This window comes from Mucilaginibacter aquariorum, from assembly GCF_024498135.1.
Lineage (GTDB): Bacteria > Bacteroidota > Bacteroidia > Sphingobacteriales > Sphingobacteriaceae > Mucilaginibacter > Mucilaginibacter aquariorum.
In genome coordinates, this window is record NZ_JANHOH010000002.1 from 749,728 (window position 1) to 865,070 (window position 115,343).

General features: G+C 46.9%; 104 protein-coding genes and 2 pseudogenes (1 of these 106 running past the window's edge). 48 read left to right on the forward strand and 58 right to left on the reverse strand.

The window, feature by feature from the left end; all coding sequences use genetic code 11:
• Window positions 1-11 precede the first annotated feature (11 nt).
• Window positions 12-296 (reverse strand): helix-turn-helix domain-containing protein, encoded by a 285-nt coding sequence (locus NPE20_RS14375; protein ID WP_256539359.1) that lies wholly within the window; start codon window positions 294-296, stop codon window positions 12-14.
• Window positions 297-747: 451 nt separating this feature from the next.
• On the opposite strand from NPE20_RS14375, the gene nhaA reads away from it, so the two are divergent.
• On the forward strand, window positions 748-2,058 hold the full coding sequence (gene nhaA / locus NPE20_RS14380) for a Na+/H+ antiporter NhaA (protein WP_256539360.1): 1,311 nt from the start codon (window positions 748-750) through the stop codon (window positions 2,056-2,058).
• 39 nt (window positions 2,059-2,097) lie between these two features.
• Here the strand turns inward: nhaA and NPE20_RS14385 are convergent, their stop codons facing one another.
• From NPE20_RS14385 to NPE20_RS14415, 7 genes are all read right to left on the reverse strand, one after another.
• Window positions 2,098-3,420, reverse strand: coding sequence for a TIGR00341 family protein (locus tag NPE20_RS14385; RefSeq protein WP_256539361.1), 1,323 nt, complete (start codon window positions 3,418-3,420; stop codon window positions 2,098-2,100).
• A gap of 9 nt (window positions 3,421-3,429) precedes the next feature.
• Window positions 3,430-4,668, reverse strand: a complete 1,239-nt coding sequence (locus NPE20_RS14390; RefSeq protein WP_256539362.1) for a cation:proton antiporter — start codon at window positions 4,666-4,668, stop codon at window positions 3,430-3,432.
• Window positions 4,669-4,998: 330 nt separating this feature from the next.
• The gene (locus NPE20_RS14395; protein ID WP_256539363.1) at window positions 4,999-7,230 is read right to left on the reverse strand and encodes a bifunctional alpha,alpha-trehalose-phosphate synthase (UDP-forming)/trehalose-phosphatase; all 2,232 of its coding nucleotides are present in this window, start codon (window positions 7,228-7,230) and stop codon (window positions 4,999-5,001) included.
• Window positions 7,231-7,370: 140 nt separating this feature from the next.
• Window positions 7,371-7,856 carry a hypothetical protein gene (locus NPE20_RS14400; RefSeq protein WP_256539364.1) on the reverse strand — a complete coding sequence of 162 codons (486 nt, stop codon included), beginning with the start codon at window positions 7,854-7,856 and terminating at the stop codon, window positions 7,371-7,373.
• 190 nt (window positions 7,857-8,046) lie between these two features.
• Complete coding sequence (locus NPE20_RS14405; protein WP_256539365.1) at window positions 8,047-9,807, reverse strand: chloride channel protein; 1,761 nt, start codon at window positions 9,805-9,807, stop codon at window positions 8,047-8,049.
• A 244-nt stretch (window positions 9,808-10,051) separates the two neighbouring features.
• Window positions 10,052-10,885, reverse strand: coding sequence for an alpha/beta fold hydrolase (locus NPE20_RS14410; protein WP_256539366.1), 834 nt, complete (start codon window positions 10,883-10,885; stop codon window positions 10,052-10,054).
• A gap of 556 nt (window positions 10,886-11,441) precedes the next feature.
• Window positions 11,442-11,711: a hypothetical protein gene (locus NPE20_RS14415; RefSeq protein WP_256539367.1), complete on the reverse strand. Its 270-nt coding sequence runs from the start codon at window positions 11,709-11,711 to the stop codon at window positions 11,442-11,444.
• 53 nt (window positions 11,712-11,764) lie between these two features.
• Here NPE20_RS14415 and NPE20_RS14420 point away from each other — a divergent pair, with 53 nt between their 5' ends.
• From NPE20_RS14420 to NPE20_RS14455, 8 genes are all read left to right on the forward strand, one after another.
• On the forward strand, window positions 11,765-13,225 hold the full coding sequence (locus NPE20_RS14420; RefSeq protein ID WP_256539368.1) for a L,D-transpeptidase scaffold domain-containing protein: 1,461 nt from the start codon (window positions 11,765-11,767) through the stop codon (window positions 13,223-13,225).
• A gap of 10 nt (window positions 13,226-13,235) precedes the next feature.
• Complete coding sequence (locus tag NPE20_RS14425) at window positions 13,236-14,075, forward strand: universal stress protein (protein ID WP_256539369.1); 840 nt, start codon at window positions 13,236-13,238, stop codon at window positions 14,073-14,075.
• 292 nt (window positions 14,076-14,367) lie between these two features.
• On the forward strand, window positions 14,368-15,210 hold the full coding sequence (locus NPE20_RS14430; protein WP_256539370.1) for a universal stress protein: 843 nt from the start codon (window positions 14,368-14,370) through the stop codon (window positions 15,208-15,210).
• Window positions 15,211-15,217: 7 nt separating this feature from the next.
• Window positions 15,218-15,859 carry a hypothetical protein gene (locus NPE20_RS14435; RefSeq protein ID WP_256539371.1) on the forward strand — a complete coding sequence of 214 codons (642 nt, stop codon included), beginning with the start codon at window positions 15,218-15,220 and terminating at the stop codon, window positions 15,857-15,859.
• 19 nt (window positions 15,860-15,878) lie between these two features.
• Window positions 15,879-16,349 (forward strand): pyridoxamine 5'-phosphate oxidase family protein, encoded by a 471-nt coding sequence (locus NPE20_RS14440; RefSeq protein ID WP_256539372.1) that lies wholly within the window; start codon window positions 15,879-15,881, stop codon window positions 16,347-16,349.
• A 26-nt stretch (window positions 16,350-16,375) separates the two neighbouring features.
• Window positions 16,376-17,236 (forward strand): universal stress protein, encoded by an 861-nt coding sequence (locus NPE20_RS14445; RefSeq protein WP_256539373.1) that lies wholly within the window; start codon window positions 16,376-16,378, stop codon window positions 17,234-17,236.
• A 366-nt stretch (window positions 17,237-17,602) separates the two neighbouring features.
• Window positions 17,603-17,971 carry a response regulator gene (locus NPE20_RS14450; protein ID WP_256539374.1) on the forward strand — a complete coding sequence of 123 codons (369 nt, stop codon included), beginning with the start codon at window positions 17,603-17,605 and terminating at the stop codon, window positions 17,969-17,971.
• Window positions 17,972-18,049: 78 nt separating this feature from the next.
• Window positions 18,050-18,808, forward strand: a complete 759-nt coding sequence (locus NPE20_RS14455) for a patatin-like phospholipase family protein (RefSeq protein ID WP_256539375.1) — start codon at window positions 18,050-18,052, stop codon at window positions 18,806-18,808.
• A gap of 155 nt (window positions 18,809-18,963) precedes the next feature.
• Here the strand turns inward: NPE20_RS14455 and NPE20_RS14460 are convergent, their stop codons facing one another.
• From NPE20_RS14460 to NPE20_RS14475, 4 genes are all read right to left on the reverse strand, one after another.
• The gene (locus tag NPE20_RS14460; RefSeq protein ID WP_256539376.1) at window positions 18,964-20,184 is read right to left on the reverse strand and encodes an acetate/propionate family kinase; all 1,221 of its coding nucleotides are present in this window, start codon (window positions 20,182-20,184) and stop codon (window positions 18,964-18,966) included.
• A gap of 25 nt (window positions 20,185-20,209) precedes the next feature.
• On the reverse strand, window positions 20,210-22,303 hold the full coding sequence (pta, locus tag NPE20_RS14465; protein WP_256539377.1) for a phosphate acetyltransferase: 2,094 nt from the start codon (window positions 22,301-22,303) through the stop codon (window positions 20,210-20,212).
• A 43-nt stretch (window positions 22,304-22,346) separates the two neighbouring features.
• Entirely contained in the window at window positions 22,347-22,736 is a 390-nt protein-coding gene (locus NPE20_RS14470; RefSeq protein WP_256539378.1) for a hypothetical protein, read from the reverse strand.
• Between the two features lie 148 nt (window positions 22,737-22,884).
• On the reverse strand, window positions 22,885-23,157 hold the full coding sequence (locus NPE20_RS14475) for a FixH family protein (RefSeq protein WP_256539379.1): 273 nt from the start codon (window positions 23,155-23,157) through the stop codon (window positions 22,885-22,887).
• A gap of 261 nt (window positions 23,158-23,418) precedes the next feature.
• On the opposite strand from NPE20_RS14475, the gene NPE20_RS14480 reads away from it, so the two are divergent.
• On the forward strand, window positions 23,419-24,903 hold the full coding sequence (locus tag NPE20_RS14480) for a L,D-transpeptidase scaffold domain-containing protein (RefSeq protein WP_256539380.1): 1,485 nt from the start codon (window positions 23,419-23,421) through the stop codon (window positions 24,901-24,903).
• 116 nt (window positions 24,904-25,019) lie between these two features.
• Here the strand turns inward: NPE20_RS14480 and NPE20_RS14485 are convergent, their stop codons facing one another.
• Window positions 25,020-25,871, reverse strand: coding sequence for a universal stress protein (locus tag NPE20_RS14485; RefSeq protein ID WP_256539381.1), 852 nt, complete (start codon window positions 25,869-25,871; stop codon window positions 25,020-25,022).
• A gap of 148 nt (window positions 25,872-26,019) precedes the next feature.
• Between NPE20_RS14485 and NPE20_RS14490 the strand changes: the two genes are divergently transcribed.
• Window positions 26,020-26,889: a universal stress protein gene (locus NPE20_RS14490; RefSeq protein ID WP_256539382.1), complete on the forward strand. Its 870-nt coding sequence runs from the start codon at window positions 26,020-26,022 to the stop codon at window positions 26,887-26,889.
• 135 nt (window positions 26,890-27,024) lie between these two features.
• Here NPE20_RS14490 and NPE20_RS14495 read toward each other — a convergent pair whose 3' ends face one another.
• On the reverse strand, window positions 27,025-29,382 hold the full coding sequence (locus tag NPE20_RS14495) for a phosphoketolase family protein (RefSeq protein WP_256539383.1): 2,358 nt from the start codon (window positions 29,380-29,382) through the stop codon (window positions 27,025-27,027).
• Window positions 29,383-29,759: 377 nt separating this feature from the next.
• Here NPE20_RS14495 and NPE20_RS14500 point away from each other — a divergent pair, with 377 nt between their 5' ends.
• Together NPE20_RS14500 and NPE20_RS14505 are read left to right on the forward strand one after the other, a co-directional pair.
• On the forward strand, window positions 29,760-30,602 hold the full coding sequence (locus NPE20_RS14500) for a universal stress protein (protein ID WP_256539384.1): 843 nt from the start codon (window positions 29,760-29,762) through the stop codon (window positions 30,600-30,602).
• Between the two features lie 68 nt (window positions 30,603-30,670).
• Complete coding sequence (locus NPE20_RS14505; RefSeq protein ID WP_256539385.1) at window positions 30,671-33,373, forward strand: cation-translocating P-type ATPase; 2,703 nt, start codon at window positions 30,671-30,673, stop codon at window positions 33,371-33,373.
• Window position 33,374: 1 nt separating this feature from the next.
• On the opposite strand, the gene NPE20_RS14510 is transcribed toward NPE20_RS14505, so the two are convergent.
• Window positions 33,375-34,442, reverse strand: a complete 1,068-nt coding sequence (locus tag NPE20_RS14510) for an AI-2E family transporter (protein ID WP_256539386.1) — start codon at window positions 34,440-34,442, stop codon at window positions 33,375-33,377.
• A 722-nt stretch (window positions 34,443-35,164) separates the two neighbouring features.
• Between NPE20_RS14510 and NPE20_RS14515 the strand changes: the two genes are divergently transcribed.
• Together NPE20_RS14515 and NPE20_RS14520 are read left to right on the forward strand one after the other, a co-directional pair.
• Window positions 35,165-35,842, forward strand: coding sequence for an NHL repeat-containing protein (locus tag NPE20_RS14515; protein ID WP_256539387.1), 678 nt, complete (start codon window positions 35,165-35,167; stop codon window positions 35,840-35,842).
• Window positions 35,843-35,872: 30 nt separating this feature from the next.
• Window positions 35,873-36,973: an NHL repeat-containing protein gene (locus tag NPE20_RS14520; protein WP_256539388.1), complete on the forward strand. Its 1,101-nt coding sequence runs from the start codon at window positions 35,873-35,875 to the stop codon at window positions 36,971-36,973.
• A 355-nt stretch (window positions 36,974-37,328) separates the two neighbouring features.
• On the opposite strand, the gene NPE20_RS14525 is transcribed toward NPE20_RS14520, so the two are convergent.
• The 7 genes from NPE20_RS14525 to queD form a co-directional block, all read right to left on the reverse strand.
• The gene (locus NPE20_RS14525; RefSeq protein WP_256539389.1) at window positions 37,329-38,861 is read right to left on the reverse strand and encodes a sensor histidine kinase; all 1,533 of its coding nucleotides are present in this window, start codon (window positions 38,859-38,861) and stop codon (window positions 37,329-37,331) included.
• A 245-nt stretch (window positions 38,862-39,106) separates the two neighbouring features.
• Window positions 39,107-39,865, reverse strand: a complete 759-nt coding sequence (locus tag NPE20_RS14530) for a glucose 1-dehydrogenase (protein WP_256539390.1) — start codon at window positions 39,863-39,865, stop codon at window positions 39,107-39,109.
• Between the two features lie 176 nt (window positions 39,866-40,041).
• Window positions 40,042-40,659, reverse strand: coding sequence for an HdeD family acid-resistance protein (locus tag NPE20_RS14535; RefSeq protein WP_256539391.1), 618 nt, complete (start codon window positions 40,657-40,659; stop codon window positions 40,042-40,044).
• A gap of 704 nt (window positions 40,660-41,363) precedes the next feature.
• The gene (locus tag NPE20_RS14540) at window positions 41,364-41,756 is read right to left on the reverse strand and encodes a hypothetical protein (RefSeq protein ID WP_256539392.1); all 393 of its coding nucleotides are present in this window, start codon (window positions 41,754-41,756) and stop codon (window positions 41,364-41,366) included.
• A gap of 145 nt (window positions 41,757-41,901) precedes the next feature.
• On the reverse strand, window positions 41,902-42,915 hold the full coding sequence (locus NPE20_RS14545; RefSeq protein ID WP_256539393.1) for a zinc-dependent alcohol dehydrogenase family protein: 1,014 nt from the start codon (window positions 42,913-42,915) through the stop codon (window positions 41,902-41,904).
• 287 nt (window positions 42,916-43,202) lie between these two features.
• Window positions 43,203-44,078, reverse strand: coding sequence for a DUF6544 family protein (locus tag NPE20_RS14550; RefSeq protein WP_256539394.1), 876 nt, complete (start codon window positions 44,076-44,078; stop codon window positions 43,203-43,205).
• A 3-nt stretch (window positions 44,079-44,081) separates the two neighbouring features.
• The gene (gene queD, locus NPE20_RS14555; protein WP_256539395.1) at window positions 44,082-44,438 is read right to left on the reverse strand and encodes a 6-carboxytetrahydropterin synthase QueD; all 357 of its coding nucleotides are present in this window, start codon (window positions 44,436-44,438) and stop codon (window positions 44,082-44,084) included.
• A 216-nt stretch (window positions 44,439-44,654) separates the two neighbouring features.
• On the opposite strand from queD, the gene NPE20_RS14560 reads away from it, so the two are divergent.
• The 3 genes from NPE20_RS14560 to NPE20_RS14570 are packed head-to-tail and all read left to right on the forward strand — an operon-like array spanning window position 44,655 to window position 46,570.
• Window positions 44,655-45,524, forward strand: coding sequence for a universal stress protein (locus tag NPE20_RS14560; RefSeq protein ID WP_256539396.1), 870 nt, complete (start codon window positions 44,655-44,657; stop codon window positions 45,522-45,524).
• Window positions 45,525-45,549: 25 nt separating this feature from the next.
• Window positions 45,550-45,714, forward strand: a complete 165-nt coding sequence (locus tag NPE20_RS14565) for a hypothetical protein (RefSeq protein ID WP_256539397.1) — start codon at window positions 45,550-45,552, stop codon at window positions 45,712-45,714.
• Between the two features lie 10 nt (window positions 45,715-45,724).
• Window positions 45,725-46,570 carry a universal stress protein gene (locus NPE20_RS14570; protein WP_256539398.1) on the forward strand — a complete coding sequence of 282 codons (846 nt, stop codon included), beginning with the start codon at window positions 45,725-45,727 and terminating at the stop codon, window positions 46,568-46,570.
• A 590-nt stretch (window positions 46,571-47,160) separates the two neighbouring features.
• Here the strand turns inward: NPE20_RS14570 and NPE20_RS14580 are convergent.
• Together NPE20_RS14580 and NPE20_RS14585 are read right to left on the reverse strand one after the other, a co-directional pair.
• A complete protein-coding gene (locus NPE20_RS14580) occupies window positions 47,161-48,483 on the reverse strand; it encodes a hypothetical protein (protein ID WP_256539399.1) in 1,323 nt (440 codons plus the stop codon).
• A gap of 338 nt (window positions 48,484-48,821) precedes the next feature.
• Entirely contained in the window at window positions 48,822-49,931 is a 1,110-nt protein-coding gene (locus tag NPE20_RS14585) for an NHL repeat-containing protein (RefSeq protein ID WP_256539400.1), read from the reverse strand.
• A 467-nt stretch (window positions 49,932-50,398) separates the two neighbouring features.
• Between NPE20_RS14585 and NPE20_RS14590 the strand changes: the two genes are divergently transcribed.
• Together NPE20_RS14590 and NPE20_RS14595 are read left to right on the forward strand one after the other, a co-directional pair.
• Window positions 50,399-50,845, forward strand: a complete 447-nt coding sequence (locus NPE20_RS14590; protein ID WP_256539401.1) for a helix-turn-helix domain-containing protein — start codon at window positions 50,399-50,401, stop codon at window positions 50,843-50,845.
• A gap of 292 nt (window positions 50,846-51,137) precedes the next feature.
• Window positions 51,138-51,806 (forward strand): BON domain-containing protein, encoded by a 669-nt coding sequence (locus NPE20_RS14595; RefSeq protein WP_256539402.1) that lies wholly within the window; start codon window positions 51,138-51,140, stop codon window positions 51,804-51,806.
• A 376-nt stretch (window positions 51,807-52,182) separates the two neighbouring features.
• Here NPE20_RS14595 and NPE20_RS14600 read toward each other — a convergent pair whose 3' ends face one another.
• Window positions 52,183-53,964 (reverse strand): hypothetical protein, encoded by a 1,782-nt coding sequence (locus NPE20_RS14600; RefSeq protein WP_256539403.1) that lies wholly within the window; start codon window positions 53,962-53,964, stop codon window positions 52,183-52,185.
• Window positions 53,965-53,995: 31 nt separating this feature from the next.
• Window positions 53,996-54,748: a DUF542 domain-containing protein gene (locus NPE20_RS14605; protein WP_256539404.1), complete on the reverse strand. Its 753-nt coding sequence runs from the start codon at window positions 54,746-54,748 to the stop codon at window positions 53,996-53,998.
• Window positions 54,749-55,197: 449 nt separating this feature from the next.
• On the opposite strand from NPE20_RS14605, the gene NPE20_RS14610 reads away from it, so the two are divergent.
• The 12 genes and pseudogenes from NPE20_RS14610 (at window position 55,198) to hemH (ending at window position 66,832) form a co-directional block, all read left to right on the forward strand.
• Window positions 55,198-57,588, forward strand: a complete 2,391-nt coding sequence (locus NPE20_RS14610) for a heavy metal translocating P-type ATPase (RefSeq protein ID WP_256539405.1) — start codon at window positions 55,198-55,200, stop codon at window positions 57,586-57,588.
• Window positions 57,585-57,746, forward strand: coding sequence for a cbb3-type cytochrome oxidase assembly protein CcoS (ccoS, locus tag NPE20_RS14615; RefSeq protein WP_256539406.1), 162 nt, complete (start codon window positions 57,585-57,587; stop codon window positions 57,744-57,746). Before NPE20_RS14610 ends, ccoS begins: the two co-directional genes overlap by 4 nt.
• An 88-nt stretch (window positions 57,747-57,834) precedes the next feature.
• Window positions 57,835-59,961 (forward strand): cytochrome-c oxidase, cbb3-type subunit I, encoded by a 2,127-nt coding sequence (ccoN, locus tag NPE20_RS14620; RefSeq protein ID WP_256539407.1) that lies wholly within the window; start codon window positions 57,835-57,837, stop codon window positions 59,959-59,961.
• An 8-nt stretch (window positions 59,962-59,969) separates the two neighbouring features.
• Window positions 59,970-60,158 (forward strand): hypothetical protein, encoded by a 189-nt coding sequence (locus tag NPE20_RS14625; protein WP_256539408.1) that lies wholly within the window; start codon window positions 59,970-59,972, stop codon window positions 60,156-60,158.
• A gap of 2 nt (window positions 60,159-60,160) precedes the next feature.
• On the forward strand, window positions 60,161-61,063 hold the full coding sequence (locus NPE20_RS14630) for a cbb3-type cytochrome c oxidase N-terminal domain-containing protein (protein WP_256539409.1): 903 nt from the start codon (window positions 60,161-60,163) through the stop codon (window positions 61,061-61,063).
• A gap of 5 nt (window positions 61,064-61,068) precedes the next feature.
• Window positions 61,069-62,442 (forward strand): cytochrome c oxidase accessory protein CcoG, encoded by a 1,374-nt coding sequence (ccoG, locus tag NPE20_RS14635; protein ID WP_256539410.1) that lies wholly within the window; start codon window positions 61,069-61,071, stop codon window positions 62,440-62,442.
• 4 nt (window positions 62,443-62,446) lie between these two features.
• Window positions 62,447-62,866 (forward strand): FixH family protein, encoded by a 420-nt coding sequence (locus NPE20_RS14640; protein WP_256539411.1) that lies wholly within the window; start codon window positions 62,447-62,449, stop codon window positions 62,864-62,866.
• On the forward strand, window positions 62,863-63,555 hold the full coding sequence (locus NPE20_RS14645; RefSeq protein WP_354003255.1) for a sulfite exporter TauE/SafE family protein: 693 nt from the start codon (window positions 62,863-62,865) through the stop codon (window positions 63,553-63,555). The genes NPE20_RS14640 and NPE20_RS14645 overlap by 4 nt, the downstream gene beginning before the upstream one ends.
• A gap of 22 nt (window positions 63,556-63,577) precedes the next feature.
• Window positions 63,578-64,315 carry a YoaK family protein gene (locus NPE20_RS14650; protein WP_256539412.1) on the forward strand — a complete coding sequence of 246 codons (738 nt, stop codon included), beginning with the start codon at window positions 63,578-63,580 and terminating at the stop codon, window positions 64,313-64,315.
• A gap of 85 nt (window positions 64,316-64,400) precedes the next feature.
• The gene (locus tag NPE20_RS14655) at window positions 64,401-64,745 is read left to right on the forward strand and encodes a hypothetical protein (RefSeq protein ID WP_256539413.1); all 345 of its coding nucleotides are present in this window, start codon (window positions 64,401-64,403) and stop codon (window positions 64,743-64,745) included.
• Between the two features lie 18 nt (window positions 64,746-64,763).
• Complete coding sequence (adhP, locus tag NPE20_RS14660) at window positions 64,764-65,798, forward strand: alcohol dehydrogenase AdhP (protein ID WP_256539414.1); 1,035 nt, start codon at window positions 64,764-64,766, stop codon at window positions 65,796-65,798.
• Between the two features lie 9 nt (window positions 65,799-65,807).
• Window positions 65,808-66,832, forward strand: a pseudogene (hemH, locus tag NPE20_RS14665) (ferrochelatase).
• A 15-nt stretch (window positions 66,833-66,847) separates the two neighbouring features.
• Here hemH and hemN read toward each other — a convergent pair.
• The 4 genes from hemN to NPE20_RS14685 form a co-directional block, all read right to left on the reverse strand.
• Complete coding sequence (hemN, locus tag NPE20_RS14670) at window positions 66,848-68,212, reverse strand: oxygen-independent coproporphyrinogen III oxidase (protein ID WP_256539415.1); 1,365 nt, start codon at window positions 68,210-68,212, stop codon at window positions 66,848-66,850.
• Between the two features lie 2 nt (window positions 68,213-68,214).
• A complete protein-coding gene (locus NPE20_RS14675) occupies window positions 68,215-69,246 on the reverse strand; it encodes a 2-hydroxyacid dehydrogenase (RefSeq protein ID WP_256539416.1) in 1,032 nt (343 codons plus the stop codon).
• Window positions 69,247-69,326: 80 nt separating this feature from the next.
• The gene (locus NPE20_RS14680; RefSeq protein WP_256539417.1) at window positions 69,327-70,379 is read right to left on the reverse strand and encodes a response regulator; all 1,053 of its coding nucleotides are present in this window, start codon (window positions 70,377-70,379) and stop codon (window positions 69,327-69,329) included.
• Window positions 70,376-71,563, reverse strand: coding sequence for a PAS domain-containing sensor histidine kinase (locus NPE20_RS14685; protein ID WP_256539418.1), 1,188 nt, complete (start codon window positions 71,561-71,563; stop codon window positions 70,376-70,378). The genes NPE20_RS14680 and NPE20_RS14685 overlap by 4 nt, the downstream gene beginning before the upstream one ends.
• A 285-nt stretch (window positions 71,564-71,848) precedes the next feature.
• On the opposite strand from NPE20_RS14685, the gene NPE20_RS14690 reads away from it, so the two are divergent.
• The 3 genes from NPE20_RS14690 to NPE20_RS14700 all read left to right on the forward strand — a co-directional run bounded on the left by NPE20_RS14690 (window position 71,849) and on the right by NPE20_RS14700 (window position 73,976).
• Window positions 71,849-72,670 (forward strand): universal stress protein, encoded by an 822-nt coding sequence (locus NPE20_RS14690; RefSeq protein ID WP_256539419.1) that lies wholly within the window; start codon window positions 71,849-71,851, stop codon window positions 72,668-72,670.
• A gap of 11 nt (window positions 72,671-72,681) precedes the next feature.
• The gene (locus NPE20_RS14695) at window positions 72,682-73,431 is read left to right on the forward strand and encodes an LOG family protein (RefSeq protein WP_256539420.1); all 750 of its coding nucleotides are present in this window, start codon (window positions 72,682-72,684) and stop codon (window positions 73,429-73,431) included.
• A gap of 137 nt (window positions 73,432-73,568) precedes the next feature.
• Entirely contained in the window at window positions 73,569-73,976 is a 408-nt protein-coding gene (locus NPE20_RS14700) for a hypothetical protein (RefSeq protein ID WP_256539421.1), read from the forward strand.
• Window positions 73,977-74,166: 190 nt separating this feature from the next.
• On the opposite strand, the gene NPE20_RS14705 is transcribed toward NPE20_RS14700, so the two are convergent.
• Complete coding sequence (locus NPE20_RS14705) at window positions 74,167-74,385, reverse strand: hypothetical protein (RefSeq protein ID WP_256539422.1); 219 nt, start codon at window positions 74,383-74,385, stop codon at window positions 74,167-74,169.
• A 477-nt stretch (window positions 74,386-74,862) separates the two neighbouring features.
• Here NPE20_RS14705 and NPE20_RS14710 point away from each other — a divergent pair, with 477 nt between their 5' ends.
• Window positions 74,863-75,555: an OmpW/AlkL family protein gene (locus NPE20_RS14710; protein ID WP_256539423.1), complete on the forward strand. Its 693-nt coding sequence runs from the start codon at window positions 74,863-74,865 to the stop codon at window positions 75,553-75,555.
• Between the two features lie 144 nt (window positions 75,556-75,699).
• Here the strand turns inward: NPE20_RS14710 and NPE20_RS14715 are convergent, their stop codons facing one another.
• From NPE20_RS14715 to NPE20_RS14815, 21 genes are all read right to left on the reverse strand, one after another.
• Entirely contained in the window at window positions 75,700-76,428 is a 729-nt protein-coding gene (locus tag NPE20_RS14715) for a Crp/Fnr family transcriptional regulator (RefSeq protein WP_256539424.1), read from the reverse strand.
• Window positions 76,406-76,807, reverse strand: coding sequence for a hypothetical protein (locus NPE20_RS14720; RefSeq protein ID WP_256539425.1), 402 nt, complete (start codon window positions 76,805-76,807; stop codon window positions 76,406-76,408). Before NPE20_RS14720 ends, NPE20_RS14715 begins: the two co-directional genes overlap by 23 nt.
• Window positions 76,807-77,574, reverse strand: coding sequence for an ABC transporter permease subunit (locus NPE20_RS14725; protein WP_256539426.1), 768 nt, complete (start codon window positions 77,572-77,574; stop codon window positions 76,807-76,809). Before NPE20_RS14725 ends, NPE20_RS14720 begins: the two co-directional genes overlap by 1 nt.
• Window positions 77,568-78,284: an ABC transporter ATP-binding protein gene (locus NPE20_RS14730; protein WP_256539427.1), complete on the reverse strand. Its 717-nt coding sequence runs from the start codon at window positions 78,282-78,284 to the stop codon at window positions 77,568-77,570. The genes NPE20_RS14725 and NPE20_RS14730 overlap by 7 nt, the downstream gene beginning before the upstream one ends.
• A complete protein-coding gene (locus tag NPE20_RS14735) occupies window positions 78,272-79,504 on the reverse strand; it encodes a nitrous oxide reductase family maturation protein NosD (protein WP_256539428.1) in 1,233 nt (410 codons plus the stop codon). Before NPE20_RS14735 ends, NPE20_RS14730 begins: the two co-directional genes overlap by 13 nt.
• Entirely contained in the window at window positions 79,504-79,938 is a 435-nt protein-coding gene (locus NPE20_RS14740) for a nitrous oxide reductase accessory protein NosL (protein WP_256539429.1), read from the reverse strand. The genes NPE20_RS14735 and NPE20_RS14740 overlap by 1 nt, the downstream gene beginning before the upstream one ends.
• Window positions 79,935-80,510 carry a hypothetical protein gene (locus NPE20_RS14745; protein ID WP_256539430.1) on the reverse strand — a complete coding sequence of 192 codons (576 nt, stop codon included), beginning with the start codon at window positions 80,508-80,510 and terminating at the stop codon, window positions 79,935-79,937. Before NPE20_RS14745 ends, NPE20_RS14740 begins: the two co-directional genes overlap by 4 nt.
• A gap of 58 nt (window positions 80,511-80,568) precedes the next feature.
• Window positions 80,569-82,551, reverse strand: coding sequence for a Sec-dependent nitrous-oxide reductase (gene nosZ, locus NPE20_RS14750; protein WP_256539431.1), 1,983 nt, complete (start codon window positions 82,549-82,551; stop codon window positions 80,569-80,571).
• A gap of 19 nt (window positions 82,552-82,570) precedes the next feature.
• The gene (locus NPE20_RS14755) at window positions 82,571-83,065 is read right to left on the reverse strand and encodes a c-type cytochrome (RefSeq protein ID WP_256539432.1); all 495 of its coding nucleotides are present in this window, start codon (window positions 83,063-83,065) and stop codon (window positions 82,571-82,573) included.
• A 135-nt stretch (window positions 83,066-83,200) separates the two neighbouring features.
• A complete protein-coding gene (locus tag NPE20_RS14760) occupies window positions 83,201-83,629 on the reverse strand; it encodes an RrF2 family transcriptional regulator (protein ID WP_256539433.1) in 429 nt (142 codons plus the stop codon).
• A 41-nt stretch (window positions 83,630-83,670) separates the two neighbouring features.
• Window positions 83,671-84,621 carry an iron-sulfur cluster repair di-iron protein gene (gene ric, locus NPE20_RS14765; RefSeq protein WP_256539434.1) on the reverse strand — a complete coding sequence of 317 codons (951 nt, stop codon included), beginning with the start codon at window positions 84,619-84,621 and terminating at the stop codon, window positions 83,671-83,673.
• A 153-nt stretch (window positions 84,622-84,774) separates the two neighbouring features.
• Window positions 84,775-87,330 carry an adenosylcobalamin-dependent ribonucleoside-diphosphate reductase gene (locus tag NPE20_RS14770; RefSeq protein ID WP_256539435.1) on the reverse strand — a complete coding sequence of 852 codons (2,556 nt, stop codon included), beginning with the start codon at window positions 87,328-87,330 and terminating at the stop codon, window positions 84,775-84,777.
• Between the two features lie 96 nt (window positions 87,331-87,426).
• On the reverse strand, window positions 87,427-88,620 hold the full coding sequence (locus tag NPE20_RS14775; RefSeq protein ID WP_256539436.1) for a hypothetical protein: 1,194 nt from the start codon (window positions 88,618-88,620) through the stop codon (window positions 87,427-87,429).
• Complete coding sequence (locus NPE20_RS14780; RefSeq protein WP_256539437.1) at window positions 88,620-88,952, reverse strand: metal-sulfur cluster assembly factor; 333 nt, start codon at window positions 88,950-88,952, stop codon at window positions 88,620-88,622. The genes NPE20_RS14775 and NPE20_RS14780 overlap by 1 nt, the downstream gene beginning before the upstream one ends.
• Complete coding sequence (locus NPE20_RS14785) at window positions 88,939-90,225, reverse strand: hypothetical protein (RefSeq protein ID WP_256539438.1); 1,287 nt, start codon at window positions 90,223-90,225, stop codon at window positions 88,939-88,941. The genes NPE20_RS14780 and NPE20_RS14785 overlap by 14 nt, the downstream gene beginning before the upstream one ends.
• Complete coding sequence (locus NPE20_RS14790; protein WP_256539439.1) at window positions 90,222-91,034, reverse strand: DUF2249 domain-containing protein; 813 nt, start codon at window positions 91,032-91,034, stop codon at window positions 90,222-90,224. Before NPE20_RS14790 ends, NPE20_RS14785 begins: the two co-directional genes overlap by 4 nt.
• Before the next feature lie 412 nt (window positions 91,035-91,446).
• Complete coding sequence (locus NPE20_RS14795; RefSeq protein ID WP_256539440.1) at window positions 91,447-91,626, reverse strand: BF3379 family histone-like protein; 180 nt, start codon at window positions 91,624-91,626, stop codon at window positions 91,447-91,449.
• A 279-nt stretch (window positions 91,627-91,905) separates the two neighbouring features.
• Window positions 91,906-93,960, reverse strand: a complete 2,055-nt coding sequence (locus NPE20_RS14800; RefSeq protein WP_256539441.1) for a copper-translocating P-type ATPase — start codon at window positions 93,958-93,960, stop codon at window positions 91,906-91,908.
• A gap of 37 nt (window positions 93,961-93,997) precedes the next feature.
• Window positions 93,998-96,193 (reverse strand): multicopper oxidase domain-containing protein, encoded by a 2,196-nt coding sequence (locus NPE20_RS14805; RefSeq protein ID WP_256539442.1) that lies wholly within the window; start codon window positions 96,191-96,193, stop codon window positions 93,998-94,000.
• A gap of 40 nt (window positions 96,194-96,233) precedes the next feature.
• Entirely contained in the window at window positions 96,234-96,740 is a 507-nt protein-coding gene (locus tag NPE20_RS14810; protein WP_256539443.1) for a DUF3347 domain-containing protein, read from the reverse strand.
• Between the two features lie 117 nt (window positions 96,741-96,857).
• Window positions 96,858-97,256: an HYC_CC_PP family protein gene (locus NPE20_RS14815; RefSeq protein WP_256539444.1), complete on the reverse strand. Its 399-nt coding sequence runs from the start codon at window positions 97,254-97,256 to the stop codon at window positions 96,858-96,860.
• A 174-nt stretch (window positions 97,257-97,430) separates the two neighbouring features.
• Between NPE20_RS14815 and NPE20_RS14820 the strand changes: the two genes are divergently transcribed.
• Together NPE20_RS14820 and NPE20_RS14825 are read left to right on the forward strand one after the other, a co-directional pair.
• Window positions 97,431-97,892: a 5-fold beta-flower protein gene (locus tag NPE20_RS14820; RefSeq protein WP_256539445.1), complete on the forward strand. Its 462-nt coding sequence runs from the start codon at window positions 97,431-97,433 to the stop codon at window positions 97,890-97,892.
• 100 nt (window positions 97,893-97,992) lie between these two features.
• Window positions 97,993-98,166 carry a hypothetical protein gene (locus NPE20_RS14825; protein ID WP_256539446.1) on the forward strand — a complete coding sequence of 58 codons (174 nt, stop codon included), beginning with the start codon at window positions 97,993-97,995 and terminating at the stop codon, window positions 98,164-98,166.
• Window positions 98,167-98,323: 157 nt separating this feature from the next.
• On the opposite strand, the gene NPE20_RS14830 is transcribed toward NPE20_RS14825, so the two are convergent.
• From NPE20_RS14830 to NPE20_RS14840, 3 genes are all read right to left on the reverse strand, one after another.
• On the reverse strand, window positions 98,324-99,457 hold the full coding sequence (locus tag NPE20_RS14830) for an efflux RND transporter periplasmic adaptor subunit (RefSeq protein ID WP_256539447.1): 1,134 nt from the start codon (window positions 99,455-99,457) through the stop codon (window positions 98,324-98,326).
• Window positions 99,458-99,467: 10 nt separating this feature from the next.
• The gene (locus NPE20_RS14835) at window positions 99,468-103,820 is read right to left on the reverse strand and encodes a CusA/CzcA family heavy metal efflux RND transporter (RefSeq protein WP_256539448.1); all 4,353 of its coding nucleotides are present in this window, start codon (window positions 103,818-103,820) and stop codon (window positions 99,468-99,470) included.
• 89 nt (window positions 103,821-103,909) lie between these two features.
• Window positions 103,910-104,296: a hypothetical protein gene (locus NPE20_RS14840; protein ID WP_256539449.1), complete on the reverse strand. Its 387-nt coding sequence runs from the start codon at window positions 104,294-104,296 to the stop codon at window positions 103,910-103,912.
• Between the two features lie 533 nt (window positions 104,297-104,829).
• Between NPE20_RS14840 and NPE20_RS14845 the strand changes: the two genes are divergently transcribed.
• The 5 genes from NPE20_RS14845 to NPE20_RS14865 all read left to right on the forward strand — a co-directional run bounded on the left by NPE20_RS14845 (window position 104,830) and on the right by NPE20_RS14865 (window position 108,539).
• Window positions 104,830-105,519: a VIT1/CCC1 transporter family protein gene (locus NPE20_RS14845; RefSeq protein ID WP_256539450.1), complete on the forward strand. Its 690-nt coding sequence runs from the start codon at window positions 104,830-104,832 to the stop codon at window positions 105,517-105,519.
• Between the two features lie 192 nt (window positions 105,520-105,711).
• Window positions 105,712-106,152: a thioredoxin family protein gene (locus tag NPE20_RS14850; protein ID WP_256539451.1), complete on the forward strand. Its 441-nt coding sequence runs from the start codon at window positions 105,712-105,714 to the stop codon at window positions 106,150-106,152.
• Window positions 106,139-107,074 carry an FAD:protein FMN transferase gene (locus NPE20_RS14855; protein WP_256539452.1) on the forward strand — a complete coding sequence of 312 codons (936 nt, stop codon included), beginning with the start codon at window positions 106,139-106,141 and terminating at the stop codon, window positions 107,072-107,074. The genes NPE20_RS14850 and NPE20_RS14855 overlap by 14 nt, the downstream gene beginning before the upstream one ends.
• Window positions 107,075-107,123: 49 nt before the next feature.
• Window positions 107,124-107,303 carry a DUF4266 domain-containing protein gene (locus NPE20_RS14860; protein ID WP_256539492.1) on the forward strand — a complete coding sequence of 60 codons (180 nt, stop codon included), beginning with the start codon at window positions 107,124-107,126 and terminating at the stop codon, window positions 107,301-107,303.
• Window positions 107,304-107,315: 12 nt separating this feature from the next.
• Window positions 107,316-108,539 carry a DUF3570 domain-containing protein gene (locus NPE20_RS14865; RefSeq protein WP_256539453.1) on the forward strand — a complete coding sequence of 408 codons (1,224 nt, stop codon included), beginning with the start codon at window positions 107,316-107,318 and terminating at the stop codon, window positions 108,537-108,539.
• Between the two features lie 243 nt (window positions 108,540-108,782).
• On the opposite strand, the pseudogene NPE20_RS14870 reads toward NPE20_RS14865, so the two are convergent.
• From NPE20_RS14870 to NPE20_RS14880, 3 genes and pseudogenes are all read right to left on the reverse strand, one after another.
• A pseudogene (locus NPE20_RS14870) lies at window positions 108,783-109,226 on the reverse strand (DUF4142 domain-containing protein); the annotation flags it as partial.
• 188 nt (window positions 109,227-109,414) lie between these two features.
• Window positions 109,415-109,684, reverse strand: a complete 270-nt coding sequence (locus NPE20_RS14875) for a helix-turn-helix domain-containing protein (RefSeq protein ID WP_256539454.1) — start codon at window positions 109,682-109,684, stop codon at window positions 109,415-109,417.
• Window positions 109,685-109,690: 6 nt separating this feature from the next.
• Window positions 109,691-110,368, reverse strand: a complete 678-nt coding sequence (locus tag NPE20_RS14880; protein WP_256539455.1) for a cytochrome b/b6 domain-containing protein — start codon at window positions 110,366-110,368, stop codon at window positions 109,691-109,693.
• Window positions 110,369-110,501: 133 nt separating this feature from the next.
• Here NPE20_RS14880 and NPE20_RS14885 point away from each other — a divergent pair, with 133 nt between their 5' ends.
• The 5 genes from NPE20_RS14885 to NPE20_RS14905 all read left to right on the forward strand — a co-directional run.
• A complete protein-coding gene (locus tag NPE20_RS14885; protein WP_256539456.1) occupies window positions 110,502-111,107 on the forward strand; it encodes an HD domain-containing protein in 606 nt (201 codons plus the stop codon).
• A gap of 41 nt (window positions 111,108-111,148) precedes the next feature.
• Window positions 111,149-111,826, forward strand: coding sequence for a response regulator transcription factor (locus NPE20_RS14890; RefSeq protein WP_256539457.1), 678 nt, complete (start codon window positions 111,149-111,151; stop codon window positions 111,824-111,826).
• The gene (locus NPE20_RS26970; protein ID WP_494337225.1) at window positions 111,823-113,103 is read left to right on the forward strand and encodes a sensor histidine kinase; all 1,281 of its coding nucleotides are present in this window, start codon (window positions 111,823-111,825) and stop codon (window positions 113,101-113,103) included. The genes NPE20_RS14890 and NPE20_RS26970 overlap by 4 nt, the downstream gene beginning before the upstream one ends.
• A gap of 153 nt (window positions 113,104-113,256) precedes the next feature.
• On the forward strand, window positions 113,257-113,595 hold the full coding sequence (locus NPE20_RS14900; protein WP_256539459.1) for a zinc ribbon domain-containing protein YjdM: 339 nt from the start codon (window positions 113,257-113,259) through the stop codon (window positions 113,593-113,595).
• Window positions 113,596-114,139: 544 nt separating this feature from the next.
• Window positions 114,140-115,343 carry the 5' portion of a PAS domain S-box protein gene (locus NPE20_RS14905; RefSeq protein ID WP_256539460.1) on the forward strand. 704 nt of this gene lie beyond the right edge of the window, so only the first 1,204 of its 1,908 coding nucleotides appear in the window; the start codon lies at window positions 114,140-114,142; its stop codon lies off the right edge, out of view.

A 115,343-nucleotide genomic window follows, 5' to 3' on the forward strand; every position in this document is an offset into this window, starting at 1 on the left:
AAGCTCTGCAATTAAGCCTGTTCGGCCACCAGGTCACCGATACTGATATGGAACAGACGGCAGATCTCGGTTAACCTTTCCAGTGTCAGGTCACGTGTGCCTGATAACCAAACCCGCAGCTCATTCATTTCCACCCGGATATGGTTGCCGAACTGCGAACGGTTCAAGCCGGTTTCAGCAAGCAACTGCTCAATTCGGACACTTAAGGCTGACCGTTGTTCACTTTGCAGCAGATCAGCAGGGCGTAATTGGTCTAAAAGACGACCTAAAAAGGTCATACTGTTTTCTGTATTCATATAGCCTGGTAGTTAGATGAATCACAAGATAAGGAACCTTACCCCTTTTTGCGCAAGATGTTGAAAACTTAAAGATTAGTTAACAGGCAATTTACAGCAAGGCTTGATCGATGCTGCTTTTATCCAGTTTTTCCGCTGGGCCTATGACAGGCTAGCGGATAGCCTCTACTACTTCTCGTCCAAGGCCCGCTAACCGCCTTTGTTATCGGGTTAAATATCAGGGTGGTTTCGCCGATAACTGTAGCAATGTAGCGGTATAGCCCCGTACTCAAAACAAAGCCTTTATAATCCGGATTTGTTAATTGATGATTAGTTTTTCCTTGTTAATAAGCAGTTGAGTTTACTATCCCATAGTACTGCAAGGATGGTCGATGGGAACATTTTGGAAGATCCGTCTTATCATGTGACGGAGGAAAAGTTAACTTAGCGGCATAACAAAAAACTATTAAAAATGGAAAAAGCGCCGATAGATAAGTTGGTCAGGCCGGTAAGCAAATTTATTCATTTAGAATATACCAGCGGGATCGTATTGTTTCTGGGCGTTTTACTGGCCATTATCTGGGTGAACTCCCCATGGGGAGAAAGTTACCATCATATCTGGGAGATCAAATTTTCCTTAGGATTTAACGAGCATGTTTTAAGCCATCCGTTGCACCTTTGGATCAATGACGGGTTAATGGCCATCTTCTTTTTCGTGATCGGCCTGGAGCTCAAACGGGAGTTCCTGGATGGAGAATTATCCAGCGCAAAGAAGGCCGCCCTGCCGATGTTCGCCGCTTTAGGCGGTATGCTTATTCCTGCCGGCATCTATTATTTGATCAATAGGAATACAGAATCAGCCCACGGCTGGGGGATACCGATGGCTACGGATATTGCTTTCGCGTTGGCCCTGCTAACGCTTGCAGGTAAACATATTCCGGGCTCGGTCAAAGTCTTTCTTTCCGCGCTTGCCGTGGCAGATGATCTTGGCGCTGTCCTGGTGATTGCCTTTTTTTACAGTTCAAACCTTGATTTCTTGCCTTTAATGATCGGTAGGATATTCCTGGTCGTACTGATCATTGGTAACGCGGTCGGCATCCGGAGTTCGGCTTTTTACCTGCTGCTTGGTTTTGGCGTTTGGGTAGGTTTTCTCCTTTCGGGTGTCCATGCGACCATAGCCGGTGTGCTGGTCGCCTTTACCATACCGGCCACAACAAAGATCGACGAAAAGCGATATTCAGAGCGATTACGGGAGTTATCTTACGATTTTGATGAAGAGGTACCCAATTGCAGCACGCTGATCACCGCCAGACAGCAGCAGACCATAGAGCATATCAAGACATTAAGCCTGGCTGCCCAAACCCCTTTGCAAAAGATAGAACATGCCCTGCATCCATGGGTAGCGTTCGTGATCATGCCACTTTTTGCTTTGGCAAATTCGGGAATCATCATCGGACATGACTTTTTTTCATCGCTGGTTAATCCGGTCAGTATAGGTGTGATCACAGGACTGCTCATTGGTAAATTCACCGGGGTTTTACTTTTCACCTGGCTGATCATTAAAAGTGGTTTTGCAGTCTTACCCGAAAAAGCTACCTGGGGGCATATGACAGGTGTAGCAGCGCTGGCCGGGATAGGTTTTACCATGTCCTTGTTCGTTTCCGGGCTTGCTTTCACCAAGCCCGAGTTTATGGATCAGGCAAAATATGGAATACTTTTAGCCTCGATAATTGCCGGCGTTATCGGGATCACGTTGCTCAAACGAACTAAAGAAGCCATTTAGTGCCAACAACGATTGCCGTTAATTACAACTTCCGTTCTTTTATTGCACGATTAGTCTGATGCCGGCTGTCTTATATCTTACCCGGAGCCATTGTTCCAGCCTGATGCGGTCAGCGGGTCTGATCGCTGAGCCAAAGCCGGCAAGGGCTACCTTCAACGTATCTGCTTTCCGGCCTTCAGCGGTGTGAACCACCATTGAACTGATCCCGAACGATCGTATGCCCGGATACAGGACTTTCAACTCCGCTAATACGCTTGTGTCAGCTACGGCCGGGGTCTTCACCGTTGCCTTCACTGTATCTGTGCGTTGTTGCCTGCTGAATACGTCTTCCATGATACTGGCTTTGATCTGGGAGAAATCGATCTCTTGTTTGGCATTTAGGCCCTGCCGGATGTTGAGCTTGACGCCTCGTAACTTGTAATCATTTAGATGTAACCGTAATGAATCCAATTCCTGTTTACTTAGCTCATTCCCGATCAGCAGCAGGTCGATCTCCTTATTCTTTTGACTGTACTTATACGACTTAGACACCACCTGGGTGTTGTGGAACCGAAAGCGCTCCTCCACGAATTTACGGGCATTCGTTTCAAATATGCTTTTATCCACAATACGGTAAGCCATAACCACACTTGGGATAATCGTAATGAGCACAACGATCACCATATAACGGTTCACCTTCTTCCCAATTCCGGGATCATCAAAATGCTTGCGGTGCATTTTAATGTAACGGGCCATTAAGAAAGTGGCGATAGCGATAAATACGCTGTTAATAAAATACAGGTATAAAGCGCCCAGGGCATACAACCAGTTCCCTGTGGCCAGGCCAAAGCCCGCGGTACATAGGGGCGGCATCAAGGCCGTTGCGATAGCGACGCCGGGTATCACGTTACTCCGCTCATTACGTGATGCCGCTACCATACCCGCCAGTCCGCCAAAAAAGGCAATAAAAACATCCCAGATCGACGGCGAGGTACGGGCCAGCAGTTCGGACTGTGCCTCATGCAAGGGCGTGATATAGAAATACAAGGTCGATGTGAGTATGCTGAATAGAGTGGCTACCAAAAGGTTTTTGCCGCCCTTTTTTACCAGTTCCAGGTCATTGATTCCTATGCCAAGACCGATACCCATCACCGGCCCCATAATAGGTGAAATTAGCATGGCGCCGATGATCACTGCTGTTGAATTGACGTTCAGACCGATAGAAGCAATAAAAACAGCGAAAATAAGCGCCCATAAATTCGCGCCTTTAAAGTCGACGTTTTTCCGGATCGCCTCGATGATCACCGCTTCGTCGGCCTTATCCTCCGACAAACTGAACCGGTGCGCCATAAAGTTTTTTATTCCTCTTGTGATCTCACTCATCTTCTTAATTTAGTTTTTTTGCAGTCGCGCCGCTAGTTTGCTAATAGTCAGCCCCTGTACCAGTATGGAGAACACCACGACCACATAGGTGATCAAAACAAACTGGTCCCGGTACATATCATTGCTTAATGAAAGCGCCAGTGCAACGGATATCCCCCCGCGTAATCCGCCCCAGGTCAATATGGTAACAGCATGCGGCTCGAACTTCACCCATCGACGCAATACGCTGACCGGGAGAATGACGGACAAGAACCGCGCCAGCAGCACGATAAGGATCGTTATGCCGCCAATGATCAGTATGGTTGAGTTGATCTTAATAACCAGCACTTCAAAGCCGATAAGCAGAAAGAGTATGGCGTTGAGGATCTCATCGATCAGTTCCCAAAATTTTCCGAGGTAATCGCGGGTGATGTCCGACATGCCTTCTGCCTTCGATTTGTTACCCGTAATGATCCCGGCGATAACCATCGCTAATGGCCCCGAAACATGCAGGTGCCCGGCAGCATAATAGCCGCCCATCACGATAGCCAGCGTGATCATCACCTCTACTTTATAATCATCGATAGAACGCAATGCTAAAAAGCCGATATAACCTACTAAAGCACCGAATGCCAGGCCACCCAGTGCCTCCTGCAGAAATAATTTAGATATGGCGACAAAGGAAATATCGGCACCACCCGATCGCGCGATCTCCGCGATCGTAATAAAGATCACCACCGCCACACCATCGTTAAAGAGCGATTCGCCTGAGATCTTCAGTTCGAGCGATCCGGGTATGCGTGCGGCTTTCAATAAACCCAGTACCGCGATCGGATCGGTCGGTGAGATCAGCGAACCAAACAGCAGACAGTAAATGAAGGGTATCTGCATGCCGAACCAGCCAAAGACAAGCCAGGTGAGGCCACCGACTATAAAAGTGGAGAGCACAATGCCAACAGTGGCCAATACCAGCACGGGCAGCGCCTGTTCCCTTAGCTTTTGCGCATTGATATGAATAGCACCGGCAAAGAGCAGGAAGCTCAGCATAAAGTTCATCAGTACTTCCTGAAAGTCTATGGATGATACCAGCTGAACCGCTTTTTCCGAGAGCAGCGAATGTGAACTGCCCAGCGTCGCCAGCAAAAGGGACGCCCCAAGCGAAAGGATCATAATACCGATCGTTGGCGGCCATTTGATATAACGGTGGTTGATGTAAGCAAATATAGCTGCCAGCACGATCGTGATGGTTAATATTTCGTTGATGTTCATGAACTTTTAGATTGGGAAGCCGAATATAAGCTTTCCCGCCATCTGAATGATTGAAAATCGGCAGGTTGTGCGATACAAATTAAATCCATATTGCGTTGAATATCCATATTTCCCTGTACAAGACAACCAGGGCAAACCGCCCAAAAGCCGATGTCGTCCGCGTATATCAGCCAATTCAGGCTCTTCTAAATTACAGCAGATATCGGAACAGGGCCTGCATCAATGATCTGTTCTCTCTTTGTATCGTAAAGCGGTCCAAATGAGTATCAATGCCTGCAAAAACAATCATTATTATTCCTGTTGCAGATTTCATAGCTCATATTTTAGAGGTTAGAGCTCAAATTGCTGATGAGTTTGACGAGCGGCCGATAGTCGCTCCAGCAACTCCTGTATCAGATAAGGTGTAAGAAGATTGTAGTGAGCCATGGATGGTTCGCTACCTACCTTAATGGTAAACGCAGTTTTCTCATCCTTTAACTTGAGAAACATGTCTTCATCGGTCTGATCATCTCCTGCACATAAGATAAAGTCGTAGGCGCTTCCATTCAAAAGCTGCGCAATGGCCTCGCCCTTGTTGGTCGCAGCACCCTTAACTTCAATCACTTTATGGCCATTGAGTATACTTAACTTGGACAGGTCTGCTTTTTCTCTCAGCATTTGAAGTAGCTGCCCGGCTTTAATGCTTGCCAGGTTGATTTCCGCATTCCGGTAATGCCACGCGATCGAAAAATCTTTTTGTTCAATAAATGACCCCGGGCATTGGTTTACGACCGAGCGCATAATTTCCGCGATATCGTGTAGTGCCACTTTGATATCAGCCGATCCAGAAACCTGCCAGTCGCCGCCGGCATGACGCATTTTGACTCCGTGTTCGGCGATAAGGCCTAAGGGCAGATGCCCAAGCCAATTTTCTAAGGAGTCGCTGTCCCGTCCGGACACGATATATACCTTGTTAACAGGGTCGTTGGAAAGCTCTTGCAGTACCTGTAAAACGGCTGTTGACGGAGATGCCATTTGCGGATCCGCAAAGAATGGCGATAAGGTTCCGTCATAATCGAGCAGGATCAGCCTCTTCGTTGACCCTGCATATGATTCGAACATTTTAGCCTTGGCGAAATTGTCGAGTAACAGCGGTTCTTTTTTTATTTGCTCTGCGCTTACCCGGTCCAGGGCTGTAAAGAACTGCTTCGCCCAGGTTACCACATCGTAAGACCTCACACTTTCCTGCATGGCAGTCATCCGACTTTCTTGCTCATCGGGACTCATTTCTAGTCCAACTTTAATCATCCGGGAAATTTCCCTTCGATCATTTGGATTAATCAGCAGCGCTTCTGCAAGTTGGTTAGCGGCGCCGGCCATCTCACTGAGCACCAGCACGCCTTGCTTATCTCGCCTGGAAGCGACAAATTCCTTGGCGACAAGATTCATTCCATCCCTTATCGGCGTAATAAGCGCCAGATCGCAGGCCGTGTATAGCCCAAGCAATTCTTCGAAAGACAGATGACCGTACTGATACATAACCGGCTGCCAGTTAATATTGCCAAGCCGGCTATTCAAGTTGCCGATATATTCGTCAATCATTTTTTTTCGCTCAGCGTACTTCCTGATCGAATCTCTTGAGGGAACAATCACAAGGGCGAAGACGACTTTTTCCTTATAGTGTGGATTTTGTACTAAAAACTCCCCGTAGCCTTTCAAACGATTAAAAACCCCTTTGGAGTAATCCAGCCGATCAACTGAAAATATAAGTTTTTTATCCTGCTTTGAACGCAGATATTCCGACCGCTTCAAAAGCACAGCCCGGTCACTTGATCCCTCATGAAATCTCTTAAAATCAATTCCGATGGGAAAAGCTCCGACCCGAACATCACGGCCACTCCGACGGATAGTCCTTCCCTGTACAGTTACTTTCATAACCTTTTGTACACATGTAAGAAAATGCTCGAGATAGTCTTCGGTATGGAAGCCGATTACATCCGCGCCGAGCATCCCGTTAATCAACTCATGTTGCCATTCCCTTGGAATAACCCTAAATAACTCATACGAGGGGAAAGGAATATGAAGAAAAAAACCAATGGTGAGCTGAGGGAATTTTTCCCTTAGCATACCCGCCAGCGGCAACAGATGATAGTCATGGATCCACACGGTGTCCCTCGCATCAATAGTTTGTTCAAGTTCTTCTGCGAATTTAGCGTTCACCTTATGATAGCCCTCAAAAAAGGAAGGCTGATAGTCGGCGAAGGACGGGAAGTAATGAAAAAGCGGCCAAAGGACAGAATTTGAAAATCCGTCATAATATTGTTCATAATGCTTTGGAGATACGAAAACAGGCATGAATTCATATTCAGCGTTTATTCCCGAATCGGCAGATTTCCAAAGCTTTTCTGAACAATCAGACACTCCGACCCAAACTTTTCTGGTAAACCGGGAATTCGCTTCCTGTCCCAGGTAGGCACTGATAGCAGAGACGAGCCCTCCGGATGATGGCCTGTAAAAATAGTTCTCGCCATTTTTTTCAATGGTAATTGGTAATCGGTTGGATATAATAAATAATCTTGACATTGTTCTTTCTTAAAATAAAATTGCAATCAGGCACGACATATGTGTCACTGGAACAAATTATGGTCCAGACATACAATACGGCCTCGAATTAATGATGATTATAAGGTACGTGCCCCGCTATTTGAGCGCGGTGGTTAATATCAAAAAGGAGTGAGTCTGAAAAGCAAGAGACATGCAGCCACTAAAGTGCGTGACTTGCCTAATGCCCGAAACGCCGCATGGACAGGTGATAAGAAAGTGATTAATCCGAAATTTTTTCTATAAACTACTTTCCAAATGATTTGAAGGCGGTGGTATTGGGAACCAATATAACGATTCCGATATTTGATTTTATCTGGCGGTTTTTGGTCTTCCTGCTGAACATTGTTTTGTTTGTTGATGAGCCAAAGTAAAAGATTTTCAGGTGCATACGACCTATTTGAATTGAAAGAAATGGCATTCCGGCCTTTTTCAAAGGGATTGCTCCCGTGAAAGCAAACCATGGTATTGATCAGCCAAACAGAAACCAGCCAAAAAAGTAATTTTCTCATTACCATATTTTCAATATAGTAAATATCGGTCAGAGCTCCAATCATGTGTAACACTTTGTTTTTTTGTTGCGGTGAAATTCGGATAATGTTGGGCATGCGAATTGAGCTCCGGCGTATGCTGATATGTATTGCAGGCGGCGTTAGAGATTGCAGGCAGCGCACCCCAGGATTCAGCACCGTTATATACCAGCGGTAGCTACCGCTGAATGGATTAACGAAAGACACTAAGACTGGCGATGTTACGGCGTTAACACCTACGCCAAGCAATAACGGAACTATTTTTTGGTTAAGAATATGCTTTCATCAATTCCCGGTAACGATTCAGTACTTTAGATTTAGAAATAAAACCGATCAGCCTTTGGTCATGGGTAACGGGCAATACCCAACTGCCGGTATCATCGAATTTCCTCAGGATACTTTCCATACTTTCTTCTTCGTCGATTAATGCAGGTGGCAGGCTCATTAATTTAATAATGCTTAGACTTTCCTTTAAGTCCTTATCAAACATTACCGGGCGTATGCTATCAAGTGTGATGATGCCTTCCAGCTCCGTTTCCTTGTTGACCACCGCGATCATGTTCCGGCTACCCGTCCTGATCAGGCTGATCAAATCTTCAATTGAGGCATCAATCTGCACGGTTTGAGTGTCCTTATCGATCAGATCGGCTACCGGGATCAATGAAAGTAAGTTGCGGTCGTGTTCGGTCGTAAATATTTGTCCTTTATCCGTCAGTTCCTGCAAGTCGGGTGAAACGTGCGAAAACCGTTTAGCCATTAAATATGAAGTCACCGAAACGATCATTAAGGGAATGAAAAGATCATAACCTGAACTGGATTCCGCTATAAGAAAGATGGCTGTCAGAGGCGCATACAATACACCGCTCATTACGCCTGCCATGCCCACAATGACCATATTGAAAATCGGCACATCAGGAATGCCAAGCAAAGAGGCGGCTGTCGCTATGAAGTAACCCAATATTCCCCCGGCAAAGAGGGCTGGTGCGAAATTCCCTCCATTACCGCCGCTGAAAATAGTCAGAGAGGTAGCAAATGCCTTGAATAAACAGATCAATCCTAAAAAGATCAGGACAAACCAGTCATGATAAGGAAGATATTTAAAAAAGCTTAGCCCGATGATCGCTCCTATCTTGCCGTTGACCAGATCCTTAACAGTCTGGTATCCCTCGCCGAAAAGGGGTGGGAAAAGGCAGCATAACAGGGAGAGAATCAAACCACCGATCAGTGCCTTCTGTAGTCTTTTAACTTTCATTGATCTGAGGCGGTGTTCAACCCAATGCGTAATTACCAGGAAATAGCGGGCGTAAAATCCGCATGCAACGGCCAGGAAAAGGTAAAATGGAATATTCTTATAGTTGAAAGCGTGCCGGGAATGAAAAAGGAATAAAGTTTGTTCGTTTAAAACGATCCTTGAAATCAGGCTGCCGCAAACTGAAGCGACGATCAGCGGAATAAAGTCCGAAAAAACCACGCCGGTCAGCAATATTTCAAAAGCAAACATCATCCCCGCGATAGGCGCATTGAATGCCGCAGCGATACCTGCCGTCGCGCCGGAAGCCAGCAGTAAAGTCCTGTCCCGGTAGTCGAGATGATAAGTATTGGCAAAGTTTGAACCGATAGCAGAACCGGTAACGGCAATAGGGCTCTCCAGCCCCGCAGAGCCACCCAATCCTACCGTTATTGCACTTTGGACGACCTGCGAATACATTTTAACATGAGAAACCATGCTGGAATTTTGAGCGATCTCATACAAAATGGCCGGTATCCCTTTCCGGTCCTGTCCTTTGAAAAACACAATAACCACCAGTGTCGTCAAAACAATACCGAGCATTGGAAAAATAAAATAAAAGACGAGCTGTTGTTCGAATATAAACTTTATGGTAATTAACCGGTGTATCTCATGAACCAGGGTTTTGAGCAGTACTGCAGCAAACCCGGCAGTGCTGCCGACAAGGATGCCCGAAAGAATCATAAACTGACTACGAGAAATGTTCTTGTGCAGCCAAAAAAGCACGATCTCGTGGAGCATAACTTTTCTCAGGCTCTTCGCATTAAAATCCCTCTTAAATTTTAGAAACAAATGGAACTTTCGGAGATTACTGAACTTATACATTGTAGATGATTGCGCGGGGTGAGAATATGGACAAAGTTAGCTTTTTTGCCAAAAGTGTAAATGGCGTATGCTCTGTTATTTTATAATCTTTTCCCACCCAATTTTTGTGTTTTGAAGCGATGTGAAATGTTTGTTTACGTTTTGTTATAAAAATTAAGCGTTAATTCATTATTTTTTTTAACTCTTTTAATATGCAGTCGTATTCTCCACCCAACCAAAGTAAGTGTCCCCAGCGGTTATTGAATATCACCAATGTGCTACCATTGATATGATCTTTAGCGTTTTGCGGATGGGACAAGCCGACAGCATTATCATAGTGACTATGCAATATTAAAGTCGGGCATTGTATTTTGCGTAAAGTGTTTGATTTGATGGTCTGATCTAAGTCGTTATTGAAACCGTGGTACGATCTCATCCCCAAAGTCATTTTTGTCAATTCCAGGCGCTCATCTTCGGTAAAATCAGCAGGCCGGTATGTGGACACTTGTTTAAACATAATTTTTGTCATAAATACAGGAAAAAGATTGAAGCATATCCTGTAGCAAGTCCACGTATAACGCTCTATTAACGGAGCAAATATTATTTTTGCTCCCTTGTAAACCATGGAGCTGTCTGAAAACCATTTTTTTGTTAAGGCAGATAACAATATTAAATGTTCAATGCGCTTAGGATAATTTGCGGCAATATTTAAAGCTGTCAATCCACCGGCAGATATGCCAAAAACCGTTACTTTTTCAATACCTAACGTATCTAACAGCGCAATAAACAATTCGGCAGTGCCCTCCGCCGTTTTGTTTTGACTTGTCAATGGGGTTAAACCATAGCCGGGCCTTGAGGGTGTTATAAAACAGCACTTTTGAGGATCCAGCCCTTTCTGAAATATGGTTTCTTTGGAGTTGGTGTGTCCGCCAATTACGATCAGGACGGGCTTCCCACTTCCGTGCAGGGTATACTCAATCTTTCCTTTTAATGTAGTTGTTTGCAACGTATCCATGTCCAATCAAATATACCTGCCGGCTTATCCGGGCAATTTAATATAAATATTTAAGGATGAAGTATAGCCTGGATTCAAAACTTTCTGACATTATTGTGAAGATCATCAGAAATCTAATATCAGGAACAAAAAAGACAAAAGATGGAAAATTAATTTTGCCAGTCAAATAACAAATGCGACGGGTATGGTGTCGGTATAGCCATATGTACGGTACTCTTGTCTGCCCTTGTTAAAGAACCAGAATATAATCGGAAAAATAAGTAAAGTAAGTAAAATAAGCACGGTTGCCGTGACCAGTCATCCGATAATGACGATGGTGAGTGGTTTTTGCGATTCGTAATTAATATCCTTCGAATGGCTGCCGGTAAGAGCCCAATAGACGACATCAGGGCCGTCTGAAAATGGGGCGGGTTCGTTGCTTTACCGCTTCCAGGATAGCGGTACCTATAGGCATATGCCTTTTTCAGCTGTGATGAAATTCCGAGATCAGGATCACTGCCTTTGGATAAAGGCCTTTAATCAGCTAAATACAATAAATTATTCGGTTAACAAATGATTATGAAACTTTTAATTCCTGATAATCGGTGCCGGAATTTGAAGTGGTCGGGTCCCGTCCAGTTCCCTGTTGCACACTGTCAGGAACGTCTTTATTGAATTTTATCCCACCGCTGTCAGCCACCAGGAGAGGCCGGTTTTCCGACAGGCACTTATCGCTGGCTTGTTGACCGTTTAAGCTACCAGAAGGCAAAAGAATAGGGCTGACGGCATAGGTAACCACCTTTTTTTTAGCGGGCAACCTGTTGATGGTCAGATAATAATGTGACACTGGTCATTATTTTTCGTACGGTATTGATCTAAGTTTGATTATAAGGAAATCGTATGAAAAAGTACCCGGATTTAAAAGATTGCGCATTGAAAAGGATACCGGCCGGTGTCCGCTCATTTATATGTTTGTTAATTATTTTATCAATAATCACCGCATCTCCTGCCAATAGCAAAGCAAGTAATGGCAGGGAGCTCTCGGAGGAAATTGAAAAGCAATTAAACAGCGGGCATTTATGGCTTACCTTCCCCGCGTCCACAAAAAAATTTTATCAGCAGCGTAAGTTTGACGCTAACTGGATAACAACAGATACGGAAGCAAAGCAGACGTGGCAGGCAATGCTGATGCTGGATTGCGTTCTGCAGTTTGGTTTGTCCTATGAGGATTACCATTATAACGACCATTTACCCAGTATGCTTCACGATATTTTGGAGGCGCCGGACAAGGTCTCGCTTAGCCGGCAGGCCAGGTTTGAAATTATGCTTACTGATGATATGATAACCTTTATTAATCAACTGCATTACGGTGTCCTGAACCCGCAATTTTCGTCAGCTAACATCGATACGGCGTCGGCCGCGGTCGTCCGGGCGGAGGCCGTATTGAAAAACGCGATGAAAGAGGATAAATTCATGCGTGCCATAGCGGATGTGCAGCCCCGGTCGAAAGAATATGAGAGCCTGCAGGAATACCTTTCATCGGCCGTGCAGTATTTGGATAACTGTTATGAACTGCCCAGGGGAGAGCTCAGGCACGTGGCGATGAACATGGAACGTCTGCGCTGGGCCGGAATCACGGATAAGAACTTCTTAATGGTTAATATCCCCTCGTATGTTTTAAAATATTATCATCAGGATTCAATCTATCGGTTCAAGGTGATAGTCGGGACGCCGAAAGACCCGACGCCATCTTTACAAAGTGAGTTAAAGTACTTTATTACGGCACCTGACAGGAAGCTGCCGGCGAGAATATTTATCGAAGACGTTGTTCCTAACGCGATACGGGATCACGCGTATTTGGAAAATAACCATTACACCATTTATGACCGGCAGGGCCGGTATGTGAATCCTGACCATGACAAGCTGATGGAAATTAAACAAAAGCCATCTGTTTATTTCGCCAGGCAATCCTCAGGCTGCGACAATGCTTTCGGCGCGGTGGTATTTCGTTTTCCGAATGTCTACGCTATCTCCATACACGACACTCCCGAAAAACAATTATTTGAAAAGGAGGAACGGGCATTTAGCCAAAGCAGTATCCGCGTTGAGCAGCCAGCGCAGCTTGCTGCTCTTTTGCTGGAGCACGATCATGCGAAAGGTAGCGTAGCGGCAATGCAAAAAGCCATCGCGGCGTATAAAAACAAAAGATTTAATCTTAACAGGGCGGTACCCGTCAAGGTGGTTTATTTAACCTGTGAAAGTGAAGGCGGAAAGCTAACCACTTATAAAGACATCTACAATTTAGATAAAAGCCTGGAACTGGCCATGTTTGACCTGGAAAGGCCTTTAAGCAAGATGTAAAATTAAAATCATGGAAAAAATACTGGTTACCACGGATCTCTCCCTCAATTCCAAATCGGGCATTCGTTTTGCCATGCGGCTGGCCGAACAGAGAAATGCCGAATTGATAGTATTGCATGTTTTCGCTGTTTCCAGGTCTGCCTCCTGGACCAGCGGCAAATACAAGGAGCATATAGCACAACAAAAGGAGGAGCAGGCAAAAAGATTAGCGGCCTTCACCAGGCATATTGAACGCACATCTAAAATATTTAAGTTGCGTTATCGCATCCTGGCGGAACATGGTATGGACACGGTTGCGTGCATCCTTCGTTGTACCAGGCGATACAGGGCAACGTTTATTTGTATCAGTACACATGGGGCGCGGGCAATAAAAAAAATGTTCGGTACACATACCAGTGAGCTGATTCTGCAATCTGCCATCCCGGTGATAACCGTCCCCAGTAACTGGCGGCAAAAGGCGTTCAGCAAAATACTATATGCAACGGACATGACGGATTACCACCGGGAACTTAAAAAAGTTGTCGCCTTTGCAAGGCCGGTAAAGGCAACTGTGACCATGTTACATCTGTTATATAAAGATCAGCCCATCCCGGATGACGACATGGCCGAAAAAACCTTGGCGAAGGAAGCGCATTATCCGGTTAAGCTGATGTATCGTAAAATGAATATTGAAAATACGATAATAGAAGAAATTGACGATGTTATTGCCGTTATAAAACCTTCGATACTGGTATTGTTCACCCATCAAGATCGTTCTGCGTTCGACAGGATGCTTTTCCCCGGCATAGCGGAAGAATATTGCTTTTGCGGCAATATCCCTTTACTGACATTCAAGAAATCCAGGCGTTAGCTGCATTACAATGTTATCCCATAGCCTGGATATGAATGCCCGGGGATAACCGCTGATAGGATCGCGTCAACGTTCTGTTTCATGAGTGCTATCCCAGTGTAAGGCGGGCGGTATCCTTTGCCATTTTCCTGCGGGCCAGACAGGAACACGACTGTTTTTTATGGCTTTCGTGATGAAGGTCACTCTTTAAAGTGCCGGTCGTCAGTGCGGATACAGCAGCCCCAATTTAAATTTACAGTAACTGATAACCTGTCGCCGTTTGGCGCCGGGAGTGTACGATAAAATATAAATTATGAAAAAGTTAAGTGCCGCATTTGACGGATTGAAATTTTCTGAAGGTACGATGAGGTATGCGATCAGGATGGCCGCTGACGACAATGCGCTGTTAACAGGCGTTTTCCTGGAGAGCTTCCTGTATCATAGCTTTCACCTCTTTGATATGGTTGGCAGCCAGGGGGTGTCCAAGGTGAAACTGAAGCATCTGCTGGAAAAAGACAAGGAGACCCGACTGAACGCTGCCTCCCGGTTCCAGGAGCAGTGCAGGCAGATAGAGGTGGAATGCACGATCCATCACGACAAGATTTTTGCGCTTGATGATCTGATCAAAGAAAGTATTTACAGCGATCTGATGCTCATTGGTGCCCATGAAACCGTTAGTAATATAGCAGAAACCCCACCGACAACATTTGTTTGTGACTTCCTTGCGGAAGCGCAATGTCCCGTCATGGTGGTTCCTCGTAAATACACCGATATCCAGAAAGTGATTCTGCTGTACGATGGCAGTCCGTCTTCCGTATTCGCGGTAAAAATGTTCAATTACCTTCTGCCGTTTCTGCGCGAACGGGAAACAGAGGTCGTATATGTTTCCCAGGATGAGACGCATAAGGAGTTGCCCGAAAAGCAGCTGATAAGAGAATTTATCCGTTGCCACTACCCGAAAGCGGACTATAAGATCCTGGTCGGCAATCCTGAAGACGAAATTATTTCTTATCTGAAAAAAGCGGAACTGAATACGATGGTGGTTATGGGGGCCTACCAACGGGGAGTCGTGTCCAGGTGGTTCAAAAGCAGTATGGCAAATAAATTAATGCAGGAAGAGCTTTCCATTCCATTATTCATTGCCCATTACCGATAACCAATAAATGATGAAAAATGCAAGATCTATAATCGTCTTGGTGTTGTTGACGGCAGCGGGATGCGGTACTTCAAAAATTACGAGCGTATGGAAGGCGCCTTTGCTGAACCCGCCGGCTTATGATAAAATATTGGTTCTGGGACTGATCAGTGCAAAAGACCGAAGTATCCAGGAAAACATGGAGAACCATATGGCGGGCGACCTGAATGATCTGGGTTATCATGCCATATCCTCCTTACAGGAATACGGGCCAAAAGCTTTTGACAAAATGACGGAAACTGCCGCGTTATCAAAATTAAAAAACAGTAAGGTTGATGCCATATTAACCATTGTGCTTTTAAAAAAGTCAAGGGAAAGACAATATGTTACACCCCCGGTAATTTACCCGCCCTATGCCTCCGAATATAACCGGTTCTGGCTATACCGTTCCCGCCTTGTGGGGCGCATCTATGAGCCCGGGTACTATGTAACAAATACCCGTTACTTTTGGGAGAGTAATTTATATGATATGAAAACCCAGCAGCTTTTGTATTCGGCGCAAACGGAATCTTTTGACTCGTCTGAACCGGCGAGTCTCGGTCACGAATACGGGCAGCTGATTGTCAAAAATATGGTGAAGCAGGGCGTCTTATTTCACCAAAAACCTTAAATATATTAAATCGCAAGCCATGTTAGGTACATTTGATGAAAAACAGATAGATGAATTGCTGGAAAGCCAGTTCATTGGCAGGATAGGCTGCCATGCCGAGGGCATCACCTATATCGTGCCTGTAAATTACGTATTTGACGGTAAGGCTATTTATGTGCACTCTGCGGAGGGGATGAAGATCAAAATGCTGCGGAGTAATCCAAGTGTCTGTTTTGAGGTAGACGTTATAACTGACATATTCAACTGGCGGAGTGTAATTGTATGGGGGCAGTTTGAAGAGTTGACGGACATAAGGGACCAAAGCTATGCGATGCAAATGATTATTAACCGGATACGGCCTTTACTGAAAGAAGAACAGTCGCATCCATCACATGGAATTACGGAAAACGCAAGTGATATCGGTTATGAAAAAGAGCTGGTTGTTTACAGAATAATCCCCGAAAAAAAGACAGGACGATTCGAGACGACCACCAAAAGCGGCAGGGCCTAGGAAAAAGTTAAAGTGCAATAGTTATTATGAAAAAAATATTAGTCCTCACCGATTTTTCCGACAATGCGTCGCACGCTGCGTCATCAGCAATCTTCTTAGCCAGCAAGGTACATGCCAGCGTACTGTTGTTCCATACGTTTATCCGGCAGGCAGTACCCGTCAATGCGGACACACCCTGGCAGATCGAAGAGCTGATGTGGGCGGACCAAAGCAAATATAATCTGGCTTATTTGACTGAAAATCTGGAACCGCTCGTTGATCAATTACCTCCTGCTGATTACCACCCTAAGATACACACGGAAAGTACAGAGGGAAGCTTAGCGTTTCAGTTAAAAGAGCAACTGCAAAATCATGATATAGAATTTATTGTGATGGGAGCCGGATCAGGTACGACCATGGAACATATACTGGCAGGTAGTTCCACAACCGCCGTTATCGAGCACACGACGCGTCCCGTTATAATCATCCCGGCTGCAGCGCAACTGCAACGGTTGAAGAAAGTTATTTTCGCAACTGACTTTGACGAGGCGGATATCCATGCGCTTGGGTATCTTACGGGCTTAGGGAAACTGTTTGATTTTCAACTGGAAATTGTCCATGTTAAACTTTTTAAACAAACGGAGCAGGAGGTCAGCGGGCCGGAAAGATCTTTTTTTGAAAAGGTTGAAAAGCTACATTACCCAAATCTGTCGTATCAAGAGGTAAAGGGCAAAGACCTGGCTAGCCGGCTTAACCGGATTTGCAAAGATAAGACCTCAGATCTTCTCGTGATGGTGCATGATCAGCGTGGTCTTTTGGGCAGGCTGTTTGGCGGCAGTGTATCCAAAGCAATTTTAAAGAGACAGTCACTACCCGTAATGATCATTCCAGGTACGATAAAAGTTTGACAAGTCCTGAGGCCATCAGAATTTAGTTAGATCGCCGAACCCGTTATTTCTTTGTTTTACTCTCCTCTAAGCTCCCTTTCAGAGAAGCTTTATTTACCAATTGACTGATGTTTTCAAATTATCCTTGACCGGTAATCACGCATGCGATCTTTTCTGTGCCTGCTGCTTTGCCGGTAAGCATCCGGGATAATCACCAGGAAACGGGTTTTTGCCGAAGGAGAGCGGTTACTTGTTGTTGTTTATATAATTGATTATTAAGCAGGCTTTTAAGCGAAGTTTATTAGCTTTGTGATGCAGTTATCGGGATGCAATAATTCTATACTTCCCCGTTCCCATTTTCTTAGTGTTAACTATTAATAGAGGGTTATGAAAACTACAATATTGCTGATAGAAGACAATGATGATATCAGGGAAAATACCGCGGAGCTGCTTAACCTGGAAGGTTATCAGGTCATGTCCGCAAACTGTGGCAACCAAGCCCTGGAAATGATCGCGTTAACTATGCCCGATTTGATCATATGTGATATCAAGATGCCGGGTATGGACGGTTTTGAGGTTCTGCAGAGTTTGAGGTCGGAGTCGCTTACCCGGAATATTCCATTGATCTTTTCATCCGCGAATTCCGAACAGTCCGACCAAAAGATAGCGCGTGACCTGGGCATTGAAAACTACCTCGTTAAACCTTATGATGATAAGCAACTCTTCGCCTGTATAAAAAATTGTTTGGTGTCGTAACCAATCAGTATGGAAACCCACTGCGGTTAAAGTGATACCCGTCACATTTTAACAACCTGATGACCGTATCTTTGCCGGATGATTAAAACCGGATTGGTATTATCGGGCGGAGGGGCGCGTGCTATAGCGCATCTGGGCGTGCTTCAGGGAATGCGAGAGGTGGGTATTGAGCCGGCCTGCATATCCGGGGTTAGTGCCGGGGCTATTATCGGCGCCTTGTATGCGGCTGACTACACGCCTTTGCAGATAATGGATATGATCAAAGAATATTCGTCGTCAAGTCTGGCCAAAATGATGCTTTTACCCGGAGGGCTTTTTTCGGCTGCCGGCCTTAAAAAGATACTCCGGTCTGTAATTGACAAAGACAGCTTCGAAGCACTCCGTATTCCTTTGTTCGTAACCACCACGGACATTATTAGCGGCACATCCGTAACATTTTCACAGGGACAGCTTTTTGACGTAGTGGTCGGCTCATCATCGGTCCCTGCCATGTTTTCCCCGGTAAAGCACGGGGGGTATTATTTGGTTGACGGTGGGGTCCTTAATAATTTCCCTGTCGAATGCCTGACAGGCCATTGCGACAGGATCATTGGCAGTCATGTTAATAAGCTTTACCCCCTGAAGCCAAAGCAGCTTGGCCGCCTGAAAGTCTTGGAACGATGTTTCCATTTGGCTATTGCCCATACCGTAAAAAGAAACAGCAGCTCTGTTGATCTTTTAATTGAACCCCAACTTGCTAAATACGGCATGTTTGAAATGAAGTTCGCCCGCCAGATTTTTGAAGCAGGATACAGCTCTCTTATGGCGAATGAAGAATTGCTTTTATCATGGAAATAAGCGGGCATCCGGCAGGAGCAGCGGCTGGCCATGATCAGGTAAAGGAATAGCGCATCTCTTAGCGGCCTGATGGTTCGCAAATATTTCAGGCAGGCCATCCTTAACGATCCTTCTGTATCCTTATCCGGTCGGCTTATGCGGCATTGAAAGAATCCTTAATTAAAAGGTGCCCCGGCTTTATTGTTGATAAGCGCCAGGCACTGATCCGCAATTTCGAGCTCCTCATTTGTCGGAATAACCAGGACTTTGGTACCGGATTCTACCGCGCTGATGTCTAAGAAGCCTCCTGCCGGTTGCCTGTTTTTTGTCTCCTCTATGCTGATCCCGAAATACCGCATATCCTTACATACCAGTTCTCGTACCAGGCTGTCGTTTTCGCCGACACCGGCTGTAAAAACGATCGCATCCAATCCTTCCAGCGCCGCCGCATAGGATCCGATATATTTCCTGATGCGGTAGGCATACATTTCATAAGCAAGTTTGGCAGCTTCGCTGCCTTCATCCAGCATCTTTCTGATATACCGCATATCGCTCTGGCCGGTAAGCCCAAACATTCCGCTCTGTTTATTCAGCAGTTCTGTTAAACGCTCTGCCGTATAACCCTGTTCAGTCATCAGGTACAAGAGTACCGAAGCATCGATATTTCCGCATCGCGTACCCATTATCAAACCATCCAAAGGGGTAAGGCCCATGCTGGTCTCGACACACACGCCCGCTTTTATAGCCGCCATACTGCAGCCATTGCCCAGGTGTATGGTAATTAATTTTGCATCCGGCTTTTTTAGATATTTCATGGCCTGCCCGGCAACATATTTATGGCTTATGCCGTGAAACCCGTACACCCTTATACCGTAATTCTTATAAAACACATCGGGTACAGCATATCGGAAAGCTTTTTCGGGCATGGTTTGATGAAAGGCGGTATCGAACACCGCGATTTGCGTAGCCCGTTTAAATATTTTTTCTGCCACCTCGATACCTTTCAAATGGCCGGGGTTATGTAGCGGGGCCAAAGGGAACAGTTTCTTGATCTCATCTTTTACCCGGGGGGTGATCACCGTCGTTTGTGTAAGCGTTTCTCCACCATGTACAATCCTGTGCCCTACAATATCGATTTCATCCGGGTTTTGTAATACACCTGTTCCCGGGGCTGTTAACAGCCTGCCCGTTTCCAACATGCCTTCTTCATGGGTGGCAATGTTCGCGCTGATCTTTGTGACCTGTTCTGTTCCGCCTGTATAAGTTTTATGAGTAATTACAGCGTCGGGCAAACCTATTCTTTCTATTAACCCGCTGCAAACCGGTTGGGATAACGGTGTCTGGAATAACTGATATTTGATGGAGCTGCTACCCGAGTTGATCACGAAAATATTCATATATAATTTAAGTTTACAGGATATACTATTGGTCCTGGCTTTGAATGGCTGTAATAATTACGGTATTAAAGATGTCATCAACGGTGCATCCCCTGCTAAGATCATTCACCGGCTTGTTTAACCCCTGCAGCATCGGGCCAATAGCCAGGGCGCCCGTTTCGCGCTGAACTGCTTTATAAGTATTATTACCGGTGTTCAGATCAGGGAAGATAAGTATGCTTGCCTGCCCGGCCACTTCTGAACCCGGCATTTTCTGTTTGCCTATGATGGGATCAACTGCTGCATCATATTGTATAGGGCCTTCCACTTTCAGGTCGGGCCTTTTTTCTTTTATCAGCAAGGTCGCTCGCCGCACTTTTTCGACGTCCTCGCCGCTTCCCGACGTGCCTGAAGAGTACGAAAGCATCGCAATGCGCGGTTCTATGCCAAAGCGCATGCCGTTATCGGCTGATGAAATAGCGATCTCCGCCAGCTCTTCGGCAGTAGGGTTGGGGTTTACTGCGCAATCGCCGAAAACCGAAACCCTGTCTGCGAGGCACATGAAAAATATGGAAGATACGGTATGAATACCGGGTTTGGTTTTGATGAACTGCAATGCCGGCCGTATGGTATGCTGGGTGGTATGATTGGCGCCCGATACCATGCCATCCGCATGGCCCTTGTAAACCATCATGGTTCCAAAATAAGATACGTCAGTCATCAGGTCCCTGGCCATTTCCATCGTCAGGTTTTTTTCTTTGCGTAATTCATACAAGGTTTCCACGTAATCATGGTAGTATTCTGCATTCGCCGGATCGATGATCCGCACCCTGTCCATGTCAATACTTAAGCCCAGCCGCTTAAATGATGCCGCGATATCATAAGGGTTTCCTAATAAAGTTAGCGTCACAACCTGTTGCGCTATCAGCCTTGCTGCGGCCATCAGTATCCGGTCATCGTTAGCTTCCGGCAAAACGATATTTTTAATTTGCCGCTTTGCCCATTTGCTCAGCTGGTATTGAAACATATGAGGGGTAATGGCATCGGACCGGTAAGTAACGATCTTTTTGTCTAACGCGCTTATATCAATAAAGCGGTTGAACATATCTATGGCCAGTTGGATTTTTTTTACGTTGTCCGGCGTTATCCTGGCCTTTACGGCTGCTATCTGATTAATGGTTTCAAAGGTACCGGTAGTTACAGCCATGATCGGCATAACATTTTGAAGGCCCCTGAGCAGCCTCATCACCGGCTCCTCCGGCTCAATTCCGGCCGTAAGCACAATGCCGGCAATTTTAGGGTAGCTGGAGGAAAGATTTACCTGTAAGGAACTGATAATAATATCGCCCCGGTCTCCTGGCGTAACGATGAGAACGTTTTCTTTAATATAATTTAAAAAATTTGGAACCTGCATCGCACCGGTAACAAAGTTGTCTACCTGGTTGGAGAGAAAAGTTTCGCCGAAGAGTAGTTTTGCATTCAGGTTCTCACAGATGTCCTTGATATTCGGATTCTTCAGCGCGAGATCTGCGGGAATAACAGCAGAAATTATATCAGCTGGCAGCTGAGCACTTAACAGGTCCCTTATATCCTCTACCTGCTCCGGCTGTATTTTATTCGCAATGATGGCTAAGACCTGTATATCTCTTGCCTGAAAGGTGCGCAGGAAGTTGAGACAGTCCTGTATGACCTGCGCTGTGGTTTTATTCTCTCCCGAAACAACCAATATCGCCGGGGCATTCAGGTTACGGGCGATAAGCATATTCGTTTCAAATTCAAATGCTGTTCCCTGGCCCACAAAGTCGCTGCCTTCCATAACCGTAAAATCAAACTGGTCCTCCAGTTTTTTAAATTTGCCGATAATGGTATCGATCATTTCGCCCTGGCTTTGTTCTTTAAGGTGCTGCATCGCCTCTTCTCTTGTAAAAGCATAGGCGTCTTCAAATTTCAACGGAAGTTGAAAATGAGAAATAATGGTCTGGATATGAAAATCTTTCTGCAGCTTCGGGTCGTAATTGATAACCGGTTTAAAATAGCCTATTTTTTGTGCCTTGCCAAGCAACATATCTACCAGACCCAGTGCAATGACTGATTTGCCGCTGTAAGCCTCGGCGGAGGCTATAAAAATCGTTTTATTCAAATCTTAAATTTTATTATGTTTCTCAAAAATTCCCGTACCGTTCCTATCCCAGCAAATAACCTTTTTTAAGATCTTCCAGCTCATCAAGTGCTTTTTTATTCTTTTTATCCAAAAGACAGTAATCTTCAATCAATGACATCCCGATCACCGGAGCTTTATCAACAATTAATGGTTCCAGTTTGTTCATGAAATTTACCACCTCAGTCGCTAAAGTGCCCTGATTGATTTCGGCGCGGTCAAGTCTGTCTATAAAAACTTCAGCCCCTTCAGGTAGTTGCAAAGCTGGTAAATGAAGCGGGTTTTTTGTCAACTGCTCTTTTAAAAAGATCAGCTTTTCGTTCATGAACGTCATGTCTGACATCCACCTTTTCCCGGTCAGATATAACTCTTGTAGTTCGAATTCGAGTTCCTGGTCTGTTGTTGCTGGTTTCATAACTTTTGATTTTTACCAAATATCGTCATGGGACTGTCCCGGAAAAGTAAGCCGGTCACTTTAATATGTGATATTAGTCAAGTTTAATATAATAAAGGTGGTTCATTGTTAAAGCGGAACGATCTCAAGCAGATAAAAAGCGCCACTTTTATCTGCCTTTGGGAGAGTTGTCTGGGTGAGGGTGCCTGGGACTGCGGGTAATGGTGAATTCTTCCTGGTGTGTGAAATTTCTGCCTTCATATTCCCAATCCAATACTAATTTCCAACTGCCTTTTTCACAATCTGAAACCGGTATCTCCAGGAGATTGTTCTCCGCACTCGCAACCTTTAAATTACGGCACTCGACACCCTTGCATGATAATGGAACCAGGCGTGCGTGACCGTTAACAGGGTGGCTGAAACGAAATTGTATAGTTTTCATGATACGATGTGCAATCACTGATCAAGTATTAAAATTATGAAACCGGATTTATTCTAAAAATGACCGTGGTCACTTTTACCTGATATTGATGGTTAATTTGTTTACGTGCATGCAGCGTTCAGACGACAAGCTGTTCACATTTATTCGCAGAAACCTTCTTTACGCTCCGGCTCATAGTGTTTTAAATCAATCCGCCCAGTGATCCCTGTCATTATTTAGATGGCCCGTAGTTGTCAAATTTGCTTAATCAATATGATGATCATGAAAAAGCTATCGAATATTAATATAAGTTATAAGTCAATACGGACCGCTAATACAATTTTGTTATTATGCTTGTTTTTTACCGTTTTGATGCTGGCTGTCGTCACTGCGAGCGGGAAATCCGTTCCTGCCTTATCAGAAGAACAGAAAGAAAACAAACTTTCTGTTGAGATTCAAAAGCAACTTGCCCAAGGGGTCGGAGAAATGAACTTTCCGATATCGGCAAAAAAGCTCTATACACAGCGAAAGTTCAAAGAAATATGGTTAAACCCTGAGAACGGCGCTAAGCAGACTTGGGATGCTATGCTGATGATTGACTGTGTACTGCAATACGGGCTGAACCATAACGATTTTCATCCCAATGAACTTCTTTACAGTACGCTTCACGATATACTTGAGCGTCCCAATACTATCGCGATTGAAAGCCAGGCCCGGTTCGATATCATACTCACCGATGCCATGTTGACCTTTGTGAATTATCTTCATTATGGCAAATTTAACCCCCAATTCCCGCCGGGTAAACTTGACCGGTATGACCTGCCGGTTTTTTCCGCGATCAATCACTTGAAAGCCTCGTTAGCTGCAAAAGAGTTCCAGCAGCATATTCTCGCGGCTCAGCCGCAGGCAACTGCCTACCGGAATCTCCAGCATCAACTTTACCTTTATACCGGACTATATGCCGGCGATTGTTATGAAATTCCCGAATCGGACATTCGTAAGGTAGCGATGAATATGGAACGTCTGCGTTGGGCAGATAGTAACGAGAAGTATGCGATCCAAATAAATATCCCTTCATTTTTATTGCAGTTTTATCATTCCGGAATCATTGACAGCTTTAAGGTTATTGTGGGCAAACCTGCTGCGGCAACACCAACAGCCATGACCAGTATAGCATCTTTTACCATTGCGCCGGAAAAGGCGGTTTCAGCAAAAATATTCACCGGTAAAATATTACCGGAAGCGATCAGAAACGCTGACTATCTCAAACAGCATCATTACCTGATTTACAACGACGCCGGCCAATTATTAAGGCCTAATACGCCCTACCTGATCAAAATAAAAGAACACTCGCACAGGTACCTCGCCAAACAAACATATGCCTGTGGCGAACCCTTAGGCATTGCCGCCTTTCCTTTTAGGAGCCTGAGCAAGATTTCTATGCATGGCGTATCAAAGACAAGCCTTTTTAACAGGGAAAACAGAGCGCTGAGTAACGGATGCATTAAGATTAAAGACCCTGCACGGCTGGCAGCACTGTTATATGCTTCTGGTCATCCTCAAAACAAATCTGTACTGAACCAGGCAATCGCAGCACGCCAAACCAGGACCTTTTACCTCAAAGATCCTATCGGCGTTCGCATTACCTACCTGACCTGCGAGGTCAAAGACGGTGAGCTCATTACTTATAATGATGTCTACAATCTGGATAAAACGCTGGAAGCCGCGATGTACGGGTCAGTACAGCCCTCTTTAGCCAAGAAATAAGTAACACGGACTACATGAAAACGGACCGTCGCAGAATTGTCTTTACCCGGCTGTTCCAGTCGCCTGTACTGGCATAGCCAATTTACCTGCCTTGCAGGTGTTTTGAACGAGGATTCTCATATATCCGGGAAAATAAGGAGCGGCAATTTTTGGGCGTCTATAATTACCTTGCAGCGGCTTCGGAAAAAGATATTCCACAGGCAAGAATGTTTTCTGTAAACCATGGCCATAATATTTGCTTTGACAAGTTCGTTGAGCTTATCAATTTCTGCTACTATGTTATCGCCCCTTAAATTGCGATAAGATACATTTTGCAGTTGCAGCGCTGCCAGGCGGGACATAAAGTTAGCGACAATGTTGTCTTCCCTGAAATCGGCAATGAATACAGGTTTTGACACATGGGCGACGGTTATATGAAGAGTTAGCGCGTTGAATAGGCTGCGAAATTTTACAATGGTCTTGAGATCGCCCAAAGAAAGATCTGTAAGGAAAGTGAACACTTCAAAATTTATGCCCTTGATGTCTTTTGGGACAATCAATACCGGGCACCCTGCTTTTTTCATCACGTCTTTGGTGTCGGAGCCAAACAAAAAGTCATTTACCGATTTATCCCGCCCGCCCATAATAACAAGGTCCACCTTCCTGTTTTTCACTACAGAGCCGATGTTGTTACCTACCGGGCCTTCTGCCATGATCGTCCTTATGGTCAGTGTGCTTGTTTTATTGGCCAGCAGCGAAGCCAGGCGAACCTTCTCGCCTGCCAGATCAGCTTTGAAATCTCTCCGAAGTGCCGCATTTTCTTCATCAGGCCAGTTACCTGCTTCAGCCGTTGATAAAACAGGCAAGGGTGCCGGGTAGGCATTTAAAAGCAGTAGGTTCGCGTTTAGCTTACAGGCAAAATCAAGCGCGATATTGGCGGCATTTCCGGCATTATCTGAAAAGTCGGTTAGTATCAGGATGGTTTTCATAAAAGTCGTTTTTCCCGGTAAAAGTGCCTTAAAAAACGCTCGCGTTGAATGACGATGATCACTAAAATATTTGTTTATAAATGATACAGGTCATTCTGTGGGAAAGATTTTTTAATATAATTTGTATAAGCTATTTAAAATCAAAACCATGAAGACAATACTGGTGCCTACAGATTTTTCACCAGCTGCATTTAATGCGGCTAAGTACGCCTTACACCTGGCCGGGAAAGTAAAGGCCGGGATAAAACTTTGTACCGCGCTTAAAGTCCCGGCAGAGTCCGTATTAGCGGCACAGGTTGCCTGGCCACTGGAAGACTTTGATTCGCTCAAGAAAAATGCGGAGAAGGAATTTGAAATTCTCACCAAACAGCTGCTAAAGGGTCTAAAAGGTGCGCCCGGTCAGCCGCAGATCACTAAAAATATTGGTGTAGGCGAGCTAACGGACTATGTGCGGAATATGGTGGCTGAACACCGGATCAGCCTGGTGGTAATGGGAATGTCCGGGGCCGGCGCCCTTAGCCGTTTTTTTTTAGGAAGCAACAGTAAGGAAATGATCGCGAGGGCTGATTTTCCGCTGATGCTTGTGCCGGAAAACGTTAAATATGTTCCTATAAAGAAAATCGCCTTTGCGACGGACTTAAGTCCGGGGGATATAGACATCATTCATGCTCTTTCCGGCTGGGCACGCGTTTACAATGCCGAGATCCTCATTAGCCACGTTACAGATTATGATGATGAATATATAGGAGACCGTACAAAAATTGATAATTTTTTAAATGATGTGTCGGGTAAAGTTGATTACCCCAATATTTACTACCGGGATATTGAAAGCAGGAGTGTTAACAGGGGGTTGACCTGGCTGGCTGAAGAGGGCCAATCAGATCTGTTAGTAATGGTGCACCGGGGCAAAACTTTTTTAAACGACCTTTTCAATCCAAGCCATACACAGCGGCTCGCCAAAGATATTAATTTACCGCTGCTGGTATTTCCCAGTCATTATGACCAGGCATTTCTATAAATAAGAGGAATGGTATCGGCTTTGAGAGACGACAATGATTCCGGGTTTTATCCCGGATCGGAGCAGGCAAATTACAAAATCAGGAGCTATACAAAAGGATAGGTGCTGCTTATCGGAACGATAAGCAGCACTTTATTAATTGGTCCATTTCCAGTTTTTGATCTCCGGCAGATCATCCAGGTTAGCGCAAATATACGCGGCATGCTCCTTTAACTTACCTTCACAATAGCTGATGAAAGCATCTGCCTGCTGATGCATGTGCGGTACCCTTTTTACTGCCTCCATGGCGAGATGATATCTGCTCATTTTGTTGAGTACAACCATATCGAAAGGTGTTGTGGTGGTACCTTCTTCCATATAGCCCCTCACATGGAAGCGGGCCGGATCAGGACGTCCGTGGATCAGGTCGTGAATGATCCGCACATAGCCATGAAAAGCGAAAATGACAGGCGCTGTATTGGTAAATAGCGTGTTGAAGAGTTCATCGCTCATTCCATGCGGATGGTAGGCAACGGGGGAAAGGGACATCAGGTCCATTACATTCACCAGTCGCACCTTCAGCTCCGGCATATATTGCTTTAGTATCCATGCCGCCGCAACCGCCTCCAGTGTCGGCACATCGCCCGCGCAACCAAGAATAACGTCGGGTTGTTCATTTGCCATATTGCCGGCCCATTTCCATTCGGAAGCCCCGAGGGCGCAATGGTCGATCGCTTCCGGCATAGTTAGCCATTGTAATTCCGGCTGTTTGCCGGCAATCACCACATTAACATAATCTTTACTTCGCAGGCAATGATCCATGACAGACAAAAGGGTGTTGGCATCCGGTGGTAAATAGATCCGTACAACAGCGCTCTTTTTATTAACGACCGTATCGATGAAACCCGGTCCCTGATGGCTGTAGCCATTATTGTCCTGCCGCCATACATGAGAGGTCAGTAAATAATTGAGCGAAGCCACCGGCTTACGCCAGGGCAGCCCATGCGCCGTTTTGAGCCATTTGGCGTGCTGGCTCACCATGGAATCGACGATAGTTACAAAAGCTTCATAGCAGGGAAAAAGGCCGTGCCTGCCGGTTAAAAGATAACCTTCCAGCCAGCCTTCGCATAAGTGTTCGCTGAGCACCTCCATTACACGGCCGTCATTTGCAAGCTTATCATCGGCAGGGTTAATGGTCTGCATACTGCAGCGGTTAGTCACTTCAAATACGGCTTCCAGCCGGTTAGAGGTGGTCTCATCCGGGCAAAATAAGCGGAAGTTGTTTGTTTCCTGATTGAGTGAAAATACATCGCGTAGATATTTACCGAGGTTGCGGGTGCTTTCTGCTTCTGTTACACCGGGAGCTGTCAGTGATACAGCATATTTTCTGAATTCCGGTAAGTGAAGCTCTTTTAGCAGAAGCCCCCCGTTTGCATAGGGAAGGGCGCTCATGCGCTTATTGCCTTCGGGTGCCAATGCGGCTAATTCAGGTAATAGTTTACCCTTTTTATCAAAAAGCCTTTCTGGGCGATAACTGAGCATCCAGTCCTCCAAAGCTTTCAGTTTTTTTGGGTCTTCTTTGACGCCTGTTAAAGGCACCTGGTGGGAGCGAAACGTATCTTCGATCGGTATGCCATTCCATTCTTTTGGTCCGGTCCAGCCTTTCGGTGTGCGTAATATAATTATAGGCCATCTGTTGCAGGGCAATGGATTCCCTTGCCGTGCATGGTCCTGTATCAGTTTGATCCTTCTGTAGGCCTCGTCCAGTATGCCTGCCATTTGGCGGTGAACCACCGCAGGATTGTTACCTTCAACAAAAAGCACATCATAACCATGTCCGTTAAATAATTGCTCCAGTTTTATATCGCTCATCCGGGACAGTACCGTTGGTCCGGATATCTTATAGCCATTTAAGTGCAAGATCGGCAGGACCGCTCCATCTCTGACCGGATTCAAAAATGCAATTGATTTCCAGCTGGCTTCCAAAGGCCCTGTTTCTGCTTCACCGTCTCCAACTATACAGGCGACCAGCAGGCCGGGATTATCAAACGCCGCACCAAAGGCATGTACCAGTGAATAGCCGAGTTCTCCCCCTTCATGTATGGACCCGGGGATATCGGCGCTCAGATGACTCGGTATTCCTCCCGGAGTAGAAAACTGGCGGAATAAATGACGCATGCCGCGTTCATCCTGTGTAACGTTCGGATATATTTCGGAGTAGGTTCCTTCCAGGTAGGTGTGCGCGACGACTCCGGGTGCGCCGTGGCCCGGGCCGCAGACATATAAGATATCTGCCCCTGTATTTTTTATCAGGCGGTTAAGGTGAACATAAATAAAGCTCAAACCGGGGGAGGTACCCCAGTGGCCGAGCAGGCGGGGCTTAATGTGTTCCGGTCTTAACGGTTCATTCAGTAGTGGATTATCCTGCAGGTATATCTGGCCCACCGCCAGGTAATTGGCAGCCTGCCAATAGGCGTGAATGTTGTCGATTTCCAGGGAAGTCAAGTTGATCATAATACGTAATAATTATTTATTATTTGAATGATTCGGTCATGAATGCTTTCATTTTTTAAGTCACAGGGCTCCTGTAAAGTTCGCCAAAGAAACGGGGGCGTAACAGGATCCTGGTCACCAATAAATGTGTTTGTCATCAATGCCAATATTGATATTAATCACTTCTTATTGTGCCCGTCGTCACCGGTTGTTTATATGTTTTGAAGGATATTCGCATTAGTGAACTTCTTTGAAAGGAGGCTGCGATTGTTGTCAATGACACTGCGTATATGAATTGATGCCATCGGCAATAATTTTGATGGGGCCAGCATTTACCGCAGCCGGCAAATGACTGTGAAAAATTTAAAATAACTGATTGTATATTAAAATGACAAATTATGGAAAAGATACTTGTAACGACAGACCAATCGGATAATTCAAAGGCAGCTATCAGATATGCCATTAAGCTGGCAGAAGCCAGAAATGCGGAACTGGTAGTGCTGCACGTTTACCACTTATTGAAACCCTTTAAATGGTCTGAACATCAGTACGAACAGTATACCCAAACCTTTAAAGACAAAACTATAGCCGAATTAAGCGCATTCATAAAGGCTGTATACAATGGAATGGATGAGCCGAAAATTAATTATAAACTGGCATTATACGATCATGTGGATGTTACAGATGGAATAGCTGAATATGCCAGGGCTCATCAATGTTCTTACATCTGTATAAGTACCCGCGGTGCCGGTGCCGTCGAAAAATTGTTTGGCACCCATACAAGCGGGCTGATCAGCAGGTCCGAAGTGCCGGTATTATGCATACCCAGCACCTGTCATTTGAAAGACTTAAATCACATATTGTACGCAACCGACATGACTGATTATAAGAATGAGCTGGAAAAGATAGTTGATTTTGCCAGGCCTCTCCATGCCTCGGTAGAGATGATGCATGTATCTTACCTCTATGAATTTGTGTTTGATAAACAATTGATGGAGGCATCCTTAAAAAAACAAGTGAATTACACTGTCAGCATCCATAACCGTAAAAGGGATATAACCAATGCTTTATTGGAAGATATTGATGCGGCCGTTAAGTTAAGCAGGCCATCCTTATTAGTGCTTTTTACCCACCATTCAAGGTCTGTATTTGATAAGCTGTTATTTGATAGTAATGCCGAAAAATATTCATTTTACGGCAAGGTTCCGCTTTTAACGTTTAACAAAAGGCCCGGAAAGTAAAGCGAGATAGCTCATGTAGATCAATCATCACCCCGGGCGCTTATCACTTCCGGTATATTTAATTTACTATGGCCATTCCATATCCGCTGAAAGATGCATATCGCTTAACTGCTGAGGAGGTAATCCAAATAATCCGCACGGATAGATCTACAGGATTGAGCCAACGGGAAGCGTTGAAACGTATTAAAATATTTGGCCCGAATAGTTATCAAACCCGGCGCCAGAAAAGTTGGCGGCTTATCCTGGCGGAGCAGTTTACCGGCCCCATCGTATATCTGTTGATCTTTGGTGCGGCGATATCCTTATATTTTAAAGATATGTTAGACGCTGTTGCCATAGCGTCCGTTATCCTGATCAATGCATTTATCGGGTTCGTAATGGAGCTGCAGGCGCGCAGTTCTATGAATGCACTAAAAAAAATGGATGTTACCATTACCAGGGTAATTCGTGACGGGCAGCTACTAAATATACCGTCAGAGCAACTGGTGCCCGGAGATGTCATGAAACTTGAGGCCGGTGACATCGTGCCCGCGGATGGCCGTTTAATAGAATTACATCAATTGCAATGTGACGAAGCTTCCCTTACCGGTGAGTCATTTCCGGCTGTTAAGCAAGCCGGGGAAATAGTCGGAGACGCCCCTTTGGGCGACCGTCATAATATGGTATTTAAGGGTACATCGGTGGTAAACGGGAATGCGACAGCGGTAGTAACCGGTACCGGAGCCGCTACTGAACTGGGTACAATTACGTCATTGGTTGAAAGTTCACCCGAAACTGCCACGCCACTTGACAAAAAATTGAATGGTTTAAGCCGAAAACTGATCGGAATCACGCTCGCCATGACCGGGGTGTTCGCGGTTACCGGCGTTATTCAGGGAAAAAAGGCACTGCTCATCATAGAGACCTCGATTGCCCTGGCTGTGGCAGCTATACCTGAAGGGTTACCAATAGTGGCAACTGTTGCCTTATCCCATGGTATGCTGCTGATGGCCCGGCGCAATGCTATTGTGAAGAAGCTGTCGGCGGTGGAGACGCTTGGAAGTACAAGCGTAATATTGACAGACAAAACGGGCACGTTGACAGAAAATACCATATCTGCCGATACTTTTGTCTTTCCGGAGGAGACCATCAGAATAGGTATAACGGATAAAGTCTCGTTCCTTCATCATGGTGAAACGCAAAACAGCAGCGAAAACTTAGAAAAGCTGTTACTGGCCGGCTATTTATGTAATAACGCCGTAGCTACAAAATCAGGGCCGGATGACGGGGAAAAGCACTACTCCGGCGACCCGGTTGAAATAGCTCTTTTGAAATTAGCAAATGCAGCCAAATTAAATACCGCAGAATTAAGCAAAGCCTACCAGCGTATTGGAGAGGTTCCGTTTAGTTCCGATATCATGATGATGGGTACCCTTCACCGAAACCCGACCGGGTATTTTGTAGCCGCCAAAGGTTCTGTTGAGCACCTGCTGCAGAAGTGTAGCAGGGTGCAGCTGGGCCCGGTTATTCATAAGCTGGATGAAACCAGGCGAAGCCAGATCCTTCAGCAATCAGCAGATATGGCTGATGACGGCCTCCGGGTCCTTGCTTTCGCTTATAAAGCAGGCCTCGAAAAAAATGACGAGAGCAGTTTTTTTAACGATCTGGTGTACCTGGGTATGATGGGCTTTCTTGATCCGCCCCGGATGGATATCAGGGCCGCCATAACTGCATGCAGAAACGCGGGCATAAAAGTGGTGATGATTACCGGGGATCACCCGCGCACCGCGCTTCATATTGCCAGGAAAGTTGGTTTGATAGACGAGCATGATAAAAACGTTATCACAGGGAAGGAGTTACCCCAAACGGAGGACTTAACGGATGAATGGAAGCAAAGGATCTTATCTACAGCAGTTTTCGCCCGTACAAGCCCCAAACAGAAATTGGACATAGCGGTTATTTTTCAAAAATCCGGGCAGATCGTAGCCATGACAGGTGACGGGATAAATGATGCACCCGCGTTGAAAAAAGCCGATGTAAGTATCGCCATGGGCATGAGGGGAACCGATGTGGCAAAAGAGACGGCCAGTATCATATTAAAGGATGACTCATTTACCTCAATTGCGGAGGCGGTATCACATGGGCGTGAAATATTCAGGAATATACAAAAATTTGTCATTTATCTGTTATCCTGTAATTTAAGTGAAATATTTATAGTGACTATTTTAGGTATCATTACACCGGCATCTACCTTATTACCCTTACAGATTCTCTTTTTGAATATGCTGACGGATATCTTTCCTGCATTAGCTCTTGGGCTGGGTACGGGTGACAAAACGGTGATGCAGGGCGGTCCCAGAGACCCCAAAAAAGATATTGTTACTGACAGAACCTGGCTGGTTATCGCCTTATACGCAGCTGTGATGACGCTTTCCGTAACCATAGCCGTATTATATTGCAGATATTTAATTACTGATGACAGCCAGCTGCTCAATAATACGGCATTCGTTACCCTGACCTTTGGTCAGCTTTTTCATGTCTTTAATATGTCTTCCCTGCGTTCGGACCCGGTGTGTAACGAAATCACCTTAAACAAGTTTGTATGGCTTGCATTGCTTTTGTGTGCCGCCATTGTTGTTTTGGTCTTTAATGTAGAACAACTTCGTCTCGTATTAAGCTTGAGCATTCTGCCTTTTAAAATATGGCTGGTTTCGATTATCGCCAGTTTATTGCCGCTCTTAACGATTCAGTCCTGCCGCCTTATAGCAGCAAACCGTAAGAAGAAGAGCTGAATTATCCTGCTTTGATCGGGCTTTTTACAGGTCGCTCATCGCCAAGCAAATAGCCCCATTGTTTGTATTGGACAGAATGATCAAATACGATTTTTAAAACGGATAGGACGGGCATCGCCAGAAACATGCCCGATAGACCAGCCATTGAACCCGCAGCGATGATTCCTACTATGGATGCAAGCGGGTTGATCTTTACCTGTGAACCCACAATCCTGGGCATGAGGATGTTATTATCTAATAACTGTACAAAAGTTATAGCACCGAGTACAACGAGTATATCGGTAATATTTTCTGATGAAGCTAATGTGATCAAGACTCCCAAAATATTACCAATAAGCGCCCCCAGGTAGGGTATGAGATTTAAAAGAGCAAATAAGAGACCAATAAGCAGCGCATTTTTGATTCCGAACAGCATTAGTACCCCTCCAAGCAGGATAATGATATAAGTGATCTGGATAAGCAGGCCTATAAGATAACTTTTGACGATTTTTTCGGTTTGCCTGATGCTGTCCTCAACATTGTCATGTTCTGTTTTCCTGAACCACATCAAAACAAATTTTAGAAAGACGTTCCGGTACAACAGGATGAGGTAGATATAAACAGGAAGCAGCGCCAAAAAGATCAATGCACCGGATAATGACCCTGCCGCGCCTCTCAGCAGGCTACCCATCGAGCTGAACAGTTTGCTGCTCTGTTCATTGACGAAGTTCAATTGTTCTGCCGGGGAAAGCCCAAATGAATTACTGATCCAGATACTTAAGTTATCTAAGTGTTTGTTTACCGTATGTTGAATTTGCGGAAAATCATCTACAAGCGCACTTACCTGGCTATAAAACAACCACATAATCAATCCCATAAAGACGGTTAATAACAATATGGGCAGGAAAATGGCGATTGCTTCGGGGAACTTCCATTTCCGGAAAAAACGAAATACAGGCAGCAAAACCAGGCTGAAAAAAAACGCCATTATTAAGGGCATTATTACCGTGTTACCCAGCACGACGATAGTACCGGCCAGGAACAAACCTAAAAGCTCGATGGACCGTTTAACGGTTATGGGAAATTCCATAAGTTTATGTTTTAATTGAAAATTATCTTTCGCCGGCTGGAATTTACGGTAAATGATTTAGATTGTAATAAGCCATCTCCATTCCGGCTGCCATCCTGAACGGTGAAAGCGCAGTCAATCTTGTTCGTCAAGTTCAATTCCATCTCCTTTTACGCACATTATTTGAGTAAGATTTCGCATACGCGGTAACAATAACGGGAAGGTAATCATGAATATGTATACACATTGTGAGTAATTTTGCTTAAGGGTTAACGATTTGATAATCAATTAAATATTATAGCAGGCCAGCTGCGGATTCAGTAAATTAGTATTCACATTAAAACTGATTTATCATGAGAACGGTATTGGGTAAATCCCGGTTGCTGCTGCTGATTGGATTCGGCCTGTTCCCCTGTTTGCAGAGCTGTAAAAAAGATCTGGGTATTGCTCCGGAAGCTCCGTTGGGTAATTCTGCAGCAACCGACACCGGGGTAAGGGTGTCCACCTATGCAGGCTCCACCCAGGGCTATGTAGACGGGCCCGTTTCATCGGCCCAATTTATGCTCGCCAGTTACCTGTGCATGGGGCCGGACAGCGCCCTGTACGTGGCTGATGATAATCGCATACGCAAGATTGGCAAAAATGGAGACGTTTCTACTCTCGCAGGAGGGGCAACCAAACCGTCCGGCGAACCTCCGCTTGACGGGACAGGTACGCAGGCGGCCTTCGTGGAGATCGGCTCTATGACTATAGCACCGACAGGACTCATCTATATATCTGAAGGCTTCTATGCGAGAACAGTGAGCCAGCAGGGACAGGTACTTACCCTGGGTTACGGGTTTGGCCCCAATGATGTAGTGTTAGCCGCGGCACCGGACAACACCTTGTATGGCAGCCAAACTGACTATTCTTCTGTCCATGTACCCGTTTCAATCGTCCAGAGAAGGCTGACGGGTGAGGTGATAAGAAGTGAAGCTTTAGAATGGAACCAATATGTTCTTTCCATGATCGTTGCCCGGAATAATGCAATTTACATTTTAGCGTCAACCGCTTCCGGGGACCGGCTTTATAAAATTACCGACAGCAAAATTTACCCGGTAGCACTGGCACCAGTAACACTGGTCAGGCGCGAAAAAGCGACCTACGGGGTTCAGGTTGACGCCATTCAATACAGCGGGGCGTATGATCGCCTGGCTGTAGCCGCCGACGGAACAGTGTATATTGCCGGACAGCACCAGATCTGGAAGGTGACGCCCGGGGGCACACTCTCTATATTGGCCGGCAGCACCGAAGCTGGCTATGAGGATGGCCCCGCCGCGCAAGCCCGCTTCCAGCAGATCTTTGCACTCGAACTGGCCGATAATGATGGCGTGCTGTACGTGAGTGATGACTTCCGCATCCGCAGGATCATGCTGAAATAGTTGTCAACTTAAAACTAATGAACCATGCATATGAAAAGATTTCAATCTCCATCAGGCCTGCTGCTTGCAGGGCTGGTGCTGCTTATAGCGCTGCAGGGCTGCGAGAAGGAAAAGTTGACTGCAGTTTCTTCCGGCCTTCTCTCCGGCGCTGCTGTAACTGCCCCCGGTTCGGCCATGGTTTCCACCTATGCAGGCTGCACACAGGGTTACCTGGACGGGCAGGCCACTAAGGCCATGTTCAATCAGATCAGCCAGTTGGTGAAAGGTCCGGATGGGATACTGTATGTGGCTGATTACAACGTGATCCGCAAGATCACAAACGATGGCGTGGTCTCCACTCTGGCAGGCTGTTATACCAGCACCAGCTCCCGGGACGGCCAGGGCCAAAATGCCTACTTTACGCATATCACCGGTTTGACATTGACGCCGGACAATAGACTTTTTGCGATAGACAGAGAGGCCGATCCGTTTAGTACTTCAAATCTTCAAAGTAAGCTGCGGAAGATCACATTAGATGGTAATGTATATACCCTGACACTATCGCAAACTGGCAACGAATTTACCTTTAATGAGGGCACCCTGGATGCCGGGCCAGATAATTCGCTCTATCTTCTTGTAAACAGAAGCGGCGTTTGGAGGATATATGGCCAAGCGATAGCAGAAAATATTGAATACAGAATTCAGACGATGTCAGGCAACTTTACCTTACAATACAAATCTATTGCTGTGGGTAGAGACAGCGCCGTTTACCTGATGACAACGGGTAACGAAATCTACAAAAAAACATTCAAGGATATAATTAAAAACTATCCTGCGGGAGGGCTATCGTTGTCCAAAACTGTGCCCAGGAGAGTGACTGCCAATACGGTAAAATCGGATACTACCTCCATTTATCGCGATGCGCTGGCCATTGCGGCTGATGGTACCGTGTACTTTACCGATGGGCTGGTAATTCGGGTATTGCAGACCGACGGCAGCGTTTCCCTGCTGGCTGGCAGCACAGCAGGCTATGTGGACGGTCCCGCGGCGCAGGCTAAGTTTGAGAACATCCTGTCGCTGGAGCTGGCCGATAACGATACGGTTCTCTATGTAGCTGACAACTTCCGGATACGAAAAATTACTTTAAATTAAAGAATGGCGGCTTTTGCGGCAGGATGATATCCGGCAGCGTTTCCGGCACGCTGCCTCAGGCCAGCTCCGGTTGGGTTGGCAGCGCCTGGTAGCCTCACTGTACCGTAGCTCAATGGGGCCCGCCGGGGCAATCAAGTAATAACCCGGCAATATTCCCATTAGTTTTATAATTTCACTTTAAGATTTTCCTCCATTAACTGAATAGTCATTAAAAATGATTTAAAGTCATTCTCATTCATTTCTCCCATTCATTTCCCGTTCACAATTTTTACTGCTCTTTCTACCATGGGAATCAAGGTCCCACTGGAACGGTGATCAGGCACAAATAGCACTATTTAGTAGCTGAAATTCTCCTTCAGCCGCTCTGCGGTAATGAGAATCGCAGGGTGAAAGTGGTGCCCTGGCCGGGCCGGCTTTCAAAGCCTACAGATCCGTCCATGAGCGCCACGTACCGGGCGACGATATTCAGTCCCAGACCAGTGCCCTGAATGGTGCCTGTATTCGCTGCCCGAAAAAAGGCGCTGAACAACTGCGGCTGATCCGCTTCCGGGATGCCGATCCCCTGGTCAGCCACGGAAAGGCGGCATTCACCCGGATTAAGCATGGTATCCATGCGAATCAAGGTTCCCTCTTCAGAATATTTGATCGCATTAGAGAGCAGATTGTGCAGGCAATGTTTCAGCAATTGCTGATCGAGCCGGACCAGTTCTGTTGTCCCGGTATGACAGTAGACGAGCCGCTGCCCCCGTTTAGCCAGTAACTGCATTTCGGCCACCGCTTCGCGGCAGAATTCTGCCAGGTCAAATTCTGCCAGCACCGCACTGACCTTTCCTGATTCCAACTTTTCCAGCGAAAGGAAATCACCCAGGACAGCAGTAAGGTCATTGACAGCATTATTGATCTTGACGAGATGTTTTTCGATATGGGGGTTTTGGTAGGGCGATGCATATTTCTCGATCAGCGAAGCGGACAGTTTGATCGTGCTGAGCGGTGTCCGGAATTCATGGGAGGCCATCGAGACAAAGCGGCTTTTGAGCTTTCCCAGCTCCTTTTCTTTTTGCAGGGCCTGATCCAGTTCGCCCGTGCGCCGCGCCACCATCTCTTCGAGATGTGTTGTATAAGACAATATTTGTTCCTCCGCAAGTTTCTGCCGGGTGATATCGCGGGCGATCTTCGAGGCACCGATGATCCTGCCCCGGGCGTCGCGCACTGGGGAAATCGTCAGGGAGATCGGGATAGCCTGTCCCGTTTTTGTCAGGCGGACGGTCTCAAAATGTTCAACTTTTTTACCCTCACTGATGGCCTTGATGATCCGCTTTTCTTCGGCCAGCCGTTCGAGGGGTATGATGAGGCTGATGTGCCGCCCTATCGCCTCGGTGGCTTTATAGCCGAACATCCGCTCCGCACCCCTGTTCCAACTGGTGATACGTCCGTCCAGGTCTTTGGCAACGATCGCGTCATCCGATGATTCAATAATAGCAGCAAGCAGCGCCTGTTCTCTTTCGGAACTCCGTTGCGCAGTGATGTCGCTGAGTGTGTGGATCGCGCCGTCATAAGCTCCGGTCTCGTCACGAATCGCCACGGAAGTGACCAGAATATGGCGGTCCCCGCCGTTAGGCAGCAGAAAGCGGATCTCCTGACGGACACCTTCGGCATGATGCTTGATCCCCTGCGTTACGGGTCTATACCCGGCGTTGATCCGGCGGCCTTCCCGGTCGAATTTTTCCAGGGACGGGTACCAGTCCTTGCTGCCTGTGGAGGGGATGACATCGAATAAAGATGCGGCCGCTGAGTTATATTCCACCAGTTCATCATTTCGGTCGCATATATATACCGCTACCGGAAGGAGCTCGGAATAATCGATCAAAGAGATGCGCTGCACACCCATACCAGGAGTTAAATTGCTTATAAGCTAAATTACAAAACTTATGGGAGTTTAATTTAACTAAATAGTTATTTTAAGTATCTCGACCGCGCATGTGAGCGGACGACAGTCGAAGGCCCGACGAAAAAAAAACAACTCTTGTGCCTGCCCACGAGCGGCGCTTAAGGCAATGAAAGCTTGTCTATACCGACGGTAAAACGGTTTGGGTTTATCGGTCTGCGTTTATTCTCACAGAGGGGGCATGGGTATCAGTAGGCAGTCCAGCCACCGTCGGCGGTCAGCACGGTCCCGTTGACGAAGGCTGACTTTTCTGAAGCCAGAAATAAGGCCAGTTCTGCAATCGCCTCCGGGCTGGCCGAAACCGGAGCATTGCCCGTACCGGCGTTCATTCTTTCAAAACCGAATGGCTGGGGTTCCATGCCATAAGTGATATTGGTCTTTACACCTCCGGGTGCAATCGCATTACACCGTATGTTCTTCCCTGCATACTGGTATCCGATATTCCTGGTCAGGCCAATCAGCGCATGCTTGGAGGCGGTATAAGCCGCGCCCGCGCGCCCGCCACGCAAACCGCCGATCGACGCAATATTGACAATTATCCCTGACCCTTTTTTCAAAAAAAACTTAACGGCTTCTCTGCAGGTGAAAAAGGGGCCGTTTAGATTTGTGCCGAGCACTTTTTCCCATAATTCATCCGTGACATCAGCGACCGGGGTAAAATTATCCATGATCCCGGCGTTATTGATCAGGATGTCCAGGGTTGCATAAGTTTCCATGACATAGTTGATGACCTGTTTTACGTCCGTTTGGCTGGACATATCGGCTGCAAAGCATTTGACCGTCCCGCCTTTGGCGCTGATTTCGGCGGCAACGGCTTCCATGTTTTCCTGATGGATATCGGTTAATATGACTTTTGCGCCTTCTTCAGCGAAAAGTACTGCTATGGATTTCCCGATACCGGATCCGGTCCCGGTAACCAGGGCCACTTTTTGTCTTAGTAAATTCATAACTTTTAAATTAAGTCAATGCAAAGTTCCTTCACAGATAGGGTTTGAAATATGATTACGGTCATAAAAAAGCATGATAAAGAATCTAAAGACTACCGCTATATTATGTCGTACACCAGACCGCTTTTAAAAGGCTATTATCAGAAACCTAACCGGGCATATGCCTACGGAGTTCATTAACGGTTCCTCGCCTGATTTTTCATCATTGATGCCAGCCGGCGAAGTTGCATAGCCCAATAGACACGGAAAACCCCGGCAGCGATAATGGACAGTCCGCTGAAGAGGAAAATATTCTCAATGCCAATGATTGGACAGGCCAGCAGCAACGCTGCCATGAACACGACCACCAGGCCAGTGAATAATAAACGCCGCCAGTTGCCGAAACTGTAAGCGCGGACGTGAAGGGCGTCACCAATGGCCATACAGCCTTTATAGCATGTCCATAAGCCGATCACCAATGGCAGAAGAACAATAGTGATCAACGAATTATTAAACAGATATGCACCCGCAAAAAGGTCGAAGACCCCTGCAAGAAGCCACCAGCGCCAGCGTTTGCTTTCCAGGTTGGTCAGGGCAAACAAAATATCCAGAATACCGGTTCCGACAATGCCGATGGCAAATACCCAGCTTAACGTGAGGTATGATTGGAAGGGGGAGTCGATTATCCATATGCCCACGCTGATCAGTAATAAACCCGTAGCCAGTAATAACCACCAGTTCCGCAGGATATCGCGTATATCGTTAAAAAAATTAAATTTTATTTGTCGGGTATTTTCCGGTTCGGTTGTTTTCATCGCTAAGTCTTGATTTATTGTATAGCAGTTATTTATATTTTTTAGCATCATGCTGTCTTTACCGGTTTAAATTCACTACGATCCCGGGCTTGGGCTGTTCCGCTGTAGGATTTGTTGTCAAACTGACTAATATGCAGGCCTATTTTGTTTTATTAAACAATGTTAGGGCGCCCTGGCGTTATGAATTGCACTTAAGATGCCAAACAAATGAGTCCTGAACAGGAAAGTAGCATGTTTCTATGCCTGTCAGCCATCAGACCGCCTGCTTTGGAAACAGGAAGAAAACGATGATCAATAAAATGATCATGCGATGGTAATTAAGCCGGCCAGGAATCTATGTTTCCGGGCCCAGGCTAGCCGCCGCTTTCGTGGCTGGATAAATGTTGTCTCTTTCATGGTATCGCGAATCTTAATTAATCTAATTTCGCTATCCTGACGGGTTCGTACCATGATGCCTGTCACAATAACTTATGACGGTGATCAGTTACGGAAAGCTGTTAAAGAAAAGTACTTTTAAAACAAGCCCTGCAGGTTGAGTCTGGTCGAGCGATCATGGCTGTCAGCATCGTCAGGCAAATATTAGACTCGCACAATAACCGGCATATCCAGCGGATCGGGCAGTTAAAACAAACCCTGATTTTCCCATGCGCTAATAACTGAAATTACACAGATCGTCGTGGCCCAGGCGAAATAGTGAAGTGATTTTATAAAGCGGATTTCCAAATCTTAAAACTGTTCTCATAGCTGCCGTCGATATCCCGGATGATCAGTGACAAGTGTTCCCGCCGGACAGGAAAATGCTGGTCGACCGAACGATAGATCTGCTGGAGTAAATTTCCGAGGCGGTGTTCTACTTCAAAACGGGAGATAGAGACGATGATTTGGCCTGCCGCAGCCTGAACCGTACCGTTAGTTGCCAGTTCGCTTCTGATCAACCGGGCAACCGAAGCGCCCAGATCAGCGATTTGAGGAAGTTCAAGTGGGTTCATGTTTGATCCTTTAGCCCCGGCGTTAAAAATAAGCGGACTGCCGCCGGTTAAAGCCGGATCAAAAACCGAATAGCAGATTTTCTTGTAAAAAGGCCGCGGAGCTGTCACCGGGCTGTAGGTGCTGAACCTGATTTGCTGTTAGTAGCCTGAAAAAAGCTTCCCCATCGTACCTCATTCACTAATTAAATGGGCATCCAAATGGCTTTATTTCATGTTTTAGAAGTAATGCTGCGCAATAGCAATATAAGCACGGTCAAATTTTATCCATAACCAGCACCGCCGCGCCACTGATCTGCCCCGACCTGAATCTGGCAATCGCCTCGTTTGCCTCTGAGAGCTTGAAGAGCTGGGTTTGTGTATGTATTTCGATATCTTTCAGCACAGAGAAGAAATTCAGCCCGTCCTGCCGGGTAAGGTTGGCGACCGACTTCAGCGATCGTTCCCCCCATAGCAGATCGTAGGAAAAAGCGGGGATTTCGCTCATATGGATCCCGCCGCAGATCACCTGCCCGCCCTTGTCTACATCCTGCAAAGCTTTTGGAACCAGTTCACCGCCGGCGGCAAATATAATAGCCGCATCCAGCTTATCAGGCGCGCTTTCCGAGCTGCCGCCGGTCCAGTATGCCCCCATTTTACGGGCGAACTGCTGCGCCATGGTATCTCCATCACGTGTAAAAGCAAATACCTTTTTTCCCTGTGCGATGGCGATCTGGATCAGGATATGCGCTGCGGCACCGAAACCATAAAAGCCGATATTTTTAGCGGCTGGCGCGATCATATGATAAGAGCGGAAGCCGATCAGGCCAGCACAGAGCAGGGGTGCTGAGCCCGGCTGATGATAGCGCTCGTCGAGTACAAAACAAAAGCGGGCATCAGCCACCGTATACTCCGCGTAACCGCCGTCGATCGTATAACCGGTAAACAAAGGGTCGTCGCAGAGATTCTCCATACCCTGGAGACAAAATTTACAGCGGCCACAGGTTCGGCCCAGCCAGGGGACGCCGACCAGTTGCCCTAATTCCAGCCCTTTGACCCCGCTGCCTGTTTTGACAACCGTGCCTACTATCTCATGGCCGAGGATCAGCGGAAGTTTGGGCTGGTCCAGCTCACCGTCAAAAATATGCAGGTCGGTGCGGCAAATCCCGCAGGCCAGCACTTTTATAAGTACCTGTGTTTTGCCGGGTTGGGGAACAGGAACCTGTTTATATTCCATTGGCTTGCCCGGTTGGTTCAGTACCATGGCATGCATTTGATCGGGATATTTCATTGGCCTTTAAGGTTATCGTCTACAGGTAACAAGCGCCTCACCATTTTGTTATCAAAGTTACCGGGCGACGCAGCTTCGGTTCACCGTGATCGGAAACACCTGCCATAAATTCCCGGCCAGCATTTTTTGCGGGCTTTCTCCCCGCCCGGTTCCGTTAGGTTACCGCTCAGTCCTTATCCAGGAAAAGGCATCTCCGCTGCCAATAAAAGAGATCTTTCTAAGAGATTCACGCCATTAACTGAAAGAACTGTGCCACCCTTACGGAAAGGACCGGGGTCCGTGCCAGTTCAAAAGGCTCCTGTTGGCTCCTCAGTCTTTTCATTTTTCAGCTCGGGGGAGGCCGCCGGGTTGTTTAAACTGTCCGATAAAGCGGTGTTGTTCAGCTCAAGTCCGGTGAGCTCCCCCCTGAAATATTCATGATCGCCTGTTGGTAGATGCCAGGTCGCTTTAAAGGCAGACGGAAGCAGCAGGTCGCCCTGGCGGATATAGTTACCAACGCCGGCCGTCCAGCCATAGGCATGGTAATGGCCATTGTCCGTGTAAAAACGGTCATTCGTCTCAAAACTCCTGAACAGCCCTTTTTCGTCGAAACGAAACAAACCACTCACGGAGCTATGGCCGTCCCGCATCGTACCTTTTATGGTATGCTCATCCACCTGTTCCCAACTGGTATAGCTTTGCAGGGCATAAACCGGCAGGATCATTGTTTCAGCGAGCAGTGTAACCAGTTCAGCCTTGTCCATTTTTCTACCGTGGTTATCGGAAATTGTTAAACGACCGAATAGACGGATCAGCATGCTGCCTTTTCCATCCTGATATTTATCCCGTGCGCCGAAGTTCAGTAAGCCCCATAACCTGGTAGCCATCAGTACCAGCCTGGCCGGCTGCGGCACAAAATTAACCTGAAGGAACTCCGTTGGGAACCACTTGCCGCCCGGTCGAAATCTCAGGAAAGTGTTTTTCCAGATCATGCGACAGCAAACAACCGATTCCTGTCCGGCAAAGCCGCAGATCCGCAGGTGCTGCTGCAGCAATGCGGGCAGTTCCCCGGGCTTCCGTTCACCGGTGTGCGCCGGCAACAGCAAATACTTATTGGTTTCCGCGGCTAATTCGGCAGCGAACACTGCCTTCAAGGCGGCCGGCCAGAATTTATTTCTTTTCATGTGTCATTCTCCCTCGTAAATTACCCCGGAGGTCGGGGTTTCTTTTAGTTCAATCCTTTGAAGTCCGGGAATTTTATCCCTGAACTGCCGCCAAAGCCAGCACGCGACGTTTTCCGCTGTCGGATTCTCCAGGCCGGGTATGCGGTTTAAACAGGAATGATCCAGGCGGTCGATCTCCGGCTGACAGGCCGCCTTGATCTCGCTGAAATCGGTCACCCAGCCGACGATGTCCTGTATCGGGCCGCTTACAAAAACGGTGAGGTGATACGTATGGCCGTGTAAGGACCGGCATTTATGGCCTTCAGGGACATACGGTAAAAAATGTGCGGCGTCAAAAGTAAATTGTTTGTATACGATCATTTGTGTTGCGTTAAGTACAGTCTATCAGGGGACCGGACGATGCAAACAAAAATGCAGGTTGGCTGGCAGCTGAAAAATGTTCCCGGTCACCGTATGCCGTTTTTTTTTGGTTTTATAGATGGGTTTTGCGGTAGAAGGTCATTTTCATAAATGACCGGGGTCACTTTTTAGGCCTGCCCAATTACGGATTTTTACGGTCAATAAATCAGCACTGTAATGAAAACAATTCTTCTGGCCACCGATTTCTCAGCAAGCGCAAAAGACGCTGCCCGGTATGGTTTTGACCTGGCCTGCCGGATCAAAGCAAAAGTAATTATCATTAACGCGATGATCATCACGGCAGAAGTCCCGCAACCGGGCTTCGCTGCCTGGCCCGGTGGAGAATTCGATAGCCTGCTGCAGGATTACGTCAATGAACTTCAGGACTTCAAAACGGAGCTGGAATCCGGATTGGCGCCGGACGCTTATCACCCGCCGGTGCAGTGTATCAATGAAGCGGGCAGACTTACCGATGTAATTAGCAAAGCCGTCGCGGAAAACAACGCCGATCTCGTGGTGATCGGCACGCATATGGGCGGCCTGATGAGTAGTTTGCTGGTGGGGAATCATGCCGGGCAACTGATAGATGCCACGACCGGCCCTTTGCTCATTGTTAAACCCGGAACAGTATTTAAACCCGTGAAAAAGATCGCTTTCGCAACCGATTTTAACAACCCGGAAAAAGACCTGGCGATTATATATTCCCTGATCCCGTTCGCAAAACTGCTCAATGCCGAGATCCTGCTGGCTCATGTAACCGATCAACAGGAAGAGGAGGAGCAGGACCGGCTGCAGAAAACGCTGGCCGAATACCTTGTCGAACTTTCCAACCGGGCAGATTATCCGCATATCTACTATCGTCTGATCCATAATGCGAGGACCGAAGCCGGCCTGGTCTGGCTGTGTGAGCACGGACAGGTCGATATGCTGGCGATGGCACACCATTCCAGAAATATTTTTGCGGAGTATTTCGGCCATAGTCATACCAAGAATATGAATAAGTTATCGGCCCTGCCATTATTGGTATTTCCGTTGACCGTTGATTGATACTTCCACACTTAAACTATTAATTATGAAAATCCCTACCGATAGCGAGCTGGAAACCGAATTACAGGAAATGTATATGCAGGCCACACATGAACTCGCAGCGCTTTTCAACATCATTCGCACGACTAAGAACGAATTATTTAATTACACGGAACCGATCATGTCGCCCGTGCGCAGCCCGAGGGCCTAACCTGATACATATGAGAACCATTGCAGTCTTAACAGATCTTTCCAAAAACGCGGAGCACGCGACACAGTTCGCTCTGCATATCGCTAAGAAGATGAAAGCGAAAATCCTTTTGTTCCAGGTAAGCAAGGAGCCAGTTGGCAGGCAACTGGTATTGGCGGGAATGCCTGAAAGTTACCCGGATCATGAACCATCGCTGGCCGAATACGGCAACCGGATGGTCCGCCTGGCAACTGCCCGGACCTTCGCGGACGCTGATGTGCCGGAAGTGTCGGCTGACCCCGCCAGCACGGAGATCGTTGATGTGATGACGACGATCATGGGGATGGAGGAGATCTGCCTGATCGTTACCGCGCCGGGAACAGCGGGCGATCTGGCGGCCTATATACTCAGTGATGAGTGTAACCGGATCATTGACTGGGCAAGGGTACCGGTGCTGCTGGTCCCGGAATCGACCCCGCTGCGTTACCCCGAAAAGATCGTATTCGCCTCGCAATTGCATGAAGAGGATATTAACGCCGTCGCGGAACTCGGTAGTTTAATGGAAAATTTTGCCGCCGAGCTGATGGTAGCTCACCTGAATACCGACCCTTCAGACGCAGGCATTCGCCAAAAGGAGGACCAGCTTAACCGTGACCTGTATAAAAAACTTAACTGTGGCGGGGTTTATTTCCGCAGCATACCGGACCTGGGCCGTAAAAAGAGCTGGGACTGGCTTAACGCCAATAAACGGACGGAGCTACTGGCCGTGATGCAACAGCCCAGAGAACAGATGAGCAAATTCTTTAAAAGAGGGCAAAACGAATCCGTTACTTACCATCTCACGCTGCCGGTAATGGTGCTGCCTAAAAGGCCGTAATATAGTGATTCATCTGTACCAGAACCCTGGTTATAACCAACTGATTTACAGCTTATAAAAATTGTAATTACGATAGGTGTCCTTTTAGGTGGCAAGTTATTCTAACGAGTGTACTTAACATGAACCTCGCCGCAGCGCTTAATATGTCAGCGCACTATTTGAGTGATATGCTTCGTACGCTGACCGGGCAAAATCCACAGCAGCATATCCATGCTAAACTGATCGACAAATCCGGGTCTGAATATTTACTACCGCTAAATTTAGTAATTCAAAAGCCTGGGGTACATGGAAGAAGCAAAGCTCGACTTATTTACCGACTAATAGCAAAGGCGAGAAAAACTAATACAAGCTTGGTGAGGGCAATTGGGGTCCGGTCTAATGCTTATACGACGGCCGTTAAACTTTATGCCGGCTTACGAAAAAGTAAGTGGCGGCGATTATGAAAATGGATTGAATGCTTTATCCATTAGAAAAATAACATTCATTGATGATAATTGAAATAATATTTATTATAAAAAGGATCGATCTTTCCTATAGTTAGAAAAGTAACACTGTGACTGAAGTTTGCTTTCTTGCTTTATAGCCGGAACCTAAAAATTATCAGACGAAATAATACCGATTACCCAAGCATTAAAATCTACCCCCTCATTAATAACACCTCCGGCCACAATGTTATTTTTAAGCCCTTGAGCGATGAAATAAAAAGCATCTCCACCACCACCGCCGAAGGTTTTCTGCGATTGAATATCTCCGGAGTCGGTTAATTTAACCAGCCAGCCATCTCCGGTTTGAAAATTGGTGCCATTTGTAACGTCGCCATCCTGGCTATTGGTTTGGCCAGCTAATAGGAACCCGCCTTTTTGCATTGCGATTACCGAACTGAAAAGGTCGCCTCCTGTTCCTCCTGCAGATTTCTGCCAGATCTTTTTGCCACTCATGTCCACCTTAATCACCCATGCGTCATAACGACCGCCATGAAAACCCGCCACATCTCCATTGCTACTATAAGTTGTCCCTGCAATTATTATCCCCCTATTTTTATCGAGAGCGAGCGAGTTTCCTTCATCTAACAAAGAGCCACCATATTTCTGTTGGCAAGTAATATTTCCATCTTTATCAACTTTGGCGAGCCAAACATCTCCTTTAGAGATAGGATCACTTTCATAAGGCTGCCCAAAGGTTCCTACAAGCCATAAATTTCCGTTTTTTTCTTCAACTACCTGTTGAAATCTGTCACTATCTACACTACCAATAGATTTTTCCCACAGCACACTACCTAAATTAGTTAGTTTGCAATACCAACCATTATAAGTGCTATTAGTAATCCAAACCTTGCCAGCTAGCACATAATCGCCGGATTTTGTTTGGATAATCGAATTTGCCTGCCGTAACCCGCTATTTGGAGAATCATTTGGTATAACTTTAGACCATTCTATAACTCCCTGGCTATTCAATTTCACGATCCACAAGGTTGACTGTGTTAACATTAGCCCGGCAAGATCGCCGTCACTGCTTTCAGAAGATCCGGTGAAGATATAACCCCCATCTTCGGTAGCAGCAATGCCGGTGATCTCATCGCTGTTTGAACCACCGAAGCACTTTGCCCAAATTTTATTCCCATTTTTATCAATTTTAATGAGAAGGCCGTCGTATAAGCCATGATTACCGAGGATGTCGCCATCGTTGCTTAAAGTTCGGCCGGCTATAACATAGCTGCCATCTTTTGATGTGGCTATTGCTGTAGCGATGTCCTCTTTTGAACCTCCAAAATTTTTATTAAAATCAGCAGTTTTTAAGTTAGATGCTTCAACCTCGCTGACTGTTTTTTTGTCGTTCAGGTGAAGATTTTCTTTTGTACATGATGCCGAAAGAATAATTATAAATGACCAAATAAAAACTAGTGGATTTTTCATAAGATAGGGGTTTAAAAATGAGATTTAAAAACTATTGAGATCAACAACATGCATTGTATTAACCTATGCATCTGCTTGTCGTAAGTTTGGTTTCTTTAAGCCAGCTTTAAAAACCAATTTTATAAATTAGAAAATCATCAGATCGCTTATAGATGAATTAAAGATTGTTCACAATTGAAGATAAATGGAACTGAATAATTAAAATATGATAACTTTCATGTTTGCAGCTGATTGTTGTCAGCAAAGAAGTGACAATTAAAGGTAAATTAAATACTTTCAGGAGGTCATTTCCACTGATGGTACCAACGACCTACACATTTGACTAAACTCAAGTTATTTTAAAGAGGCGATATCTTTCGTATATATCTGAAATACTGTTCAGATATATAGATGTCGTTGTTGTGAACGGCAATTTGGCTGATAGCACCAAACCGCGCCGAAAGTGCCGGTCCGTTAACATTGCCGAACGTTTGAGAACCTGCAATGGTTGTCACCTGATGAGTAGTTAAATCTATAGAACGGACAGCAAAGCCGTCTGCAACAACTAAAGTGTTACTATCAGCAACTGCTATATCCTGCAGCGATGTAAATTTAGCGTTACTGCCAATTCCGTCGGCAAAACCTTTGGTAGAACCCGCGATAGTACTTACAGTGCCATCAGGGGTGATCTTTCTGATGCGAAAGTTATAGAAATCGGTAACATATAAATTGCCATCATCATCTATAGCGATGTTTGTAGGGCGATTAAACGTTGCATCAGCGCCTTTCCCATCTTTATACCCTGTTCTTAGTGTTTGGCCAGCAAATTCGGTTGTTATGCTGTTTGTGGCACGTTTGATAATGGTATTAGCATTTCCGTCAATTAAATAAATCGTCCCATCTGAGGCAACAGCAAAATCATAAATACTAATAAATACATATGGTATTCTGGCACCATTTATTCCAATTCTGCAAAATTCGAGACGCGGCTGTATTTGGTCATCAAGCGTAATTCTCCTGATTTTTTGGTTGTTGGGTTTCGAGCCATATTCCAGAAAATATACCGAACCATCACTTGTAGAAGTTATTGCGCCAGGGCTATTAAGTTGTTTAAATACAAGGGTACTTACTAAACCTTCAGGCGAAATTTTTCTGATGTTGCTGTAATGTCCAACGGTGCTTAAATTAGCCCCATCAGTGATATAAAGAGCCCCTGTTGGCGTCGAGGTGATGCCATACGGTGATGCGAATTTAGCCAATAGCCGCGGGCCGTCTGTAAATCCGTACTCTTGATTTTCAACACCTGCATACAAAGAAACTACTAACGGCCCCGTGAATTTACCCATGGCGGCGGAAACCACTTCTTTTGCATTTTCATTGGTGTTTATCTGTTCCTTTTTGCATGAGTATATGGAAAGTAAAGTTGCGATCCATAGGATGGCAACAAGGGCACTTTTTAATATTTTCATAACAATGAGCTTAAGTCATATTTAAAAATATGACCTAATGTATTATTAAATAAACTATTAGGTAATAGTTAATTTGAAATTGTAAAGTATGTGAGAAAAAACTACTGTTCTTGTGATGTGGTATGTGATATAAGTGCCGCGAAGGTAAAAGTAATGGTATGCATTACCCTTTTAATCCCGAAAAAAGGGTAGGGCAATTGTCGGCTTCTGGTCATTGATTTAAAACGGCACTTAATCAAATAGCCCCAGAAGAGATCGCTGTTATTTCCGGCTTATCATATTCTGTTGTCCGGTTCCCCATTGGATGCAGTAGCTATATAAATTACAAGAACTCATGTTACAGTCGTTGGTAAAACTAAACCAAAACATTAAGCGTAGCAATGACCGAATGACCGGATTTTAGTGATAATAAACATTTTTATTAGTCATTTATCTATTAGGTTTAGCTATCGTAAACAATTTGCTCAATGAAGGATTCGTCTATTTCATTATTTGATACCATCAGTACGATCGGGGGTAATCTATCAACTGAAAGTGAATTAAACCTGCATCGCGGAAAGGTTGTCGAATATATTGCACGTCGTCACCCGATGGGCCTTAGTGCGATCTGCCGCAAGCTTGGTATCAGCAGGCGGACACTTTATAACTGGTTTGAAAAGGAGGCACTGCCTCACTATGTGATAGCTCAACTTGGAAGTGTAATTGATCATGATTTTACCGTAGAATTTCCGGGCGAAGCTTGTAAAGTGAAAAGACCTGATAATGATCACGCGATAGGAGATATTTGCGATATAGAAGAAGAAGCCCAGGTTCATTTTTGGATGAATAAGTATATTGACCTGCTGGAAAAATTTAACCAGAGCTTGCTGTTAAAACATGAGAGTAATACTCAGAAGGAATCATCAGACACCTGAGAGAGGGGAAGAAATCCTATTATTCATTCAATTTGTAGCAATCGAATTTCGTCCCGAAATAAATTTCTAACTTTTTATCGTTGATTAATTGTTTGATGACATGTTGTAGATCACCAGCCTTTGCGAGCCTAAGCTGGCGCCTGGTGAAAACAGGGAAGATATAATAGTTGCAATTTTTAGTTGTTTGACAACTATCATATTTTGAGTTGACTTTGCTCATTCACCGAAATTGTAAAACAGCGTACTTTGTACTTAGAATCATCTAATTATTAAATAAAAATATTGGGAAAATATGAAAACTGACATTCAAATTCAAAGAGATGTGATGGACGAGCTAAAGTGGCAACCCTTTCTACGTTCATCTGAGATTGGGGTTGCCGTAACCAATGGTGTGGTAACTTTATCAGGCCAGGTTGATAGTTATGCGAAAAAACTGGATGCTGAAAAAGCGGTCAAAAAAGTGGGGGGTGTAAAAGCCCTTGCGGAGGATCTGCAGGTGGGCGTATCGCCAGGGTATCGAAAAACAGATACCGAAATTGCCGAAGCCGTATTACATGCGTTAAGATGGCAAAGTGCTGTCGAACAGGAACTGATTAAAATTAAAGTAGAAGACGGTTGTGTAAAACTGGAAGGAGAGGTGGAATGGGCTTATCAGAGAGCAATAGCTGAAACTGCCATTAAACAGCTGGATGGTGTACGCGCCATTTATAATTTAATCAGAGTTAAACCTGTTATTACTGCGTATGACCTCGAGAAAAGCATATCTGCTGCGTTTGAGCGCCATGCGACTATAGATGCTTCAAAGATTACCGCTCAGGTTATTGAAGGGAAAGTGAAGTTGCGCGGGATCGTTCGTTCCCTGACGGAAAAAGAAGATGCTGAAAGTATCGCCTGGAAGGCACCGGGAGTGGTTTCAGTCAGGAATGATCTGGTAATTGAAGAACCTGAATTTGCCTTTTAAAACGTAAAATGAGAACGTTTTTTAACATGCGGCCTCTGTTTTTTACATGGAGATATTGCAAAGGCATTAGCCTGGTCAGGAAGCTTAAGAAATAAAACCAATGCATAGCTGTCAACGGCCCGGGTAGATTTGAGAACGGAGATGCTGCAGCCTTCGTCCTGCCTATAAGGCTTGTTCCGGCCTCCCAGCATTATTTCAATCGAAAGGATATGCTACCCGTTTAAAGTTAAGCCAAGACGCCTAATATGTATTCCGAAAACCAAACAACGATAAATAAGCCTCTTTGGGAATAGGATTATGAAAGACCGTGCTGCAGCTAAGCGTGAACAGGCGGCATTCCAATCGAATGCCGCCTGTTCACGTTAAAAAACCTGCATTAAATTTCTATACCCTGTAACAGCCGGGAGGAGTGGGTAAGATCATTCATCCAGTCTTTGACCAGCCGGGAGGTTTGAGTGGCAGAAGCGCCGAATAAGGCCTGGTAATAATCGATCCCTTCCTGAAGCTGGGCTTTGAATTTGTTTAATTGTTTGCGTTTTTTATCGCTGAGCTCCTGCAGCTGCGATTGCAGGTCCTTCTGTAAGTATTCGATGTAGAGGTTTAACTCCTTAATGAACATATGCGGGCGTTTGACCTTGTCCAGCAGGTCCGCAGCACCATATATATGCTGCACCATTTCCTCTAAAGAGTATGTCCGCGAAAAGTAGGCCAGGTTCGGACCCGGGCAAATTGCAACGGCTTTATTTTCCCTGGGTTTCAGGATATCATACTTGATATAGGCAGAAGCGCAAAGTCCTTCACACAGGCAAATCTTTTCCACCACGGTTTGGTAAGCCTGTGCGTATTCGGCCTCCGGCAAACCGGCAGACGCCAGTTGCCTGAGTTTCAGGTTTTGGTATTCACGGGAGGCCGTACAGATCGGCTTTTCGGTAAACTCCGTATCCGTACACAGGTATTTCTTGGTGCAGGGGCTGCCCGGGCGCTTGAGTTCCAGGCGTTTCAGCCGCTGCGTTTCCGCCGTGCTCTTTTTGAAATTATTAAACAGGATACCCAGGGGGGAGGCGTTACTGACATAATAATCTTCCCGGGTGGCATTTTCCAGTTCATAAAGGGTATCCTTATCCACGTTGGTGACTTCAGGCACCAGCAGGAAGGGGCTGCCCCATCCCGTGGTATCTACATGGTAATGATCCCGCAAAAAAATGTTTTCAGCGGCCGTACCGATCCCACCCTGGACGGACAGGCGTTGTTCCGGGGCCGCTAAGCAGGTGCGGCCCTTGCCGGTCAGTGCCTGGCTGTAACTTTGGAAAAGCTCCGCCGCCATTTCCTGGCGTTTCTGTTTGAATTCTTCCAGGATCGGGCCCAAAAGGAAACCTTCTGTAGCAAAAGCGTGCCCGCCGCAGTTCAAACCGGATTCTATGCGGAATTCGGATACCCAGATGCCCTTTTTCGCCAAAAACTTAGCCTGGATAAACGCGGAGCGAAAATCACTGACCTTAAGGATGACCTTTTTGCGGATATCGCCCTGTTTATCCGGATAAAAATCTACAAACGATTCCAGGTAGCTGTAAAGCCTGGGATTCAACCCGGCCGACATGATTACCGAAGAGTTCAGGGTGCTCAATGCAAATCCACGAAGTGCGGCCAGCGCGTCGGTATTGAGTTCGCCGCTGGGATCACCTGCAGCGGTATAATTCATTTTGTCTACTTTGGACATAATATTTACGTCGATAGCGCCCGGTACCATTTCGTTTTTCAACCTGGTCTGAAATAATGCTTTTTGGGTACCCTCCGGGTAATCCAGCATCAGATCATAGCCCTGCCTTAACCGGCTGTTTTCCGGCAGCAGCTCGAAATACCGGCAGAGATCGTTACCATGTTCAAAGGGCAGCGCTTTTAATTCGTTGAATTGCCGGCTGATCAACCGGTCCACGAGGTTCAGGTACTCGGTGATCCTGCGGGCGCGCGCGTCGTCATCATTTTTTAAGATCGGTTTAAACGGCTCGCCGTTAAGCTGCGCATGATATTGGCGCATCCTTTCGATGAGGTCGTCATCGACAATGGACATGGCAGAAGAGATCCCGTAACGGGCGACCTTCAAAGGGGTATCAATGGAATATCCTAATCCCAGTACCGGGATATGAAAAGTATGGCTCATAGTGTTATTGTTAATGATTTCAGAAATGGGTTCAGGTGATTTGTTGATTAGCCCTCAGGCAGTTCTCAGTCAGGATGGCCCGGGGAAAGAGGATATTATTTTCCAGGTGCAGATGCAGCAAGGTGTCTGCTTCATATTCGGCCAGCAATTTGTAGAGTATCGCGCAGGTACTGGTGGTATAGGGTGGCGCCGTATAATTATTGGTCATTCTCCTGATCCGTACCAGGGCAGCGACGATCTGTTCGCCTTCCGTTTTGATAGTGCCGACAGGACCGGCCACCGGCCCGAATACCGCCGGTTTTAGGTTTGTGCCCTTCACCATTGCCTCATGCAGCTCAATGATGTAAGGGAACAGGTCCAGTTCCTCTTGCCGGCCCTTTAGTTCGAGCCGTTTGCCCGTAGTTTCAAAAATTCCGGCGACGTCCCTGACCTCCGGATTGCGGGCGTAATTGGATTCTGCTACTTTACCCGCCAGCTCCGTGATGAACTTTGTCTGGCCGCTAACAAAGCGGTGATGCAGCTGCATGATATAATTGGTCAGGAATGCCATGTCCCAGCCCAGGAAATCCATTTCCTTTTTTTGTGGCTGACGGTCTATCTTTTCCCATTCCTGCAATACAGCGTTGAGCTCATCGTCTTTTCCGCTAAAGACCTGTCCCAGGGTCCTGTTCCCCCCGCAACTGTAATCCACCCCGAGGCTGGCCAGGGCCCGTGACTTGCGGTAGTCGTGCGCGACGATATGCCCGACAATTCTTTCCTTTGTATCTCCCGGTGCTTTGATCATCTCTTTTCTATTCCTTCGTGCCGCAATGGAGGAGCGTCCGGCTGATGTAATCTTACATTGAAGCCGGTCAGCAATCCATCCGGATATTTGTTGTTATGGCGTTTAACTGCAAAACTACCGGTCAGGGGTTCTTAAATAAATGACGAAGGTCATAAACCCGCCCGGCCGGCATTTTTTTTGCGGGAGATGGTTCAGCCGGAAGTTTGCAGCCGTGTTTGTTTCATCTGAAGGGATATTTTTATCAAGGGTACAGATCACCACCCGGAATACCGGCTGTTCCGGCCTCTGCAACGAAATCACACCGTTGAAACGGGTCAGCCTCCCGGCAGACAAGGACATACCACCGTATGATCCAGGCTGAAAAATGACGCAGATCACTTTTTTTCAGAACCGGTATCATTCCCCCCGCCGGGGCAAACCGGCAATTTTGGAGCATTAAATTCAAAAAAATGCCGGAAACCCTGACGCCTACGAAAACCAACTGCTACCATTGCGGTGAGGAATGTCTGACGAATGCCTATCAGAAAGACCAGAAACAATTTTGCTGCCAGGGCTGCCGGAGTGTTTATACCATCCTTTCCGGGGCCGGGCTTTGCAGTTACTATAATTATAATGAGCATCCCGGCACAACGCGGCTGCGGAACGACAAACGGTATGATTACCTGAGCGACCCGGCGATCCTGGCAGAACTGCTGGATTATTCGGACGGGCGTTTATCCATCATCACGCTGTATATCCCGCAGATCCATTGCAGTTCCTGCCTGTGGTTGCTGGAACAGTTAAACCGCTTTAATCCGGCTATTCATTATTGCAGGGTTGATTTTCTGAAAAAACAGCTGATCGTCCGCTTTGATGCGGAAAAGATCAGCCTGCAGCAGCTGGTTGAATTGCTGAACGACATCGGCTACGAGCCGTTGATCAGCCTGCAGGATATCATAAAAAAACAAAATAAGGCGGTGAAGGGCAACCTGATACAAAAGATCGCAGTAGCGGGTTTCTGCTTTGGCAATGTTATGCTGCTCAGTTTCCCCGAATACTTCGGCCTGTCGGCCATCGAACAGGATTTTAAAACCTTTTTTGGCTATCTGAACATTTTATTTGGTATCTCCGTGGTGTTTTACAGCGGCTGGGGTTACTTCTTGTCCGCCTGGCACAACATCAGGAGCAGGATACTGAACATTGATTTTCCTTTGGCACTGGGCATTGCTGTACTGTTCATACGTACCGTTGCGGAGATCCTTACCCATAGTGGTGCCGGTTTTGCGGATACGCTGTGCGGACTCGTGTTTTTCCTGCTGGTCGGAAAGTTCGTGCAGCAAAAAACTTACCACCATATTTCATTCGAGCGGGATTACCGTTCTTTTTTTCCGGTTGCCGTACAGGTAATCAGGGAGGGAAGAGAAAAACCGGTACCCCTGGCGCACCTGTGCACCGGGCATCGCATGGTCATCCGGCACAACGAGATCATTCCGGCCGACGCTATCCTGTTAAAAGGCGAGGCGCTGATCGATTTTAGCTTTGTTACGGGCGAAGCCGTTCCGGTCAGTAAAACCTTAGGCGAGATTATCTACGCCGGCGGACGGCAGACCGGCGAGGCTATTGAACTGGAAGTGATCAAGCCGGTATCGCAGAGTTATCTGACACAGTTATGGAACAACGAAGCTTTTACGCGCAAGCAGGATACCCGCATGAAGACCTTTAATGAAAGGGTAAGCAAATATTTTACCATTGTGCTGGTAGCGATCGCCACGGGTGCATTGCTCGCCTGGATGCCGTTTGATTTCCGGCGCGGCATTGACGCTTTCACGGCCGTATTGATCGTTGCCTGTCCCTGCGCCCTGGCGCTGAGCACCCCCTTTACGATGTCCGCCGCGCTCAGTATTTTTGATCGCAACCTCTTTTATCTGAAAAATACCGCGGTGGTAGAACAACTCGCCCGGATCGATACGCTTGTTATGGATAAAACCGGCACGATCACGACGGGCAGCAGTAAAAGGATAGATCTGGATGGTGAACTGAACGTCGCAGAACGGCAGCTGATCTACAGTGTCTGCGCCAATTCGATCCATCCGCTGAGCCGTATGATCTGCCATTACTTCGGCGACCTGGACAAAATCAGCACGAGCGGCTACCGGGAGATCCCGGGCAAAGGCATTGCCGCCATGGTCGGCGGCTACCGGGTCCGTGTGGGCAGCGACGAATTCATCTTCGGGCAGGCTAATCCCGGTAATCTGACGACACGGGTCCACCTGATGATCGACGAAATTTACCTCGGGTATTTCGGATTTCACCATGATTACCGCGCGGGCCTGGAGCAGGTCACCGGGCTGGCACCGGACTATAAGCTGTATCTTTTATCCGGTGATCAGGATCATGAACGGACGGAATTACTCCGGTTTTTTCCGGACAACGGTCATTTGTTCTTCAGCCAGTCGCCGCAGCAAAAGCTGGACCGTATCCGGCAACTGCAGGAACAGGGGCTCAAGGTGATGATGCTGGGCGACGGGCTGAATGATTCCGGCGCTTTGAAACAAAGCGACCTGGGCGTTGCAGTGACGGATAACGTGAACAACTTTTCGCCGGGCAGCGACGCGATCATGGATGGGAGGGCATTTCCTAAATTGCCGGCCTTCCTGCGCTTTTCAAAGGATACGGTAAGGATCATTCATTTGTCGTTCCTGATCTCACTGACCTATAATGTCATCGGTCTCAGCTACGCTGTTACCGGAACATTGTCTCCGCTGATCGCCGCGGTGCTGATGCCGCTCAGTACGGCGACCATCATTTCATTTACCACGCTGGCCACCCATTTTGCCGCCAAAAAAAGAGAATTATTATGAGCATTATTTATTTCCTGATCGGCTGCAGTGTGCTGCTGGCCCTGGTTTTCCTGGGTGCATTTTTCTGGGCCCAGCGGAGCGGGCAGAATGACGACCTCTATACACCGGGCATGCGCATCCTGCTGGATGATGAAGAAGAGAACCGGGTTAAAAAATGATCAGCATCACAAATCCGGCCGACGGTTATCATTCTGTAATCCGTGCCGCCTGAATAGTTTTACACCCAATAAACAGCAATACATATTTATGCAGCCTGACAAATTTTACTACGACAACAAGATCGTCCGCAATTTCGGTGTAGCCACCGTACTTTGGGGCATCATTGGGATGACGGTAGGCCTGATCGCCGCAATCCAGCTCTATCATCCCGGTGCTAATATGCACAACCAGTTCACCACCTTCGGGCGGATACGGCCGCTGCATACCAATGCGGTCATCTTTGCCTTTGTGGGCAACGCTATTTTTATGGGCGTTTACTATTCCCTGCAGCGGCTGCTGAAGGCCCGGATGTTCAGCGACTGGCTGAGCAATATCCATTTCTGGGGCTGGCAGCTCATTATCCTGTCTGCGGTGATCACCCTGCCCCTGGGCCTGACGACTTCCCATGAATACGCCGAACTGGAGTGGCCGATCGATATCGCTATCACCATTATCTGGGTAATCTTTGGCTGGAACATGTTCGGTACGATCATTAAGCGCCGTGAACGCCATCTGTATGTCGCGATCTGGTTCTATATTGCAACGTTCGTCACTATTGCGGTGCTGCATATCGTTAACTCTTTCGAGCTGCCGGTTTCTCCCTTTAAAAGCTATATGGTATATGCCGGCGTGCAGGATGCCCTGGTACAATGGTGGTACGGGCATAACGCGGTTGCGTTTTTCCTGACGACGCCTTATCTGGGCATGATGTATTATTTTCTGCCCAAAATGGCCAACCGGCCGATCTATTCATACAAATTAAGTATTCTGCATTTTTGGGCGCTGATATTTATATATATCTGGGCCGGCCCGCACCACTTGTTGTATACGACCTTACCGGGCTGGGCGCAATCTTTAGGCGTAGCCTTTTCTATCATGCTGATCGCACCAAGCTGGGGCGGTATGATCAATGGGTTGCTTACATTGCGTGGTGGCTGGGATAAGGTGCGTGATGATGTGAACCTGAAGTTCATGGTGGTCGGTTTAACCGCTTACGGCATGGCCACATTTGAAGGGCCGATGTTATCGCTGAAACAGATCAACAGCATCGCCCATTTCAGCGACTGGATCGTGGCCCACGTACACGTTGGCGCCCTGGGCTGGAACGGATTTTTAACCTTTGCCATCTTATACTGGCTGATTCCGCGCATTTATAAAACCGAACTATATTCAAAAAAACTGGCCTCGTTCCACTTTTGGATCGGCACGCTGGGTATTATCTTTTATGCCGTACCGATGTACTGGGCCGGGTTTACGCAAAGTCTCATGCTGAAGGAGTTTACAGCGGAGGGCATGCTGAAATACCCCAATTTTTTAGAAACCACGCTGCGTATCATCCCCATGCATGTCATGCGCTCCGTCGGCGGCGGTATTTACCTGCTGGGCGTGATCGTGATGGCTTATAACCTGATCCGGACGGCTAAACAGGGGAGCCTGGTGGCTAACGAAGCTGCGCAGGCCCTGCCGCTGGAGCCGGAACATAAAGTTGTGCTGGAAGGCGCCTGGCACCGTAAATTAGAGCGCAGGCCTGTTCAGTTGATGATCCTGGCCCTGATCACGATCCTGATCGGATCGGTGATCGAACTTATGCCGACACTGACGATATCGTCCAATATTCCGACCATCGCCAGCGTCAAGCCGTACACGCCGCTGGAATTACAGGGCCGCGACATCTATATCAAGGAGGGCTGTTCCAATTGCCACTCCCAAACGGTAAGGCCCTTCCGTTCAGAAACGGAAAGGTATGGTGAATACAGCAAGGCGGGGGAATTCGTTTATGACCACCCTTTCCTATGGGGATCCAAGCGTACCGGCCCTGACCTGGCGCGCGAAGGAGGAAAATATGGCAATGCCTGGCATTATAACCACCTGATGGATCCGCGCTTGATGTCACCGGGCAGCATCATGCCGGAATACGGCTGGCTGCTGACACAGAAACTGGATACATCTACTACGGCGGCCAAGATCAGGGCGATGCAGACTTTAGGTGTGCCCTATCCGCAGGGTTATGACAAAATTGCCAACGCCGACCTGGACAAACAGGCCAAAGAGATTACGGATAACTTACATATCGACCATATCAGGGTCAAAAAAGATAAGGAGATCGTTGCGATCATCGCTTACCTGCAAAGACTGGGTACGGATATCAAAGCCAATAAAACCGCACAAAAATAACTACCGTCATGTTTAAACAATTCACAGAAAATGTCTCCGGTCATCAGGTCTATCTGCTTTCTTCACTGGGCATATTCCTGGCCTTTTTCATTCTGGTTACCGTGCTGCTGATCCGTATGCGCAAAGCGCATATTGAACATATGAGCGATTTGCCCCTGCAGGACGGCGACGAGATTCAACCTTCAAATTTTTCCTGACTATGAAAAAGTTATTACTTATACCGGTCCTCCTGACAGGTGTTCAATCCGCCAGTGCCCAGGGCGACAGCCTGATCAGCGACGAACTGAAAAATTATATAGGCTATGGCGCAATTATGGCCATGCTGGTCCTTTTTGTCATCGTCTTTTTGGTTTTGCTGAGAGCGTTCAGGGTCATGGGGCGCGTAATGCTGCGGCTGCAGGGATATTCTAATGCGGAGATAGCGGCATTGGAACATCCGGTTAAAAAAGCCACCGAAGAACCGGCACCAAAAGACAATAAACGCTTACTGAAACTGCTGTCACTAAAGCCGATGTCAGAAGAAAAAAGCCTCCTGATCGAACATGACTACGATGGCATCCAGGAACTGGATAATCCAACGCCGGCCTGGTTCATGTGGCTTTTCTACGGCAGCATCGTTTTTGGGTTGTGTTACCTGCTGATCTATCATGTGTTCGGTGTAGGTCAACTGCAATACGATGAATATAAAATGGAGGTTGCACAGGCCGAAATCGCCAAAAAAGCATACCTGAGTAAAGCGGCGAACCGCGTGGATGAAACCACGGTGAAGCTGTCGAGTGATCCCGGGACTTTAGGGTCCGGAAAAGCTATCTTCAGCCAAAGCTGCGCGGCCTGCCACGGAGCCAACGGCGAGGGGAGCGTCGGGCCAAACCTGACCGATGAATACTGGCTGCATGGCAGCAAGATCGGTGACCTGTTTAAAACAGTCAAGTACGGTGTTGCAGCGAAAGGAATGCCGACCTGGGAAAAGCAGCTTTCACCAAAACAGATTGCGGATGTGGCCAATTACATCAAGTCGTTGAACGGGACACATCCGGCTAACCCGAAGGCGCCGCAGGGTGAAAAAGAACTGGAAACAGACCATAAACTGGCCTCAAAATAACAGCTATGAGTGGATTATCGGCGGCGAAAGAAACAGGTGAACGAAAATGGATTTATCCGCTCATTCGTAAAGGCCTTTACTATAAATGGCGGTCAGCCATCAGTTATGTATATCTGATCTTCTTTTTTTCAGGTCCGTTTATCCGGGTCGGCGGGCAGCCCTTGTTGCTGCTCAATTTCATGGAGCGGCACTTTGTGATACTGGGCCAGGTTTTCTGGCCCCAGGACATTTTTCTCTTTATGCTGGCCTCGCTCGTATTCCTGGTCTGTGTGGTTTTATTTACCATCGCGTTCGGCCGTATCTTCTGCGGCTGGATCTGTCCGCAGACCGTTTTTATGGAAATGGTTTTCCGGAAGATCGAGGAGTGGATCGAAGGCGACGCCAACAAGCGGAAGAAACTGGACGCGGGGCCCCGGACGAATGCCTGGATCGCCAAAAAAACGGCTAAACATCTTGTATTTATAGGGGTGTCGTTTTTAATTTCCAATACCTTCCTGGCGTACCTGATCGGCAGCGAAGACTTACTGAAGATCATTAGGGAGCCCGTTGGGCAGCATTGGATCGGGCTGGCCAGCATCTGGGTATTTACCTTTATTTTTTATCTGGTCTATAGCCAGGTCAGGGAAATCGTTTGCACCGTTATTTGTCCTTACGGCCGCCTGCAAAGCGTACTGTTCGATGAATATACGCTGGTTGTGGCCTATAATGATGTCCGCGGCGAGCCCCGCGGCAAACTGCAAAAAAATGCCGACCCTTTTGCTCTTAAAGGGGACTGCGTGGACTGTGGCCTGTGCGTATCGGTTTGCCCGACGGGAATAGATATCCGCAAGGGCACGCAGGTCGAGTGTGTAAACTGTACCGCATGCATCGATGTTTGCGATGAGGTAATGGATAAGATCAACAGGCCCAAAAGCCTGATCGGGTTTTATTCGGAAAATATGATCCGGGTTAAAGAGAAACCGTCCTTTACGCTGCGTATGAAAGGTTATGCGGCGGTTATTACGGTTATGCTTGGGGTATTATGCTATTTTATTTTCACCCGCAGCGACATGGATATGACGGTGATGCGGGGGGCAGGATCCCTTTACCAGGAACAACCCGGCGGTTACATCAGCAATATCTATAATGCAGAGATCATCAATAAGACAAATGAGGACCGGAAAATAACTATCCGGTCTGACAACTCTGCCATCCGGATCAAATATATCCAGGCACCCGGGCCGGTAGCCAAAGGCGGGATGGTCAAAACGATGTTCTTTATTGAAATTCCCGCCACGGAACTGCATGCGGCCAAGACCGACATCAACCTGCAGCTCTTTACGGGAAAACAGCTTAAACAAACCATCAGTACCACGTTTGTTGGTCCTGTTAACGATTGAAATTATGAACTGGGGAAAAGGATTAATTACGGGGATGGCCATTTTTATGCTGTTCATCCTGAGCATGTGTTTTTATATGTTCCGTATTCCGGCTGATGAGTATGATCATCAGTATTATGAAAAAGGCCTGCGCTTTGACGCGGATTTTGACAAGGAAAGGCGGGTGGTTACCGAGCAGGCGCAGCCGCAGATCCGGATCAGCAGTACAGAAATAAAAGTAGCTTTTACGAAACCGGCAAAGGGAACAGCCAGGTTTATCCGGCCGTCGAGCGCGGCGCAGGATAAGCGTTTCGCTATCCAGACGGGGGAAGACACAACCGTCCTGTTGCCGGTCGGTTCGCTGGCAAAAGGACGCTGGCATTTATTGCTGGAATGGGAGAGTGGTGAAAAACAATATTTATTTCAAAAGGAAATAACACTATGATGTCGGCTAACCAGATCGCATTTTATATCGGCTTGTTCGGCAGCGTACACTGCATCGGTATGTGCGGGCCCCTGGCTTTCGCGGTGCCCAGTTTCCATAACCGCTGGTGGCTGGTCGTCGCGGATAAAGTGGTCTATAATACCGGCCGCCTGATCAGCTATACAGTTTTAGGTTACCTGCTCGGCCTGCTGGGCAAACAGCTTTGGCTGGCCGGGCTGCAGCAGGGAGTCAGTGTTGTCAGTGGCTTGCTGATCATCATCGCGGGATTTTGCAGGCTGTTTAAAGCGAGTTTCGGGCAAAGCCGTTTGATGGCCGCCCTGCTTTCGCCAATTCAAAAAATGATCCGTTATGCGCTGAACCATCGGTTAGGTCATCTTGTCGTCGGTATACTCAATGGTTTTCTGCCCTGCGGTTTTGTTTACCTGGCACTGGTAGGGGCGGTTAACACTTTGTCCCCTGTGGCCTCCGCCGAATATATGTTCTGGTTTGGTGCCGGAACGTTTCCCCTCATGCTGCTTGCTACCGTTGGTTCCGGTTATATCGGACCGGTTTTCCGCCGCAGGATCAACAGAGGGATGCCCTTCCTTATGATCTGCCTGGGTTGCTGGTTTCTGCTGCGCGGAATGGGATTGGGCATTCCTTATCTGAGCCCCGCTAAACCAAGCGCCGGTGTCGCGGTCTGTCATTAATCCGATCATTCAACCAAAAGACATGCTCAGGCACTTAGGAAACAGGCGAACTTATGTTCATAACGTAAAAATTGCGGCATTGCTCAGCCTGTCCGCGGGGTTTGTTAATGCCGCAGGTTTTCTCGGCTTTTCCGTACTGACCACCAATGTCACCGGGCATGCCGCCCTGTTTGCCGAACGGCTTGTTAAAGAAGACTGGGAAGCGTCCCGTGTGGTCGCGTTATGGATGTGCCTGTTTTTAGCCGGCGCCTTTATCTCCGGCCTCATCATTAACAGCATCGGCCGCAACCAGCGGTTTTCCTATGTTATTCCCTTGTTAGTGGAGATGACGGTATTCCTCCTGATCGGTTTTTTTGGTTATCATTATGATCATAGCCTGGTAGCCCGGGAAATCTTTGCCGGCAGCCTGCTGTTTGTTATGGGGATGCAAAACGCGATGGTCTCGCTGGTGTCGGGGGCCGAGGTGCGGACGACGCACCTCACCGGAACTTTTACCGATCTCGGCATCGAATTGGGGCAATGGATCAGGGCGCCTCAAAAAGAAAGGATGCCGCTCAGTGCCAAGCTCAAACTGCGGGGGGCCATTATTATTTGTTTCTTATGGGGCGCGCTTACGGGAGCCTATGTCTTTCATTATTACAGTTATCGTTCCTTTTTTTTTCCAGCCGCCCTGCTGCTTTACACCCTGGGTTATGATGTGTTCCGGATACGGGCGAAACGTTATTACCGCAGGCTTTCCTTGCATATCCGGAAAAAGTGACCACGATCATCTTTTAAGCGAATGGCGGTCATGGTGCGGTAAATCGTAAGCCGGGATATTTGCAGCCATAAACAAATTATTTTTTATGGCAACGATAACTGCAAATACCCGCTGGGACGCAAAAGACGCAGCCCCGGTTCCTGCCCACACATTGCTTGGTAAATGGAACCTGTTTATGGAAAGTCAGGAGAAATGGATCACCCTTTGGTTCCTGGTGTCGCTCGTTTTTCAGGGCGTATTCTTTCTGCCTGTTCCGGCCGTTCTGATTTATTATGCTGCTGCGCCGGTACCCGTACTGGCCATTACGCTGACGCTGTTCTTTGCCAACATCATAGCCGGCATGGGCGGTGCGGGTATCAAAACCCTGTTATGGCTGTTTGCGCTGAGCATCGCGATCCACCTGTTGATGATACTGTTTTTTATCCTGTAACGCTAAATTCTACTGAATATGATACCTCAAACCATGAAAGCGGCCGTGATACATGAATTCGGCGCAGCCCTGCAAATTGAAACGGTACCGGTGAAAACACCCCATGCCAACCAGATCCTGGTAAAGGTGATCGCCTGCGGTGTGTGTCACACCGACCTGCACGCCTGCAATGGCGACTGGCCGGTCAAACCTAATTTGCCGCTGATCCCCGGCCACGAGGCTATCGGTTACGTTGCGGCCTTAGGCGCTGATGTACAGGGTGTGAAAGAAGGCGATATCGTGGGTGTACCCTGGCTGCACAGTGCCTGCGGCGGCTGCGAATTCTGTATCACCGGCTGGGAAACCCTTTGCGGTACCCAGCAGAACGGCGGCTACAGCGTAGACGGCGGATTTGCGGAATATGTGCTGGCCGACCCGCGTTACGTGGCTCATTTCCCGGCGGGTATCAACTTTACCGAGATGGCGCCGATCATCTGCGCGGGTGTCACGGTTTATAAGGGACTTAAAGAAACCGAAGTGAAACCCGGCGAATGGGTGGCGATTTCCGGTGCGGGCGGCCTTGGCCACCTGGCGGTACAATACGCCAAAGCGATGGGTATGCACGTGGCTGCCATTGATATCGCGGACGACAAGCTGGAACTGGCGAAAGAACTGGGCGCGGAGCTGGTGGTCAATGCCGCTAAAGAAGATCCGGGCGCGTTCCTGCAAAAAGCTACCGGGGGTATGCACGGGGTGCTCGTCACCGCTGTTTCGCCCATCGCTTTCCAGCAAGGCATATCCGCCTTGCGCAGAAAAGGAACGATCGCGTTAAACGGACTGCCCAAAGGCAACTTCGACCTGTCCATTTTCGATACCGTGCTGAACCGCTACACGGTGAGGGGCTCGATCGTCGGTACACGCAAGGATATGCAGGAGGCCATCGCCTTCGCTGTTGAAGGAAAGGTAAAAGCGATCGTTCATGCTGCTAAACTGGAAGATATCAATGAGGTCTTCGACCGGATGAAAAAAGGCCTGATCGATGGCAGGGTGGTTTTAGAGATCGCCCGGCCTTAATTTAAGACTATGCGTAAAGGAATATTATTAGTTAACTTGGGAACACCTGACAGCCCGGCAACCGCCGATGTCCGGAAGTACCTGGCGGAGTTCCTGATGGATAAAAGGGTGATTGATATTCACCCTTTTTTGCGTTTTTTGCTCGTCCGGGGGATTATCGTCCCCTTCCGGGGGCCTAAGTCAGCAAAGTTATACCAGCAGATCTGGGATAAGGAAACAGGCTCACCGCTGCTGCACTACAGTAACCTGCAGCAGCAACTGCTTAAGCTGGAACTGGGCGGTGACTATGTGGTCGAACTGGCCATGCGTTATCAATACCCTTCGATTGAGCGCGGATTAAACAAACTGCGGGGTGCCGGCGTGGAAAGCCTGCAGGGGATCCCGCTTTTTCCGCAATATGCTTCGGCCACGACGGGATCTGTGACAGAAGAAGTGATGCGTGTGGTAAGCAGATGGTATGATATTCCGCCGGTATCCTTCAGTGCAGCCTTTTATGATCATCCCTTGTTTATCAGGGGTTTTGCAGCCAATGCCGCAAAGTATGACCCGGATGCCTTTGATCACGTGCTTTTTAGTTTTCACGGTTTACCGGAAAGGCAGCTCCGGGCCTGTGGCGCCGGGACCGGGGGGCATCATGACGATTGCAGTAAAAAGATCACCGAAAGGAACAGGAACTGTTATGCGGCGCAATGCCATGAAACCGCACGGCTGATCTCCCGTGAATTGAAACTTGCGCCGGAAGCTTATACGGTGTGTTTCCAGTCCAGGCTGGGTAAGCAGGAATGGATCAAGCCTTTACCTCAGCGGTCATCGGCCAACTGGCGGCGGCGGGCAAAAAACGGTTGCTGGTAATCTGCCCGGCTTTTGTTGCGGACTGCCTGGAAACGATTCATGAGATCGCTGCCGAATACCATGATGCGTTTATCGCTGCCGGAGGGGAACAGTTACAGCTGGTGGAGAGCCTGAACGATTCGCCGTATTTTACTAGGGCGCTGAGGGAAATGATCAAAACGGAGCCCGTTCACTGTAAATGATAGTAGTATGGCCGGTTAGACGGCCATACTGAACAGCTGGGTGGTTGGCTGCGCAGCCCAAAGCCGCGCGTCGAGGCAGGCGCAGATATTGCGCAGAAAACGGGTGCCGAGGGTGGTGACCCGTAGTCCACCGGCGGATAATTCGACCAGGCCATCGGCTTCCGGTTCACGGAGGCGTTCCAGTGCTGCGGCGATCACCGGCAGGTCCCGCAGCTTCCAGCGGGTTTCGCTTTTACACATGATGTCCAGAATATGGCGGCGCAGTATCAGGTCTTCTTCCGACAACACATGGCCTTTGAGCAGCGGAAATTCCCCGGCTGAAGTTTTTTCCAGGTACTCTTCGACCGTTTTTACATTCTGCGCGAAGCCGTACCAGGAATCGCTGATGGATGAAACGCCGAGCCCGATCAACAGCTGCGTGTGCTGGTGCGTATACCCCATGAAATTCCGGTGTAATCCGCCGTTTTGTGCCGCTTCCAGCAATTCGTCACCTGCTAAAGCGAAGTGGTCCATACCAATCTCCCGGTAGCCATAATTTCTCAGCAGGCTCCGTCCAACTTCATGCAGTTTAACTTTTAATTCCGGGTCGGGCAGGTCCGCTTCGGTAAAGCGGCGCTGCCCGGGTTTGATCCAGGGCACATGCGCGTAACTGTAAAAGGCGATACGGTCCGGGTTCAGGTTGCTGACGATGTTCATGGTATTGATCAGGCCTTCCAGGTTCTGCAGCGGCAGCCCATAGATCAGGTCATAGTTTATCGAAGTATAACCGATGCGCCTGGCTTCCACTGTAACCTCCAGCACCTGTTCAAAGGTTTGGTGACGGTTGATAATGAACTGGACTTTAGGATCGAAGTCCTGTATACCCAGGCTGAGCCGCCTGAACCCCAGGTTGTATAAAGTCTGTAAATGCGCCGGAGTAGTATTGGCGGGGTGCGCTTCAAAGCTGAACTCTGCCTGCGCATGTACCCTTGCGCCATCGAGCAGGCCTTCGATCAGGCGGTGCAGGTTTTCCGGGCAAAAGAATGTAGGTGTGCCGCCACCCAGGTGGATCTCCCGGATAACCGGCTGACCGCTGAAGATGTCCTTATACAGCGCCCATTCCTTTAACACGGCCGCGATATACGGTTCTTCTACGCTGTGGTTTTTGGTAATGCGGGTGTTGCAGCCGCAATAGGTGCAAAGGTTCTCGCAGAATGGCAGGTGAACGTACAAGCTGATGCCGGATGCGGGGTTGCTTTCATCAAAGGATAATTTGACGGTTTCTTTCCAGGCAACCTGGGTATAGGTCTGGTTGTCCCAGTAGGGCATGGTCGGATAACTGGTATAGCGGGGGACGGCCACATTGTATTTAGCGGTCAGCGCTTTAAGTGATTTGTCCATATTCAGGAATGTGCAATTTTTTCAGGTTGAGGGATATGCCGGCAGTTTTTAGCGCAGGCGCAGGCTTTGCCCACGCACTTTCCGGCCTGCCAGAGGTCAAGGTTCTTTATGGTTTGATCAGCGATCTCCTGGAGCGCCTCCCGCGTCAGATAAGCCTGGTGCGGTGTGATCAGCACATTGGGATGGCTCATTAATTTGATAAGCATGGCATCTTTGACAGGGTCCTGATGGTGGTCTTCGAAGAAGAGCCCCTTTTCAAACTCATAGACATCGAGGCCGAGGTAACCCAGCCTGCGGTTTTCGAGCGCTTCGAGTACGCTGGCGGTATCGATCAGCAGACCGCGTGATGTGTTGATCAGCATTACCCCGGGTTTCATCAGCGCCAAAGTTTGAGCGTTGATGAAATGACGCGTGTCTTCTGTCAGGGGAATATGCAGGGAAATGATATCGGCGGATTCCAGCAGCTGTTCCAGTGAAACCTGCCGGATATGGCGCAGGCTCCGGGCATGCTGTACGTCATAACCGACAATCTTACAGCCCATGCCGTGATAGATTGCCGCCACTGCCTGGCCGGTATGTCCCAGGCCGATCACGCCGACGGTCTTACCCGCGAAGTTAAAGCCGACCAGGTCGTCGTTCCTGAAATCAAAAACATGACTGTGCTGATCGGCTTTCATCATTTGCCGGTTCAGGGCAAAGGCCATCCCGACCGCATGTTCTGCGACCGCCTGCGGCGAATAAGATGGAATGTTGGCGGTTTTTATGCCGGCCGCCGCGGCGGCCGGCAGGTCAATATGGTCGGTGCCCGCAGAACGGGTTATGATGAATTTAATCCCCATCGCAGCTAATTGCGCGATTACCGGCCCGGATACATCGTCATTCGTAAAAACGATGACGGCATCCTTCCCCTGCGCGTATATCGCCGTGCCCGGCCCAAGCGAGTTGGAAATCAGGGTGATGTCGTGCTTTTTCCGGTTGGCCTTCGCCAGGTATTCCTTTTCAAAAGGTTTGATGCTGTAAGCTACCGCTTTCATTCGAAATAGTTTTGATTACAAAGCTATCGTAACGGTAATGCCTGCAGAATGAGCGGCGTCAGCTGAATTAATGATGTAAATCAGTTTTTCATCTTTTCAAGCTTGTCCGGCTGGAGCAGGGTGATCAGGCTGCCTTTCTTCTCGATCAGCCCTTCGTCCTTAAAATCGGATAAGGTCCGGCTGACCGTTTCGGTGGCCATGCCGGCCATCGCGGCCAGGTCTTCGCGGGTCACCTTAAATCCTTCCTGAGCAGCGCCGCCCTGACGGTGCAGGCGGATCATTGCTTCGGCCATTCGTTTGCGCACGGAATGATAGGCCAGCTGCATCAGCTGGTCCTCTTTTTCGCGGATGTCATTGGCGAGCAGTTTGATGAACTCCCGGGCGACCTCCGGGTACAGGTTAAGCAGCTGCTCCAGCTGGTCTCTCGGGATGAGTACGGCAACGCTGTCTTCCAGGGCACTCGCGGTATCCGTATAGGCCTCTCCGGAAAGCAGTGCGTTTACGCCGAGGTATTCTTCAGCGCCGACGATACCGGTCATCAGTTCACGACCGTCCTCAGCCAGGCGGATCGTTTTGATCTTGCCGCTGATGACCAGGTAAAGCCCGCTGGCTTTGTCCCCGTCGTAATAGATGACCTGGTTCTTTTTAAATGCGCGGCTGCGTCGTTCCTGGATGATCTTTTTCAATTCGTTCAGGCCATCGTTCTTACCGATGAGGGTACCCAGCTTGTCCAGTGACTGGCTGTAAAACTCTTTTTGTAATTCCTGTTTTTTAAAACGGGTTTCGATCGCGTTTAATAATTCGATGTCGTCAAAAGGTTTGGTCAGGTAGTCGTCGGCGCCCATTTCCATACCTTTGCGCAGGTCGACCCGTTCGGCTTTGGCCGTCAGGAAGATGAACGGTATCGCGGCGGTAGCGGGGTTCTTGTTGAGCATATATAATACGCCGTAACCGTCCAGTTCCGGCATCATGATATCACAAAGTATAATATCCGGTGACTGGCTGAGCGCCAGTTCAATACCCGCTTTGCCGTTCGGCGCTTCAAAGGCCTCATAACCGGCCAGCTGCAGGATCTCCACCACGTTTTCGCGGATGTCGTTGTTGTCTTCAATGATGAGTACTTTCTTTTTCATGTTGTCGGGAATGTCATGGTGAATAGGGTGCCCTGGTTAACGTTGCTTTTGAAGATCACCTGGCCGTTCATCAGCCCGACGTAACGGGCAACGATGTTCAGGCCAAGCCCGGTGCCGGGGATATTGCCGGTATTATGGGCGCGGAAAAATGCTTCGAAAAGGTGTTTCTGGTCGGCTTCGGGTATACCGATCCCGTTATCTCTGATGGTGATCACGCAGCCGGATGGGCCGATCTCCGTACAGAATTCAATAAAGGTGTTCTCGCCGGAATATTTGATGGCGTTAGCGATCAGGTTGGTTACGCTGTGGCGCAGCAGGTTCTGATCAAGGGCCACTACGCTGGCGGTCCCGGTATGCTGGTAAATGATACTTTGGTTTTGTTTGGCGACCAGTTGCAGTTCCTCGGTAATTTCCTCGGAGAATCTGACCAGGTCAAACGGTGTGCAGGTCGCTTCCACTTTGCCCGCTTCCAGCTTTTCCAGGGACAGGAAGTCATTCAGGATGCCGGTGAGGATGCCCACAGACCCTTTGATCTTGGCCACATGTTTGCGGATGTTTTCGTTATCGTATGGCTGGGCATATTTTTCGATGAGGGAAGCAGAAAGCTGCACAGCACTCAGCGGGGTGCGGAATTCATGGGATGCCATGGAAACGAAGCGGCTTTTCAGCTGGCCAAGTTCCTTCTCCTTTTCCAGGGAGGAGCTGACCTCTTCCTTGGCCTGCTGCAGGGCGATCACCGTGTCTTTGAGGGAAGATGTCCTGCTTTCCACCAGTTCCTCGAGGTGCGCTGCATAATCCCTCAATTGTTCCTCCGCTTCCTTTTCGCGGGAGAGGTCATGGATGAAGCCGGTAAATATTTTGCGTTCTGCATATGAAACCTCGCTCACGCCCAGGCGAAAGGGAAAGGTGGTTCCATCCTTGCGCAGGCCGGTAACTTCCCGCCCGATGCCGATGATATGCGGCTCGCGGGTGTGCTGGTAGCGCGCGATGTATTCATCGTGCTGACTTTTATAAGGCTGGGGCATCAGCATGGATATATTTCTCCCGATCACTTCCCCGGGTGTATAGAGGAACAGTTTGCAGGCGGCAGGATTAATGGATTCCACGAGCCCCCGGCCGTCAATGGTGATGATACCGTCAATGGCGTTGTCAATGATTGCTTTGAGCAGGGCCGCGTTTTCCATACCTGTTTGTTCGTTTTATGATGATGATCACAAATATCTATATTTTACCGCAATACAAAATGTAATTGTACACCCGATAAAATGTGACCCTGATCATTTTTCGGTGTTTTTGAGGTATGCCGCTATGCATGTGCCGGATAAGCGCCGGTTGTTAATGGGGAAACTTATACCTCAACGCGGAAGATGACCCAAATCACCTCCCGGGCTAACCGGCGTCATTTATCCGGTCCCGGAGAGAGGTTATCTTCGTTTGACGATCAGTTAAACCCATAATCAGGTATTGTTATGAAAACAATTTTAGTGATCAGCGATCACAGCCCCGAAGCGGAACACGCCGCCTTATTTGCCCTGGCGCTTGCGCGGGCGGTCCATGCAGATTTGCTCCTGGCCACTACGGTAAAGGCGCAACAGCTAACGAAGGGGCAGCCGGTCCTGGCAGGGGCGACAACGGAAGATCCGGATAGCAGCCCCATGAACAGGCTTTGCGAACTTAACGGACAATCGGATGGATATGTCCCCAAGATTTCAGAACTGGATATTTCCGCGTATCCACTGGATGATCTTATCGCGATGATCAACCGGAAAGAGATCTGGCTGCTCGTCGAAGGCATGCCGGACCAGTCGCCCGCGGGCTGCGTGGCGCTGAAACTGAATATCCAGTCTGTGTTAAACCGTGTGCGCTGCCCCTTATTGCTGGTGCCGCAAAGCTGGGCAAACCACCTGCCGGAGCGGATCGCTTATCTGGCCGACCTGCGCTATTGCCGGCATCAGGTATTACGTTATGTGGGTGAAGTCTGCGCTGCGCTGGACGCGGGGCTGACCGTCGCTCATTTATCCGCCAGGGGCCTGGCCGATATCGCCGAGGCTTATGCAGAAGAGCTCTTCTGCAAAGACGTGGTACCGCATACGCATCACAAAAAGGTAGTATTGAATAATATCCGGGAACGGGACCTGCATAAAGCCGTAGATGTACTGGTTCATGGCATGCAACAGGACCTGCTGGTTTTTGTCAACCACCGTTATCATTTTGAAGAGCTGATCGGCCGGCGTATCGGCGACACGCTTCCGGCGGACATCACCGTGCCTGTGCTGATCTTCCCCTTATAACCATTTGATTTATGAACACATTAACCATAGCACCAAACGCCGACACTAAAACCGAGATCCAGTTCCTGGACGGGCCGCATTCGCGCTTAAAAGAGCTGAAGTTTGCATTGCAGACGATGATTGACCTGGTACGCGGGCTGCGGGCACTGCATTTTATCGGGCCGTGCATCACGGTTTTCGGGTCGGCCAGGTTTGGCGAAGACCACCCTTATTACGAACAAACGCGGAACGCCGCCGCGGCCTTTGCCCGGCTGGGTTTTACGATCCTGACGGGCGGGGGACCGGGGCTGATGGAGGCCGCCAACCGCGGTGCCAGGGAAGCCGGGGGCAGGTCAGTAGGCTGCAATATCCAGTTACCCGTGGAGCAAAAGCCTAATCCTTACCTGGATAAATGGGTATATATGCGCCATTTTTTCCTGCGTAAGGTACTGCTGGTCAAATATTCATTCGCCTTTGTGGTCATGCCCGGCGGCTTTGGCACACTGGATGAATACTTCGAAGCGCTGACCCTGATCCAGACGCACAAGATCCATGATTTCCCGGTTATTATCTTCGGCAGGGAATATCACCGGGAACTGCTGGAGCACGTCGCGGTCATGCAGCGTTACGCCACAATCGGAGAGGCAGACAGCCGGTTGTTCCTGGTCACCGATGACCTGGAGGAAGCGGTTGAACTTATCCGTGCGAACAGTATCCGCAAATTCGGGCTGAAACCTCAACAAAAAAGAAAACCGCTCCGCTGGCTGTTCGAGCGTGCCTGATAAAGGATACGTGACTGCCCGGTCCGGGTTATGAAACCCGGGAATGACAGGGATCACCTCCAAAACTGATCTTCGTCATTTGCGGAAAGCGTAGCCGGGCCGATCTTAGCCTCCGCAACCTGTCAAATAAAAAATGTATGGATACTATGTTATTGAATTCGTCCCGCCCGCTGCAATATTATGTGATTGCCAGAAGATGGTCCTCTGACCTCGAATTTTTCAGGCTGGAAAGCGGCTTTTTGCAGCGGTTACTTGACCGCTACATGAGCCGTTTGCAGGGCCATCCACAGTTCGTTAAACTGGTAAAGGCAGGCGAGGACCTGCAGGAACTGGAAAGAATGGTTGACGGCGACCTGCTGGACCGGCAGCTTACACAGCTGGAACTGATGGCGGAGGATGTTATCCCGGAGGATGCGGATGCGCTCACCGAAGTTCAGGTAAAACTGGAACGGCTGATGAGTAAGCTGACTCAACGGTTCCGGGAGGTTAAACAGGAGGTTTACGCGCTGGTGCTGGAGGCGCCAGACATAGACATCCTGCTCTGATTGAACTATTAACTGATCTGATTAAACCCCGAGAGGCGCCGTGAACTTCACGTGCGCCTTTCTTTTTTTCAATCCTTTGGCAGCGAACCGCTTTTTGCCGCGCGCGGTACCACCTTCCCGATTGTTTAGCCGGAATTCAGGTACGGACAACAGGTAACGACGAACAGATTGCAAGTATCCCAAAAGACACTTAACGAGGCTCGTCCAGGTATCCCCATTCTTCGTCCTTCGAAAGTTCGGGGTACTGAAAAGATTTATCCTTTAATACCCTGTAAACTGCCCATATCAGCACGACAGGTGCGGCGGTGAACAAAGCGCCCTGCAGGGCGAGTGGCACGCCTGCTGCCAGCAAGCCGGTGTAGACTACCAGATAAAGGGTAGCCAGGCCAATAGCAAATTTTGCGTTCATAACCCATCCTTTTTTATAGATACAAGTAATGGTGAAAATTGTGTTTGCCGGTTTATACAAAAAAGACACCCCGTAATTTTCCCGTTTAATAACTCCAAAATGAGGGTGAAACGGACCTCATTCCGGTGCCCATGCACTTTGATCGAAAGGCATGAACTTCCATGGGAAATCACCGGTTAAACCCGGTCGGAGAGGTGTAGGTTTACCTGGCGTTACTGTTCAAAAAGCTGGTACAGGCACCGGGGTGATCCGCCACTTTACATTACTCCGGTTGGCAAGGCTTTGAGCTAAAACCGTGAGCCCGGGCGTGACATCGACAGTTTAATATTAAACGGTTTGTGCAAACCCAAATGGTGACCGCCCGCACATTTTAGCGTCCGGGGTTCCTGCAATGATTTCTATCAGTGAACCGGTTGAAGTTTATCATGGCGGGCTGGGCTCCGGGCGGATAACTTTGCTTTATAATTCGAACATAATATGAAAAAAATCAAATTTTATTTAGCACCTATCGGCCTTTTTTTGGCCCTGAATTCCTTTGCGCAGGAAAAACACGAGTGGGATTTCCGGCTGCGTGCGATCACGGTCGTACCGCAGGAAAGCGCCGCAATCAGCGTCATCGGCGGTAATATCGCCCTGAGCAACTCCTTCGCGCCTGAACTGGACATCACTTATTTTTTTGCCAGAAATTTTTCAGCCGAACTGATCCTCGGTACCGTGAAACACACGGTCAAAACTACCGGATCGGACCTCAGCGCTATCGGCGGTCCTTCATCCGCGGAGGTTGGCCTGGGCAGTGTGTGGCTGCTGCCACCAACGTTGAACCTGCAATACCATTTGCCTATGCGTTCTTTTTTCAAACCTTATGTAGGTGCGGGCGCCAATTACACCATTTTTTATGGTGCGGACAAGGGCGCAGTGGTGCAGGATATCGCTTATAAAGACAGGTTTGCCTTCGCCGCACAGGCTGGGCTGGATGTTGACCTGAATAGAAAGGTATTTTTGAATATCGATTTGAAGAAGCTTTGGTTGTCAACGACCGCCACGGTCAATGCCGCTAACCTGACGCCATCCGGCAGCCCGGCGCTGGCCCCGGTTTTGCAGAATATAAAGGCTGATGTAAAAATCAACCCCTGGGTTATTGGTGTGGGTATCGGATACCGCCTGAAATAGTTTTCAGTGACAATATACCTGGGAACCCCTCCATGACGGCATGTGAGGGGTTTTGGTTTTTACCGGAACCTTTGGAATAGACATCGTCATGCTACATTTTAAAAAGCAAAGACCCGGCCCTGCCGTTTTTCAAACGTTAGCGGCCTAAGTGGCCGGTACTGAATTAGCGATAACTTCCGCCAGCCGGGTGCGATCGAGCAGCGTGATCTGCTTACCGGTCACGGAGATCATTCCTTCACGCATGAGTAACCGCACGGTCCGAAAGACCGTTTCGTAGGTAGCTGCGGTAAAATCAGCAAGATCCGTCCAGGCCATGCGAAAATCTATCGCACCCAGGGCATTTGTCCCGAACTGTTCTTCCAGCCGGAGCAGGGCTTGGGCAACGCGTCCCTTGACAGGCATGTGTGCCAGATCTCGCATCTTCTGTTCGGCATTTTCCAGTTCTTCTGCAAACAAAACCATGAGCTGATAGCACAAAGCGCTGTTCGTCTGTAAGGTTTCCCGGAAGAATTCGAGTTCGACAAAGCACACGACAAGGGGTTCGACGGCCGTGGCGGAAACCGAATAAACCAGCTTGCTGCCCAGGCCGCGGTGCCCCATGATGGCTCCGCCTGCCGCGAAACGAATGATGAGCTCTTTATCCGCTGTCCATTGCTTATGCACTTTCGCCGTGCCGGTATGAACAAAGTATATGCCCGTTACGGGATCTCCTTCGCGAAAGACCGTTTCCCCTTTTTTAAAGGACAGATTCCGGTGATGCAGGTCGATAGCGGGATGAAACCCGGGCGGCGTATGCCGGCAAAGGAAACATTTTTCGAGGTTGCAGTTCAGCGGCGTTTTGAACATGGCTTCAGACGGTAAAATATTGGTCAAATAACTTTAAGCGGATGGTGATCGTAACATACGCTTTTTCAGCGGCCCGGGCCTCTTCGGCCTGGTTCAGCAGGCTAAGCTGTTCTATTAAAGGTTCCAGCCAATGATGGAGGGCCTGGTGGTCTGCACCTTTAACCCTGCACTCCCGGATCATTTTGGCGATGCCTTTTTGCAGTGCACCGCCGGCCTTTTTATAGTGCATCAGATTACCCGTTCCTGCAGCTTCTTTAATGATTGCCTGCAGGGCGGCTACATTTGCGCCGGTCACCTTATCCACTTTCCATTTAACACCGTTATTCAGTGCCAGTTTATCCTGGCACCAGGCATTGCCGGTGGTAACGCATACCGTCAGCAATAGAAATATAAAAAATCTTTTCATCAGAGGTCTTTCTTTTTAAATATCCGTAAAGCAAAGAACAGGGGTACCAGGATCCAGACCAGCTGCATCAGGAGTGAAAATATAATACCTGAGCCACTGCCAAAGAACTGCTGGTAAAGGGCGCCGGTATAACCCATCAGGGCGGAGATATCCAGCTGCAATAAGATCAGTATCCGGGCAAGGTCTATCGGGTTCAGCGCCGTCAGAACGATCATCGCTTTTTCCAGCGGATAATCGGCGAAGGTGTACAGGAATAATAAAACCAGGCCATCGAATATGATCGAAAAATAAAACCAGAGCATTAAGGCCAGACCAATTCCTTTGGCCTTATCATGGGTAATTGTAGATGTAAGGAAAGCCAGAGAAACAAAGCTAAGCGTAAGCAGGTAGCCGGATACCATTAAGGTGATACCAGTGGCCGAAAACGCAAACAAACACACGGGAATACAAACCCCGATGATGAAGGCGAGCAGAATGGAACTGCTGATCCCGATGAATTTTCCCAGTAAAATATTACGCCTGCTGATGGGTTGTGAAACCAGCATTTCGGTAAACTCTGCCGCGTTGAAATAATAAGTTGTGGCGTAAACGATGCTGACCAGCGGTACGATGATCAGAATAACCGTTGTAATACTTACCAGTCCCTTGGTCACGTCTGCATCTGACATGAAAATCGTCAGGCTGATCGCTAATAGTAAGAGGGTGTAGGCCAGCAGCACTTTGCTCCTGATGATATCGAAGATGATGTATTTAGCGATTTTTAGCATGACGATAAACTTAATAGCTGCGTGAGCGCCCGGCTTAATTTTTGTTCGCCTGTCTCCATTTTCAGGTCAGGCAATGTTTTATAGAATTTGATCTTTCCTTCAAAGAGGTAAAGGATATGGTCAGATATCTCGTCCGCCTCGCTGAGGATGTGCGAGGTGATCAGCACCAGCTTGCCGTTGGCCCTTTCGGCCAGGATCTTTTCCTTCAGCGCATCCGCGGCGAGCGGGTCAAGGCCGGCAGACGGTTCATCGAGGATCAGTACATCGGGACTGAACATAAAAGCCAGTGCCGCGCTTACCTTCTGAAGCGTACCACCTGATAAGGTGCGCATTGTTTTATGATACATGCCTTCGAGTTGATAGGCTTTCAGCAGATCAGTATCCACCGCGTCCTGCTGCCTGATATCCATAACCATTTTAAACAACTGGCCGATCTGCATATTATCGGGGTAATGACCTATTTGCGGCATGTAACCGATGTGTCTTTTATAATCAAACGTATTTAGTATGGATTTGCCCTTGAACAGAATGCTGCCGCTATCGGGAAGCACCATTCCGAGGATCGACTTGATCAGCGTGGTTTTGCCGGAAGCGTTCGGGCCGAGTATGGATACCACCCCGCCGGCAGCGAAATCGCAGCTGACGTTTTTAAGCACTTCCAGCCTGCCAAATGATTTTTTCAGTCCTTCGACCGCAATTATCTTTTCCATGGTTTCATTCTTGGTTTTTCGTCTTTAACAGATTCGGGCGTAACAGAGGGAATGGCACGTTCTACCTTATCAATAAGGTTGACGATAAAACTTCTCATCAGCATCACACTTTGGGGATTCTGTTCAATGATCTGGGCGTAAAGGCTGATCGGCCGGTAAGGTATATCGCCGGTGCCGTCCCTGTTCAGGTCGTAGCCTTCATATTTATCCCAATAGTTATCATTGAAATAAATTTCTTTTAAAGTGCCATTGGTTGTCACGTCGAAAGAGTTTCCTTTATAGTTATTTTGGGTGAAGTTGTTCTTACTGCAACTGGCCAGCACGCGCATGGCCCAGCCGTTAGAGATAAAATCATTATGCTTTATGGTAATGCGGTCTGAGTTCTCCATGTAAATACCGGTGGTGTTCCTGATAAAACGGTTGCCTTCAATCCGGGCATCCGTAATTTCTTTGAGCAGCACGCCGTAAATAGTGCTTCCCCAGTTCTCGATAAACGTATTATCCAGCATGGCGATACGCCGGGTGTACATGACGGAAACACCGGAGCCGTTATTCTTAAAGGTGTTGTGGCGGTAGGTATCGTCATCGGAGAACATAAAATGCAGGCCGTAACGAATGTTTTTTTCGCTGAGGTTATTTTCGATCAGGCATTTTTTGGCGAATTCGAAATAGATGCCGTCCCGATGCTTCGTTACGTAGTTTCCCCGGATCAATACTTCCTTACATTTCCATAAATGGATGCCGTTACCGGAATTCTCAATATCATTCGAGCCGGTGATGCGGTTATTCAGCACTTTTATAAAGCGACAGTTGGATAAATATATTCCGAAGAAATTATTCCGTAATATGTTGTTGCTGATCGTTACCTGTTCGACATTGCTCAGGCGGATCGCGGCGAAGTCCCGCATCGAACCGGTTTTTGTATTCACCACCGTAAAACCGTCCAGTTTGACATGGCTGGCGGTGATCGTCAGTACCTCTTCCCGGAAACGGGCGTCCAATACCGGTTGTCCTTCGCCAAGTATGGTGAGTGATTTATCAATCAGGGTGTTCAGGGAGATATAAACTCCTTTTTTTACCCTGATCGTATCGCCGTTTTGGGACAGCATAACGGCCTGGCGCAAGGAACTGACCGGCGTCCCCGGTGCAACCAGGATGGTTCGGGCGGCCAGGATCAGGGGTAACAACAACCCGGAAAACATCAGCAGCAGTGTTCTCATCAGCGGTTTTGTTTTAAAAAACCCGGCCAGTCGGATACGATGGCCGTGCTATCCTGCTGCGCAGCTTCCGCGGCGCGTCGGTTTATGAACGCCGCAAGGTTTCCACCCATAGGTGAAGCCAGCGAAGCATCATGGAGGTACCAGGCTTTGCGGGCGTCGGAAAAAGTTCCGGGATGCCCAAAATCATTGACCAGCAAACTGCTTTCCGGGTCATTGGCGACAGCGGGATTTTCCCTTAAAAAACCGGCCATGCATTCCACCGCGTCAAACTTGTATATTTTTCCCTTCACGCTGATCACTTCGGTGGCAAAACGTTTGTCCATAATCGTCATTTTACAGTGAGTACAGGCGTCTTTGCCGTATAAGATCGGTTCGGGGCTGTGGCTACAGGCTGCGAGCAGGCAGCAAAGGGTAATCAAACTTAGCGGTTTCATTTGATGTGGTTTAGCGATAAACGCGGTTTGTAAAAAAGGGCTGCTGCGACTAATAAGCCCCCGATACCCACCAGTATACCTCCGGTATCGGGTAATGATCCGGCGGTAAAGTTGAGCAGTTGCTTGTAACCAAAAAGGGGCGGCTGGTAGTTCATTCCTTCTACTTTTATAGCCGCATGCGGGTTAAGCCGGTGGCCGTAATTATATTCCCAGATGTAAAAATCGGTGAACCCCACTATCGCAAACAGGCACAAACCGATAAACCAGACCCATAGCAATTTGCGGCTTTTGGCAATGGCCGCGGCGATACCGATGACTGTAAGCGCCCCGAAAACATAAGGAAGAATCTTAAACTCCTTAAAATCATCTTCTGAAATAAACTTCATCCCTATATAGTGGTTCAGGCCGTTGATCTGGTCAATGTTGCCCGTGAGCCCGTTCAGCCAGATCTTCATTTCCAGCCCCTCGGGGTATTGTGGCGCGTCCAAATTAATATGCCATAGCGGTAGGAAATAGGCAGTCAGCATAAACAAACAGGCAGCGGCTATTAATATTCTTGTAGTCGGTTTCATGAGCTATAAATTAACCATAGCATATGGCGCTGAGCGCTATACGCTATGGTTGTTAAGTTTATTGAGTTACCGGGTTCACGCCGATAGAGAATTTAATAGGTACTTTGGAACCTGCCGGAGATACCCTGAAGTAACCCTGCATTTCCTGATGCAGCGCAGAACAAAAGTCGGTGCAGTAGAACGGTACAATCCCCTGCTGGTATGGATTCCATTTCAGCGTACTGGTTTCGCCCGGCATGATCAGTAATTCCGCATTATTCGCGCCTTTAATGGCAAACCCGTGCGGTACGTCCCAATCCTGTTCCAGGTTTGTTATGTGGATATAAACATCGTCACCTACCTGTATTCCTTCGATATTATCAGGCGCCAGGTGAGACCGCATCGCCGTCATATAGACATCAACGCGTTTGCCGGTCCTTACCACTTTGGTTTCCTTTTCAGATTTTACAGCATAAGCGTTCTTGTTATCCGCCAGTTTGAAGAATTTTACCTGGTTCTTCACGATCTTTTCGGCCGGGATAGACTGGGCGTAATGGGGCTCGCCGATAGTCGGGAAATCCAGCAGCAGCTTCATTTTATTACCCGAAATATCGAACAGCTGTGCAGCCTGTGAAAGTTCGGGCCCGGTAGGCAGGTAACGGTCCTTGGTGATCTTATCCATAACGATCACGTATTTACCATAGGGCTTTTTAGAATCGCCGCCGGGGATGGATAAGTGGCCGGGCGAATAAAACACCGGAGCCCGGTCAATGATCTCCAAATTATCTACTTTCCATTTTACCACTTCAGACGATACGAACATGGTGGTATAAGCAAAACCTTTATCATCAAATTCGGTATGCAGCGGGCCAAGGCCGGGTTTCTTTACTTCGCCACGTAAAACAGCTTCGTATTTCAACACGGGCAGGTTACCGTCAATCATGCCGTCGTACGCTTTTTTAGCGATCGCGTCCAGCATCTTTTTATAAGAGAATACCGGGATCACAGCGGCCAGTTTACCACTGGCTACAATGCTTTCACCATCCGGTGTCACATCAACGCCGTGCGGTGATTTAGGGCAGGGCATATAATACACCAGGCCCGGAAATTTGGTCACGTCCAAAATCTGTGTTTCCTTTTCAATGGTCGAGGTGGCGCTATGAGTTTTATCACTGTAAACATTGTGGGCATATTTCACCGGTATCTTGGTGCCTTTGCCTGCCAGTATCAGTTCCTCGGCTTTTTTCCAGTTAATGGCCATCACAAAATCCTTATCGCGCTGGCTGGCATTTACCTCCAACAGTGTATTTGCCTGTTCGGTATTGTAGCAGGTAAAAAACATCCAGTCGTGTGACGGACCTTTTCCGGCATGGGCCAAATCATAGTTAAAAGCCGGTACTATGAGTTGAAAAGCAAGTTTCATCCCGCCGGTTTCTTTATCCACTTTTACAAATGATACCGCGCCTTTAAAGTTCTTTTTATAACTATCAATAGGCACATCGTTGCCGGCATTGTCCAGCGGCTGGCTGAAACGGGTGTTACCCACTACGTATTCCGTATTTTCGGTGCAGAATGGCGAAGCATGGTTACCGCCGATGTTCGGCAATTCGATGATTTCTGTTGTTTTAAACGTGGTAAGATCGATACGGGCGATTCGCGGTGTATTGTTCCCGTTGATGAACAGCCAGCGCCCGTCGTCCTCACCGTTGGTTTTGGAAAGCTCCGGGTGATGGGAGTCGTCCCAGGCCACAAAGCCGTGAGAAGTGTTCAGCATGGGCTTCGTTTCTTCGGAATAACCATAACCGTTTTCCGGATTCTGTGAAAATACCGGGATCACTTTCAGCAGCCTGCCTGAAGGAATACCGTAGGCCGCCACCTGGCCACTAAAGCCACCAGACATAAAGGTGTAGATCTCGTCATATTTACCCGGCGCGACATATACTTTTTGTGCGGCATCGGCATCTACGGAAGAACCGGCTTTGCCCGGTTTGCAACCGGGCATGGTGCTGCCGGCCAGCAAGGCCAAAGCGGGTATGAGTATTATATAGTTTGAAAATTTCATGATTCTTTATCGTTTTGAATTATTTACTGTCGTTTTTCCTGAAGTATTCCAGAAGCTGGCGGGTCTGTTCGTCGGTGACATCCTGAAAGGTCATCTGGGTCAGGTGTTTTCCCAGCAGCGCTTTGCCTACCGGGTCCTTGGCAGCCATCTCCACCGGGTTCGTGATCTGGTTCATGATCCATTCTGGTGTACGTCTTTTGGTAACGCCCAGCAGACCAGGCCCCACAATCTTCTGGTCGGTCATCTTATGACAGGCAGAACATTTGGCGGTAAAAACAGCCTCACCTTTGGCGGCCATGGCCGGGTCCAGTGCATCCAGTTTTACATTTGTAAATTTGCCTATACCTTTACTGTCACTTTTGGCTTCGGGATCCACGTCCGCACTGGCGGCAGCAGTTTCCGGTGCTGATGCGGCGGTGTCAGCTTCAGATCCGCCGTTAGATTGCCCGCAGGCGAACAGGAGTGTCATTCCGGCCAGCAGTGCGGCGAGAAATAAGGTTTTTTGAGTTTTCATTTTGATGAATTTTGATGGGTTAAAATTATCGGTAAGTCAGGTGCCGGTACGTGACCACCCTCAGTTTAAAATATGATCTGTATCATGTTTTGGCTACCGAATGTATTACAGTGTCTTTTACTGGTTCAAATTTTTTTATTTCAAAAAATATCCGTTGGCGCCAAAGCCCGAAACCAGTTCGGTAACCGGTTTTCCGGAAAATTCGTCGTGCAGCATGTCCCTGATCGGCTTGACCTGCTCATGCATCGGGCAGGGCTGCGCTGCTGAGCAGCGCTCCAGCCCAAGCACACAGGAGGTGAAGAGTCCGTTGCCATCAATGGCGCGCACAATGTCAATCAGGAACAAGCGGTCGCCATTCTCCAGGTAGAAGCCGCCGGTCGGTCCCTTGGCTGAGGAGAGGATTTTTTTGCGAACCAGGGTCTGCAGGATCTTACCGGTAAAATGCATCGGCGATCCGATGGCCCGGGCTACCTCGATGATGCCGGCCTTTTCACCACGGCTGCTTTTCAAAGCGACGTAGACGGTCGCCCGGATGGCATATTCACAGGTTTTGGATAGTATCATTTTCCGGTTTTGGATTTGCGAACCTGAACTATTACGGACGACTAGGACAATTCCTTTTCCAGCTGTATGGCTTTAGGAAAAAGGATATTGCTTTCCAGGTGCACGTGGCGGTGCAGGTCGTTCTCATATTCTTCCAGTTTTTTGAATAGAATGGTGTACGAGCTGCAGGCATCTGCGGGCAAGGTGTAATTACCGGTTATCCTCCGGATCGTTTCGAAGTCTCCGCCGACCTGCTCGTGTTCACTGTCCATGACCTGGATCGGCACCGATATCCTGCCGAAGTTTGCCGCAGGCAGCAGGCCGCCGGTATTATAGACCTGTGCGAGCTCTTTAATAAAAGGGAACAGGATCTTTTCTTCCTTGACCATGTGCAGGATCAGGTCGTTGCCGATCTTTTCAAATAACTGAGCCACCTGCACCAGTTCCGGATGCCGGTCGCCGTGTACGCGGGCTACTTTTTGGGCGATCTCCAGGATGAACGGCGTGTTGTCGCGCACGTAGCGGTGATGGGTGTTGATAATATAATCACTCAGGAAACCGATGTCCCAGTTCTGGAAATCGTTCTCGCTGTTGGCTGATTCCCCTTTCACTGCTTCCAGCTGCCGCTCTACCTCGGCAGGATCGAGCCCCTTTTTCTCGCAGGCCTCGGCAATGGTTTTTTTGCCGCCGCAGCAAAAATCGATACCCAGCTTTTTGAATACCTGCGCCTTGCGATAATCTTTGGCTACAATCTGCCCGATCGTTTCCGCATTTTCCGGTTCCGTCTTTTTGGCGATTTTTACCTGCCAAACTTCCGGTCCGTTTTCCAGGTAGTCCCAGTGAAAAACCTGGCCTCTTTCGGCCAGCAGCTGGTAGTAAAGTGGTTTTGGATCGTGGTCGTTGTGAATAATAAAAGCTTCGCCGCCCTGCAGCGAATCAAATTTGTCGAAGATGGCCGGATGCTTGAACCTTGGTTCGATCACCGTTACGTCGAGAATGTCTAATACTTCCATTTTTTGATGTTTAAATAATAAAAGACAAACATATCTTTTATTATTAGTTTAAAAAGTGACGCTCATCACTAAGGTCCCGGGGAGAAAAAATAAAGACAAAAAAAAAGCGCGCTGTAAAGAAACAGCGCGTTGAAATGGAACAATATTTCGGTTTTAACCGCATTTGGAGGAGCCGCAATCCTTACAGGTCAGGCAGCCTTCCTGGTAGTGCAGATTGGCTGACTGGCAGTTCTGGCATAGCTGCCGGCTTACCCGGGTGCCATCCGGTATAAACTTTTTAAGGGCGCGGGCGACTCCGTTTTTCCAGGTGTTGATCGATTCATCCAGTTGCAGGGTGCCGATAAGATCGACGACCTTTTCAATGGGCATGCCATGGCGCAGGGTTCCGGATATCAGTTTGGCGTAGTTCCAGTATTCCGGATTAAATTTATAAGACAGGCCCTCGATGGTGGTCTTATGCCCGTAGCGGTTACTATACTGAAAGTCATAGCGGGAATTACCGTCAGGCTCACGACTTTTAAGAATATGTCCGTGGTCAACCCAGGCCGGTATAAGGATGCCGTCCTCATCGTCAGCCAGGCCGGTGAAGATCTCGTAGGGTTTACCACCGAGCAGGCCGATAAACGCGATCCATTTATCCTTATCGTTATGGAAGCGGACAATCCCGGCCTCCAGCACCGGCGGCCGTTTTGTTGGCAAAAAGGGGGGTGCACCGGGCTCAGCGGCAGGCTTGCCTTCGGTATTAGCGATCAGCACGCCGGAGCGTGAGCCGTCACGATAGACTGTCAGGCCCTTACAGCCGGCTTTCCAGGCCGCCATGTACAATCGCCCGACCAGTTCTTCCGTCACCCCGGCGGGCATATTAATGGTCACGCTGATGGAATGATCGACCCATTGCTGGATCCGACCCTGCATTTCCACCTTTTTCAGGTAATCAACATCATTGGAGGTGGACTTAAAATAGGGTGAAAGGCCGATCAGTTCATCCATTTCCTGCTGCTTGTAGTTCTTATTCAAATCATGACCGTTCACCATCATCCATTGTTTGAATCGATGATGAAAGACCAGGTATTCTTCCCAGGAGTCACCAACCTCGTCAATGAAATCCACGCGGGCATCCTGGTCATTGGGGTTCACTTTGCGGCGGCGTTTGTAGACCGGCATAAATACAGGTTCGATACCGGAACTGGTCTGCGACATCAGGCTGGCTGTTCCTGTTGGAGCAATCGTGAGCAAGGCGATATTGCGACGGCCGTGTTCGGTCATTTCGTAGTACAGCTCCGGGTCAGCTGCTGTCAGTCGCAGCAGGAATGGATTGTTCTTTTCGCGGTCCGCGTCGAATAAAGGGAAAGCGCCGCGTTCTTTGGCTGTAGCGACGGAACCCCGGTAGGCTTCCAGGGCAAGCGCCCGGTGCACGCTGACCGCAAATTCGGTCCCTGCCGCGCTGCCATACCGCAGGCCAAGCGCAGCGAGCATATCGCCCTCGGCAGTGATGCCAATGCCGGTCCGGCGGCCTTCCGTGGCCTTGTTACGGACCTTTTGCCAAAGCAATATTTCCGTGCGTTTCAGCTCTTCTGCTTCAGGATCAGCGGAGATTTTTTGCAGGATCAGGTCGATCTTTTCCAGTTCGAGGTCAATTATATCATCCATAATGCGCTGTGCGGAATGAACATGTTTTTTAAAAAGGTCCCAATTGAAGGATGCCTGAATGGTAAAGGGCTGGTCGACGTAGCTGAACAGGTTGACGGCAAGTAAACGGCAGGAATCATAAGGACATAGCGGGATTTCGCCGCAGGGGTTTGTCGATACCGTCTTAAAACCCAGATCAGCATAACAATCAGGGAGCGATTCCCGGATGATCGTATCCCAGAACAGGATCCCGGGCTCGGCGGAGCGCCATGCATTATGGACGATCTTATTCCAAATCGGCAACGGGTCGATCTCTTTTTCAATCAGGGGCGACACACTTTCCACCGGATATTGCTGCCGGTAGGAGGTTCCCGCCTCAACGGCCTGCATAAATTCATCATCGAGGCGGACGGACACATTGGCGCCGGTCACTTTGCCCTGTTCCAGCTTGGCGTCAATAAAGTCTGCTGCGTCCGGATGCCGGACAGCGACCGATAGCATGAGTGCTCCGCGCCGGCCGTCCTGTGCCACTTCACGTGTAGAATTGGAGAAGCGCTCCATGAATGGCACGAGGCCGGTCGAGGTGAGCGCTGAGTTTTTTACAGGAGATCCTTTCGGGCGGATATAAGACAGGTCATGACCTACACCGCCACGCCTTTTCATCAGCTGCACCTGTTCCTGGTCGATCTTGAAAATTCCGCCGTAAGAATCTGCTGACCCTTCCTGGCCGATAACGAAACAGTTGGACAGCGAGGCGACCTGATAGGGGTTACCGATCCCGGTCATAGGACTGCCCTGCGGAATGAGGTACTTAAAATTGCGTATCAGGTCAAAAATCTCCGCTTCCGGTAATGGGTTTGGGTACCGCTGCTCGATACGCGCAAGTTCAGCCGCGATGCGGCGGTGCATATCATCAGGCGTAGCTTCATAGATCGCGCCGGATGAATCCTTGAGCGCATATTTATTCACCCACACCCGCGCCGCCAGCTCATCACCGTTGAAATAAGCGAGCGAAAACTGGTAGGCTTCATCAGCCGTGTAAATCTTGACGGGGTTTTCAGGTTTGGCGACATTTATCATAATTTCTGGTTATTGTTGATCATTTTGCAAGCCCGGGCGGGGCATATTGACCCGTACAAACTTGCTTTTTTTTACCCGGCCGAAAAGTGACGCGGGTCATATCCGCGGATTATTATTTTGTTTGACCAGGGTGAACAGGCCGATGCCGAATAATAAAAATGCGGCGCAAAGCCAAAACAGTAAAGGCTGGTAATGGGGGACAGATATCCCCCAAAGCGCAAGCAGCGGCTGCAAAAACAACAGGGCCAAATAAATGGCTGCGAGGGTGACATAGATATATTTCAGCCAAACAAACAGTACTCTGGAACGGAATACTTCGTTCCCGGCGAGCTGTTCGATCAGCAGGGGCATCAGGATACCGAGTGTCAGCAGGTGAATATAGCCGATGATCAGGTTACGGTTCAAAAACGCCCAATCGCCGATCAGCGGTATACAGACCGCCAGTTGCAGCAGGCATTTTATGGTCAGCGCCAGCAGCGCCACTTTCTGAAGAAAGGAAAGAGCACCCTGATGTTTTCGGTGCCGGTGCATGATCGCAAGCCAGCTGAGCAAGTTGAGGGCAGCACCGGCACCGGCAAGTATCCCCGCCCATATCCCGTGCTGCGCCCATAAGGTGAAAATAAAAAATAAGGGCAGGGTCGAAAACAGGAACAGCCTGAACCAGTGCAGGTCGGCGCGTGCAATCCTTTCCAGCGGTAAATTTGCGGCCAACAGGCCCAGCGCGGCCAGTTCCATGAAGCCGTTCATTTGGAAATGAAGGTAAAAATAGATGGCATCCTGGTACCAGGGGCCGGCCTTCAGGCCCAGTACCGACAGGGGGCCGAGCGCAAAAGGGCCCAGTGCCGACAGACAAAGCAGGATCATGGCCCCGCGGATGAGTGTAAAGGCGGCGCTGTTTACGTTTGAGCGCAGCCGCGGGTTTTTAATGACCAGGTACGCCAAACGAAAACCGGCAATGACAAACAGGCTTGAAAAGCTGATGGAAACAATTTTATATCCCTGCCATGAAAAACTGACCAGCATTCCCCAGGCGCTGACCTGTGCCGCAAGCAACACATGGCGGAAACCGTCGTTCAGCTGCTGGCCGCAGCATAGACGGGCAAGGAGGTAAGTAATGGTCAGGAACATCCAGCCCGAAAAGGCGAAATGGGAATGGGCGTGTAACAAATACTGGTAGTTAAAAGGCAGCACCCCCAATTGCATATAACGCAAAGCAAGGCCCCATATGCTCAGGACAATGAAATTCAGCACGGCCAGACGCGCGTAGTTCAGGTTAGGCAGCCGGGCCATCAGATGCCCAATAATCGCTTACCTTCCCCGGTAATGCTGTCGTAAGACCATACAGGTTGCCATACCAGTTCAACGGTAGCCGTATAGCCGGTATAATGCCCTTCGACGCAGTTTTTCACCGCCGATACAATGCTTTCCCCCATTGGGCAGTACGCTGAGGAAAGGGTCATGGTGACAAGGATCGTACGCTTAGCGGCATCAATGGCGACGCCGTAGACAAGGCCGAGGTCTATTATATTGATGTGAAGCTCAGGATCGATGACCAGCCGGAGGGTTTCCAGAACCTCCGCCTTCATGAAGGATAACGGATCGGTAATATCAAAGTTGGCCATAAGTACGGGTTTTGTGAAAAATGACGATACCTACATTGGCTAAATAAAGCAGTGCGGTGATGACCAGCGCGGCCCCGCCCGTATAGATCAGCGGAATAAACATGAAATAACAGCCCGGCATAAAAGTCAGGCAAAAGATCCCAAACGCAATGGTCTGGGCTTTCAGCAGGTGACCGGCGAACAGGTCGGACGGCATCGGGGTCCGGAATTTACCGGTCAGGTGTTCGTAGTGCCTCAACCAAACAATGAAAGGCAGGGTTTTAAAGGTCTGACCCAGTATCAGCGGGGTGATCCAGCCCATGAACATCAATTGGCCGTAGGCCATGGAAAACCGGAGGGTCGCCGGGTTATGTTTGAGGTGAAAATAGATAATGAACGGCACCATCAACACGGCGATTTTCAGGATAATAAAAGAAAGGAAGCTGATCAGCATCGGAAGGTCGATCTGTTTACGCAGGCGGGATCGCAGGCATTTATACAGGAAAATGAAATAACAGCTGAGGCCGGCACCGCCGACCAGCAACAGGAGGTAGTTCCGGTTACTGAGGCCAGAAAAATAGGCATCGACCAGGAAACACAGCAATGCACCAACAATCAAATAATAACTCCAGGTCAGCAGTCTGGTTTCCTGGTAAGAAGATACGAGGAACATCGGCACCAGCCTGGAACTTACACCGATCAGCATGAGCAGGAACCAGCCGACAAGACCCATGTGCGCATGGATGCGGAGAAAATGCAGCTGATCCTGCGGGAACAGCTGCAGCGTAAAGTTGAAGACGAGTGCGACCCCCAGGGCTACGGTCAGGCAAAGGCAGATGCAGGCGCTGAAAATGAAATCTTCCTGGATCGTCTGTTGCTGTTTCTTCCGGCCGGTAAGAAAGACATTGACCGTAAACAAAACAATGCTGAGCAGCAACAATATGGCACTGCATTGCATGTGTATACCGGGCACAAACACCCAGAAGGAATAAATAAGACCGGCCATCCCCGGCACAAAAAGCACAAAGCTCAGCCAGGCCAGTTTTATACTGTATAGATTCGTTTCGAGGACGACGGGAATCAACTGGTACGACGCACCTAAAATGATCATGGTTCCCCAGCCCAGCGCCGCCAGGTGGGTGACAGCCAGGATATGCGGATGGAAATAGTGGCCTGTAAAAGCCTTTACGGATAACAGCATCATCACGGATAAGATCAGGAAACAGCAGGCCGCAAGTACGTAATGTGTTACGACGATATTGTACAGACCTGGTTTTTGTTTGATTGCGGTCATTTGCGGAAGATCAATAAGTGCACATTACCCGGCGCGATATTTTTGAAGAGGTAGCTGAGGCCTTGCTTTTCCAGTTCGGGAAGCAGGTATACCGGGATCTTTTTATGGTAAACGAACAAAGCCTCTCCTTTAGTCAATCCGGGCGTATGTTCCAGGATGGCCAGCATCGGCTTTGGCATTTCAAGTGCACGCACATCCAGGTACCTGACCTGCTCCGGGCGGAATCCCGCCAGGACCCGGTCAAACAGCGCATCGTCCACGAAGGATTCGGGGTTTGCCGGAACGTCAATCGTACCGGTACCGGTATCTGCCTGATTAAAAAAGGTGATCACCAGGTCCGGCTTTTCAAAAAACACGCGATGGGCAAAACCTTTAGCCGTTAACAGGTGAATAAGCGGCAGAGGCTCGAAGGTATTGATCAGCTTCAATCCCTGTCCGGGTCCAAGCGAATTGATCGCGGCCAGAATCTCCTTCAGCGGGTCCTTGTCTTTGGCCAGGATCGGCCGGACATCCAGTTCAAGGTAATCCTCCTGCCCGATAAACGCGGTGTTCAAAGGCAACGCATTATCAGCAGCCTCTCCCCGGATTACCTGAAATCCGATCTGCTGCATGCTGTGCAAAAAATCTGAGATGGGTGTGTTGGAAATTTTGCAGGCATCGGAGATACTTACCCGTTTGACCAGCAGTTGCCGTAAGACCGGGTTTCTGAGTTTTGCAAATTTGCTGTTAAGGCTGATCAGGGTTTTGATAACCAGGTCACGGTCGAACCGGAGTAACTCGCTGATCTTGGTATTGGCGTCGATAGTCATTTGCATTTACAAAAATGAACTGTTTTTTATGCTTAAAATATGACCCACATCATGTTTTGTGGTGACTTTTCAACAAACCATCCCGTGACACCACATTTGTGCATCATAACAGATAAACAATCCGTCTTTCACTGGTCTCCTTTTAACACAAGTCGTTTACTGAAGATGCCATATGAAAGCCGGGACCAGGCAGCAAGTGCAGCTTGTCTGGCGCCAGGCTGAAATGCCCCGGGCGTAGCCGGGGTGGTTTCAGGGCGAAGCGGCAGGGCCGTCAAATGAGCGGCGCTTGCAACAACCGGCTCGGCCGGTGCTGCAAGGACAAGATTCCGTCCTGATCATATATTACAGGAGCATCAGCACAAAAAAAGCCCGCTTAAAAAGCAGGCTTTTACCCAAAACAGCATCGTGTTGATTATTTTCCTTCGTTCTTTTTGTCGCTAACTTCTTTCCTGATCTCGGTTGCCACCACTTTAAGTTGCTGCATCGCGTTCCTTAACCTTGTTCCGGCCGCTTTATTGCCTTTTTCGTAAAAAGATGCGGCGTCCGATTCCGCATGCGCGATGAGTTCTTTTAATGAATTGAATTTTTCCATGATAATTTGTTAAATGTTTTATGCTATTATATCCAGCAAAGGTGACATTTTGAATAAAACTTCCAAAATAAAAATGGAGCCTGCTTCGGGGGCCTTCATGGCTGGCTTGTTATAACAAAAATTCCTGTCGCTTTAAAACAGGGTTAGCTTGAACCAGGCTGATGTGCTGGGGCATGTACCCCCAAACGCCCACGCGTCGGCATAAAAGACCAAATAGGAATGAAAATGACTATGCGATACCTATTCGGTCTTTTGGTTTGCGTTACAGGGGTGAAGGGATCAACTTTTAAGTTTTAATAAACCAGCGTTTATAGCCACAACAACCGTACTGACAGTCATTAGGACAGCGCCTATTGCCGGACTCAATAAAATTCCCTGGTTATATAATACCCCGGCGGCCAATGGCAACGTAATTATGTTATAACCCGTGGCCCAAACCAAGTTTTGCATCATTTTCCGATAGGTTGCTTTGCCAAACAGGATCAGATTTACAATGTCCTTTGGATTGCTGTTTACCAGAACGATCCCGGCTGTTTCGGCAGCGATATCACTGCCCGAAGCCACAGCAATGCCAATATCTGCCTGGGCAAGTGCAGGTGCATCGTTTACACCGTCGCCAGTCATCGCAATAAACCCGCCCTGCCGCTGCAACTCTTTGATCTTTTCTAACTTCTGGTGTGGTAATACTTCCGCAAAAAAACCGTCCATTTTCAGTTGCTTGCTAACACTTTCAGCCACCTGCTGGTTATCGCCTGTTAGTAGGATGGACCTTATACCGTTTTCATGGAGCGTAGCGATCGCATCCGCTGATTCCGGCCTGATGGCATCAGCAAGGGCGATGAAACCAGCTAACTGATCATTTAGTAATACGAATACCACTGTTTCGTTACCGGCTATACCCGCATTTTCAGGAAGTTTAAGGCCGTTATCTTTCAGGTAGCCGGGACTAACCACCTTAACACTTTTCTGCTCTACAGTGGCTTCAATGCCTTTTCCTGTAAGGGCGTTAAATTGATCAGCTATTAATAAAGTCAAACCCCGCTTTCTTACTTCACTTAAAATGCCTGTCGCAATAGGGTGCTCGGAATTGGCTTCCAGTGCACCGGCCAGTCCGATCAGTTCGTCTTCGTTTGCCACAGTATTGCCGGTAAGGACGACCCTGGCTACTTCAAACTTCCCTTTAGTCAACGTTCCGGTCTTGTCAAATACAACGGAAGTGATCTTCCTTGAGTTTTCAAAAGCCGTCCTGTTTTTGATCAAAAGGCCGTGCTGTGCCGATAAGGCTGTCGATCTCGCCACAACCAGCGGTACAGCCAGTCCGAGTGCGTGCGGGCAGCAAATAACGATAACCGTAACCATGCGTTCCATAGCAAATGCGAGGTCGCGTCCCAGGCTTATCCATACCACGAATGTGACTATGCCGGCTAATAGCGCTATAACGGTTAGCCAGCGGGCGGCTTTGTCTGCTAAAAGCTGTGTATTGGATTTGGCATCCTGCGCATTGCGTACCAATTCCACCACTTTAAAAAGGTAGGAATCTTTTCTGCTGTGCATCACCCTGACCTTCAATGCCCCGTTGCCGTTTACCGAACCGGCAATAACCTTCTGTCCCTTTATCTTCTGCACTGGGGCAGATTCTCCGGTCAGCATCGACTCATTCAGATAGCTTTCGCCATCCTCAACCATACCGTCAGCCGCAATCTTTTCTCCGGGTTTGATCAGAATAAGATCGTTTTCCTTCAAATTTTCCGTTTGTACATCTTCGACAGTTTCACCGCTGACCAGGTGCGCGGTGGATGGCATCAATTGAACCAGCAGCTCAAGTTCGCGCGACGCACCGGCCACGGATCGCATTTCTATCCAATGCCCCAACAACATGATCAGGATCAATGTATCCAACTCCCAAAAGAAATCCATCCCCTGCAATCCAAAGATGATGGCAGTGCTGTAGGCATAGGCAACAGATATGGCGAAACCGATCAACGTCATCATGCCGGGATTTTTCGCTTTCATTTCAGCCAGCCAGCCACTCAGAAATGGCCAGCCACCATAAATAAAAACCACCGTCGATAAAGCGAACAGAACATACTGATCACCTATGAACGATACATGCAGCTGTAGCCAGTGCTGGATCATCTTGGACAGTAACAGGATCGGTAAAGTCAATGCCAATACCACGTAAAACCGCTTCCGGAAATCCTTGATCATTGCGCCATGGTCATGCCCTGGATGGCCCATGGCTTTGTGGTCCATTTGATGCCCATCATGATGATGTTCATTTGTATGTTGTTGTTCATGCTTATGCATGTTGTGCTGATGATCGTGATGTTCCATAACTTTATTACGGTTTAAACATTGTTAATTCATGCCTTTAGTAGATCAATGTTAATCCTCCGCCTAAACCCATATCACTATCATAGTGACTGGATATGGAAAAGTTTTTGTTAATAATATAACGCAGTCCTGTACTATATTCTTTATCTGTATTACCAACTAAATTCAACCTAAGGCGGCTCGTCAGGGGTATATCTTCACGCCCTAACTGAAATCTCAATTTCCCGTTGCCGTCTATGCGGGCATCGGCAACAAACAGGAATGGTAAGGTGTAAGCCAGACCCGCGACTACAGTATGGCGGTTATTCTTATTGCTTACCTGGCCGAACATATTTGTTTCCAGTTCATCTGTCTTCTTATAGTGATAGTCAAATCCGGCATAAGCATATAGCCATTGCATCCGGCCAAAGTAGCGCCCGAACATGGTTTCGCTTTCGTAGCCTTTGCTTTTGTTTAAACCCAGATGCCACATAGTCGAAAATTTCCACCTGGTGTTTGCTAATAATGCATTGCCATCACTACCGTTTGATTCCAGTCCCACCTTTGCAGCAGCATAAAATTTACGGTCGTCCGCCGCGATCTTTTTAAACCCTGCAACCGGGTCAGGTACCTCGGGATTTGGTGGTGAATTTTCGTAACTAAAAATCCGGCCCATGCCACTCATCATGTGGTAAAGGATATGGCAGTGAAAAAACCAATCACCGCTTTCCGTTGCCCGGAATTCTATGGTATCTTTTTCCATGGGCATAATATCGAGCGTATTCTTCAATGGTGAATACTCGCCCTGCCCATTCAACACCCGAAAGTAGTGGCCGTGCAGGTGCATCGGATGGCGCATCATCGTATTATTGTATAAGACAATGCGCACGTTTTCCCCTTTTTTGATCAGGATCTTGTCTGTCTCAGATACGGTTTTGTTATTGATGGACCATACATAGCGGTTCATATTACCGGTCAGCTCAAAGTTCAATAGTTTTGTCGGGCCTGATGGCAACGTGGTCGGGCGAACAGATTTCAGCATGGTATATTTAAGCGTGACAGGGGGCTCCCCGTCATTCATTTCAGCATACATCACCATATTCATGTCCATTACCTGGTTGGTCATCTTCATGCCCGGCATTTCTTTCATGTTGCCCTTCATGTCCATCATATCGTTCATCATTTGCATACCTTCAAAATATTTCAGCCTGGGTAACTTCTTCGCCGGCTTTTTATCACCACTGCCAAGCCATAACGAGGTATACCTTGTCCGGTCTTCCGATGTGGCTAAAAACTCGTAGCTGCCATCCCTTGGGATGGTGACTTCGGCATCATAGGTTTCGGCAACGCCAACAATCATACGGTCAACCGTAACGGGCTGCACATCCTCGCCATCATTGGCGACCACGCTGATCTTTCCGCCAGCCCAGCCGAGCCAGAAATAGGTAGACGAACTGCCATTGATCACACGCAGCTTTACCCGGTCACCCGCTTTAAATTGTGGCGCAGCATCTTCGGCCTTTCCGTTACTGAAAAAACGGTCATAATAAACATCACTCACATCCATAGCGGTCATTCTTTTCCACTCGTTAGTCAGTTTTGTCTTCAAATGTCCGGTTTGGATAGCTTGCAGATAGTCCTGGGTGCTTCCTTTGCGAATAGCATACCAGTCTGTCGCGTTATGTAACCTGCGCTGCACCTGCTCAGGGTTTTCGTCTGTCCAGTCACTTAACATTAAAGTATATTCCTTAACCGGCGATGGCTTTCTTTCATTGATAATAAACGCGCCGTACAAGCCGCTTTGTTCCTGCGTCATGGTATGAGAGTGATACCAATAAGTACCATGCTGAACGAGCGGAAACTTAAATAAGTGCGTTTGCCCACCTTCAATCGGGGTGGTGGTTAAATAAGAAACGCCGTCATAACGGTTTGGCAGGATAAGTCCGTGCCAATGGATGGAGGTTTCCATCATCATTTCATTGTGTACATAAATTTCGGCGGTATCGCCCTCTGTGAAGGTTAACTGCGGAGCCGGTATAGTTCCGTTGATCGCCATAGCAGGCCGCTTTTTACCCGTATAATTTACCGTAGTATCGTTGATATACAAATGGTATATCTCCCTATGACCTATTTTGGTAAAGAAAGGGAGATGTTTACTGCTTGCTGTGTTACCCATCCCCATTTTATGATCCTGGGAAAAAGCGGGAACAGTAAGCAGGATTGTGAAAATATATAATATAAACTTTTTCATCATTCTATTAAAAAAGGCCGCCATTTACGGCGGCCTTGTGAACTTATTTTGCTGCCGGAAGCGTTTGTTTTACCTCACCGCAGGTGAGCATCTCATTACCGTAGTAAGGGTTTTTGATAGTCGCGGCTTCACTTAGCCAATAGGTTTTTTTCATCGGACAATAAGCCCAGTACACCGCCGCCGTATTCAATTTTAAAGCCTTTACTGTAGCAAATAGAGTTTCAGATAAACTGGCAAAATGCTCACGCTGATGGGCGATATTGCTATTTTCAGCGATGTGGCGGGCATCGAACTGAAGTTTAGCAGCATATTTTGTCCAATTTGTTTTATCAGCAGCCGAAAGCTGGTCAGCCGGAAACGCAGTAATGGCAGCAAGAAGGTCTTTCGCCTTTGCACTGGTAGCCGCACCATCGCCGCTGATGAGGGCATTTTTTACGCCATAATACGCGATAAGAACTGCATCTTTTTTTGGCGCATTGTCTTGCGCACTAACGGAGGAAATAGAAAATATCGCGATCATCGCGCCTATTAGAATTTGGATCTTTTTCATTTGTCTTTAGAATTAATTGTATAAACAATGCGCTTCTGCCTTAGCAGAAGGTTATATTTTGAAACAGGGGCTGATTATCAATACAGATTCGGCCCTGTGGAATGACAGAAGATATTATCAGATCAGAAAGGCGCAGTTACGCAGAAAGAGAGGCACAGCAATTTGGGGTGGCGGTGCTTGTTTGATAAACGGCTTAGCTGTCACTGTAACTATGGTGCTGCCGACAAAACGAAAGGGTTCACCAATAGGCAGACCGGTGCTCGTACCCAAACTGATATGGGTATAGCTCGGCAAACTGCTTTTGTCTGATTTAAGTAACTGATGCTGGTGGGTACAACACTCTTTAGCAGCTTTTTCTTTGCGCTCCATACCGCAGGTGTCGCACTTTTTTGTATGATCATGCCACAGGCTGACTTTGATCAAGTGCCCCATGCAATACTGGTAATGCAGGGTCGCCCCGGAAGAAACGCCCAGGTATAGCACAGTTATAAAGGTGACGAACAGTTTTTTAATCACAGCGCAAATGTCGGCAATAAAAGCGAACGGCGTTTATATAATTCCGTTTTCCTTTTATAATTTAATGCTAAAATAAGCCGTTCGGGCATAGCGCCTAATGACGAAGATCATCTTTTTTTATGCTGTTGATCAGTTAATTACAACTGGTTTTCAAGTTTTTTTGTAAGAAAAATCATGAAAAAGATCCACACCACTGTATTAGCTGTAGCGGCGCTGCTATTGCTGACCGTTACTACCGTATTCGCGCAAAAAGCGCCGGCAAAAGCCACTTCGACAATCATTCGTATCGACAAAAAAGGCGGTATACATGATCATGGAGGTACACTTCTCGGACATATCGACAAGAATAATATCGTCAGGAATATTAAAGGGGAAACCATTTACTTTATTGACAAGGATGGTAACGTCATTGATGCCAAGGGAAATAAACTTGGAAAGGCAAAAAAGAACGGCTTTTACCTAAACAATAACGGCGAAACGATACTGACCGTAAAAGACAAAGGTGCAGAAGAGTGCGAGATATTGGATCCGCAGGGCCATAATTTAGGAACAACGCATAAAAATTACAAATTACATGCCTGTGCAGCCCATTGCCTTTTTTTGAAAGAGAAAAACACACCCCGTCCCATAAATTAATTTAAAGGGTACGGCCTCCGTACCCTTTAAATTATAGGCCTCGCTGTCACTGCCCGGATAGCTTAAACTGGCTGAGCATAATGCCGGTGACGCTTTTAAATTGTGCGAACTGTTAAGCAAAAGATCTGGTCTGATCGCTATCGCCGGCACCGGGAATATGGAAGAACTTGCCGCTAAGGAGGCGAGCGTTAGCAAAGCGGCCGAAGCTATACACTATTCTGTTACCAGGCAAGAAAGCAGATCGGCGCATTGGCAGCGGCGATGGTGGGGTTGACCTGCTCATATTTTACATCACGCCTGAATTTTACAAGCAGGATTAGTTTTTTAAAAGCTTGCCCGTAATGCTGTGCTTTACGCCAGCGTTCTAGCTCACTTACTGCATTTTCAGAAATAGTTATATTTCAAAACTTTTATTTTTTTATTGTTGGCAATTATTCTGCCTTATTTTTCATCATCATTAGTAACGAATAGGCTCCCTGTGTTACAAATACCGAATTTGATGTCATATCGTTCGACAGCGAAACAATTTCAGTAAAGCCATTTTCACTTTCGCCAGTATTGATCGCTGTCATCTCGAACTGGTGGTTTCCGATAACTTTATAGATATATTGTTTACCTTCAAATTGAACAATAGCTTCATTGGCGATCCCATAAGCCTTTGTATTTTTCACCTGAATTTCAGCATTCATATAAGTACCCGGAACCAATGTTTTATCATAGGTTTCAAAATGGCAATGCACATCGGCATTCCTGTCGGCAGAAAGATCACGGCCGATCAATAAAATCTCCCCGGCATGCTTTTTTGTAGGTTCGTTGTTAGTGTAAGCCAGGAGTTTTTGACCGATGTATAATTTATCAAGATCCTTCTCGTACACTTTTAACGCCAGGTGAATATCTGTAGGATTAACCAGTTCAAAAAGCACTTCAGTAGGAGATACATATTTGCCGATATTGACATTCACTTTAGATACAAAGCCATTAATCGGAGAATATATGTTTACGCTCCTGGATATTTTAGACGCGCTGATATTAAGAACATTGATCCCAATAAGCTGAAGTTTCTCTGCTAAAGAACTCATCAAAACCTGCTGGCTCCGGTATTCGGCTTCAGCCTGCTGAAAAACTTTGTCGCTGCTGGCTTTACTCTGGTTAAGGTCTTTTTGGCGGGTATATTCATTTTCCAGGTAGCCGATCTTTGCTTTCGCTGTCAAATAATCCTGCTGTAACTGTATGTATTGCTGATCCTCGATAATGGCAATAGCTTCCCCTTTATTTACGTGCATGCCTGGTAATAATTTGGTAGATTTTAAATAACCACCCAAGGGTACACTTATAGATACCATGTTTTGCGGCGGAACGTCAATTTTGCCGTTAAGCTTCAATACAGATGATATTTCCTTTTGCCCGATCTTACCGGTGGCTATTGCTGCATTTTTTAATTGCGCATCTGTAAGGGTTACAATGTTGGGATTAATAGCTTGTTCTGCGTTTTCAGCAGCAGGCTTCTTTTCGCCACAGGCCGATAGCAGCACAATAAGCGTTGATAAATATATGATAGTTCTCATGAGTTGAATTTTAATTGTTAGTAAGATAGTTAAGTTGTATGATGGCCTCATTAAGGCTGCGAACGGCATCCAGGTAATCATTTTTAATAGTAGTGGACTGGTTAATCAGTTGTACCCATTCCAGGTAGTTAATGTTGCCAGCAGCTATTTGTTGGTTGGCCGTTTTGGCTATCAGCTCTGCGTTTTTTAATGGCTTGCTTTCAAAATATTGCACCGTTTGCAGGTATTTGCGGTATTGGGCAATCGCAGTTTGATAGGCAGAGGCCATACGCTCCATTTCCAGGGAATAGTTACTTTCGGTTAGTTGTTTATTCACCTTTGCACTGTTGATCCGAGCCTTTTGCGCTCCGGTAAAAATGGGGATACCGACACCCAACTGAACAGAATTAAAACGGTTTGAGCCATTGTAAAGTTTATCATCAGCACCAATGCCTTTGATACTGGTATTGTTATAACCTACGGATAGATCAGGCAAAAGCTTACTTTTCTCCAGCAATATTGTCGCATCAGCAATTCGTTGTTGCTGCGCTATCAATTTTATCGCCGGGTGTTCCGTTAATTTTAAGGTGTCCATGGCAGATTCAAGCGTTAACTTATAAACTGAATTATCCGGCATTAATTTCCCGGTCGAATTAAGCAGTAGCTGAAATTGCACCTGTAATATGGCCGCATCTTCTTTTAATTGGCTCAATTGTATTTGTATTTGATCGAGAAGTGTTTCAGCACTCGTTTTTTCTAAAATGTTTGTTTCTCCTTTTTCCAAACGCAATGTTGCTTTTTTATAGAAACTCAGGTACAGGCTATCCATACGTTGCAGTAATAGCTTTTTTTGTTCCATAAATACCATTGTATAAAATACCTGGCTAACTTGCTTTTTTAACATGGCCTGGTTAACGGCAACATTTAGCACACTACTGTTCCAGTCGGCTTTTAACAGTTGTTTTTGCCTGCTGTACACTGTAGGAAAACTAAAGGATTGAGAAATGCCGAACTTAGTGTCCATATAACTACTGTTTATCTGCCCAAATTCACCAAACAAGTTGGCCTGGGAGATATTAGCAGCCGTACCAATCAGCATTTGCTGGTAATTTGCTTTTAACTGCTCGTGCCGTACCTGTAAATTATTTTTCAATGCAGTGTCAATGGCTGCTTTAAGTGTAATGGGTGTTTGGGCTTTGGAAGGCTGGCTGATCACCGTCAGTAGCGCAATAGAGAGCAAAGTTGTGGTTGTAGCACTAAGTGAAGTTTTAAAACCTTTCTCAAACATGATATACAAAACGGGCAATACAAACAAAGTAAGAAAAGTGGCTATCAGCAAACCGCCAATAACCACGGTAGCTAAAGGCCTTTGTACTTCGGCACCAGCGCCGTTACTGAGGGCCATCGGGAAAAAGCCCAATGAAGCCACAAATGCGGTCATGAGTACCGGCCTTAGCCTTACCTTGGTGCCCATTAGTACAATACGTTTTAAATCGGTCATACCTTCTTTTTTTAACTGGTTAAACTCAGATATTAGTACAATGCCGTTAAGGACAGCTACACCAAACAAGGCTATAAAGCCAACGCCCGCGCTGATACTGAAAGGCATACCCCGCAGGGCCAGGAATAGGACACCACCTATGGCTGATAGTGGGATTGCAGAATAAATCAATAATCCGTGCTTAATGGAGTTGAAAGCAAAATATAGCAGTAAAAAAATAAGAAGTAACGACACCGGAACAGCTATTAACAAGCGTTGCTTCGCCGCGCTTAAGTTTTCAAAAGCCCCGCCGTACGTTACATAATAACCGGTAGGGAATTTAAGCTGCTTATCTACCTTAGCCTGAAGTTCGGTAACAATGGTTTGCACATCGCGGCCGCGAACATTAAACCCTACAACGATACGGCGTTTGGCATCTTCCCGCTGTATTTGGTTAGGTCCATCTTTTATCTGTACTTCTGCAAGCAGATATAGAGGTATCTGTGTACCCTGCGAAGTCGGTATCAACAAATTTTGAATGTCTTTCAAGCCCCGTTTCTGCTCACCACTAATCTTCACCACTACCTCAAAGCGCTTTTCGCCCTCAAAAAGGGTTCCGGTGCTTTGTCCAGCCAGCGCGGTATTTACTACACGGTTGATATCGGTGATATTAAGATTGTATTGGGCTATTGCACTGCGGTTATAATTGATGATGATCTGTGGCATGCCCGCAACCGCCTCTACATACAGGTTTTTTGCTCCATCAACCGTATTAATTATCTTGCCCAGTTTTCCCGCATAAGCGGCAAGGGTATCCAGGTCTTCTCCGAAAATTTTACACACTACATCCTGTCGCGCCCCGGTCATGAGTTCGTTAAAACGCATTTGTACCGGGAACTGAAAGCCAGCCGTAACGCCGGGAACGGCCTGCAACGCCTTACCCATTTTTTCGGATAATTCATTGAACGTTTTAGCGGATGTCCATTCGCCTTTTGGTTTCAATATCACCATCATATCGCTGGCATCCATGGGCATCGGATCGGTGGGGACTTCACCGCTGCCAATCTTAGTAACCACTTTTTCTACTTCAGGGAACTGACTTTTTAAAATGTGTGCAGCTTTTTGGGTGTTGGCTATGGTGGTATTTAAACTGCTACCTGTAAGCACTCGGGTATCCACCGCAAAATCGCCTTCTTCCAGCGCAGGGATAAACTCGCCGCCCAGGGTGGTTAAAATATAAGCTGAAAATATAAACAGGCAAATAATGGTCAGCAATACTGTTTTTGGAAAAGTAATCACCCGGCTCAGCGCAGATTGGTAGGCTCTTTCTATCTTCGCCATTAACCGGTCTGAAAAATTAGGCTGGTGTTTGATCCTTTTACTCAGGAAAACCGAGCTCATCATCGGGATATAGGTTAGTGACAAAATAAATGCGCCTAATAAAGCAAAAGCAACTGTTTGCGCCATGGGCTTAAACATTTTGCCTTCGATTCCCTGTAAGGTGAATATTGGTAAGTATACCACCAAAATAATAATCTGCCCAAAAATCGCGCTGTTCATCATTTTGCTGGCAGATGCATTTACCTCGTTATCCATGTCTTCCTGCCCAAGCGTGCCAACGCTTGTAAAATATTTACTGTGGCTAAGCCGGTGCATCACCGCTTCAACAATAATAACGGCCCCATCCACAATTAAACCGAAGTCAAGTGCTCCCAGGCTCATCAGGTTACCGCTTACGCCAAAAAGGTTCATCATAATAATGGCAAACAACATAGCCAGCGGGATAACGGATGCGACCAGCAATCCGGCCCTGAAATTACCGAGGAATAATACCAGTACAAACACCACGATCAGCGCACCTTCCAAAAGGTTATGCGCTACAGTACCAATGGCATTGTTCACCATTTTGGTTCGGTCCAGGAAAGGCTCGATCACCACGCCTTCCGGCATGGTTTTTTGAATTTGTACAATGCGCTCTTTTACGTTTTTTATCACCTCGCTGCTGTTGGCACCTTTCAGCATCATCACAACTGCCCCCGCAACTTCACCTTCATCGTTATAGCACATGGCACCGTAACGGGTAGCATAGCCTATTTTTACATCAGCTACATCTTTAATAAACAGCGGAGATCCATCGCTGGTGTTTTTAATGACGGTGTTATTGATGTCATCCACACTCCCTAATAATCCCTGGCTGCGTATATATAATACTGTTGACCCTTTTTCGATATAAGCACCGCCGGTATTTTGGTTGTTGTTTTCCAACGCTTTAAAAACATCGGTGATGTTAATATTATGAGAAAGCAGCTTGTTAGGGTCAATTTCAATAGAATACTGCTTAAGTTTGCCGCCAAAACTGCTTACTTCGGCCACGCCTTTAACACCCAATAACTGGCGGCGCACTATCCAGTCCTGAATGGTGCGCAGGTCTGTTTCATTGAATTTTGCTGCATATCCTTTTTTAGGGCGCACAACATATTGGTATATCTCACCAAGTCCGGTACTTACCGGGCCAAGTTCGGGGGTGCCAATGCCTGCAGGTATTTGTGTTTGCACCTTTTGCAAACGTTCGGCAACTTGTTGCCTTGCCCAGTAGACATCGGTGGCATCGTCAAAAACAATAGTTACCAGTGAAAGGCCGAACCTCGAAAAACTCCGGATCTCTTTAAGACCCGAAATGTTGCTGTTTGCCTGTTCAATAGGATAGGTAACTAAACGTTCGATATCGGTGGCCCCGAAAGAAGGGGCAATGGTGATAACCTGTACCTGGTTGTCCGTAATATCGGGTACGGCATCAATAGGCAGTTTCGTAAATTGGTAACTGCCATAGCCGATAAGGGCAATTATAAAAAGCCCGATGATCAGCTTGTTCCTTACGGAAAAAGCAATGATATGATTTAACATAAAATAAATCTTGAAGAATTAGTAATTCAAAAAGTACTGTTAGCAAATGAATAAGCTAAACACTATTTATAAAATTGATAGGAAACTAATCAGCAAGATTTCGGCGGTTGCCAGATACCCGTTAAGTGAAAGGTTGGAATAAACTGTTCCTGCGGAATGGCGGTCTTCACTTCTACCAATGAAATTAACGGAATTGTCAGCGTTTGCAGGCATGGCGGAAAATCTACCGGCGAAACTGTTGCTGCACAATTATCAGTCTTCTTGAACGGAAGTTTCATATCATCATCGTAGTCTTTATCTTTCGGACTTCCATGCATGTAATGCATATCCAAAAACTGGAGGAGCGAGATGCTTTTGTTTTCTATGCGGTGTTGTGCAAAGTGCTCAAAAAACATAGGTATTTTCAACAACTGATGAAGTTCAGTCGTTGAAAACAGATAGGCTGTTAAGAGTAATATCGCGGTGACGTTTTTCAAAACTTTGTAAAGTTAGGAATAATATTTAATCGTTATTGATCTCAAATGAGGTGATTGTCAACGAACAATCATTTAAATCTGTAGGAAAACTGAAGTTTAAGAAAGTGAGTTTCAAGATCCCAAAGATGGCTATCCACGGACTATATATTAATGTCGATTGTCATTAATATGTTTGATTATAATTACTTAGATAGGTTGGTCAAATGCTGACTTTCGTTAAAAAAACCATGAGCCAAACACACATTCACCAGCTGATCATCCACCTGCCGATTATAGGCGCGGCGTTGAGTTTATTTGTTTGAGCCATGGAGAAAAATCAATTCTGCTTTGAATTTGTATAATCCACCATTAGCGCGTAGAAGGTCACTTGCTTAGTAAAAATCAATATTGATTTCTTTTAAACTCCAGATTTTATTCAGCATTTAATGATAAAATTGATAGCGGTTGACTCAATGTTTAGTGTTGATAACCTAATTTTTAAAAGAAACTTTGACCGATTGTAATATTTTTCAAACTATGAATAGTCAATTCTCATGCATAAAGAAAATCATGTAACCGGCTCTGAAACTATACGAGATATAGTTATCGGAATGTCAGATGGTTTAACAGTCCCCTTTGCGCTTGCTGCCGGCCTAAGCGGGGCCATAAGTTCTTCTGGCATTGTTGTAACCGCGGGCATTGCAGAGATCGTAGCGGGTTCAATAGCGATGGGCTTGGGTGGCTTTTTAGCCGGGCGAACGGAATCTGACCATTATAATTCTGAATTAAAGCGCGAGTACGATGAGGTAGAACGTGTGCCGGAGCAGGAAAAGGCGGAAGTAAAGGAAGTATTCGCGGCATTCGGACTGTCCGAAGCTTTGCAGCAGCAGGTTGCCGATGAGATGGCAAAAGACACACATAAGTGGGTAGATTTCATGATGCGCTATGAATTAGGTCTGGAGGAACCTCAAGCTAACCGGGCCACTAAAAGTGCCGTTACCATTGGCTTGTCTTATATTGTGGGCGGTATTATTCCGCTTTCTCCTTATCTCCTGGAAAATAATTCTCAAACAGCACTAGTTTATTCCTGCATCGTAACATTGATTAGCCTTTTTATATTCGGCTATTTTAAAAGCAAGCTTACCGGCCAGCCGGCTATAAGCGGTGCGTTTAAGGTTGTTGTAATAGGCGCTCTGGCTGCCGGTGCTGCATTTGTTATGGCCAAACTGATCAATGGGAAATGATCCTGGTCATTTAATTGTTAAAAATTGTTAATTAATAAGGTATACCCCGAAATTCATATTAAATCCAGAATTGGCGTTTAAACTTGTATATCAAAACGCTTGTATTGCGAGAATACAATCTTTCGTTAGCGGCCTGCGATACAAGCCGATCAGAGGCACATCATTACGGATATATTCTTAAAATTAAAAACCATGAAACAGATACTTGTTATAATATTATTTGCTTTTGCAACGCCTGCAATCAATTGGTCAGGCGATTTTAACGAGGCGCTAAAAGAAGCACAAAAAACGCACAAACTGATTATTATAAACTTTTCGGGAAGCGACTGGTGCGGTCCTTGCATCCGTACACGAAAAGAGATACTGGAAACCAAAATATTTGAAGATTACGCTTCCGGTCACTTGGTGTTAGTAAGGGCCGATTTTCCCCGTCAAAAGAAAAATCAACTACCTAAAGAACAGGTAAAAAGAAATGAAACTTTAGCGGATAGATACAATCCAGACGGCGAGTTTCCGCTAACCCTGCTGGTTGACGAAAATGGTAAAGTGTTAAAAAAATGGGAAGGCTTCCCTAATGTAACCCCACAGAAGTTTGTAGATCAAATTAATCAAACCGCAAATGCAAGCCATTGAAACCGTTCACAAGCGGGGTCTCAAATTGATGGGTAACCGGTTTGAAATAAGTGTAGTTGCCGATGACAAACACTGGGCGGAAACTAGAATCGATATAGCTATAGCTGAGATTCAGCGCATTGAAAAACAACTTACAACATTCAGTGACGATAGCCAAACCAACCGGATAAATGCTAATGCCGGTATTGCTCCTGTTAAAGTAGACCAGGACGTATTCGATCTTATAGCGCGTTCGCTAAAGATTTCTGAATTAACGCAGGGTGCTTTTGATATTACCTATGGCTCGATTGATAAGTGCCTGTGGAATTTCGACATGAATATGAAGGCTTTGCCTGATGTTGCGACAGCTCAAGCTTCTGTACGATTGATCAATTACCAAAACGTAATATTGGATAATGAAAACACAACCGTTTTTTTAAAAGAACAAGGTATGCGTATAGGCTTCGGCGGTATTGGTAAAGGATATGCCGCAGATAAAGCCAAGGCTATTTTGCAGCAAAACGGGGTTAAAAGCGGTATTGTAAATGCTGCTGGCGACCTGGTTACCTGGGGATTACAACCCAACGGCAAACCCTGGACGATAGCGATTGCCGACCCGGATCAGGCAGTAACACCATTTTCCACACTAAATATTAGCAATATGGCCATAGCCACATCCGGTAACTATGCAAAATATGTAGTTATTGACGGAAAAAAATATTCACATACCATTGATCCCAAGACCGGTCTGCCGGTAAGCGGAATTAAAAGCGTTAGTATTATCAGTCCAAGCGCTGAATTCGCCGACGCCATGGCTACCCCTGTTACGGTCATGGGTGCCTATGTAGGGCTCAATTTGATCAACCAACTGCAAAATGTAGCCTGCGTGATCATTTCAGATGACAGCAAAGTTTATACATCAAAAAACATCAATATTAAATAACATGATAAAAGCCCCCCTACGTGTAATAACTCTCATTTGCGCATGCGCAATGTATAGTCTTTCATCCTGCGTCTCTGTCAAACCATACCAAAAAAACCGGCTTAATGACAGTGAAATGGACCTGACGGCGCGTAAATCGCAGAAGTTTGAACAAAGTTTTCAGCTCTATCGGGAAGGTGGGTCCGGTGCCAACGGTGGCAAAAGTGGTGGTGGTTGTGGATGTAATTAAATAAACACTTAAATGAGAAAAATATATTTAGGTGTATTGGCCATGTATATGGGCATATTGGCATCACACGCACAAACCAAACCGCAACCGGTTAAAGATTCCACTAATTATGAATCGCGAAAGCTGAAGATTGATGAGATCAATTTTGTATCGGCGTACTACCATCAAACCGGAAATAACTCAGCCGTAACGGGAGGCGTAGGGACAGAAAAGCTGACTGATTTTGCTAATACTTTCGATCTGCAAATGTCGAAATACAGCAAAACAGGTAAAAAGCACACGTTTAATTTTGAGTTAGGTGTTGATCATTATACATCGGCCTCGTCAGACAAGATCGATCCTAACAGTGTTTCATCGGCGTCAAGCCAGGATACCCGTATTTACCCATCTTTTAACTGGACGGTTTCCAATGATAAAACTGGGAATGCCTTTGGTCTTACTGCATCCTATTCACGCGAATATGATTATCAATCATTCGGTGGGGGCATCAACATCACCCGTATGTCTAAAAATAAAAACACGCAGTTTGATTTTAAGGCACAGGTATTTTTAGACAAATGGAAAGTGATATTGCCGGTGGAACTTCGGCCCCCGGGCTATGGATCAGGTTCTGAACATGAAGACAATAGACCAGTAGATTATAAGGCGCGCAATTCGTTCAGTACATCCTTTTCACTTTCACAAGTGTTAACGCAGCGTTTACAAATGGCGCTGATTGTAGAACCATCCTACCAGCATGGCTTATTAGCCACCAAGTACCAGCGGGATTATTTTACGGATGGTTCTGTGCGGGTAGAAAACTTGCCTGATAACCGTTACAAACTCCCTATCGGGTTAAGATTTAATTACTTTTTAGATGACCACTTCGTTGTCCGCACCTTTTACAGGTATTACATGGATAATTGGGGCATAAGGGCACATACTGCCGAAGTGGAGATCCCGGTAAAATTAACCTCCTTTGTTTCGGTAAGTCCCTTTTACCGTTACAATACACAAATAGGTACCCGGTATTTCGCGCCATACGGTCAGCATGATCCGTCGGCACAATTTTACACCAGCGATTATGACCTGTCCAGCCTGCACAGCAATTTTGTTGGTGCTAATATCAGGTTGTCTCCGCCTACCGGCGTGTTTGGCAATGCACACTTTACATCGCTGGAATTACGTGCAGGGCATTATATGCGTTCAACCGGTTTAAACTCAAATATTGTTACGCTTGCGCTAAAATTTAAATAGCAAGCTAAAGTACTTTCTTATCCCGGTTTAAACCTGCAAAACAGTATCGGACGATTACCGACACTCAGGATTGTTCAATCTTTAGTAGGGTCTGGAGGGCTCCATAGTATGATGCGCAAAATGGGAAGTAAAATAGCCTTTAAAAGCTTCCCCTTACTGTTTTAGAGCTTTTAAAGGCTATAGTAATGGTAACGCATATGTGTTCATACAACGATTTGCCGATACACTAGTTTACTGACTGGCTTACTTTAGCTTATCATTCAGTTCTTTTGCCATCATCAAATGATGCTGCAGAACGGGAACATCTTTGGTCGCAAAAGCTTTGATATCGGCATCTTTACCATTTTTTGCTTCCTTCGAAAATTCGCTGATATCTTCTTGATGATCTCCGACCATAAAACTGATATAGGCCTTGTCGAACTCAATACCTTTTTTACTGGTTATCTCATCGATATGCTTTTGGAATTCTTCACCCGTTTGTGCAGGTATGGTGATTTTTTTATCCGAAGCCAATTTGGTTAACAATTGCTTGTCTTTGCTGTGATCCTTAATCATCGTTTCCCCAAACATTTTCACACCCGGCGTTAACGCGTGTTTCGCAGCAAACTGGCCTAATTCGGTTTCCATAGTAACACCACTTGTGGCTTTCACCACAAATTTGCTGTCATCTTCAATTTTCTCAAGTGTTTTACTACTGTCTGCCTTCTCCTCATTAGTTTGCTCGGCAACTTTTTCACTATCTTTCCCACTGTTACTGTGACAGGCACTTAGCTATAGTAGCAAGGCGGGAATAAGAACTAAATGTTTTTTACTCATTATCATATGTTTTATTTAATTTCAGTTACAAAACATCCTCTAAAAGGTTAGCATCCCCATTAGGGATGGTTATAAACATATTTATTGTTAGCAATATGTATTTTAACAATTAATCCGGCATCAACAAGTTTCTTAAGTCGGCCGTAAAACGAACTTATGCTCATCTTATAGCCTTTTTTCTTAAACTCCAGCCACAGAAATTCAGCATCCTTAGGTTCAGTTAACATCTCAATAAATACAACAATCAAGTCGTTGGTCTTATTGTATTCTAATTGTTTTGTAGTTAACCGAGACTTAGATGATCTGTATGTTTGTAACTGCCTTTCCATTAACTGTTAATTATGCCCACTGCCGCCATTGATCATATCAGAAACAATGCCGCTTCCTTGTTTGCGTTCCGCCAGTAAAACGCTAATAATATGCACCGAAATAAATGCCAGTATAAGATACATGCAAAAGCCATGAACTTCTTTAACTGAATGACGAATTGATTTGTATGCCGCAAGTGCATCTTCAAAGGCAAGAAATAAGCCTGTAAAAACCATTACAACAAGCAGCAAGTAAAACATTCCATAGATGATTTTTACAGTCAACTCGTGCCTGGCAGCCTCCCTATCCTTTTTAATAGTATTGAATTGATCGTACGCACTTTTGATTTTTCGGAGAAATTTTTGATCAGCTAACTGAAAGAATTCCAGTATCAGCCTGAACGTCAGCAGGCCGGCTAGTGCATAACCAAAATAAATATGTATGCCCCACACACTATCGCTCAAAGCATGTGCTGCAGATCTTGCTTGGTCTTCAATTATCGTTACGCCTGCTTTTTTCAATTCGTCCTTCATTAATGCAGATGTAGCGTGGTCATCTGTAATAGTCGAGTTAATTAAGACTGTAGTAAGCGAGCCACTAATGACTAAAAGGTTAATCCAATGCCAGGCACGTAATGGCAAAGAGTACTTTTTATTATTTGACGGATGCTGAACATCACGGCGTGTTGGTTCTATTATTGCCATAGTGTAATGATTAATTTAAAGGTAAAGAGGAATACTGAAGTAATACTGGAGTGGGCGATAAAACAGCGATTTATATTAATAGCGGCATATATGAGGTAATACAGATTATATTCAGATTGTTTCCTTAAATAGCATGAAAGTAAACATTATGGGATTGGGTGGCCGGGTTGAACGATCAGAAGATTATGTTAAAAAGCTGCTCAAAGAGCGGCTACCTGATGATATGTTTTTTCATAATATAAAACATACAGAATTGGTTGTCAAAGCTGTCAGGGAAATCGGATTAGCATGTAATCTAAATAAAACAGAATCAGAAATTGTAATTGTCGCGGGCTGGTTTCATGATAGTGGTTATTGCTATACTTATGAAGGGCACGAGGAAAAAAGCAAGGCAATAGCGACCGCTTTTTTAAAGCAGTTAAATGCTGACGAAGACTTTATTCTCCATGTAACTTCCTGTATCGGGGCCACCCAAATGCCTCAGAAGCCAAATGATTTATTACAGCAGATTATCTGTGATGCAGATATGTTCCATTTGTCTCTTGATCAGTATGTATCTTATGCTGAAAATCTAAGAAAGGAATGGCATGCTAAAACAGGAAGATCTTATTCCGAAAGGGAGTGGATACTATCAAATGTCACGATGTTAAAAAAACACAGGTATTTTACGCATTATGGCCAAAACGTATTGCAAAAAAACAAACAAAAAAACATCGACCGCATGTTAACCAGCTTATAGATAGCATCAATAGTGGTTTATTAGTTGTAAATTAAGAGACTGTGAAAATATTAATTGTTGAAGATGAAAAGGGCCTTCGTGAAAACATGCTGACCTATCTTAGTGAGGAAAAAAATATATGCGAAAGTTGCACCAACCTTGCAGCTGCCATTTCCAAGCTTTCCCTATACAGCTATGACTTTGTGCTTTTAGATATTGGGCTACCGGATGGTGAAGGGTTTGAGGTGCTTCGCTATCTAAAAGATGAAATGAGAACAGAAGCGGTCATCATCATTTCAGCAAGAAACTCTTTAGATGACCGGATTAAAGGACTCAACATCGGCGCAGACGATTACCTTACAAAACCATTTCATTTGTCTGAATTAAAAGCCAGGATAGTTGCTGTTTTCCGGCGCAAATCCACCAATAGTAATAATAAGGTAATTTTTAACGAGATAAGCATCGACCTAATCGAAAGAACAGTAACGATAAACGGAACGGAAATCATTTTAACACGTAAAGAATTTGACATGCTTTTATATTTTGTTGCCAATAAAGGAAAAGTAATCGCTAAAACAGCCCTTGCTGAACATTTATGGGGAGACGAAATGGATATGCATGATAATTTCGATTTTATATATTCCCACATCAAAAATTTAAGAAAAAAAATCCTTGATGTTACTTCTAACGATTACTTAAAGTCTATTTACGGTATTGGCTACAAATTTACGGATAGATGAAGTTAGCATCACATTATAATAAGGTTACTATTGTGGTTACGCTCTCTGTTTTAATTGTGGGTGCCGTTATTTATTATTTCGCCATCAACCACATTGCCAGAACCTTGCTTGACGACCATCTATCGGAGGAGGTTTCGGAAGTGATTGGCTATGTTAACCTAAAAAAAGAATTACCCAAACAGGTTGATTTTGATGAAGATCAAACCACTTTTGCCTTACTTAAAGACCAGCACGTTCCAACAAGATTTTACGATACCCTATACAATAATCCAAAGCTTGCAGGAACAAGAGCAGGTCGTGCTGTGGAAGGCACGATGGCATTGAATGACCGGCTTTACCGGTTTAATATAATTATCTCAAAAGAAAGCACAGAGTACCTGTTACAGATAATAACCACCATCACTTTAGTATTGGTACTGGGTTTATTTTTAGTTCTGTTTCTGACGAACCGGTATTTACTTGGCGATCTTTGGAAACCATTTTATAGGATACTTGGCCAGCTAAAGGCATTTAACGTTTCTGAACCGGTAGAATTTAACCGTGTTGAAAGCAAAATTGATGAATTTGCCGAATTGGATGATGCCGTTTATCTGATGGCTAAACGTGTTAAAGGCGACTATCAAAATTTAAAACATTTCACAGACAATGCCTCCCATGAGATGCTTACGCCTTTAGCCGTAATTACATCGAAGCTAGATACCTTTATTCAAGATGAGACATTACGAAAGGAGCAATTTGATCAAATTCAGGACATTTATAGTGCTGCAGGTAAACTGTCCCGGCTTAACCAATCGCTGTTATTACTGGTGAAAATAGAAAACGATCTGATAACTGATACCGAAGAATCAGAGCTCCAGGAAGTTATTTTAGAAAAATTAAAACAATTTCAGGAGTTACTTTCCTCGAAGGAAATAACAGTGGAAACTGCTTTAACTGTTAAGAAGCTAAAAGTTAGTAAATACCTGATTGATATCTTATTAAATAATTTGATTAGTAACGCAATCAGGCATAATTATTCTAATGGGCATATTAAAATTATATTGACCGGTTCCCATCTTGTTTTCGAAAATACAGGGTCAGCAGTTACTTTGGATTCCACCGCAATTTTCAATCGTTTTCAAAAAGGATCAGGATCAGAAGGTACCGGTCTCGGTTTAGCGATTGTAAGAAATATTTGCAAAGTATACGGATGGACTATCGATTATAAATTTGTCGATGGCTTTCACTCTTTTGAAATTGGATGGAATCAAACTGAAATCCCGCAAGTACTTCACTAAATATCCCACGAATGATAATCCGGCTCAGGAAAAAAAATGGGTAATATCAACAAATCGTTTAAATAAATCTGACGGAGATTCTCGTTTTTCGCTTCTATCGGCGCTAAGACCTAAACAATTGTTACCTTTGCGCTCTCCATAAACTGAATAATCATGAGTGAATTTGCCCCTTGTCCCGTCTGCCAATCCCCTTATACTTATGAATTGGAAGGCTTATTAGTTTGTCCTGAATGCGGACATGACTGGAAATCAACGGAAGAGCCCGCAATTGAAGAGGGCTTCCTGGTGAGAGACAGCAACGGCAATAAGCTTGAAAATGGCGATACGGTGATCACGATCAAAAACCTCCCTGTAAAAGGAAGTCCGCAATCCATCAAAGCCGGCACTAAGGTTAAAAACATCCGCCTGGTGGACAGCGACCACAACATCGACTGTAAGATCGATGGTTTTGGCGCAATGGCGCTCAAATCAGAATTCGTTAAAAAAGCTTGATCGGGACCTGATGATTTTACGGCGCGATGCGCTATCTACCTGTATTAACGTTTTGGTCGCAATTGAGAATAATACGTGCAACTGGTTTGTTCGAAGATTATAATCAATATATAGCGATATCTTCACAAATGATTGCTGTTAATAAGCCGGGCGCTTATTATCTAAATTAAAAAACGAGATGCTCAGGCACTTAGGCGCAAAACGGACTCCGAAGCATAATCTTAAACTGGCAACCCTTTTAGGATTAACTGCCGGATTTGTCAATGCAGAACGATTTTTAGGGTTTTCGGTATTGACTACCAATGTTAAATTCCGAATGCTAATGACCCAATGAATCTGATGTCGCAAATTTCGTACTATTTTCTAAAAATCTATTGTCCCTCTCACTGTATATTACGATGAACTTTCACTGAAATATACAGTCAAGGAATTAATGAATCCGCGGCTCAGCCGATGTAATAAATACTCGGTACGATCTTCATTTTTGATTGGTTTTAATCATGCGTTCAATTATCTTCACGTTAAACAAAATGTTTTAATCGTAATGCAACTAATTGACGAATACGATCTGCGCAATGTAATATCCAACGCTCCGGTAGGTATTTGCATCCTGGACGCGGCAACTCAAATCATTGAAATTGTTAATCCCCGTTTTCTGAAGCTGATGGCCAGGCCCGGTGAGGACCTGCTGGGAAAAAATTACGGGGAACGCTTTCCAAAACCGGAAGTAGACGAGGCCGCCCTGAGCAAAGCACTTCGGGAGGGCCGCTCATATACCACCTACCAAACGGAACATTTGGGGGCTGGCTTTGAACAGAAAGAAACCGTTTTGCTCAGCTTTCTGTGTTCACCGGTAAAGAACCGGGACGGCAGGGTAACCCGTATAGCGGTATGGCTGCTGGAAAATGCCGTTCAGGCCGTTAATGAAGAATTGGCCGCCACGAACGAAGAATTGGCGGCTGCCAACGAGGAATATGCGGCCGTGAATGAAGAACTGGCCACCACCAATGAAGAACTGCTGGACACCCAGGTCAGTCTCCGGCAAAGTGAGCAACTCTTTCGTTCCATTGCGCTGAACATTCCCGGCTCGTTGATCGTTGTGATCGACCGAAGCCACCGGTATATTGCCATTGAAGGAGACCTCATGGAAAAGATGGGTTTCATTCAGCGGGATTATGAGGGCAAACACCCATTGGAGATTTCGCCCGAACGCTACGAGTCCTTCAGGCATTTGTACGACAGGGTACTCGCCGGCGAGAAGTTCTCTGTGGAACGCCGGACGGAAACAGAAGAGTTTTACATCGTGCATTTCGTACCGCTCAAAAACGAAGCCGGTGAAACAACGCAGGGCCTGATCATCACCCTGGACATCACGGGCATCAAACAGGCGGAAGAAAAGAGTGCGAAACTGGCAGCGATTGTTGAGTCCTCTGACGATGCGATCATCAGTAAAACACTGGAAAGTGTAATCACCAGCTGGAATGCATCGGCCGAACGAATGATCGGCTATACGGCCGGAGAAATGATCGGACAGACGATTTACAAAATTATCCCTCCGGACAGACTGGAAGAAGAGCCGGAAATACTAGCCCGTTTAAAAAAGGGCGAAAGGGTAGATCATTTTGAGACCAAACGATTAACAAAAAATGGACAGCTTTTAGACGTCTCACTGACTATTTCCCCGGTTAAAGATAAAGAGGGCAGGATCATCGGTTTGTCCAAAATTGCGCGGGATATTACCGAAAAGA

Bases quoted from the DNA above. Each gene is read 5' to 3' on its own strand.
- NPE20_RS14375 (WP_256539359.1), bottom strand. From the start codon at position 296: ATGAATACAGAAAACAGTATGACCTTTTTAGGTCGTCTTTTAGACCAA.
- nhaA (WP_256539360.1), top strand. From the start codon at position 748: ATGGAAAAAGCGCCGATAGATAAGTTGGTCAGGCCGGTAAGCAAATTT.
- NPE20_RS14385 (WP_256539361.1), bottom strand. From the start codon at position 3,420: ATGAGTGAGATCACAAGAGGAATAAAAAACTTTATGGCGCACCGGTTC.
- NPE20_RS14390 (WP_256539362.1), bottom strand. From the start codon at position 4,668: ATGAACATCAACGAAATATTAACCATCACGATCGTGCTGGCAGCTATA.
- NPE20_RS14395 (WP_256539363.1), bottom strand. From the start codon at position 7,230: ATGTCAAGATTATTTATTATATCCAACCGATTACCAATTACCATTGAA.
- NPE20_RS14400 (WP_256539364.1), bottom strand. From the start codon at position 7,856: ATGCCCAACATTATCCGAATTTCACCGCAACAAAAAAACAAAGTGTTA.
- NPE20_RS14405 (WP_256539365.1), bottom strand. From the start codon at position 9,807: ATGCTCCACGAGATCGTGCTTTTTTGGCTGCACAAGAACATTTCTCGT.
- NPE20_RS14410 (WP_256539366.1), bottom strand. From the start codon at position 10,885: ATGGATACGTTGCAAACAACTACATTAAAAGGAAAGATTGAGTATACC.
- NPE20_RS14420 (WP_256539368.1), top strand. From the start codon at position 11,765: ATGAAAAAGTACCCGGATTTAAAAGATTGCGCATTGAAAAGGATACCG.
- NPE20_RS14425 (WP_256539369.1), top strand. From the start codon at position 13,236: ATGGAAAAAATACTGGTTACCACGGATCTCTCCCTCAATTCCAAATCG.
- NPE20_RS14430 (WP_256539370.1), top strand. From the start codon at position 14,368: ATGAAAAAGTTAAGTGCCGCATTTGACGGATTGAAATTTTCTGAAGGT.
- NPE20_RS14435 (WP_256539371.1), top strand. From the start codon at position 15,218: ATGATGAAAAATGCAAGATCTATAATCGTCTTGGTGTTGTTGACGGCA.
- NPE20_RS14440 (WP_256539372.1), top strand. From the start codon at position 15,879: ATGTTAGGTACATTTGATGAAAAACAGATAGATGAATTGCTGGAAAGC.
- NPE20_RS14445 (WP_256539373.1), top strand. From the start codon at position 16,376: ATGAAAAAAATATTAGTCCTCACCGATTTTTCCGACAATGCGTCGCAC.
- NPE20_RS14450 (WP_256539374.1), top strand. From the start codon at position 17,603: ATGAAAACTACAATATTGCTGATAGAAGACAATGATGATATCAGGGAA.
- NPE20_RS14455 (WP_256539375.1), top strand. From the start codon at position 18,050: ATGATTAAAACCGGATTGGTATTATCGGGCGGAGGGGCGCGTGCTATA.
- NPE20_RS14460 (WP_256539376.1), bottom strand. From the start codon at position 20,184: ATGAATATTTTCGTGATCAACTCGGGTAGCAGCTCCATCAAATATCAG.
- NPE20_RS14470 (WP_256539378.1), bottom strand. From the start codon at position 22,736: ATGAAACCAGCAACAACAGACCAGGAACTCGAATTCGAACTACAAGAG.
- NPE20_RS14475 (WP_256539379.1), bottom strand. From the start codon at position 23,157: ATGAAAACTATACAATTTCGTTTCAGCCACCCTGTTAACGGTCACGCA.
- NPE20_RS14480 (WP_256539380.1), top strand. From the start codon at position 23,419: ATGAAAAAGCTATCGAATATTAATATAAGTTATAAGTCAATACGGACC.
- NPE20_RS14485 (WP_256539381.1), bottom strand. From the start codon at position 25,871: ATGAAAACCATCCTGATACTAACCGACTTTTCAGATAATGCCGGAAAT.
- NPE20_RS14490 (WP_256539382.1), top strand. From the start codon at position 26,020: ATGAAGACAATACTGGTGCCTACAGATTTTTCACCAGCTGCATTTAAT.
- NPE20_RS14495 (WP_256539383.1), bottom strand. From the start codon at position 29,382: ATGATCAACTTGACTTCCCTGGAAATCGACAACATTCACGCCTATTGG.
- NPE20_RS14500 (WP_256539384.1), top strand. From the start codon at position 29,760: ATGGAAAAGATACTTGTAACGACAGACCAATCGGATAATTCAAAGGCA.
- NPE20_RS14505 (WP_256539385.1), top strand. From the start codon at position 30,671: ATGGCCATTCCATATCCGCTGAAAGATGCATATCGCTTAACTGCTGAG.
- NPE20_RS14510 (WP_256539386.1), bottom strand. From the start codon at position 34,442: ATGGAATTTCCCATAACCGTTAAACGGTCCATCGAGCTTTTAGGTTTG.
- NPE20_RS14515 (WP_256539387.1), top strand. From the start codon at position 35,165: ATGACTATAGCACCGACAGGACTCATCTATATATCTGAAGGCTTCTAT.
- NPE20_RS14520 (WP_256539388.1), top strand. From the start codon at position 35,873: ATGAAAAGATTTCAATCTCCATCAGGCCTGCTGCTTGCAGGGCTGGTG.
- NPE20_RS14525 (WP_256539389.1), bottom strand. From the start codon at position 38,861: ATGGGTGTGCAGCGCATCTCTTTGATCGATTATTCCGAGCTCCTTCCG.
- NPE20_RS14530 (WP_256539390.1), bottom strand. From the start codon at position 39,865: ATGAATTTACTAAGACAAAAAGTGGCCCTGGTTACCGGGACCGGATCC.
- NPE20_RS14535 (WP_256539391.1), bottom strand. From the start codon at position 40,659: ATGAAAACAACCGAACCGGAAAATACCCGACAAATAAAATTTAATTTT.
- NPE20_RS14545 (WP_256539393.1), bottom strand. From the start codon at position 42,915: ATGAAATATCCCGATCAAATGCATGCCATGGTACTGAACCAACCGGGC.
- NPE20_RS14550 (WP_256539394.1), bottom strand. From the start codon at position 44,078: ATGAAAAGAAATAAATTCTGGCCGGCCGCCTTGAAGGCAGTGTTCGCT.
- queD (WP_256539395.1), bottom strand. From the start codon at position 44,438: ATGATCGTATACAAACAATTTACTTTTGACGCCGCACATTTTTTACCG.
- NPE20_RS14560 (WP_256539396.1), top strand. From the start codon at position 44,655: ATGAAAACAATTCTTCTGGCCACCGATTTCTCAGCAAGCGCAAAAGAC.
- NPE20_RS14565 (WP_256539397.1), top strand. From the start codon at position 45,550: ATGAAAATCCCTACCGATAGCGAGCTGGAAACCGAATTACAGGAAATG.
- NPE20_RS14570 (WP_256539398.1), top strand. From the start codon at position 45,725: ATGAGAACCATTGCAGTCTTAACAGATCTTTCCAAAAACGCGGAGCAC.
- NPE20_RS14580 (WP_256539399.1), bottom strand. From the start codon at position 48,483: ATGAAAAATCCACTAGTTTTTATTTGGTCATTTATAATTATTCTTTCG.
- NPE20_RS14585 (WP_256539400.1), bottom strand. From the start codon at position 49,931: ATGAAAATATTAAAAAGTGCCCTTGTTGCCATCCTATGGATCGCAACT.
- NPE20_RS14590 (WP_256539401.1), top strand. From the start codon at position 50,399: ATGAAGGATTCGTCTATTTCATTATTTGATACCATCAGTACGATCGGG.
- NPE20_RS14595 (WP_256539402.1), top strand. From the start codon at position 51,138: ATGAAAACTGACATTCAAATTCAAAGAGATGTGATGGACGAGCTAAAG.
- NPE20_RS14600 (WP_256539403.1), bottom strand. From the start codon at position 53,964: ATGAGCCATACTTTTCATATCCCGGTACTGGGATTAGGATATTCCATT.
- NPE20_RS14605 (WP_256539404.1), bottom strand. From the start codon at position 54,748: ATGATCAAAGCACCGGGAGATACAAAGGAAAGAATTGTCGGGCATATC.
- NPE20_RS14610 (WP_256539405.1), top strand. From the start codon at position 55,198: ATGCCGGAAACCCTGACGCCTACGAAAACCAACTGCTACCATTGCGGT.
- ccoS (WP_256539406.1), top strand. From the start codon at position 57,585: ATGAGCATTATTTATTTCCTGATCGGCTGCAGTGTGCTGCTGGCCCTG.
- ccoN (WP_256539407.1), top strand. From the start codon at position 57,835: ATGCAGCCTGACAAATTTTACTACGACAACAAGATCGTCCGCAATTTC.
- NPE20_RS14625 (WP_256539408.1), top strand. From the start codon at position 59,970: ATGTTTAAACAATTCACAGAAAATGTCTCCGGTCATCAGGTCTATCTG.
- NPE20_RS14630 (WP_256539409.1), top strand. From the start codon at position 60,161: ATGAAAAAGTTATTACTTATACCGGTCCTCCTGACAGGTGTTCAATCC.
- ccoG (WP_256539410.1), top strand. From the start codon at position 61,069: ATGAGTGGATTATCGGCGGCGAAAGAAACAGGTGAACGAAAATGGATT.
- NPE20_RS14640 (WP_256539411.1), top strand. From the start codon at position 62,447: ATGAACTGGGGAAAAGGATTAATTACGGGGATGGCCATTTTTATGCTG.
- NPE20_RS14645 (WP_354003255.1), top strand. From the start codon at position 62,863: ATGATGTCGGCTAACCAGATCGCATTTTATATCGGCTTGTTCGGCAGC.
- NPE20_RS14650 (WP_256539412.1), top strand. From the start codon at position 63,578: ATGCTCAGGCACTTAGGAAACAGGCGAACTTATGTTCATAACGTAAAA.
- NPE20_RS14655 (WP_256539413.1), top strand. From the start codon at position 64,401: ATGGCAACGATAACTGCAAATACCCGCTGGGACGCAAAAGACGCAGCC.
- adhP (WP_256539414.1), top strand. From the start codon at position 64,764: ATGATACCTCAAACCATGAAAGCGGCCGTGATACATGAATTCGGCGCA.
- hemN (WP_256539415.1), bottom strand. From the start codon at position 68,212: ATGGACAAATCACTTAAAGCGCTGACCGCTAAATACAATGTGGCCGTC.
- NPE20_RS14675 (WP_256539416.1), bottom strand. From the start codon at position 69,246: ATGAAAGCGGTAGCTTACAGCATCAAACCTTTTGAAAAGGAATACCTG.
- NPE20_RS14680 (WP_256539417.1), bottom strand. From the start codon at position 70,379: ATGAAAAAGAAAGTACTCATCATTGAAGACAACAACGACATCCGCGAA.
- NPE20_RS14685 (WP_256539418.1), bottom strand. From the start codon at position 71,563: ATGGAAAACGCGGCCCTGCTCAAAGCAATCATTGACAACGCCATTGAC.
- NPE20_RS14690 (WP_256539419.1), top strand. From the start codon at position 71,849: ATGAAAACAATTTTAGTGATCAGCGATCACAGCCCCGAAGCGGAACAC.
- NPE20_RS14695 (WP_256539420.1), top strand. From the start codon at position 72,682: ATGAACACATTAACCATAGCACCAAACGCCGACACTAAAACCGAGATC.
- NPE20_RS14700 (WP_256539421.1), top strand. From the start codon at position 73,569: ATGGATACTATGTTATTGAATTCGTCCCGCCCGCTGCAATATTATGTG.
- NPE20_RS14705 (WP_256539422.1), bottom strand. From the start codon at position 74,385: ATGAACGCAAAATTTGCTATTGGCCTGGCTACCCTTTATCTGGTAGTC.
- NPE20_RS14710 (WP_256539423.1), top strand. From the start codon at position 74,863: ATGAAAAAAATCAAATTTTATTTAGCACCTATCGGCCTTTTTTTGGCC.
- NPE20_RS14720 (WP_256539425.1), bottom strand. From the start codon at position 76,807: ATGAAAAGATTTTTTATATTTCTATTGCTGACGGTATGCGTTACCACC.
- NPE20_RS14725 (WP_256539426.1), bottom strand. From the start codon at position 77,574: ATGCTAAAAATCGCTAAATACATCATCTTCGATATCATCAGGAGCAAA.
- NPE20_RS14730 (WP_256539427.1), bottom strand. From the start codon at position 78,284: ATGGAAAAGATAATTGCGGTCGAAGGACTGAAAAAATCATTTGGCAGG.
- NPE20_RS14735 (WP_256539428.1), bottom strand. From the start codon at position 79,504: ATGAGAACACTGCTGCTGATGTTTTCCGGGTTGTTGTTACCCCTGATC.
- NPE20_RS14740 (WP_256539429.1), bottom strand. From the start codon at position 79,938: ATGAAACCGCTAAGTTTGATTACCCTTTGCTGCCTGCTCGCAGCCTGT.
- NPE20_RS14745 (WP_256539430.1), bottom strand. From the start codon at position 80,510: ATGAAACCGACTACAAGAATATTAATAGCCGCTGCCTGTTTGTTTATG.
- nosZ (WP_256539431.1), bottom strand. From the start codon at position 82,551: ATGAAATTTTCAAACTATATAATACTCATACCCGCTTTGGCCTTGCTG.
- NPE20_RS14755 (WP_256539432.1), bottom strand. From the start codon at position 83,065: ATGAAAACTCAAAAAACCTTATTTCTCGCCGCACTGCTGGCCGGAATG.
- NPE20_RS14760 (WP_256539433.1), bottom strand. From the start codon at position 83,629: ATGATACTATCCAAAACCTGTGAATATGCCATCCGGGCGACCGTCTAC.
- ric (WP_256539434.1), bottom strand. From the start codon at position 84,621: ATGGAAGTATTAGACATTCTCGACGTAACGGTGATCGAACCAAGGTTC.
- NPE20_RS14770 (WP_256539435.1), bottom strand. From the start codon at position 87,330: ATGATAAATGTCGCCAAACCTGAAAACCCCGTCAAGATTTACACGGCT.
- NPE20_RS14775 (WP_256539436.1), bottom strand. From the start codon at position 88,620: ATGGCCCGGCTGCCTAACCTGAACTACGCGCGTCTGGCCGTGCTGAAT.
- NPE20_RS14780 (WP_256539437.1), bottom strand. From the start codon at position 88,952: ATGGCCAACTTTGATATTACCGATCCGTTATCCTTCATGAAGGCGGAG.
- NPE20_RS14785 (WP_256539438.1), bottom strand. From the start codon at position 90,225: ATGACCGCAATCAAACAAAAACCAGGTCTGTACAATATCGTCGTAACA.
- NPE20_RS14790 (WP_256539439.1), bottom strand. From the start codon at position 91,034: ATGACTATCGACGCCAATACCAAGATCAGCGAGTTACTCCGGTTCGAC.
- NPE20_RS14795 (WP_256539440.1), bottom strand. From the start codon at position 91,626: ATGGAAAAATTCAATTCATTAAAAGAACTCATCGCGCATGCGGAATCG.
- NPE20_RS14800 (WP_256539441.1), bottom strand. From the start codon at position 93,960: ATGGAACATCACGATCATCAGCACAACATGCATAAGCATGAACAACAA.
- NPE20_RS14805 (WP_256539442.1), bottom strand. From the start codon at position 96,193: ATGATGAAAAAGTTTATATTATATATTTTCACAATCCTGCTTACTGTT.
- NPE20_RS14810 (WP_256539443.1), bottom strand. From the start codon at position 96,740: ATGAAAAAGATCCAAATTCTAATAGGCGCGATGATCGCGATATTTTCT.
- NPE20_RS14820 (WP_256539445.1), top strand. From the start codon at position 97,431: ATGAAAAAGATCCACACCACTGTATTAGCTGTAGCGGCGCTGCTATTG.
- NPE20_RS14830 (WP_256539447.1), bottom strand. From the start codon at position 99,457: ATGAGAACTATCATATATTTATCAACGCTTATTGTGCTGCTATCGGCC.
- NPE20_RS14835 (WP_256539448.1), bottom strand. From the start codon at position 103,820: ATGTTAAATCATATCATTGCTTTTTCCGTAAGGAACAAGCTGATCATC.
- NPE20_RS14845 (WP_256539450.1), top strand. From the start codon at position 104,830: ATGCATAAAGAAAATCATGTAACCGGCTCTGAAACTATACGAGATATA.
- NPE20_RS14850 (WP_256539451.1), top strand. From the start codon at position 105,712: ATGAAACAGATACTTGTTATAATATTATTTGCTTTTGCAACGCCTGCA.
- NPE20_RS14855 (WP_256539452.1), top strand. From the start codon at position 106,139: ATGCAAGCCATTGAAACCGTTCACAAGCGGGGTCTCAAATTGATGGGT.
- NPE20_RS14860 (WP_256539492.1), top strand. From the start codon at position 107,124: ATGTATAGTCTTTCATCCTGCGTCTCTGTCAAACCATACCAAAAAAAC.
- NPE20_RS14865 (WP_256539453.1), top strand. From the start codon at position 107,316: ATGAGAAAAATATATTTAGGTGTATTGGCCATGTATATGGGCATATTG.
- NPE20_RS14875 (WP_256539454.1), bottom strand. From the start codon at position 109,684: ATGGAAAGGCAGTTACAAACATACAGATCATCTAAGTCTCGGTTAACT.
- NPE20_RS14880 (WP_256539455.1), bottom strand. From the start codon at position 110,368: ATGGCAATAATAGAACCAACACGCCGTGATGTTCAGCATCCGTCAAAT.
- NPE20_RS14885 (WP_256539456.1), top strand. From the start codon at position 110,502: ATGAAAGTAAACATTATGGGATTGGGTGGCCGGGTTGAACGATCAGAA.
- NPE20_RS26970 (WP_494337225.1), top strand. From the start codon at position 111,823: ATGAAGTTAGCATCACATTATAATAAGGTTACTATTGTGGTTACGCTC.
- NPE20_RS14900 (WP_256539459.1), top strand. From the start codon at position 113,257: ATGAGTGAATTTGCCCCTTGTCCCGTCTGCCAATCCCCTTATACTTAT.